At 71.0% G+C, this 105,099-nt stretch carries 72 protein-coding genes and 9 pseudogenes; 51 read left to right on the plus strand and 30 right to left on the minus strand.

Features of this window, described 5'->3' with window-relative positions:
• The 10 genes from ACWDEX_RS24810 to ACWDEX_RS24855 all read left to right on the plus strand — a co-directional run.
• On the plus strand, window positions 1–1,191 hold a 1,191-nt coding region (locus ACWDEX_RS24810; protein ID WP_450466123.1), incomplete at its 5' end, for an acyltransferase domain-containing protein.
• On the plus strand, window positions 1,188–7,271 hold the full coding sequence (locus ACWDEX_RS24815; RefSeq protein WP_450466124.1) for an amino acid adenylation domain-containing protein: 6,084 nt from the start codon (window positions 1,188–1,190) through the stop codon (window positions 7,269–7,271). The genes ACWDEX_RS24810 and ACWDEX_RS24815, both read left to right, overlap by 4 nt.
• Window positions 7,271–13,705 (plus strand): SDR family NAD(P)-dependent oxidoreductase, encoded by a 6,435-nt coding sequence (locus tag ACWDEX_RS24820; RefSeq protein ID WP_450466126.1) that lies wholly within the window; start codon window positions 7,271–7,273, stop codon window positions 13,703–13,705. Before ACWDEX_RS24815 ends, ACWDEX_RS24820 begins: the two co-directional genes overlap by 1 nt.
• Window positions 13,702–19,287, plus strand: coding sequence for an SDR family NAD(P)-dependent oxidoreductase (locus ACWDEX_RS24825; RefSeq protein ID WP_450466127.1), 5,586 nt, complete (start codon window positions 13,702–13,704; stop codon window positions 19,285–19,287). The genes ACWDEX_RS24820 and ACWDEX_RS24825 overlap by 4 nt, the downstream gene beginning before the upstream one ends.
• Window positions 19,284–22,529 carry a non-ribosomal peptide synthetase gene (locus ACWDEX_RS24830; RefSeq protein ID WP_450466129.1) on the plus strand — a complete coding sequence of 1,082 codons (3,246 nt, stop codon included), beginning with the start codon at window positions 19,284–19,286 and terminating at the stop codon, window positions 22,527–22,529. Before ACWDEX_RS24825 ends, ACWDEX_RS24830 begins: the two co-directional genes overlap by 4 nt.
• A gap of 71 nt (window positions 22,530–22,600) precedes the next feature.
• A complete protein-coding gene (locus tag ACWDEX_RS24835) occupies window positions 22,601–22,837 on the plus strand; it encodes an MbtH family protein (RefSeq protein ID WP_450466130.1) in 237 nt (78 codons plus the stop codon).
• On the plus strand, window positions 22,834–23,631 hold the full coding sequence (locus tag ACWDEX_RS24840; protein WP_450466132.1) for a thioesterase II family protein: 798 nt from the start codon (window positions 22,834–22,836) through the stop codon (window positions 23,629–23,631). Before ACWDEX_RS24835 ends, ACWDEX_RS24840 begins: the two co-directional genes overlap by 4 nt.
• Window positions 23,628–23,930: a hypothetical protein gene (locus ACWDEX_RS24845; protein ID WP_450466133.1), complete on the plus strand. Its 303-nt coding sequence runs from the start codon at window positions 23,628–23,630 to the stop codon at window positions 23,928–23,930. Before ACWDEX_RS24840 ends, ACWDEX_RS24845 begins: the two co-directional genes overlap by 4 nt.
• Window positions 23,927–27,376, plus strand: coding sequence for a non-ribosomal peptide synthetase (locus ACWDEX_RS24850; RefSeq protein WP_450466134.1), 3,450 nt, complete (start codon window positions 23,927–23,929; stop codon window positions 27,374–27,376). Before ACWDEX_RS24845 ends, ACWDEX_RS24850 begins: the two co-directional genes overlap by 4 nt.
• A 148-nt stretch (window positions 27,377–27,524) precedes the next feature.
• Window positions 27,525–28,184 (plus strand): ATP-dependent Clp protease proteolytic subunit, encoded by a 660-nt coding sequence (locus ACWDEX_RS24855; protein WP_450466135.1) that lies wholly within the window; start codon window positions 27,525–27,527, stop codon window positions 28,182–28,184.
• 362 nt (window positions 28,185–28,546) lie between these two features.
• Here ACWDEX_RS24855 and ACWDEX_RS24860 read toward each other — a convergent pair whose 3' ends face one another.
• Entirely contained in the window at window positions 28,547–28,705 is a 159-nt protein-coding gene (locus ACWDEX_RS24860; RefSeq protein ID WP_450466136.1) for a hypothetical protein, read from the minus strand.
• A gap of 194 nt (window positions 28,706–28,899) precedes the next feature.
• Here ACWDEX_RS24860 and ACWDEX_RS24865 point away from each other — a divergent pair.
• A pseudogene (locus ACWDEX_RS24865) lies at window positions 28,900–29,034 on the plus strand (XRE family transcriptional regulator); the annotation flags it as partial.
• Window positions 29,030–29,302, plus strand: a pseudogene (locus ACWDEX_RS24870) (DUF397 domain-containing protein); the annotation flags it as partial. The pseudogenes ACWDEX_RS24865 and ACWDEX_RS24870, both read left to right, overlap by 5 nt.
• Before the next feature lie 17 nt (window positions 29,303–29,319).
• On the opposite strand, the gene ACWDEX_RS24875 reads toward ACWDEX_RS24870, so the two are convergent.
• On the minus strand, window positions 29,320–30,828 hold the full coding sequence (locus tag ACWDEX_RS24875) for a DUF4246 domain-containing protein (protein WP_450466137.1): 1,509 nt from the start codon (window positions 30,826–30,828) through the stop codon (window positions 29,320–29,322).
• A gap of 151 nt (window positions 30,829–30,979) precedes the next feature.
• Between ACWDEX_RS24875 and ACWDEX_RS24880 the strand changes: the two are divergent.
• Window positions 30,980–31,405: pseudogene (locus ACWDEX_RS24880) on the plus strand (transposase); the annotation flags it as partial.
• A gap of 41 nt (window positions 31,406–31,446) precedes the next feature.
• Complete coding sequence (locus tag ACWDEX_RS24885; protein WP_450466138.1) at window positions 31,447–32,106, plus strand: SDR family NAD(P)-dependent oxidoreductase; 660 nt, start codon at window positions 31,447–31,449, stop codon at window positions 32,104–32,106.
• A 345-nt stretch (window positions 32,107–32,451) separates the two neighbouring features.
• Here ACWDEX_RS24885 and ACWDEX_RS24890 read toward each other — a convergent pair whose 3' ends face one another.
• From ACWDEX_RS24890 to ACWDEX_RS24910, 5 genes and pseudogenes are all read right to left on the minus strand, one after another.
• A complete protein-coding gene (locus ACWDEX_RS24890; protein WP_450466139.1) occupies window positions 32,452–33,501 on the minus strand; it encodes a methyltransferase in 1,050 nt (349 codons plus the stop codon).
• A 44-nt stretch (window positions 33,502–33,545) separates the two neighbouring features.
• Complete coding sequence (locus ACWDEX_RS24895) at window positions 33,546–33,845, minus strand: hypothetical protein (RefSeq protein WP_450466140.1); 300 nt, start codon at window positions 33,843–33,845, stop codon at window positions 33,546–33,548.
• Between the two features lie 293 nt (window positions 33,846–34,138).
• Window positions 34,139–34,660, minus strand: coding sequence for a hypothetical protein (locus ACWDEX_RS24900; protein WP_450466141.1), 522 nt, complete (start codon window positions 34,658–34,660; stop codon window positions 34,139–34,141).
• 4 nt (window positions 34,661–34,664) lie between these two features.
• On the minus strand, window positions 34,665–34,808 hold the full coding sequence (locus ACWDEX_RS24905; RefSeq protein ID WP_450466142.1) for a hypothetical protein: 144 nt from the start codon (window positions 34,806–34,808) through the stop codon (window positions 34,665–34,667).
• 118 nt (window positions 34,809–34,926) lie between these two features.
• Window positions 34,927–36,168: pseudogene (locus tag ACWDEX_RS24910) on the minus strand (sugar-binding protein); the annotation flags it as partial.
• A 584-nt stretch (window positions 36,169–36,752) separates the two neighbouring features.
• Here ACWDEX_RS24910 and cpt point away from each other — a divergent pair.
• The gene (gene cpt, locus ACWDEX_RS24915; RefSeq protein WP_450466214.1) at window positions 36,753–37,283 is read left to right on the plus strand and encodes a chloramphenicol phosphotransferase CPT; all 531 of its coding nucleotides are present in this window, start codon (window positions 36,753–36,755) and stop codon (window positions 37,281–37,283) included.
• 107 nt (window positions 37,284–37,390) lie between these two features.
• Here cpt and ACWDEX_RS24920 read toward each other — a convergent pair whose 3' ends face one another.
• Complete coding sequence (locus ACWDEX_RS24920) at window positions 37,391–37,891, minus strand: YdeI/OmpD-associated family protein (protein WP_450466143.1); 501 nt, start codon at window positions 37,889–37,891, stop codon at window positions 37,391–37,393.
• Between the two features lie 160 nt (window positions 37,892–38,051).
• Here ACWDEX_RS24920 and ACWDEX_RS24925 point away from each other — a divergent pair.
• Window positions 38,052–38,195, plus strand: a pseudogene (locus tag ACWDEX_RS24925) (maleylpyruvate isomerase N-terminal domain-containing protein); the annotation flags it as partial.
• A 204-nt stretch (window positions 38,196–38,399) separates the two neighbouring features.
• On the opposite strand, the pseudogene ACWDEX_RS24930 reads toward ACWDEX_RS24925, so the two are convergent.
• Together ACWDEX_RS24930 and ACWDEX_RS24935 are read right to left on the minus strand one after the other, a co-directional pair.
• Window positions 38,400–39,248, minus strand: a pseudogene (locus tag ACWDEX_RS24930) (DUF6397 family protein); the annotation flags it as partial.
• Window positions 39,249–39,399: 151 nt separating this feature from the next.
• Entirely contained in the window at window positions 39,400–39,813 is a 414-nt protein-coding gene (locus ACWDEX_RS24935; protein WP_450466145.1) for a roadblock/LC7 domain-containing protein, read from the minus strand.
• Window positions 39,814–39,907: 94 nt separating this feature from the next.
• Between ACWDEX_RS24935 and ACWDEX_RS24940 the strand changes: the two genes are divergently transcribed.
• Window positions 39,908–40,336: a PPOX class F420-dependent oxidoreductase gene (locus ACWDEX_RS24940; protein WP_450466146.1), complete on the plus strand. Its 429-nt coding sequence runs from the start codon at window positions 39,908–39,910 to the stop codon at window positions 40,334–40,336.
• Window positions 40,337–40,340: 4 nt separating this feature from the next.
• On the opposite strand, the gene ACWDEX_RS24945 is transcribed toward ACWDEX_RS24940, so the two are convergent.
• The 5 genes from ACWDEX_RS24945 to ACWDEX_RS24965 form a co-directional block, all read right to left on the minus strand.
• Entirely contained in the window at window positions 40,341–40,946 is a 606-nt protein-coding gene (locus ACWDEX_RS24945; RefSeq protein WP_450466147.1) for a GTP-binding protein, read from the minus strand.
• A gap of 194 nt (window positions 40,947–41,140) precedes the next feature.
• Window positions 41,141–41,551, minus strand: a complete 411-nt coding sequence (locus ACWDEX_RS24950) for a DUF742 domain-containing protein (RefSeq protein ID WP_450466148.1) — start codon at window positions 41,549–41,551, stop codon at window positions 41,141–41,143.
• A 19-nt stretch (window positions 41,552–41,570) separates the two neighbouring features.
• Complete coding sequence (locus ACWDEX_RS24955) at window positions 41,571–42,008, minus strand: roadblock/LC7 domain-containing protein (RefSeq protein ID WP_450466149.1); 438 nt, start codon at window positions 42,006–42,008, stop codon at window positions 41,571–41,573.
• Window positions 42,005–44,509 (minus strand): nitrate- and nitrite sensing domain-containing protein, encoded by a 2,505-nt coding sequence (locus ACWDEX_RS24960; RefSeq protein WP_450466150.1) that lies wholly within the window; start codon window positions 44,507–44,509, stop codon window positions 42,005–42,007. Before ACWDEX_RS24960 ends, ACWDEX_RS24955 begins: the two co-directional genes overlap by 4 nt.
• A gap of 46 nt (window positions 44,510–44,555) precedes the next feature.
• The gene (locus tag ACWDEX_RS24965; protein ID WP_450466152.1) at window positions 44,556–45,329 is read right to left on the minus strand and encodes an MHYT domain-containing protein; all 774 of its coding nucleotides are present in this window, start codon (window positions 45,327–45,329) and stop codon (window positions 44,556–44,558) included.
• A gap of 152 nt (window positions 45,330–45,481) precedes the next feature.
• Here ACWDEX_RS24965 and ACWDEX_RS24970 point away from each other — a divergent pair, with 152 nt between their 5' ends.
• Window positions 45,482–46,081 (plus strand): class I SAM-dependent methyltransferase, encoded by a 600-nt coding sequence (locus ACWDEX_RS24970; RefSeq protein ID WP_450466153.1) that lies wholly within the window; start codon window positions 45,482–45,484, stop codon window positions 46,079–46,081.
• Between the two features lie 3 nt (window positions 46,082–46,084).
• Here the strand turns inward: ACWDEX_RS24970 and ACWDEX_RS24975 are convergent, their stop codons facing one another.
• Complete coding sequence (locus ACWDEX_RS24975; RefSeq protein WP_450466154.1) at window positions 46,085–46,843, minus strand: alpha/beta fold hydrolase; 759 nt, start codon at window positions 46,841–46,843, stop codon at window positions 46,085–46,087.
• Window positions 46,844–46,961: 118 nt separating this feature from the next.
• Here ACWDEX_RS24975 and ACWDEX_RS24980 point away from each other — a divergent pair, with 118 nt between their 5' ends.
• On the plus strand, window positions 46,962–47,495 hold the full coding sequence (locus ACWDEX_RS24980) for a PadR family transcriptional regulator (RefSeq protein ID WP_450466156.1): 534 nt from the start codon (window positions 46,962–46,964) through the stop codon (window positions 47,493–47,495).
• Here ACWDEX_RS24980 and ACWDEX_RS24985 read toward each other — a convergent pair.
• Window positions 47,472–48,377, minus strand: coding sequence for an oxygenase MpaB family protein (locus tag ACWDEX_RS24985; protein WP_450466157.1), 906 nt, complete (start codon window positions 48,375–48,377; stop codon window positions 47,472–47,474). The two genes, ACWDEX_RS24980 and ACWDEX_RS24985, sit on opposite strands and share 24 nt — an antisense overlap.
• A 280-nt stretch (window positions 48,378–48,657) precedes the next feature.
• On the opposite strand from ACWDEX_RS24985, the gene ACWDEX_RS24990 reads away from it, so the two are divergent.
• Window positions 48,658–49,500, plus strand: coding sequence for a hypothetical protein (locus tag ACWDEX_RS24990; protein WP_450466159.1), 843 nt, complete (start codon window positions 48,658–48,660; stop codon window positions 49,498–49,500).
• A 318-nt stretch (window positions 49,501–49,818) separates the two neighbouring features.
• Here the strand turns inward: ACWDEX_RS24990 and ACWDEX_RS24995 are convergent, their stop codons facing one another.
• Window positions 49,819–50,001, minus strand: coding sequence for a hypothetical protein (locus ACWDEX_RS24995; RefSeq protein ID WP_388381048.1), 183 nt, complete (start codon window positions 49,999–50,001; stop codon window positions 49,819–49,821).
• Window positions 50,002–50,205: 204 nt separating this feature from the next.
• Window positions 50,206–51,372, minus strand: a complete 1,167-nt coding sequence (xylA, locus tag ACWDEX_RS25000) for a xylose isomerase (protein ID WP_450466160.1) — start codon at window positions 51,370–51,372, stop codon at window positions 50,206–50,208.
• A gap of 197 nt (window positions 51,373–51,569) precedes the next feature.
• On the opposite strand from xylA, the gene xylB reads away from it, so the two are divergent.
• From xylB to ACWDEX_RS25025, 5 genes and pseudogenes are all read left to right on the plus strand, one after another.
• The gene (xylB, locus tag ACWDEX_RS25005) at window positions 51,570–53,015 is read left to right on the plus strand and encodes a xylulokinase (RefSeq protein ID WP_450466162.1); all 1,446 of its coding nucleotides are present in this window, start codon (window positions 51,570–51,572) and stop codon (window positions 53,013–53,015) included.
• 17 nt (window positions 53,016–53,032) lie between these two features.
• Window positions 53,033–54,241 (plus strand): ROK family protein, encoded by a 1,209-nt coding sequence (locus ACWDEX_RS25010; RefSeq protein WP_450466163.1) that lies wholly within the window; start codon window positions 53,033–53,035, stop codon window positions 54,239–54,241.
• 219 nt (window positions 54,242–54,460) lie between these two features.
• Window positions 54,461–54,763 carry a hypothetical protein gene (locus ACWDEX_RS25015; protein WP_450466164.1) on the plus strand — a complete coding sequence of 101 codons (303 nt, stop codon included), beginning with the start codon at window positions 54,461–54,463 and terminating at the stop codon, window positions 54,761–54,763.
• Window positions 54,735–55,155 (plus strand): annotated as a pseudogene (locus ACWDEX_RS25020) (acetamidase/formamidase family protein); the annotation flags it as partial. The gene ACWDEX_RS25015 and the pseudogene ACWDEX_RS25020, both read left to right, overlap by 29 nt.
• A gap of 62 nt (window positions 55,156–55,217) precedes the next feature.
• Window positions 55,218–55,832, plus strand: coding sequence for an N-acetylmuramoyl-L-alanine amidase (locus ACWDEX_RS25025; RefSeq protein WP_450466215.1), 615 nt, complete (start codon window positions 55,218–55,220; stop codon window positions 55,830–55,832).
• 683 nt (window positions 55,833–56,515) lie between these two features.
• Here the strand turns inward: ACWDEX_RS25025 and ACWDEX_RS25030 are convergent.
• The gene (locus ACWDEX_RS25030) at window positions 56,516–57,079 is read right to left on the minus strand and encodes a hypothetical protein (protein WP_450466166.1); all 564 of its coding nucleotides are present in this window, start codon (window positions 57,077–57,079) and stop codon (window positions 56,516–56,518) included.
• An 849-nt stretch (window positions 57,080–57,928) separates the two neighbouring features.
• On the opposite strand from ACWDEX_RS25030, the pseudogene ACWDEX_RS25035 reads away from it, so the two are divergent.
• Both ACWDEX_RS25035 and ACWDEX_RS25040 read left to right on the plus strand, forming a co-directional pair.
• Window positions 57,929–58,237 (plus strand): annotated as a pseudogene (locus ACWDEX_RS25035) (LLM class F420-dependent oxidoreductase); the annotation flags it as partial.
• Between the two features lie 86 nt (window positions 58,238–58,323).
• Complete coding sequence (locus ACWDEX_RS25040; protein ID WP_450466168.1) at window positions 58,324–58,890, plus strand: cysteine hydrolase family protein; 567 nt, start codon at window positions 58,324–58,326, stop codon at window positions 58,888–58,890.
• A gap of 187 nt (window positions 58,891–59,077) precedes the next feature.
• Here ACWDEX_RS25040 and ACWDEX_RS25045 read toward each other — a convergent pair whose 3' ends face one another.
• From ACWDEX_RS25045 to ACWDEX_RS25070, 6 genes are all read right to left on the minus strand, one after another.
• Entirely contained in the window at window positions 59,078–59,971 is an 894-nt protein-coding gene (locus ACWDEX_RS25045) for a S41 family peptidase (protein WP_450466170.1), read from the minus strand.
• A gap of 174 nt (window positions 59,972–60,145) precedes the next feature.
• Window positions 60,146–61,201, minus strand: coding sequence for an ABC transporter substrate-binding protein (locus ACWDEX_RS25050; protein WP_450466171.1), 1,056 nt, complete (start codon window positions 61,199–61,201; stop codon window positions 60,146–60,148).
• A 193-nt stretch (window positions 61,202–61,394) separates the two neighbouring features.
• On the minus strand, window positions 61,395–62,282 hold the full coding sequence (locus ACWDEX_RS25055; RefSeq protein ID WP_450466172.1) for an ABC transporter ATP-binding protein: 888 nt from the start codon (window positions 62,280–62,282) through the stop codon (window positions 61,395–61,397).
• Window positions 62,279–63,433 carry a FecCD family ABC transporter permease gene (locus ACWDEX_RS25060; protein WP_450466174.1) on the minus strand — a complete coding sequence of 385 codons (1,155 nt, stop codon included), beginning with the start codon at window positions 63,431–63,433 and terminating at the stop codon, window positions 62,279–62,281. Before ACWDEX_RS25060 ends, ACWDEX_RS25055 begins: the two co-directional genes overlap by 4 nt.
• On the minus strand, window positions 63,430–64,431 hold the full coding sequence (locus ACWDEX_RS25065) for a FecCD family ABC transporter permease (RefSeq protein WP_450466175.1): 1,002 nt from the start codon (window positions 64,429–64,431) through the stop codon (window positions 63,430–63,432). Before ACWDEX_RS25065 ends, ACWDEX_RS25060 begins: the two co-directional genes overlap by 4 nt.
• Window positions 64,432–64,584: 153 nt before the next feature.
• Window positions 64,585–68,349 (minus strand): S8 family serine peptidase, encoded by a 3,765-nt coding sequence (locus tag ACWDEX_RS25070; RefSeq protein ID WP_450466177.1) that lies wholly within the window; start codon window positions 68,347–68,349, stop codon window positions 64,585–64,587.
• Window positions 68,350–68,673: 324 nt separating this feature from the next.
• Between ACWDEX_RS25070 and ACWDEX_RS25075 the strand changes: the two genes are divergently transcribed.
• Window positions 68,674–69,639 carry a helix-turn-helix domain-containing protein gene (locus tag ACWDEX_RS25075; RefSeq protein WP_450466179.1) on the plus strand — a complete coding sequence of 322 codons (966 nt, stop codon included), beginning with the start codon at window positions 68,674–68,676 and terminating at the stop codon, window positions 69,637–69,639.
• Window positions 69,640–69,764: 125 nt separating this feature from the next.
• Here ACWDEX_RS25075 and ACWDEX_RS25080 read toward each other — a convergent pair whose 3' ends face one another.
• Both ACWDEX_RS25080 and ACWDEX_RS25085 read right to left on the minus strand, forming a co-directional pair.
• Entirely contained in the window at window positions 69,765–70,460 is a 696-nt protein-coding gene (locus tag ACWDEX_RS25080; protein WP_450466180.1) for an alpha/beta hydrolase, read from the minus strand.
• A gap of 294 nt (window positions 70,461–70,754) precedes the next feature.
• Complete coding sequence (locus ACWDEX_RS25085; protein WP_450466181.1) at window positions 70,755–71,303, minus strand: TetR/AcrR family transcriptional regulator; 549 nt, start codon at window positions 71,301–71,303, stop codon at window positions 70,755–70,757.
• 174 nt (window positions 71,304–71,477) lie between these two features.
• Between ACWDEX_RS25085 and ACWDEX_RS25090 the strand changes: the two genes are divergently transcribed.
• The 22 genes from ACWDEX_RS25090 to ACWDEX_RS25195 all read left to right on the plus strand — a co-directional run bounded on the left by ACWDEX_RS25090 (window position 71,478) and on the right by ACWDEX_RS25195 (window position 101,868).
• On the plus strand, window positions 71,478–72,491 hold the full coding sequence (locus ACWDEX_RS25090; RefSeq protein ID WP_450466183.1) for a zinc-binding dehydrogenase: 1,014 nt from the start codon (window positions 71,478–71,480) through the stop codon (window positions 72,489–72,491).
• Window positions 72,492–73,820: 1,329 nt separating this feature from the next.
• On the plus strand, window positions 73,821–75,299 hold the full coding sequence (locus ACWDEX_RS25095; RefSeq protein ID WP_450466184.1) for a sugar transferase: 1,479 nt from the start codon (window positions 73,821–73,823) through the stop codon (window positions 75,297–75,299).
• A gap of 70 nt (window positions 75,300–75,369) precedes the next feature.
• Window positions 75,370–76,686, plus strand: coding sequence for a nucleotide sugar dehydrogenase (locus ACWDEX_RS25100; RefSeq protein ID WP_450466185.1), 1,317 nt, complete (start codon window positions 75,370–75,372; stop codon window positions 76,684–76,686).
• Entirely contained in the window at window positions 76,676–77,986 is a 1,311-nt protein-coding gene (locus ACWDEX_RS25105; RefSeq protein WP_450466186.1) for a glycosyltransferase family 4 protein, read from the plus strand. The genes ACWDEX_RS25100 and ACWDEX_RS25105 overlap by 11 nt, the downstream gene beginning before the upstream one ends.
• Complete coding sequence (locus tag ACWDEX_RS25110) at window positions 77,983–79,386, plus strand: Wzz/FepE/Etk N-terminal domain-containing protein (RefSeq protein ID WP_450466187.1); 1,404 nt, start codon at window positions 77,983–77,985, stop codon at window positions 79,384–79,386. The genes ACWDEX_RS25105 and ACWDEX_RS25110 overlap by 4 nt, the downstream gene beginning before the upstream one ends.
• Window positions 79,383–80,945: a Wzz/FepE/Etk N-terminal domain-containing protein gene (locus tag ACWDEX_RS25115; protein ID WP_450466189.1), complete on the plus strand. Its 1,563-nt coding sequence runs from the start codon at window positions 79,383–79,385 to the stop codon at window positions 80,943–80,945. The genes ACWDEX_RS25110 and ACWDEX_RS25115 overlap by 4 nt, the downstream gene beginning before the upstream one ends.
• Window positions 80,946–80,948: 3 nt before the next feature.
• A complete protein-coding gene (gene asnB, locus ACWDEX_RS25120; protein ID WP_450466190.1) occupies window positions 80,949–82,877 on the plus strand; it encodes an asparagine synthase (glutamine-hydrolyzing) in 1,929 nt (642 codons plus the stop codon).
• Window positions 82,878–82,902: 25 nt separating this feature from the next.
• Window positions 82,903–85,092, plus strand: a complete 2,190-nt coding sequence (locus ACWDEX_RS25125; protein WP_450466192.1) for a bi-domain-containing oxidoreductase — start codon at window positions 82,903–82,905, stop codon at window positions 85,090–85,092.
• Window positions 85,089–87,032, plus strand: coding sequence for an alginate lyase family protein (locus ACWDEX_RS25130; RefSeq protein ID WP_450466193.1), 1,944 nt, complete (start codon window positions 85,089–85,091; stop codon window positions 87,030–87,032). The genes ACWDEX_RS25125 and ACWDEX_RS25130 overlap by 4 nt, the downstream gene beginning before the upstream one ends.
• A gap of 208 nt (window positions 87,033–87,240) precedes the next feature.
• Window positions 87,241–88,773: a right-handed parallel beta-helix repeat-containing protein gene (locus ACWDEX_RS25135; RefSeq protein WP_450466195.1), complete on the plus strand. Its 1,533-nt coding sequence runs from the start codon at window positions 87,241–87,243 to the stop codon at window positions 88,771–88,773.
• A 1-nt stretch (window position 88,774) separates the two neighbouring features.
• A complete protein-coding gene (locus ACWDEX_RS25140) occupies window positions 88,775–90,007 on the plus strand; it encodes an O-antigen ligase domain-containing protein (protein ID WP_450466196.1) in 1,233 nt (410 codons plus the stop codon).
• A gap of 2 nt (window positions 90,008–90,009) precedes the next feature.
• Complete coding sequence (locus ACWDEX_RS25145; RefSeq protein ID WP_450466197.1) at window positions 90,010–91,251, plus strand: glycosyltransferase; 1,242 nt, start codon at window positions 90,010–90,012, stop codon at window positions 91,249–91,251.
• Window positions 91,248–92,483 carry a class I SAM-dependent methyltransferase gene (locus ACWDEX_RS25150; RefSeq protein ID WP_450466199.1) on the plus strand — a complete coding sequence of 412 codons (1,236 nt, stop codon included), beginning with the start codon at window positions 91,248–91,250 and terminating at the stop codon, window positions 92,481–92,483. The genes ACWDEX_RS25145 and ACWDEX_RS25150 overlap by 4 nt, the downstream gene beginning before the upstream one ends.
• Window positions 92,480–93,307 carry a glucose-1-phosphate cytidylyltransferase gene (locus ACWDEX_RS25155; protein WP_450466200.1) on the plus strand — a complete coding sequence of 276 codons (828 nt, stop codon included), beginning with the start codon at window positions 92,480–92,482 and terminating at the stop codon, window positions 93,305–93,307. The genes ACWDEX_RS25150 and ACWDEX_RS25155 overlap by 4 nt, the downstream gene beginning before the upstream one ends.
• Window positions 93,304–93,951 (plus strand): PIG-L deacetylase family protein, encoded by a 648-nt coding sequence (locus tag ACWDEX_RS25160; RefSeq protein WP_450466201.1) that lies wholly within the window; start codon window positions 93,304–93,306, stop codon window positions 93,949–93,951. Before ACWDEX_RS25155 ends, ACWDEX_RS25160 begins: the two co-directional genes overlap by 4 nt.
• A 3-nt stretch (window positions 93,952–93,954) precedes the next feature.
• Window positions 93,955–94,980, plus strand: a complete 1,026-nt coding sequence (locus tag ACWDEX_RS25165; protein WP_450466202.1) for an NAD-dependent epimerase/dehydratase family protein — start codon at window positions 93,955–93,957, stop codon at window positions 94,978–94,980.
• Window positions 94,977–96,251 (plus strand): DUF4910 domain-containing protein, encoded by a 1,275-nt coding sequence (locus ACWDEX_RS25170; RefSeq protein WP_450466203.1) that lies wholly within the window; start codon window positions 94,977–94,979, stop codon window positions 96,249–96,251. Before ACWDEX_RS25165 ends, ACWDEX_RS25170 begins: the two co-directional genes overlap by 4 nt.
• 5 nt (window positions 96,252–96,256) lie before the next feature.
• Window positions 96,257–97,549 (plus strand): hypothetical protein, encoded by a 1,293-nt coding sequence (locus ACWDEX_RS25175; RefSeq protein WP_450466205.1) that lies wholly within the window; start codon window positions 96,257–96,259, stop codon window positions 97,547–97,549.
• Between the two features lie 177 nt (window positions 97,550–97,726).
• Window positions 97,727–98,674 carry a glycosyltransferase family 2 protein gene (locus ACWDEX_RS25180; RefSeq protein ID WP_450466206.1) on the plus strand — a complete coding sequence of 316 codons (948 nt, stop codon included), beginning with the start codon at window positions 97,727–97,729 and terminating at the stop codon, window positions 98,672–98,674.
• Window positions 98,671–99,969 (plus strand): polysaccharide pyruvyl transferase family protein, encoded by a 1,299-nt coding sequence (locus tag ACWDEX_RS25185; protein ID WP_450466207.1) that lies wholly within the window; start codon window positions 98,671–98,673, stop codon window positions 99,967–99,969. The genes ACWDEX_RS25180 and ACWDEX_RS25185 overlap by 4 nt, the downstream gene beginning before the upstream one ends.
• Window positions 99,966–100,517, plus strand: coding sequence for a dTDP-4-dehydrorhamnose 3,5-epimerase (gene rfbC / locus ACWDEX_RS25190; protein ID WP_450466208.1), 552 nt, complete (start codon window positions 99,966–99,968; stop codon window positions 100,515–100,517). Before ACWDEX_RS25185 ends, rfbC begins: the two co-directional genes overlap by 4 nt.
• A 7-nt stretch (window positions 100,518–100,524) precedes the next feature.
• Window positions 100,525–101,868 (plus strand): glutamate-1-semialdehyde 2,1-aminomutase, encoded by a 1,344-nt coding sequence (locus ACWDEX_RS25195; RefSeq protein WP_450466210.1) that lies wholly within the window; start codon window positions 100,525–100,527, stop codon window positions 101,866–101,868.
• 7 nt (window positions 101,869–101,875) lie between these two features.
• Here the strand turns inward: ACWDEX_RS25195 and ACWDEX_RS25200 are convergent, their stop codons facing one another.
• The gene (locus ACWDEX_RS25200) at window positions 101,876–102,532 is read right to left on the minus strand and encodes a phosphatase PAP2 family protein (RefSeq protein ID WP_450466212.1); all 657 of its coding nucleotides are present in this window, start codon (window positions 102,530–102,532) and stop codon (window positions 101,876–101,878) included.
• Window positions 102,533–103,518: 986 nt separating this feature from the next.
• On the minus strand, window positions 103,519–104,382 hold the full coding sequence (locus ACWDEX_RS25205; RefSeq protein ID WP_450466213.1) for a phosphatidylinositol-specific phospholipase C/glycerophosphodiester phosphodiesterase family protein: 864 nt from the start codon (window positions 104,380–104,382) through the stop codon (window positions 103,519–103,521).
• Window positions 104,383–104,826: 444 nt separating this feature from the next.
• Here ACWDEX_RS25205 and ACWDEX_RS25210 point away from each other — a divergent pair.
• Window positions 104,827–105,099, plus strand: a pseudogene (locus ACWDEX_RS25210) (alpha/beta hydrolase); the annotation flags it as partial.

The following is a 105,099-nucleotide window of genomic DNA, read 5'->3' on the forward strand; positions in this document are numbered from 1 at the left end:
CTCGCCGGCGTCTTCACCCCCGAGGACGCCCTCACCCTCGTCGTCACCCGCGGCCGCCTCATCGAGGAACTCCCCGAAGGCGCCATGCTCGCGGTGCCGCTGGGTGAGGAGGAGGTGCTGCGGCGCGTCGGTGACCGGCTCGACCTGGCCGCGGTCAACGGGCCCGGGCAGTGCGTGGTCTCCGGTCCCGTCGCCGAGGTCGACCGGTTCGCCGACGCGCTCGCCACGGACGGGGTGGACACCGGGCGCCGGCTGCGGATCCGGGCGGCGGGGCACTCCCGGATGCTCGACCCGGTACTGGACCGGTTCGCTTCGGCGGTCCGCGGCATCCGGCTGAACGCCCCCTCGACGCCGTGCCTGTCCAACGTGACCGGCACCTGGGTCACGGAGGCGGAGGCCACCGACCCCGAGTACTGGGTGGCCCATCTGCGCCGTACCGTCCGCTTCGGGGACGGGCTGCGCGCCCTGCTGGACAAGGGCGGTGACCCGGTGCTGCTGGAGGTGGGCCCCGGCCGAGGGCTGAGCGCGCTGGTGTCGCTGCACGCCGACGCCGCGGGCGGATCGCCGTACACCCGGACGTCGCTGCGGCATCCGCAGGACGCGCGGGGCGATGTGGAGCACCTGCTGACGGCTCTCGCCGACCTGTGGTGCCGGGGGGTGGAGGTCGACTGGGAGGCGTTCGGCGCGCCGGAGCAGCGGCGGCGGGTGCCGTTGCCGACGTACCCGTTCGAGGGGCGCAGCTACCGGATCGGTGCGGCTTCTGCCCCGCGACCGGCCGCGCAGGAGGCCGCAGAGCCTACGCGCGCCCCGGACGTGCCGGCGCCTGCGCTGGAGGCGAACCTGTCCGAGGCGCTGCACCGGCGTCCGGAGCTGGCCACCCCGTACGCCGCTCCACGCGACGAACTGGAGGAGATGGTCACCGGCATCTGGCAGCGGCTGCTCGGCTACGACCGGGTCGGCGTGGACGACAACTTCTACAGCCTCGGCGGGCACTCGCTGGTGGCCACCCGGGTGGTGTCGGAGCTGCGGGGCGCCTTCGACGTGCAGCTGCCGCTGGAACGGATCCTTCAGGCGGTCACCCCGGGTGAGCAGGCGGGGGTCGTGCGCTCCCTGCTGCTGGAGAAGCTGGAGACGATGACGGAGGAGGAGGCCGCGGGCCTGCTCGACGAGGGGACGCGGGGGCAGCGATGAGCGAGCAGGCACGACTGAGTGCGGCCCGGCAGGAGCTGCTGCGCCGGTGGAAGCGCGGCACCGGCACCGGCACCGGCACCGATGAGCGCGCCGCTGAGCGGGGCGGGGCCGCGCGCGCCGGGGAGCCGGTTCCGCTGACGTTCCAGCAGCTTCGGCTGTGGTTCCTGGACCGGCTGGTGCCGGGCAGCCCGGCGTACAACATCCCGGTGGCGCTGCGGCTGTCGGGCCCGCTGGACGTGGACGTGCTGCGGTCGGCGCTGAGTCGGCTGGTAGAGCGGCACGAGGCGTTGCGGACATCGGTGACCGAGGTGGAGAGCGCCGAGCCGGTGCAGCGGACCGGGCCTGCGCGGCCGGTGGAGTTGCCGGTGGAGCCGGTGGCCGGTGAGGAGGAACTGCGTGCGCTGGTCGACGCGGAGGCGCGGGAGCCGTTCGACCTGTCCACGGGGCCGCTGTACCGCTTCCGGCTGCTGCGCCGGGATGCCCGCGATCATGTGCTGTTGCTGACCTGGAGTCATCTGGTCGCCGACGGCTGGTCCGCGGCGGTCTTCTCACGGGAGCTGAGCGCCGTGTACCGCGGGGCAGTGGGCGGCCGGACGGTGGAGTTGCCGCCGCTGCCGCTCGGTTACGCCGACTACGCGGTACGGCAGCGTGGGACGATGCGCGGGGAGCGCCTGGAGCGGCTGCTGGCCCACTGGAAGGGCGTACTGGCGGGCGCGCCGACGGTGCTGGACCTGCCGACGGACCGGCCGCGTCCGGCGATCCAGAGTTTCCGGGGCGACGCAGTCCACTTCGCGTTGTCGCCCGAGCTGACGGGACGCCTCAAGGAGCTCGCGGGGGCCACGGACACGACGCTGTTCATGGTGGTGCTGGCCGCTTTCAAGACGCTGCTGCACCGGTACGGGGCGGGCAGCGACCTGGTGGTCGGCACACCGGTCGCGAACCGGGGCAGCACCGACCTGGAGGGCGTCTTCGGCTTCTTCGCGAACACGCTGGCGGTGCGTACCGACCTGGCGGGCGACCCGACGTTCCGGGAACTGCTCTCCCGGGTGCGGTCGGTCACCCTGGACGCGTACGCCTCCCAGGATCTGCCGTTCGAGAAGCTGGTGGACGAGCTGGGCCTGGATCACCGTTCCACCAGCCACAACCCGGTGTTCCAGGTGATGTACGCGCACAACAACACCCCGGCACCGACGACGGATCTGGGTCCGGGGCTGACGGCGACCTCGCTGCACGGGAACACGGGAGCCGCCAAGTTCGACCTGTGGCTGTCCACGGCCGAGGTGGCGGACGGGATGCGGTGCGTGCTGGAGTACGCAACGGACCTGTTCGAGCGGGCCACCGCCGAGCGGGTGATCGGTCATCTGCGCACGCTGCTGGCGGGAGTCGCGAAGGCACCCGATGTGCCGCTGTCCCGCCTGCCGTTGCTGGACGCCGGGGAACGCGAGCGGCTGGTGCGCGGCTGGAACGCCACCGACACCGAGTACGACGGCACCCGGCTGCTGCACCGGCTGGTGGAGGAGCAGGCGGCGCGCACTCCGGACGCGGTGGCCGTCGTGCACGCCGGCCGGAGCCTGACCTACCGGGAGCTGGACCGCTGGGCCAACCGGATCGCGCACCGGCTCGCGCGGCACGGTGTGGGCCCCGAGACGGTCGTGGCCGTGGCGGCGGAGCGCTCCCTGGAGCTGGTCGCCGCGCTGCTCGGAGTGCTCAAGGCGGGCGGAGCGTATCTGCCGCTGGACCCGTCGTACCCGCCGGAGCGGCTCGCGCACATGCTGCGGGACTCGCGGGCCGGAGTGCTGCTCGTGCAGGACAGGGTGCGCGGTCTGCTGCCGCCCTTCGACGGCACGGTGCTCCCACTGGACCGCGCCGACGGGGAGCCGGAGCACGATCCGGCGGTGCCGGTGCGGCCGGACGGGGCGGCCTACGTCATCTACACCTCGGGGTCGACGGGCCTGCCCAAGGGTGTGGTGAACACGCACGGCGGCATCGTGAACCGGCTGCGCTGGATGCAGGACGCCTACGGCCTGACGGAGCGGGACCGGGTGCTGCAGAAGACCCCGTACAGCTTCGACGTGTCGGTGTGGGAGTTCTTCTGGCCGCTGGCCCAGGGGGCGCGGCTGGTCTCGGCGGAGCCGGACGGCCACCGCGACAGCCGGTATCTCGCCGAGACCGTGGCCGCCGAGGGCATCACGGTCGTGCACTTCGTGCCGTCGATGCTGCGGCTGTTCCTCGGCGAGCGGGACATGCCGCGACCGGCGGCGCTGCGCCTGGTGGTGTGCAGCGGTGAGGCGCTGCCGTACGAGTTGCAGGAGGAGTGCGCGGCGCGGCTGCCGGGGGTGCGGCTGGAGAACCTGTACGGGCCGACCGAGGCCGCCGTCGATGTCACCCGGTGGACGTGCCGCCCCGGCGATCCGCGGGAGCTGGTGCCGATCGGGACGCCGGTCGCCAACACCGGGATCCATCTGCTCGATCCGGCGCTGGAGCCGGTGCCGGTGGGAGTCCCCGGCGAGTTGTACATCGCGGGGGTGCAGTTGGCGCGCGGCTACCACGCCCGGCCGGGGATGACCGCCGACCGTTTCGTTCCTGACCCGTTCGCCACGGAGCCCGGAGGACGTCTGTACCGAACGGGCGATCTGGCTCGTCGGCTGCCGGACGGGTCGATCGAGTTCCTCGGGCGTGCCGACCACCAGATCAAGCTGCGCGGCCTGCGTATCGAGCCGGGTGAGATCGAGGAGGCGCTCCGCGGTCACGACAGCGTGCGTGACGCCGCCGTCGTCGCCCGCCGCCCGGCCCGCCAGCGCGCGGACCGATCCGGCGAGGGGTCGCAGGCGACCGTCGACGACAGGCAGTTGGTCGCCTATGTCGTCCTCGACCGGGAGCGCACCCGGCAGGGTGTCGACCGGAAGACAAACCTGCCTGATCGTCAAGTAGACGAGTGGGCCGGGGTGTTCGACACCGCCTACGCGCAGGGACCGGCGAAGTCCGCCGGGTCTGACGGTGGGCGTGAGGCCTCCTTCGACCTGGCGGGCTGGGACAGCAGTTACACCGGCGAGCCGCTTCCGGTGGAGGAGATGCGGGCCTGGGTGGACGGCACGGTGGACCGCATCCTCGCACTGCGGCCGCGGCGGGTCCTGGAACTGGGCTGCGGCACGGGCCTGTTGCTGTTCCGGTTGGCCTCGCACTGCGAGAGCTATGTCGGGGCCGATGTCTCACGCACCGGTCTCGACGGCATCCGGCGGGAGCTCGCGGCGGCCCCGCTGCCGCAGGTGTCGCTGGTGCAGGCGCCCGCCGACCGCCCGGACCTGGTCGGGCCCGGCACGGTCGACACCGTGGTGATCAACTCCGTGGCCCAGTACTTCCCGGACCCGGAGTACTTCTCCGCGGTGGTGCGGCAGGCCATCGCGTACACGGCACCCGGCGGCCGCGTCTTCCTCGGCGACCTGCGTGATCTGGGGCTGCTGGAAGCCTTCCACGCATCCGTGGAGACCGCGTCCGCCGACGCCGGCACACCGGTGGACACGGTACGGGCACTGGTGGCCCAGCGGGTGCGGGAGGAGCAGGAACTCTGCGTGGACCCGGCGTTCCTCACGGCGCTGCGCCGTGCGAACCCGCGGATCGGGCGAGTGGAGATCCAGTTGAAGGGCGGCGGGTACGACAACGAGCTGAGCCGCTTCCGCTACGACGCCGTCCTGCATCTGGACGTCTCCTTCGACGCATCCGGCGTCGAGTGGCAGGAGTGGGACCGGCTCCCGCAGGGACGCGGCACCGACGCCGTACGGGCGCTGCTGGCCGGGCGCGGCGAACGGGTGCCCAGGACGCTCGGGCTGCTCGGGGTGCCCAATCCGCGCACCGCCCCGCATGTCGCCACCGCCGATCTGCTGGCGGACTGCGCCGGGGAGCAGACCGTGGGCGAGGTGGCGGAGAGAATACCGTCGAGCACCGACCCGGACCCGGAGTCCTATCGCGCGCTCGCGGCCGAGCTGGGGCTGCGCGTGGAGATCCGCCGCTCGGCACGGCACGGCGCCGACCGGTGCGACCTCCTCTTCCAGCCGGCCGGCACGAGGGAACCCATCGGTTTCCCCGACGCCGAGGACTCCGACGCGGCCCGTGGAACGACGCCGCTCACCAACCGTCCCCTGGACCAGCGGCTGGCCCGGGAGCTGACCCCGGCATGGCGCGCGTGGCTGAAGGAACGGCTACCGGACTACATGGTGCCCGCGTTCTTCATGCCGCTGCCCGAGCTGCCGCTCACCCCGAGCGGGAAGTGCGACCGCTCGGCGCTGCCCGAGCCGCCGCCGGTGCCGCCCACCGCACAGGACGACGCCGCGCCCGGCACACCGCAGGAGGAGCTGCTGGCGAAGGTGTGGTGCGAGGTGCTGGGGCTGGACCGCGTCGGTGTCCACACCAACTACTTCGAACTGGGCGGGGACTCGATCCGGGGCGTCCGGGTCGTCTCCCGGGCCAACCAGGAAGGGCTCGCGCTGACCCTGCGCGACCTGTTCCAGTACCCGACGGTCACCGAACTCGCCGCCGTGGCCGCCCGGCAGAGCGGCACGGACGCCGAGCCCGACCACGCCCGGACCGGCTCGCCGCAGGACCGGACCCTGGCCGGGCTGAGCGCCGCCGACCTGCGGCGCCGCGCCGAGTTGCTGCGCGATCCGCGGTACGCGGACGCCTATCCGCTCTCTCCGTTCCAGGAGCACATGCTGGCCCGCTGGACGGCCGATCCGCGACCGGAGCAGTACCTGGTACAGCGGGTGGAGGTGATGCGCGGCCCCTTGGACACCACCGCGTTCGCCGCGGCATGGCGCCACTTGGCCGAGCGGTTCCCGATCCTGCGGACGTCGTTCGTCCACGACGGTTTCGACGAACCCCTCCAGGTGGTGCACCGGCAGGCGCCGCTGCCCGTACGGACCGAGGACTGGACCGGGCTGGCCCCGGCCGAGCGGGACGAGGCGCTGCGCGCCCATCTCGCCCGGGACAAGCGCGAGGGTCTGCCGCCGGGCGGCCCGCACGCGATGCGGCTGCTGACCGCACGGGTCGCCGACGACGCCCATGTCGTCGTGCTGTCCTTCAGCTATCTGCGGGTCGACGGATGGAGCCTGGCACTGTTCACCGAGGCACTGCTCGCGGACTACGCCGAGCGCACCGGTGCCGCGCCCGCCGCCGTCGACGAGGGCCCCGCCTACGGGAAGTTCATCGCCTGGGTCCGCGAGCACGGCACCCGAGCGGACGCGGAGGCCTACTGGCGCAACGCGTTGCGCGGGCTGCCCGCGGCGGACCTGTCGGCCACGGTGCCGGGCAACCGGCCCGGCACCGAGCGCGGGTTCGCCCGCCAGGACATACGACTGCCCGCGTCGGTCACCGACGCCCTGCTGGTCGCCGCCCGGGCGCTGCGCCGCACACCGAACCTGTTCTTCCAGGCGGCCTGGGCGGTGGTGCTCGGCGCGTACGCGCGGTGCGACGAGGCGGTGTTCGGGGTGTTCGTCAACGGGCGGCCCTCCGCCGTGCCCGGCATCGAGGCGATGCGCGGCCCGACGATGAACCTGCTGCCCCTGCGGGTGCGCGGGCTGTCCGGAGCCCCGGAGGGTCCCGGCACGCTGGCCGGTCTGGTGGAGGCGCTGTCCCGGCAGGCCCTGGAGCTGGACGACCACGCGCAGACGCCACCGCGGCTGGTGCAGCGGTGGGCCGGGCGCGCCGAGAACGAACCACTGTTCGACAGCTATGTGGTCTTCCAGAACCTGGGCGCGGAATCGTTCCTGTCGACGGACGCGGTCCCCGTGTTCTTCTCTCGGATGGGTCATCCGCTGCGGTTGGACGTCTTCCCCGGCCGCCGGACCGGGATCGCCGTCTCCTACCACCGTGAGCTGTTCCAGGACGCCGCCGTCGAACGGATCCTCACGGACCTCGCGACGGTGGTGTCCGCGGCGGCGGCGCGGCCCGACATCCCCTTGGACGAGCTGGCGCGGCTGGTGCACGAGGGCGGGTCCGGCCCGGCCGGGCGGCCGCGGCTCATCGTCGAAGGGGCGTTGAGCACCGAACAGATCGACGAGTCCCCCGTCCTCGGAGCCGACGAGTGATGCGACCAGACACCTCCCCCACGGCCCCCGACCCGGACGCGGCTCCCACGCCGCTCGCGCCGTCCGTGACCGAGGCACACGAGCGGATCCTGGCCGCGGTCGCGGACCGCGCGGGCAGCGCGCCGGAACGGCTGGACGCGCGGGCCCGGTTCAGCGAACTGGGTCTGGACTCGCTCGCCACCACCTCGCTGCTCCGCGAGATCGGCGCCGCGTTCGGGCGGGACCTGCCGCCCACCGCGGCCTGGGAGCACCCGACCGTCGAGGCCCTGGCCCGGTACGTGGCCGGCGCATCCGAGGCCGTGGGGCCCGTTGCGGACGGCTCCGGTACGCCGGTCGCGGAGCCCGTCGCGGTGGTCGGCATGGCCTGCCGGTTCCCGGGCGCCGCGGACCTGGACGCGTACTGGCGGCTGCTGCTGGACGGCGTGGACGCCGTCACCGAGGTGCCGCACGACCGCTGGGACGCCGCCGCCCTGTACCACCCGGACCCGGAGGAGCCGGGCCGGTCCTCGACCCGGTGGGGCGGTTTCCTGAGCGGAGTGGACCGGTTCGACCCGCAGTTCTTCGGGATCTCGCCGCGTGAGGCAGCGCTGATGGATCCGCAGCAGCGGATCATGCTGGAGCTGGCGTGGACGGCGCTGGAGGACGCGGGCACGGACCCGGCTACGCTGCGCGACAGCCGCACCGGCGTGTTCACGGCCGCCTTGTGGAACGACTACGCGCGCCTGACCGGCCGAAGCCCGCAGGCGATCGGCCGGCACACCGCGACCGGTGAGGACCTGAGCGTCATCGCCGCGCGCATCTCGTACACGCTGGGCCTGCGCGGTCCGAGCGTGGGCGTCACCACCGCGTGCTCGGGTGCGCTGACGGCGGTCCATCTGGCCTGCCAGAGCCTGCGGGACGGGGACAGCGAGACCGCGCTCGCCGGTGGCGTCAACCTGCTGCTGGCGCCGGAGAGCACGGTGGCGATGACGAAGTTCGGCGCGATGTCCCCGCGCGGCCGCTGCCGGGCGTTCGCCGCCGGCGCCGACGGCTATGTGCGGGCCGAGGGCGGCGGTCTGGTCGTCCTGAAACTCCTGTCGAAGGCCCGGGCGGACGGCGACCGGATCTACTGCGTGATCCGCGGCAGCGCCCTCAACAACGACGGGTACAGCAACGGCCTGACCGCGCCCAGCCCGCAGGCGCAGGAGGACATGCTGCGGCAGGCCTGCGCCCGGGCCGGGGTCGCACCCCGGGACGTGCGGTACGTCGAAGCGCATGGCACCGGCACCCCGCTGGGCGACCCGATCGAGGCGGGCGCCCTCGGACGGGTGCTGGGCGCCGGGCGCCCGGAGGACGCCCCGCTGCTCATCGGGTCGGTGAAGACCAACCTCGGCCATCTGGAGTCGGCCGCCGGCGTGGCGGGGCTGATCAAGACGGCGCTCGCCCTGCACCACCGGACGCTGCCGCCGAGCCTGCACTTCACCCAGCCGAGCCCGCACATCGACTTCGCCGGGCTGGGTCTTGAGGTGGTCACCCGGGCCCGCACCTGGCCGGAGCGGGAGAACGGCACGCCGGGCGTGGCGGGCGTCAGCTCCTTCGGTTTCGGCGGCACCAACTGCCATGTGGTGCTGGAGGCGGTGGCACCGCCTCCCCGGCTGCTGACGCTGTCGGCGCCCGACGCCGAGTCCCTGCGCACGCTCGCCACGGACCTGGCCGCCACCACGGCCCGGGCCGCCCCCGGCACCGCTACCGCGGAGCTGGTCGCGGCGGCGCACCGGCGGGTGACGCCGGGACCCGCCCGCGCCGCGGCCGTCGTACGTTCCGCCTCCGACCTCGTCACCGCCCTGGAGGAAGCGGCGGGCACCGGTGACTGTCCGCAGAAGCCCGCCCGTCTGGTGTTCGTCTTCTCCGGGCAGGGCTCGCAGTGGGCCGGCATGGGCCGGGACCTGCTGCGTGAGGAAGCCGTCTTCCGGGCCACGGTCGACGCCTGCGACCGGGTCTTCGCCGAACTGGCGGGCTGGTCCGTGCGGGAGACGCTGCTGGCGGGTGACGCCGAGCGGCTGGGGCGCACCGAGGTCCTTCAGCCGCTGGTGTTCACCGTGCAGGCCGGGCTGGTGGCGCTGTGGGAGTCCTGGGGCGTGCGCCCGGACGTCGTGCTCGGTCACAGCCTCGGCGAGGCCGCGGCCGCGTACGCGGCGGGCGCGCTCGGGCTTCGTGACGCGGCGCGGGTCGTGCACCACCGCAGCCGGCTGATGGCGCGTATCGACGGCACGGGCGCCGTGGCGGTGGTGGCGGTGGACGCCGACCGGGCCGCCGAGGTGGCGGCCCGGCACGGCGCCGGCCGCGTCGAGGTGGCCGGACGCAACAGCCCGTCGGCCACGGTGCTCGCCGGGGACCCGGACGCGGTCGAGGAGTGTCTGGCCGTCCTGCGTGACAAAGGGGTTGTGGGGCATCGGGTCGCCATGGGCGTGGCCTCGCACACCGCGCACTGCGATCCACTGCTGCCGGAACTCGGCGCGGAGCTGGCCGGAATTCGGCCGCTGCCGCCGCTGACCGCGCTGGTCTCGACGGTGACGGCCGCACCGGTCACCGGCGGCCCGGACGCCGACTACTGGCGGCGGAACCTGCGTGAGCCGGTCCGTTTCGCCGACGCTGTCGGGCGGGTGCTGGACGACGGGCCCGCCGTGTTCCTGGAGGTCGGCCCGCATCCGGTGCTCGGCCGGGCCATCGCCGAGACGACGGCCGCGCGCGGCCTGGACCCGGAGCGCGTACCGGTGTGCGCCTCGCTCCACCGCGAACAGGACGCCCGTACCTCGCTGCTCACCGCGGCGGCCCGGCTGCACCGCGCCGGGTTCGATGTCGCCGTCCCCACTCCGGGGCTGCCGGACCCCGCCGCGCGGACGCGGCAGCCGCGGCTGCTGACGCTGGCCGCGCACAGCCCGGAGGCGGCCCGCGCACAGGCCGGGGCGGTGGCCGACCTGCTGGCCGCCGCGCCGGAGGCTCCCCTGGACGCCGTGTGCGCCGCCACGGCCCGGCTCAGGAGCGGTGGGCGGCACCGCGTGGCCGCTGTGGCGCGCAGTCGTGAGGAGGCCGTCGCCCTGCTGCGCCGGGCCGCCGCGGATCTTCCGGATCCGTCGCTGCGGGTGGGCTCCGTGCCGCGCCGGCCGCGCAAGCCGGCGTTCGTCTTCTCCGGTCAGGGCACCGCGTGGGCGGGCATGGGGTGGGGCCTGGCGCGCCGCGAGCCGGTGTTCCGCGCGGCCCTTGAGCGGTACGACGAGATCGTCGGCGACCTGGCCGGCTGGTCGCTGCTCGACGAACTGCGGACGGACGAGGGCCGTTCCCGGCTGCGTTCCACCGAGGTCGTCCAGCCCGTCCTGTGCGCGGTGCAACTGGCGCTCGTGGAACTGTGGGACCACTGGGGGGTGCGGCCGGACGCGGTGGCGGGTCACAGTGTCGGGGAGATCGCCGCCGCCTGCGTGGCCGGTGCGCTGGCGCCCGAGGACGCGTTGCGCGTGGCGGTCGAGCGGGGCCGGGTGATGGAACAGGCGGCCGGGCAGGGCCGGATGCTCGCGCTAGCGCTACCGGAGGCGGACACGGTGGCCGTGCTGGACCGGGTGCTCGGGGCGTGGGCGGGCCGGGTGGGCGTCGCCGCCGTGAACGCCCCGTCGGCGTGCGTCGTCGCGGGCGATGCCGCCCTGCTCGACACACTGCTCGCCTCGCGGGCGCTCCAGGGGGTACGGGCGCGGTTCCTGGACGTCGACTACCCGTTCCACAGCCCGCTGATGGACCCCTTCGCCGCCGAACTCGCCGAGCGGCTGGCCGGGTTGCGCCCGGCCGACGGCCGACTGCCGTTCGTCTCCACGGTGACCGGGGACGAGGTGCGCAGCACGGACCTGGATGCCGCGCACTGGGGCCGGACCGTGCGCCACACGGTGCGGTTCCGGGACGCCGTGGACGCGCTCGCCGTGCTCAGCTGCGACGACTTCGTGGAGATCGGCCCGCATCCGGCGCTCGTCCCGGCGGTCGCGCAGTGCCTGGCGGACCGTCCCGACGAGCACCGCACCGTCGTACCGTCCCTGAGCCGGGGCGACGACACGCACACGCCGCTGGTGTCCCGCGGGGCCCTGTGGGCGGTGGGGTATCCGGCGCTGCGGGACGCGGCGCCGCTGCCCTCGACGCGGTCCGCGCGGTTGCCCGCCTACCCGTGGCAGCGGGAGCGGCACTGGATCGAGGAGGCACCGCCGACGACCGGCGTCCACGCGGACCCGGCGCTCTGGGACCGGCTGGGCGCACTCGCCGCCCGGCTCGATGCGCGGGCGGACCTCAGCGAGACCGAAAGGGCCGCGCTACCGCGGCTGCTGCGGCTGCTCGCCGAGGAGGACGCGGCGGTACGGCGGGCGGCGGACTGCCGTGGGGACGCGGCGGCGCGGCCGACGGTGGATGGCGGTGAGGAGGTGGCGGGCCCGGCGACCGGCGAGGGCGACCGGATCGCGCAGGCCCCCCGCCACACCGTGCGATGGGAGCCTCTCCCCGCCCTGTCCGCTCCCGCCGGGGATGACCTGACGGGTCATTGGCTGCTGGTCGGCGGAGGTGCGCTGACCGAGGCGCTGGCGGAGCGGCTGCGCCTCGGCGGCGGCACGGTGACGGCCCTTCCGGCGCGGGGCGAGGACCTCGGCACGGCCCTGACGGCGGCGCTCGACCGGATGGCGGGCCCGCTGCGCGGCGCCGTCCATCTGCACGCGGCGGAGACCGGGACCCGTCCCGGCGCGGACGCCATCGGTGAGGTCACCGCCTCGGCCCTGGCGCTGGTGCGGTGCCTGGCCTCCCGCTCCCCCGCGGACGTCGGCGGGCTGTGGTGCGTGACCCGGTCAGCCCGGCCGGACGCGGGACCCACCACGGCCGAGCCCGGCACCGGGAGCGTCGCCGCGGCCGGGGCCGCGCTGTGGGGTCTCGCGGCGACGGTGGCGCAGGAACACCCGGCGCTGTGGCGCGCGGTGGTGGACACCGACGGCGCGGAGCCCGGCCGGACGGCGGACCTGCTGGCGGCCGAACTGGCGCCCCGGCAGGCAGTGGCCGACCGCGAGGACCGGCTGGCGTTCCGCTCCGGTGCGCGGCTCGCGGCGCGGATCGCCCCGCTTCCGCCCGAGCCCGGCCCCACAGCGGCGCCGGTCCTGGACCCGGACGCGGCCTACCTGGTCACCGGCGGCACCGGAGGCATCGGCCGGCTGGTGGCCCGCCGACTGGTCGAGCACGGCGCCCGCAGGCTGTTCCTGGCCGCCCGCGGCGAACCGTCCGAGCAGACCCGGCGGATGCTGGACGAGCTGACGGCGGACGGTGCCCGGCTCACCGTCGTCCGCGCCGACGTTGCCCGGCGGGACGACGTGGAACGGCTGCTGCGGCTCATCGCGGACGAGGGCGCGCCGCTGCGCGGAATCGTCCATGCGGCCGGTGTCCTCGACGACGGCATCCTGCTCCAGCAGACTCCGCAGCGGCTGCGCCGGGTGCTGGCACCCAAGGCGGGCGGTGCTCTGCTCCTGGACGAGCTGAGCGACGGTATGCCGCTGGACTTCTTCGTACTGTTCTCCTCCTTCACGGCCGCGCTCGGCTCGGCCGGCCAGTCCGGGTACACCGCCGCCAACGCGGTGCTGGACCGGATCGCGCTGGGCCGCCGGGCGCGCGGTGTGCCGGCCGTCAGCATCGGCTGGGGGCCGTGGCGCGAGGTGGGCATGACGTCCGGGCAGGCCGCCGCCCGGCAGCGGTGGCCGGAGCGCGGCCTGACACCGCTGGACCCGCGGCTGTGCCTGCGGGCGTTCGACCGGGCCCTGACGGGCGCGGCCCCTCCGTACGAGCTGATCCTCGACGCCGACTGGGCCAGGTACGCGGCACGGCTGCCGGGCGGTACGGCCCCGGCCCACCTGCGAACGGTGCTGGGCGCGGCCGGCGTCGGCCCCGACCGGGCGGACGCGCCGGAGCCGCGGCTGGCGCGGCGGCTGGCCGACGCCCACCCCGACGACCGCCGGGCGCTGCTCGGCGACCATGTCGCCCACCGGGTGGCCGAGGCGCTGGGCATCGCCGATCCACGGCGGGTGGACCGGGAGGCCGGGCTGTTCGACCTCGGCCTGGACTCCATGTCCGCGGTGGGTCTCGCACAGCGGCTGGGCCGGGACCTCGACGCGTACGGGGAACTGCCCGCGACCACCGTGTTCGACCACCCGAGCGTCGCCGCGCTCACGGTGTACCTCGCCGGACTGCCGCCGACGGCCGGGGACGCCATGTCCGAAGCGAGCACTGCCGGACGAGCGGAACCAGGCGGTCAGGACGCCGAGTGGGGCGGTGTGGACGCGGATCTGGAGTCGCTGCTGGCGGAGATCGAGGGACTGTCCGAGGAGGAGGCGGCCCGCCGCCTGGCCGAACTGGCCGACGACGGCCCGTTCACGGGGAGGAAGGAACCATGAAGGACCTGTCGGAGCGTCTGGCCGGCCTGTCGCCGGAGAAACGCGCCCTGCTGGAACGAGTACGCGCCCGGTCCGGCGGCTCCCCGGACACCCGTGCGGAGGAGAAGGGGACCTCCGAGCCGATCGCCGTGGTCGGTCTGGGCTGCCGCTTCCCCGGCGGCGCCGACGGCCCGCGGGAGTACTGGCGGCTGCTGCGGGAGGGCGTCGACGCCACCGTTCCGGTGCCGCCGGACCGCTGGGACGCCGACCGTCTCCACAGCCCGGACCCGGAGCGCCCCGGACGCGTCTACGCACGGCGCGGCGGCTTCCTCACCGAGCGGGTCGACCGTTTCGACGCCGCGTTCTTCGGCATCTCCCCGCGCGAGGCGGAGAGCCTGGACCCGCAGCAGCGGCTGCTGCTCGAGGTGGCCTGGGAGGCGCTGGAACACGCGGGGCAGGCGCCGGGCGCGCTGTCCGGGTCGCGGACCGGAGTGTTCGTGGGCATCGGCATCGACGACTACAAGTCGCTGCAGACGGCCGACGAGGAGGCCATCGACGCCTACACCGGCACCGGCAACCTCTTCTGCGCGGCGGCGGGCCGCATATCGCACACCCTGGGGCTGACCGGCCCCAGTATGGCGGTGGACACCGGCTGCTCCTCCTCGCTGGTGGCCGTGCACCTCGCCGTGCGCAGCCTGCGTCTGGGCGAGAGCGACATGGCGCTGGCCGCCGGGGTGCACCTGATGCTGACGCCGGAGATCACACTGTTCCTGTCGCGGGCCCGCGCCCTGTCCGCCGAGGGGCGCTGCCGCACCTTCGACGCGGACGCGGACGGCTACGCCCGCGGCGAGGGCTGCGGTGTGGTGGTGCTCAAGCGGCTGTCGGACGCCGTGGCGGCGGGGGACGAGGTGCTGGCCGTCATCCGCGGTTCCGCGGTCAACCACGACGGCCCGAGCGCCGGTCTGACCGTGCCCAACGGCGCCTCCCAGCAGGCGTTGCTGCGCGCCGCGCTGGCCGACGCGGGCACCGCGCCCACCGAGGTGGGCTATCTGGAGGCGCACGGCACCGGTACGCCGCTCGGCGACCCCATCGAAGTACGGGCGTTCGGCGCGGTGCTGGCGGAGGACCGGCCGGCCGGGGCGCCGCTCGTGGCGGGGTCGGTGAAGACGAACATCGGGCACCTGGAGGCGGCGGCGGGCGTCGCCTCGCTGATCAAGGTGGTGCTGGCCCTGCGGCACGGCGAGATCCCCGCGCATCTGCACTTCGAGCGGCCCAGCCCGCACATCCCCTGGTCCGAACTGGCCGTGCGCGTGCCCGTGGAGCGCACGCCGTGGCCCGGGGGCGGGCCCGCCCGTGTGGCGGGCATCAGCTCCTTCGGTATCGGTGGCACCAACGCACATGTCGTGGTCGCCGAGGCACCGCCCGAGGCGCGGGTCACACGGCCCGGTACGACCGACAGCGACCGCCGGCCTCGCCTGCTGCCGCTGTCGGCGCGGGACCCCCGGGCGCTGCGCGCCCTCGCGGCCCGCTACGCCGATCGCCTGGCCGAGGGCGGCCTGTCGTGGCCCGACGTGGCGCACACCGCCGGACGCGGACGCGGCCACTTCGCCCATCGGCTCGCCGTGGTGGCGTCCGACGCGGCCGAGGCGGCGCGGCTGCTGTCCGCCTGGGGCGAGGAGCGGGAGGCGGACCGGGTCACCACCGGGCACACCACGCGAGGAGCCGGGCCCCGGGTGGCGTTCCTGTTCACCGGGCAGGGCTCGCAGTACGTGGGCATGGGAGGCGGCCTGTACCGGGACCAGCCGGTGTTCCGCGCGGCCGTGGACCGGTGCGCCGAGTGGCTCGGTGACGTGCTGGAACGCCCTTTGACGGAGGTCCTGTTCGGCACCGGGGGCGACGACGACGCGGCGGTGCTGGACGACACGGCGTACGCGCAGCCGGCGGTGTTCGCCGTGCAGTACGCCCTGCTGGAGCTCTGGCGTTCCTGGGGGGTGAGGCCCTCCGCGGTGCTCGGGCACAGCCTCGGAGAGTACGCGGCGGCCTGTGCCGCGGGCGTGCTGGAGCCGCGCACGGCCGCACGGCTGGTCGCCGAGCGCGGCCGGCTGATGTCGGCCCTGCCCGGGGACGGGGCCATGGCGGCGGTGTTCGCGGACGCCGACCGGGTGCACCGGGCGGTGGCCGAGCACACCGCGCACGGTCCGCTGTGCGTGGCCGCCTACAACGGGCCGCTCGAGACGGTGGTGTCGGGCGCGGCGGCGGCCGTGGACGCGCTGCTGGCGGAGCTGGCCGCCGCCGGTGTGCGGGCACGGCGGCTGGAGGTGTCGCATGCGTTCCACTCGCCGCTGATGGGCCCGGCGCTGGAGGCGTTCGCGCCACGGCTGTCCGAGGCCGCCCTGCGCCCGGCCCGACTGCCCTACTTCTCCCCCGTGACCGGGGAGCGGATGAACCCGGCCGCCCCGGCGGACCCACGGCACTGGCTGCGCAACCTGCGCGAGGCCGTCCGCTTCGACCAGGCGGTGCGTGCCCTGGCGCAGGACGGCTGCGACGTCTTCGTGGAGGTCGGCCCGCAGCCGGTGCTGACCGGGCTGGCCCGCCGCGGCGGGATCGCGGCAGGGAACGAGGACCGCTGGCTGGCGTCCATGGCCCGGTCGGCCCGGTCCGCCGACGAGACGGGTCGGCTGCTGGACGTGCTGGGGCGGCTGTACGTACAAGGTGCGGACGTGACCTGGGCGGCACTGGACGACCCGGCGGCCCGGAAGGTGGCGCTGCCGACCTATCCGTTCCAGCGGCGGCGGCACTGGCGGGACACCCGCGGCGGCACGCGCCCCGCTTCCCGACCGCCGGTGTCCGTGTCCGGCTCGCACCTCGGGGCGCGGCTGCGCTCACCGGCCGTGCGGGACACCGTCTTCCACCGCCGTTACGACGCGCACTCCCCCGAGCACCTGCCGGACCACCTGCTGTTCGGCACCGTCGTGGTGCCCGGCGCCTCCCACCTCGCGCTGCTGCTGGACGCGGCGCGGGCGGAGTACGGGGCGACCCCCTGCCAAGCCCACGAGGTGCTGTTCCCCCGGGCGCTGGCGCTGGCGGAGGGGCACACCCGTGAGGTGCAGATCGTGCTCCGGGCCCCTGGTGCGGACACGGCCGGCCGGTCCTTCGACGTGGTGTCGGCGCCCGCCGACGACGAGCGGCCCCAGTGGACCGGCCACGCCTCGGGCGTCCTGGAGGCCGGCGCCGGGCCGACGGAGTCCGCCACCGGCCGCGAGCCGCTCGCGACCGTACGGGACCGGTGTGCCCGGGAGACCTCGGGTGAGGAACTGCACGCCCGGATGGACCGGGCCGGTTACGGGCTCGGCCCGTCGTTCCGGTGGATCGGCCGTATCCACCACCGCCCGGGCGAGGCGTTGGCAGAGCTGTCCCGGCCTCAGGCTGCCGGTCCCGGTCACGTCCTGCATCCCGGTCTACTCGACTCCTGCTTCCAGGCCTCGATGGTGCTGCTGCCCGAGGACGCCCCCGGCGGCCGGAGCCTGCACGTCCCGGTGCGGGTGGACCGGTTGGTGTGCCACGGCACGCCGGACGAGAACGCCGTGCTGTGGCTGCACCTGCGCGAGCGGACGGCGCCGCAGGACCAGAGGGACGATCTGGTCGTCGATCTGAGTCTGGTCGACGACCGGGAGCAAGCGGTGCTCGACATGACGGGCGTGCGGCTGCGCCGCGTGGACCGTGACACGCTGACGGGTGCCGGTGGCGAGGCGGTGCTGCGCACCGTGCGCTGGGAGACGGCGCCCGCGCTGCCGCCGACCGTGGCCCCGGCGGGCCGGGCGGCCCGCTGGCTGGTCGTCTGCGAGGACGCCGAGGCGGGCGCCGGACTGGCCCGGGCACTGCGGGAGTCGGGCGGCGCCGAGTGCGTGGTGGCCGACGGGGTCGACCTGAGCCGGCCAGACGAGGTCGCCCACGCCGTAGCGCGGGCCGCGGACGGCCCGCTGGACGGTGTCGTCGGGCTGTGGAGCGGTGCCGCCGACGAGGTGCGGCCGGAGGTCGGGGCGCTGCATCTGGTGCAGGCCGTGGCCGGGGCCGAGGTCACACCGCGGCTGTGGCTGGTGACCCGCGGAGCCCAGTGCGCGACGCCCGGCGAGGGCGCCGTACCCGAACACGCCTCCGTGTGGGGGCTGGGCCGGGTCGCGGCCGCGGAACTGCCCGCATCAGCCTGCTCGTTGATCGACCTCGACCCCGCCGGAACCGCTCACGCCGACGAACTCACCCTATTGGCCGATGAGTTGATACGGGGTGATCGTACGCCTCGGGCTGTCGCGCACCGCGCGGGCGGCCGCCTGGTCCCGCGCGTCGCGGACCTGCCACCGTCCGGGTCGGGACGGCCGCGGCTGCGCGCGGACGCCCTGTATCTGGTCACCGGCGGCACCGGCGGCCTCGGGATGCGGGTGGCCCACCACCTCGCCGAGCGCGGGGCACGCCACCTGGCGCTGCTGGCACGCGGGCCGCTGCGCCCGGAGGCGGAGAGCGAGGTCGCGGCGCTGCGCGCGGCGGGTGTCACGGTCCGGCTGCCGCGCGCCGACGTGGGCGACCCCGAGGCGCTGCGCGCGGCGCTGGCCGCGCTGCGCGACGACGGGCCGCCGCTGCGGGGCGTGGTGCACGCGGCCGGTGTCCTCGACGACGGCATCCTGGTCCGGCAGGACGCCGACCGGCTGCGCGAGGTGGCGGCGCCCAAGACGGCCGCGGCTCGGCTGCTGCGCGTGGAGCTGGAGGGCACGGACCTCGACTTCCTGCTGCTGTTCTCCTCCGCGGCGGCCACCCACGGCACGCTCGGGCAGGGCGGATACGCCGCGGCCAACGCCGGGCTGGACGCGCTCGCGCACCGTTGGCGAAGCGAGGGCCTGCCGGTGACCTCGGTCGCCTGGGGAGCGTGGGCCAACACCGGTATGGCGGCCGGGCTGACGCCCGAGGACCTGGACCGGTTGCTGGGCCAGGGGATCGGCGCCCTCGCCCCGGAGGAGGCCGCGGAGCTGCTGGACCGGGTGCTGCGGGAGCCGGTACCGGCGCATGTGCTGGCGCTGCGGACGGCACCGGCCGCCCCGCCGGCCGCCGTGGACCACACGAGCCCGCATCCGCGGCCGGAGGGGATCGGCGAGTACGCGGCACCGGCCACCGGCGACGAGAAGGCGCTCGCCGAGCTGTGGGAAGAGGCCTTCCGTATCCGTCCTGTCGGCGTCGAGGACGACTTCTTCGCCCTGGGCGGCGACTCCATGCTGGCGCTCACCATCGTCACCCGCGCTCGCCGACGGGGGCTGACTCTCAAAGAGTCGGACTTCTTCCGCAGCCCCACCGTCCGAGGCCTGCTGCGCGCCGAGCGGGACACCGAGGCCGTCCGCGCCGAGGACGAAGCCGACGGCGCGGACGCGGCGACACCACGGCTGAGCGAGGAAAGCCGGGCCCTGCTGCACGGCCGGCTACGCGGCGGCCAGGCCCGGGATACCGCCCTCGCCGTCTCCCCCCTGCTCGCGGCGCGGCTGCGCGCGGCCGCCGACCGGCCACCTGAGCGATCCCGAACGTCCACGACTTCCGACGAGGCCAAAGAGGCACAGTCATGACACTCGAGTCCACGGAGGGCGTCTACCGCCTCTCCTTCATGCAGCAGGGCCTGCTGTACCACAGCCTGGTCGACCCGGAGGCGGCGTTCTACGTCGACCAGGTCGTGCACACCCTCGACGGGCCGTTCGACGAGGACCGTTTCGAGCAGGTGTGGCGGCGCGCGATGGAACGCCACGAGACGCTGCGCACCTCCTTCCACTGGGAGGGCATCGAGGAACTGGTGCAGGTGGTGCACAGCGGCGCCGACCTGTCCGTCGAGCGCCACGACTGGCGCGACCGGCCCGGCGGCCACGACCGTGCCCTGGAGGAGTTCCTGGCCGCCGACCGGCGCCGCGGTTTCGACCTGGAGCGGCCGCCGCTGTTCCGGCTCAGCCTCGTCCGGCACGCCGACGACCGCCACACCTTCGCGTTCCGCTACCACCACCTGCTGCTGGACGCCTGGTCCGCGCTGATGGTCCTCGACGAGGTGTTCACCGACTACGCCGACGCGGCGGCGACGCCCCGTCCGGCCGCGCCGCCGTACCGGACGTACGTGGCGTGGCTGCACCGGCAGGACCTCGGCCGGGCGGAGGAGTACTGGCGGAAGGCCCTGCGCGGCTTCGTCGAGCCGACCCCGCTGCCGGGAGCGGTGCACGCGCCCACGGACGGGCAGCGGCCCGCCGACGAGAACGGGGGCGGGGGCGGGGACACGCGGGAGAACCCGGAGGAGGTGCTGACGCTGTCCCGGGAGACCACCGAGGCGCTCACCTCGATGGCCCGCCGGCACCATCTCACCCTCAACTCGGTGCTCCAGACCGCCTGGGCGGTCCTGCTGGGACGGCACAGCGGCCGGGACGACGTCGTGTTCGGGACGACCGTGTCGAACCGGCCGCCGCAGCTGCCCGGCGTGGAGCACACCGCCGGCCTGTTCATCAACACGCTGCCGGTGCGGGTGCGCCTCGCGCCCGGGGAGTCGTTCGCCGCCGGCTGCGCCCGCCTCCAGCGGGAGGAGGGCGAGCGGCGGGTCCACGACCACAGCCCGCTGATGCATGTGCAGTCGTGGAGTGAACTCCCCTCCGGCACGCCCCTGTTCGACACGATCATGACGTATCTGAACGTGCCGGGCATCGAGACGCTGGGCGGCCGCGAGGGCGCGCTGCGGGTGCGGGGCGGCACCTACCGGTACCGCACGAACTACCCGCTGTCGGTGATGGTGCTGCCCGGCGCGGAACTGTCGGTCCGGCTGGGGTACGACCGCGATCGCTACGACGCCCCGGCGGTGCGCCGCCTGCTGGGCGGGCTGCGCACGGTACTTGAGGCGGTCGCCGCCGAGCCCGAGCGGGCGGTCCGTGACCTTCCGCTGCTCGACGCGGAGGAGGAACACCTGCTGGTACGGCGGTGGGGCCGCGCAGACGCGGATGGTCCGGCGGTCGGCGACGCAGCCGTACGGGCCCACGACATCCTCGCCGGGGCCGTACGGTCCCGCCCCGACGCCACGGCGCTGGTGCACGGCCCGGTGTCCCTCACCTACGGGGAGCTGTCGCGTCGGGCCGACCAACTGGCCTCCTACCTGCGAGGGCTCGGCGTGGGCCCTGACGTGCCGGTGGGCGTCTGCCTGGAGCGGGGTATCGACCTGCCGGTGGCGTTCCTCGCCGTGCTGCGGGCCGGTGGCGCCTATGTGCCGCTGGACCCGGCCTACCCACGGGAGCGGCTGGCGCACATGCTGCGCGACGCGGCCCCGCCCGTGGTGCTCAGCCACCGGGCACTGCGCGACCGGCTGCCGCGTGAGGGGCAGCGCACGGTGCTGCTGGACGCGCACGCGCGGACCATCGGGCGCGAGCCCACCGATCCAGTCGCGGACGGCGGCGTCCACCCGGACAACCTGGCCTACGTCATCTACACCTCCGGCTCCACCGGCGCACCGAAGGGCACCCTGCTCACGCACCGCGGTCTGGTTAACCTGATGGCCGCTCAGCGGGAGACGTTCGCGCTGACCGGCCACGACCGCGTGCTCCAGTGGGCCTCCACCAGCTTCGACGCCTCCGTGTTCGAGATGGTGATGGCGCTGTCCGCCGGGGCCGAACTCCACCTGGCGGGACGCGAGGAGGTGCTCCCCGGTCCGGGCCTGGTGCGGCTGCTCACGGACGCGGGGATCACGGCGCTGACCATCCCGCCGTCCGCGCTGGCCGCGCTGCCCGAGGCCGCGCCGCCCGGCCTGCGGCTGCTCGTGACGGCCGGGGAGGCGCTGCCCGGGGCCCTGGTCGATCGCTGGGCCGACGGCCGGCGGATGGTGAACGCCTACGGTCCCACCGAGACCACGGTCTGGGCGACCTGGCAGGAGGTGCGCGCCGGTGCCGGCGCCCCGCCGATCGGCGCCCCCGTGCCCGGCTTCCGCGCCTATGTGCTGGACGCGTCACTGCGTCCGGTCCCGGTCGGCGCGGTCGGGGAACTGCACCTGTCGGGCCTCGGTGTCGCCCGCGGCTACCTGGGGCTCGCGGCCCGCACCGCCGCGGCCTTCCTGCCCGACCCGTACGGGCCGCCCGGGGCTCGTATGTACCGCACCGGCGACCTGGTGCGGTGGCGTCAGGACGGGACGCTGGTCTTCACCGGGCGGGCCGACGACCAGGTGAAGCTGCGCGGTTTCCGTATCGAGCCCGGCGAGATCGAGGCGGCTCTGGCCGCTCACCCCGATGTCGCCGAGTGCGCGGTCGTGGTGCGGCAGGCGGCGGGCCCGGGGACGGACAGCGCCGACGCGCGGCTCCTGGCCTACGCGGTGCTGCGCCCGGACGCCGCCGAGCGGGGGCCCGCGGCGGGCGACGGGTTGCGCACGCACCTGGAGAAGCTGTTGCCGGAGCACATGGTGCCCTCGGTCGTCGTCGTCCTGGACCGGATGCCGCTGACCGGGAACGGCAAACTGGACCGGGCCGCGCTGCCCTCGCCCGAGCAGGCCGCCGGCGACGACGGCAAGGTCCGCCCGCGTACGGAGACCGAGGAGTTCGTCGCCGGGATCTGGTGCGAGGTGCTGGGCGTGACGGACCCGTCGGTGGTGGACGACTTCTTCGCCGCGGGCGGCAACTCGATCAAGGCGACGCAGTTGGGTTCGCGGATCAGCCGAGCTGCCCAGGTCGACGTCCCGCTGCGAGAGGTGCTCAGGGCCCGCACGATCGAGAAGTGCGCGCTGCTGGTCGAGGAGGCCCTGGCGCGGCAGTTGGAAGGCCTGTCCGAGGATGAGATACGCGCCCTGACCGAGGACCAGTGGTGACGGCCGCCACGGCGGACCGCCACCGTCCCGCACATCCGCACATCACATCCGCACAACGAGGAGGAAACGACGTGACCGCTGACGAGCAGCAGGACCCGTTCGACGAGTATGCCGTCGTACTCAACGACGAGGAGCAGTACTCGATCTGGCCGACCGCCCGCGAGCTGCCGGCGGGCTGGCGCGAAGCGGGTGAGCGCGGCTCGCGCCAGTACTGCCTGGACCGGATCGAGGAGCTGTGGACCGACATGCGCCCGCGCAGCCTGCGCGAGGCGATGGACGGCGCGAGGGCGGAGGAAGTGGGCGGATGAGGGGCACCGGGCGGCCGGATGCCGCTTTCCCGTTCCCGGACCGCGTGCTGCTGCGGGCGGCCACGGCCCGCCCCCGGCACCGGCTGGTCTGCCTCCACCACGCCGGTGGCGGTGCCTCCGCCTACGCGCCGTGGCTGTCGCGGCTGCCGCAGGACGTCGAGGTGTGCGCGGTGCGGCTGCCCGGCCGCGAGTCACGGATGGGGCAGGCGCCGCACCACTCCCCGGCGGCCGCCGTCGCCGAGGTCGTGGCAACGCTGGAGCCGCTGCTGGCGGACGGCCTGCCGTGGGCGCTGTACGGCCACAGCATGGGCGGCCTGCTCGCCTACGAGGTGTACACCGAGCTGACCGCGCGCGGGGTGGCGCAACCGCTGTACCTGGCGGTCGGCGCCACCGCGGCACCGCAGTGCCGGGCCGCGGTGGCGCCACGGCTGCCCGAGGGGTACACCCGGCAGGATCTGATCGACATCCTGCGCGGCTACGGCGGCACCCCGCAGGAGGTGTTCGACAACGACGAGTTGCTCGATGTGATCCTTCCGGTGCTGGCCGCCGACCTCACCCTGTTCGACAGCTACCGGCCCATCCTGCCGCCGGCGCCCGTGCGCTGCCCGCTGCTGGCGTTCGCCGGTTCCCGGGACGCCCTGGTCGAGCCCGCCCACGTCGCCGCGTGGAAGGAGTGCGCGGCCAGCAAGTTCGAGTACCGGTCGCTTGACGCCGGTCACTTCTTCGTGGGCTCGCACGCCGACGACGTACTGGCCCGGCTGGACGCCTGGTCGCGGGCAGAGGTGGCAGCATGACCGAAGGACAGCAGCCCCTGCCTGCGCTGACCAGCGCCGAAAGCGCGTTCGTCGACCGGTTCCTGGCCGTCGTGGACGCCCTCGGCCGGGTCAACCCGGCCCGCGCGCAGCACACCTACGCCGCGCTGCGGGCCGCGCAGAGCCTGGTCCGGGAAGCGGAGGCGCTGCGGGACGCGTTGGCCACGATGCACGAGCGGGGGGAGACCGAGGTGTTCAGCGCCACCTTGACCAAGGCGGTGCGCGAACTGGACGGCGTGCGGCGCACCGGGCGTCTGGTCCTGCCCGAGGAGGAACGTTGACCACCACCCCCTCACCGGCGCCCCGATCGCCGCTCACGCCGGGCCAGCGCGCGCTGCTGGCGCGCCGGCTGCGGGCGAACGCCGCCGCGTCCGGCGCCTCGCCACAGGAGGCTCCGCCACAGGAGATGTCGCCGCAGGAGACGCCGTGCTCCGCCGCCGGGCCGGTGCCCGCGTCGTCCGCGCAGCGGCGCCTGTACTTCCTGGACCGCTACCGGCCCGGCTCCCCCGCCTATCTGATCCCGGCCGTCCTCGAACTGCGCGGCCCGCTCGACCCGGCGGCCCTCGGCTGGGCGCTCAGCGAGCTGGTGCGCCGTCACGAGGCGCTGCGCACCACCTACGCGGAGCACGACGGGGAGCCCGTGCAGATCGTCGGCGAGGCGTTCCCGTTGGAGCCGGCGGTGGAGGACCTGAGCGGGCTCGCGCCGGGCGTCCGCGCGCGGCGGCTGCGGGACGCGGAGGCGGCCGAGACACAGGAGCCGATGGACCTGGCTCGCGGGCCGCTGGTCCGGGCCCGGCTGCTGCGACTGGGCCCGGACCTGCACCGGCTCGTCCTGACCCTGCATCACATAGTTGCCGACGGCTGGACGCTGAGCCTCCTGGTCCGCGAGTGCACCGCCCTGTACGAGGCCCGCCGCCACGCCCGCCCCACCGCGGCACCCGCTGCCCCGCCGATGCAGTACCGCGCGTACGCGCTGGACGAGCGGCGCCGGCTGGCCGGGGCCGAGGCGCGCGCGGAGCTGGAGTGGTGGACCGGCCGGCTGCGGGGCGTGCCGTCCCTGGACCTGCCCGCCGACCGGCCAAGGCCCGTCGTCCAGGGCTGGGCGGGCGCCCGGCACGCCGTGACGGTCCCCGAGGAGCTCACCGGGGAGCTGCGGGCCCTGGCGGCGCGAACGGGGACGACGCTGTTCATGGTGCTGCTGGCCGCCTACCAGGTGGTGCTGCACCGGTGGAGCGGGCAGAGCGACTTCGCCGTGGGCACGCCGGTGGCCTGCCGCACCTCGCCGAGCGTCGAGGGGCTGGCGGGCCTGGTCGCCAACACGCTGGTGCTGCGCACGGACCTGTCCGGGGACCCGGAGTTCACCACCCTGCTGGAGCGCACGGCGACCACGGCCCTGGACGCCTTCGAACGTCAGGGCACACCGTTCGAGCTGCTGGTGGACCGGCTGGAGCAGCGGCGCGACCCGAGCCGGCACCCGTTGTTCCAGTGTTCCTTCACCCTGCAGAACGTGCCGCCTTTCCAGCAACTGCGCATGGGCGAGGTCGACGTACGCGTCCTGGACATGACCGGCGACACCGCCAAGTTCGACCTCGGGTTGTCCCTGCTGGAGGCGGACGGGCGGCTGCGCGGCGAAGTGGAGTACAGCACCGACCTGTTCGACCCGGAGACGGTCCAACGGTTCACCGGCCACTATCTGACCGTGCTGCGCGGCATCGTGGCGGACCCGGCACGCCGCCTGACCGACCTGCCGCTGCTCACCCCGGCTGAACGCGCCCCCCTGCTGGAGGCGGCGCGGGGGCCCGCACCGCAGGTCTGCGGAACGGCGGGGGAACCGGTGCCGTCGCAGGTGCTGCGGCAGGCCCGCCAGGCCCCCGACGCCCCGGCCGTGTCCGACCCCGCACGCACCCTGACGTACGGCCAACTGGTCGGGTACGCCGGTGCGCTGGCCCGACGGCTGCGGGAACTGGGCGCGGGTCCTGAGCGGTTGGTGGGCGTCTGCCTGGAACGGTCCTGCGCACAGGTGGTCGCCGCCTTGGCGGTGACGCTGACGGGAGCGGCGTATGTGCCGCTGGACCCGCAGTACCCGACGGACCGGCTCACCGCGATCCGGCGGGACGCGGGGCTGCGGCTGCTGGTCACCGACCGCGACCTGCGCACACGCTTCCCGATGGGGCGCACCTCGGTGCTGTGTGTGGAGGACACCCTGGACTCCGCGCCGGAGCCGCCCACCGACGTCCTGCCCGCGCGCCTCGATCCGCACGGCCTGGCCTACGTGGTGCACACCTCGGGCTCCACCGGCCGCCCCAAGGGCGTGGCGGTCGAGCACCGGGCGCTGGCCAACCTGGTCGCCTGGCACCGGGACGCCTACGCGCTGGTCCCCGACGACCGCACCACCCTGGTCGCCAGCCCCGGCTTCGACGCGGCGGTCTGGGAGATGTGGCCTGCCCTGGCCTGCGGCGCGGCGCTGCACGTGCCGTCCGACGAGACGCGCGCCGACCCGGTCCGCCTGGCGCGCTTCCTGGCGGACCGTCGGGTGACGGTGTGCTTCCTGCCCACGCCACTGGCCGAGGCCGTCCTGTCCGAGCCCTTCCCGGCGCACGGCACACTACGGGCCCTGCTCACCGGCGGGGACGCGCTCACCGCCCGGCCCGCGCCCGACGCGCCCTACCGGCTGTACAACCACTACGGGCCGACGGAGAACACGGTGGTCGCCACGGCGGGTGCGGTGCCGTCCGGCGACCGGCCCGCCGAGCCGTCGTACGGCTCGCAGGGTGGCCCCGGGGACGGCCCGCCCGCGCGGCGGCCGGACATCGGCCGGCCCACCGCCGGTGTCCAGGCCCACGTCCTGGATCGCCGCCTGCGCCCGGTCCCCGTCGGCGTGGCCGGCGACCTGTACCTGGGTGGTGCACAGCTGGCCCGTGGTTACCTCGGCGACCCGCGCCGCACGGCGGAACGCTTCGTCCCCGACCCGTTCGCGGACCGCCCGGGGGCCCGGCTGTACGCCACCGGCGACCGGGTGCGCCGACGGCCGGACGGCACGCTGGAGTTCCTGGGCCGCTCGGACGACCAGGTGAAGATCCGCGGCTTCCGGATCGAGCTGGGCGAGGTGGAGGCCGCCCTGCGCGACCACCCCGCGGTCGTCGACGCGGCCGTCACCCGGCACGAGGCGGCGGACGGGCCGGCCCTGGTGGGCCATGTGGTGCCCGGCCCGGGCTCCGTCCTGTCGGCCGAGGAACTGCGCCGCCACCTGCGCAGCCTGCTCCCGTCGTACATGGTGCCCGCACACCTGGCCCTGCACGAGTCCCTGCCGCTGACCGCTCACGGCAAGGTCGACCGGAACGCGCTGACCGGTGCGCCGCTGCCCGCGCCGCGCCAGGAGGCGCCCGTCACACCGCCGCGCGGGCCGTCGGAGGAACGGGTGGCCGCCGTCTGGCAGGAGGTACTGGGCGTGCCGCGGGTCGGAGCGGACGACAACTTCTTCGACCTGGGCGGGCACTCGTTCCTGGCGCTGCGGGTGCAGAGCAGGCTCCAGGAGGCGCTCGGCCGGGACATCCCGGTCGTCGCGGTGTTCCAGTACCCCACCGTGGCCGCGTTCGCCGGCTATCTGGACGCGACCGACACGCCCGCCCCCCGAACGGAAGACCCGGACGGTGCCTGGGGAGAGCGCCGCCGGGCCGCCATCGGCCGCGCGGCAGGACGCCGTGCTCGGCGCCATCTCCCCAGGTGAGCACGTCAGTTGGAGTATGCGCCGACAGCGAACACAACTTGATCGTCGCCCGCGGGCCCATCGTGCTCGGATAGGGTCATGAAGCCGTTGTATGGCACGTACACATGAGGGGACCGCGTGCTGACGACGCGACAGGAGGAGAGGAAAAGTGATTACTGACCTCACGCAGGCCGCCGTGCTGAAGGTGCCGACGCCCGAGGCGCGTTACGTCGTTCCGCGCTTCGCCGAACGGACCGCACAGGGCGTCCGCGAGTACGACCCCTACGCGAAGCTCTTCGAGGAGCGCGTGATCTTCCTCGGAGCGCAGATCGACGACGTCTCGGCCAACGACATCATGGCGCAGCTGATCTGCCTGGAGTCGATGGATCCCGACCGGGACATCTCCATGTACATCAACTCGCCCGGCGGCTCGTTCACCGCGCTGACCGCGATCTACGACACGATGCAGTACGTCAAGCCGGACATCCAGACGGTCTGCATCGGCCAGGCGGCCTCCGCGGCGGCCGTGATCCTGGCCGCGGGCGCGCCCGGCAAGCGGATGGCGCTGCCGCACGCCCGGGTGCTGATCCACCAGCCCTACAGCGGGGCCACTCAGGGCCAGGTTTCCGACCTGGAGATCGCCGCCAACGAAATCATGCGCATGCGCGACCAGTTGGAGACCATGCTGGCCAAGCACTCCAGCCGCGATCTTGAGGCCATCAGCCGGGACATCGAGCGTGACAAGATCCTCACCGCGCAGGAGGCGCTCGAGTACGGCCTTGTCGACCAGGTCCTCAGCACGCGCGAAGCGTCCATGACCGCCCTCTGACACCGTCGGCACCCCGGCGGCTCTGACTTGCTCTCCCCTGAGGCGAGGAGTGATCCCGGTCTGCTCGCTCGGTGCTGTGCCGCTACGCGGCACAGGCATCGGGTGGGCTTCCGCGGTTTCCTGCTTCATCGGGCGTCGGCCGCACTCGCTCCCTGACGACGGCGCCGCCAGTTCACACCACACCGTCTTACCGCCGGGCCACTGATCCACCCCCCACCGCAGGGTCAGCGCCTCGAGCAGGACGAGACCACGCCCGGACTCGTCACCCTCGTCGACCGTCCGACACGGGACGGGCAGGGACCGCGGATCGGGGTCGGTGACCTCAAGACGCGTACGGTCGCGGGGGCAGGACACGCCGACAGTCAGCAGTTGCCCAGCGCGATGAGAGGCCGGGCCGGGCAGCGGGCGGCGAAGCTCGGCAGGTCGACGCCGAGGGACGGCAGCGTGATGCCGTGGGCGGCGAGAGCGGCCCGCAGATCCTCGGCGCAGTCCTGTACGTCGGAGCCGGAGTGGTCGTGCATCGGGTTCACACCTTCCAGTGCGTTCTGTGACCAACTGCTCACAGTTTGCTGTCGCGCCGCCTACCGTGACAGAGGTTCGGGCTCCCGGCCCTGAACTGTGCGTACGCCACGGGTGGTTGGCATCGCCAGGGGAATCGCCGGGCTCGGGCGGACACATCGGGGAATGGGTGGTCACGGCACCAGGATGGTGAACCATGGGGCAGCGCAAGGACATCGACGGCTCGGCAAGCGTCCCCACCTTCTACGGTAAGGAGTTGCGCTGGAAGCGGGAGGATGCCGGGCTGACGCTGCTGCAACTGGTCGAGGGCAGCTTCTACGGCCCGGAGCACCGCCGTCTGGTGCAAGAGCAGCTACAGCAACGGCACTGGCGGGGACTGCGTCGAGGTCGCCGAGGCGTTCCCCGGCGCAGCCCGCTGGCGCAAGAGCAGCTATAGCAACGGCGACGGTGGAAACTGTGTAGAGGTGGCGGACGGCCTCACGGGCATCGTCCCCGTCCGCGACTCCAAGCGCTCTCACGGCCCGTTCCTGACGGTTACAGCCCCGGCTTGGACGTCGTTCGTCACCGCCCTGAAGAACGACGCCACTCGCGAAATTTAGTAGCCGCTGACCGAGGCTCAGTGCTCGCAGAGGGAGAATTCTCTTTCGTAGAGCTGCTCGTTGTGTTCGTCGACGAAGAACTTGCGTTCCTGCATGAGTTGTTCGCGGTAGTTCTTGGCCTGTGCAAGCGTCATGGTCGAGGTGTCGGACCAGGGTTGCTGCGGTGGCACATCGGAGGTTGAGACGATCTTTTCCGACGGGTCGACCAGGAAGAAAGCGAGAATTTTGCGATCTCCCGGCCGGGTGGGGTCCGCGAGGCGGAATGAGCCGACGCGGTGTTGCAGGATGTTCGGGAACGCCAGGCAGCGGCCCGCCGGGGTCGATGTCGATCCCAGCATCTGGTTCAGTGCGCCTTCGTTCTCCAGGCCGTAGACCTCACGCACACCGTTGTCGTCGCTCTGTTCGTAGTCCGGGTCGTCGACTGCCGCCCGGAAGCTCAGCCGGCTTTCAGTGATGTTCTCGCTGTCCCAGTAGTAGATGCCGGTCGAGACGATCCGCTCGTTCATCATCCCCTCGACATGCCATGAACCGCCGGGGTACTCGGGCTTGTCCGGGGTGAGATGAATGGTGGCGAGCTTGACAATGACCTGGAGACGGCGGCCGCGCAGATCGACTCGGGCGGATTCATCGGGCAACTCGGGCGGGGTGAAGGCCGGGGCGTCCGGGATGACCGGGCGGCGGTTTTCCCACCATTCGTCGTAGGCCTCTTCCCATACACGGAGTGCTTCTTCGTGGGCCGCGTCATCACCGCAGGAGGATTTGTCCGGGTACTCCGGCTCCGAGTCGTACCACCCGAAGGGATCAGCCTCGATCCGCAGGGGCCGAGGATGGCGCAGATCGGTGAGCACGTTCTCCAGCAGCGGGCGCATACACGCGAACAAGTCCGGTAGGACGGCGGCCAATTCGCGGTGAGTCTCGGGGTGGACGTTGTTGACGTACGAACGGAAGGCGACATCGCCGTCCTCACTCACGTCGACGTCCGTGGGCAGCCACTGGAATTTCTCCGAGAACTCGTACTTCGAGTAGTGGTCCGTCGGGTTCTGCCAAGCACTCTCGGGCGCGCCGCTCGCCTCTCTCACCAGGCAGAACAGTGAGGGGTGAACCAGATCCAGTACCTGGCCGTCGGAACCGGGATGCCAGTCCCGTTCTTCTTCGGGGACCTCTTCCAGAACCCGAACCGCCTCGCGCAGCCGGGATCTGAGCTTGTCGTCGACCAGTGTGTCCGACTGCCACACCCCGTCGACGGCGGACACCTCGATGCCGGTTCGTTCGTTCCGCAGCGCGGCGTAATGCACGAGTTCGGCGAGCACGTAACGAACCTGCGCTTCGGTGAGGCCCTGGGTGACCGCTTCCTGCGTCCACCTGGCGACGATGTCGGGATCATTCATCTTGTCGAACCACCCCGGCTTCGCCCGAATATGGGCGCTGCACTCCATCATCTGAAGTTCCCGCAGTGTTCGGGGCGTCGCGAACGATATGGAACGGGAAGCTTGAAAGGGCAGCGGGAAAGCAGACAGGCCGGTCAACTCTTCTGGTCCTCCGAGTCGGTGTGCGATGGCTCGAAGGTTACTTCAGCGGTCTGACACTGCAGCCGTGGTTCGTGTCATCGCAGCTCAGCCCCTGCTCCGGTCACCGCCACGCAGGTGGCCGGAGCCGGGCCTCGGTGGGCTGTTGACCGTGGCGGGGATCGTTGAGCGGCTGGTGCCGGATGAGTTGTGGGAGCTGTTCCAGCGGGTAGTGCCGGAGGCCCCGACGCGGCCTCAGGGCGGTGGCCGGCGAAGACATGGTGACCGTGAAGTTCTGGCCGCGATCGTGTTCGTAGCCACATCAGGCTGCACGTGACAGCAGCTGCCCTCGGAGTCCTTCGGGCCGTCCGGGGCAACAGCCCACCGCAGGTTCACGGAGTGGACGAAGGCCCGGGTGTGGGCCAAGCTGCACCGCCTGGTCCTCGACGAACTGGGCTCGCGCAGCGACCTGCACTGGTCGAGGTGCACGATCGACTCGGTGAACATGCTGACGAATCCTGTGGATCGGGGTAAGTACGACTCGAAGATCCACCTGATTACCGAACGGACCGGCCTGCCCCTGTCCGTCGGGATCTCGGACCGGTTTGCTTGCGCTCATGAGCGATCAGACACCTTCTCGTGATGGCTCGACGCGAGGACAGGCTCAGGCAGTTGGTCGCCGAAATCGAGGCGGCAGGTGGACGAGCGGCCTACAGGGTGGGTGACGTCACCGACGCCAAGGATGTTGCGCGTGCCGTCGACACCACCTTGGAGTTGTTCGGAGGTCTCGACGGGGCGTTCAACAACGCCGGCTACGCGGGCTCTGCGTTCGGCAAGCTGCATGAGCTGGCCGAGGAGGACTTCGATCGCATCATGGACGTCAATGTCCGCGGCACGTGGAACTGCCTGCGCCGCCAGGTCCCGGTGATGCTCGAGGCCGGCCGTGGAGCGATCGTCAACACCGCAAGCTCCGCGGGCGTGATCGCCACGGGGGCTCCCACTCCCTATGTAGCAGCCAAGCACGCCGTCCTGGGCATGACCAAGTCGGCTGCGGCCGAATACGGGGAGTGTGGCATCCGGATCAACTCACTGGTAGTGGGCACCACTCGGACAGAAATGATCAACGGGGCGATCGAGTCGAATCCCTCGCTGGAAGAAGCGTTCGTCGCTCGTCAGATCCAAAAGCGGATGGCCGCCCCCGCGGAGGTCGCCCAGGCAGCACTGTGGCTGCTCAGCGACCGCTCCTCCTTCGCGACCGGAAGCCATGTGGCGGTGGACGGTGGCATCTTGGCGATCTGAGCCCTCCCCGGCCCGCCCAAGCTGCCCGACCCTGCGGACACGGGCGACCTTCCCTGCTCCGGCATCGGGGCCGACCCGCTGGAGCGCCGACCAGCGGACCATGGACCGACTAGGGCACCCGACAGTCGGCGGCTGCCGCCGCCTGGCGGCAGGGTGGTGTGGCCGGCCTGGAGGTCCTCGAGGAGACCTTCGACCCCGGCGGCCCGAAGCGATCACTCGGGCCCGCACCACGCCGCCCGCCGGCTTTGGAGGAGGAGCTGCCCGCACCGCTGGTCCGGCACAACCGCCGGTCCTTCAAGGACCGCGGTCTGCACATGCTCCCGGGGCGGGCTGGGTCGCTGTCCGTCAGATCGGGACGACGCGCGCTTCGATGACGCTGAAGAAGGAGTCCGGGAGCGGAGTGACGTCCGAGATGTGCAGTCCTGCGCGCTGGAGCAGGGACCGGTACTGGTCCAGCGTGCGTTCACGGCCGCCGAGGACAACCATCATGCCCAGGTCGCTCCACCAGGCCGGATGCGGTTCGCTCGAGTCCGGCAGGAGCATTTCGCAGATGAGCAGGCGGCCGTCCGCGGGGAGTGCCTCACGGCTCCGGGTCAAGATGGTGACGGCATCGTCGTCCTCCCAGTCGTGCAGGACGCTGCACATGAGGTGTGCGTCGGCCCCAGCAGGGATCGCCTGGAAGAAGTCGCCCGCTGCCACCTCGCAACGATCCCGGAGCGGGGCGATGTCCCCTGAGAGCTCGGCTCGCTCGACGACGCTGGGCCGGTCGAAGAGGATTCCACTGAGGTGCGGGTTGGCCGTCAGGATCGAGGCGAGCACGGCGCCCTTGCCGCCGCCGATGTCGAGGACGCAGTGGGTGCTCTTCCAGGCGGGGAACGCGGCGAGGACCGAGTAGAGGCGACTTGCCCGCTCCCGCATGCGTTCGTCGAACGCGGCGCCCATCTGCGCATTGTGATCTTTGTGGGCGAAGAAGCCGGCACCGAACTCGCTGTCGAAGGCGGGTCGGCCGGTGGCGATGGTATCGACCGCCCCGAGCCAGGCCCGGTACGACTCGACGTTGCTGAGAGTCGCCTGCATCGACACGGGCGAGTCACTCTGCAGAAGTTGACCCAGTCGGGTGAGGGAGAACCGACCCTCACCTTCGTCGGTGAAGAACCCACAGCTGGCGAGGGTTCGCAGGAGGCGTTCCAGGGCCCCGGGTGCCACGTCGAGCTCCTTGGCAAGGTGCGCGACGCTCCTTGCGGAGTCGGTGAATTCGTCCGCGATCGCGAGGTGCCCGGCGACGGACAACGCGTACGGCAGTATGGCGACGATGCTGTCGTCGGCCATGCGGAGGAAATCGCGGACCACCGGGTCGGTCGCGGTGGCGATGACGTTCTCTCTGTCGGTATTCACCTGGCTGGGCCTTCCATTCAGTACGTCGGTTCGGTGGCAAACGTTCAGGAGTTGGTGTCGCCCATGGCATCCACCAGGCGAAGGCGTTGCGGGGAATATTCGCGTACCAGACGGAAATCCAAACGAACTGCAGCCATGGCCGGTTCGCGCGGTTCCGGCTGCAACATCGGGGCAATGTGCGCGGCTCCGAACCTGCGCAGCTCGGCGATCAGCTCTTCGTCGCTCTCTGCGGGCCATGTGCGCTCTGCCGGAACACGGTATCGACCGCCACACCGTTCCAGCGGGTCCTCACGCGAAGAGGGAAATCCCGCCGTAATCCAGGAAGGAATTTCCCCTGACGTCATCGGAGGTGGCGCACCGACACTCACACAGCGACGAACCATGCCATTCCCCCCCCCCGCGAGAGTCGGAACGTGCGATGTTGTTGTTGTGAACCGGCCGAAATCATAAGTGAGTTGAGGGGTGAAGGCAATGAAAATCGGCGTCGTAGGCGAACGGCGTCTTCGAGAACGGCGTGGCGCCGGGGTCCTGGCACCTGACGATCGCGACGGGCTGGAGGCGGCTCAGGTCTGTCGGCGAACCACGGCGAAGGGGCCCGGCGTTGCCGAGCCCCTTGCCTGCCGTACCCGGATCCGGATCAGCCGTCCGAGACCGATCCATTCCCGCCGGGCTCCTTGGGAGCCCAGGTAGGCGCGCGGGTGGCTTCCTTCAAGCTGGTTTCGTTCATGCGGACTCGCCAGCCGTCGTCATCCTCTGGGCCGTCCACCCGCACGGTGATCTCCTTGACCTGGTGGGTGTCCTGGAAGTACAGCACTACCACCTGGCGTTCGGATGCCTCGTCGTAGAAGTTGGCCGCTACCTTGCCCTTGGCCCCTTTCTGGAAGCTCTTGATCCAGTTCGCGGCCGTCTTCCGGGTCTCGCTGTCGGTGCTGTCGCTGGTCGCCAGCTTCTCCAGGTCCCCGGCCTTGCCGTCGGCGATGCGCCACACGACCTCCTGGACCACCTGCAGGGAGCCGGTCGACGGATAGCCGAACACGTGCAGCGGTTCGTGGTTGGCGTAATCCGTTTCGTACTGGAAGTCGGGCGAGCCGAGCAGCGAGCACGCCGACAAGCCCAGTAGCAGGGCTGCCACGGATCCGCATACGACCTGGCGTCTCACGCTGTCACCTGTCCTTGACTCGGACGATCAGGATCTTCTCGATCGGATCCTTCTTCTTGTAGCGGGCGATCACGTCGCTGAGCGTGGTCAGCTCCTTGATCCCGTGCTGGACGAGGTGGAGTTCACCGCGCGAGTTGGCCCGTACCACTGCGGCGTGGTTGTAGACCTTCTCCTTCTTCCACTTGAAGAAGATGATGTCACCGACCTTGGCCGAGCTCGCCTTCGAGATGGTCTGCGAGTGGCGGTACTTGGTGACGTGGCCGCGGCGTGGTCACATCAGCGTTGATCCAGCCCGCCGGCTGGGTGCTCGCGCACGCCGAGTTGCCGCGCGTCTCGGTGGAGGAGGCCTTCTTCACCGTCATCGTCGGACGGTTGGCCCACCGGCTCGATGTGGAAGCGGCCCCGGAGGCCCACACCTCCCACGGGTACGCCTTGCAGTCGGTGTTGCCCGAATGGAAGTTGTACAAGGACAGCTTCGCGTTCAGAACCAGCGCGTCCTGGAACGGCGTGGTGTTCCACGAGACGAAGGTCTGCGCGGTGCGCGGGGTGCCGTCCGCGTTCTTGGTGCCCGGGTTGTCGAAGTCCAGCTCTGTGTCGGTCGACTGGTCGACCGACACCCCCTGCTGCACATAGGTCGCGAAGACGTTGGACAGCGCCGAGGTGGAGGGGTCGATGGTGACCGGGTACTGGGTGTCCGGGTCGGTGAGGAAATCGACGTCAGGGGTGATCACCAGATCGACGGACGAGCCCTTCTGCACCACCGTCAGGCCGACCCGGGCCTTGTGCGTGTGCTCACCCGACCGCTGGTCGACGAAGGCGTCCCACATCACAGGGGCCGGCATGACGGCCCGCTTCTTGTTCCTGCTGTCGGTGAACAGCACGCTGCCGTCGGCGAGTTGTCTCGCCTTCAGTCCGTTGGCCTTCAACGGCAGTGTGTAGCTGTAGTTGTCGACCTCGGGTCGCTGCTTGACCTCGACGAACTGCTCGAACCCGGAACGTGTCGCCTCGACCACCACGTCTGCGCCCGGCACCGCGTTCACGTACTCCGCACGGGTCCCGTCCAGTTTCGGCGCGGGCCTCCCACCCTTCCACTGCAGGGTGATCCGCTGATCACCCTCGCCCAGGGTCACCAGGTCCGTGGCCGCGGCCTGCTGCGCCGCCTTGAGCGATGCGGCCGGACGGCCGACGCCCCCTGAAAGCTTCAGACCGTGGGGATGCGCCTTGGCCTCGACGGAACCATCGGAACCGCGGGCGAGGTTCACATCAATGCCACGCCACGAGTCGGCGTCCTGGTCGTAGAACCGAACAGGGCCCGCCGAAACCTCAGTTGTCAGCGACCCGTCCTTGTTCACCCACGTCGTGGTCGCCTCCGTGCGTTCCGACAGCGCCTCCACCCGCTTGCCCGACAGGCGCGCGGCAGCACGCGCGGAGGCGAGGTCGGCCGCCTGGGTCACCGGCGCTTCGTTCTCACCAGCAGGATGGCCCGGCGCTTCAGCCGCGGCGCTCACGCCGTTGAGCAGAGCGGCGGACACCGCCAGGCTGAGAGTCCCCGCTACCCAGCGCAGAGTTCTTCCTGCGGGCCGCACCCGCCCGCGCCGCGGCACGGACAAAGGATCGGTCACGTTTTCCTCTCTGGTTGTTCACGTCAACACCAAGTGATGGCGAAGCCGTGAACATATCGAAGGAGGAAAGCCCGAGTTCGGGGCAAGCGTGAGAAGGCAGGCGCCGGTACCGAGGGCGAGCGGTGATCTACGTCACGTGACACGAGGGGTGGGGTGCTCCCGGACACAACTTGTCTCAGGTAAGCAACCAGATCTGTGCTGCAACCCTCTAACCAGCAATGTCACACGTCGGATGCGCGGTAGCCGTCAGGCTCCCGTGGTGACGAGGACGGACCGGACCGTGCAGTGGCGCGGCCTCCCGGAAACCATGGCCGCCGGGAGGCCGCAATGGCCTTCGCCATGGAGGAGGCGGCATTGCCACGGCGCGGTAGGTCGTCGGACCACCCCCACGCCGTGCGCGGCAAGACCCAGGACGCGTTCACGGAAATCCTTTTCGAGCGTTGCCCTGACGCCTCTACAGTGGCGCGGTGATGACTCAGGTGATCGTTGTCAACGGTGGTTCCAGCTCAGGGAAGTCCGGGATCGTTCGGTGCCTGCAGGCAGTCCTGCCGGATCCGTGGCTGGCCCTCGGGACAGACATGCTGGTGGAGGCGATGCCGGCGTCCATGCAGGCGTCGGATGGCGGGATCGAGTTCGCTCCGGACGGAGAGGTGGTCGTCGGTCCGGAGTTCCGAACGCTGGAAGCGGCATGGCTTGAGGGAGTCGCCGCGATGGCCCGGGCCGGCGCCCGGGTCATCGTCGATGAAGTCTTCCTCGGCGGAGCGTACTCACAGCAGCGATGGCAGAAAGCCCTGGATGAACTCCGGGTGCTGTGGGTCGGCGTCAGGTGTGACGCTGCGGTGGCCGCAGGCCGTGAGGCCGCACGAGGCGATCGGACCATCGGGATGGCTGCATCACAGGCGGAAGTGGTTCACCAGGGTGTGACCTACAACCTGGAGGTGGACACCACACATGCGGAGGCGATGGAGTGCGCACGGACCATCGCCGCTCATGTCAAGTGATCGATAGCCAGGCTGTCTGGCACTGCGACCACTGATCGCTTCAGACGGCGGGACTGGCCAGCGTGCTGCTCCATCGGAGCGGCCGCCTCGGGCTTGCGGCTACCGGCTCAATCCGGGCTGTCACCGCTCCCCAGCATGTCCAGGGCTTTGTCGAGCCGGACCTGCCTGGTCTCCGGAGTGAGCGCCTGAAGCAGCGGAAGGATCAGCAGGTAGCGTCCGGTCTTGTCGAGCGCCTCGAAGGCTTTCTTGGCCTCAGGGTTCGCATCGAGCACCGCCGCGAGGTCGGACGGTACCGTCGCCGTCTTCTGCGACTCGTAGGCCGCCGCCCAGCGCCCGTCCTCCTGCGCCCCGCGCACCTCGGCCAACCCGGGTTCACGCATCCGCCCTGCGGCCGTCAGCATCGCCACCTTGTCCACATTCACTTGCGACCACAGGCTCTTGGGTCGACGTGGCACGTACTTCTGGAGGTAGTGCTGCTCGTCGAACGACCGCCGTTGCCCGGAGATCCAGCCGTAGCACAGCCCGATGTCGACCAATTCGTCGTCGGTGACCGTCGGAATGCCGGACTTCTTCTTGGCTACTTTGATCCACACACCCTCGTGGCGCATGTAGTTCTCGGCCAGTCAGCTCTCAAACGCCGCAGTGTCCGCGAAAGCGATGATCTCCACCCCCGTGATCTCATCCATGCGGCACAGAGTATCGCCCGCATGGCCAGGGCCGGTTCCGGCAGACTGCCACCGGGGATCCGCCGCATCCTTGCCGCGGAGCAGGACAGCAGTGCCGGGCTGGACCGTCCGTGATCTCGTCGCACACCTCCTGGGTGACTTCTATGGGCGTCTTGCCCGTGACCGCGACGGTCACCAGGAAGGCCCCGTCTTCGCGCCGGGCGGGACGCTGGAGGCGTTCATCCATGGAGGCGTGCGAGATCCTCGCCGGTCTACTCGTCTCGGTCGTCCAGGAGGGACTGTTCCGCCGGCGCGAACACTCCCGCCGCACGGCCGGAATCCGACGAGCAACCGCCGTCTCGGGGACGGCCACGGATTCAGGGAAAGCGACGGTTTCACATGCGTTCGCGGGCTCACCCGTCGTCATGGTCCAACCGTCGGTCGCAGTATCAGGCTGTCTCTTCTCCGCGACAGATGGTGACGGCCGCGGAGCCGGCCGGTGTTGGCGGGCCTCGGTGAGTGCCTGCCTCAAGTCGGCCCGGAGCCAGCCGATCTCGTCGGGGTCGCGCGCCGTCATGATCCGCGCAGTGATCCAGCCAGTGGGCGAGTCGGATACCTCAGGCACGGACCGTGCGGGCCTCAGGCGACGCAACTGGGCCTGCTCGTACACATCCTGGACGATCTCCGCGACCTCCACCGGATCCAGGAGGGACGCCACTACGGCGGCCTTCGCCCAGGGGTCTTCCGTCTGACGCAACTGGAAGCCGAGGTGGCGCCCACGCCAGTTACGGGGCCGCAAGTCCAGGCCCTCATCGAGTTGGTCGCGCAGCCCCTGCGGCGTCCTGCCGGTGAGCAGCAGCGCGTTCTCCTCCCTGCTGACGAACTGCGTCAGTTCCTCGGCCAGATACAGCCAGACCACGGTCCGATAGCGGTTCAGATACCACTTCACCGGCACCACCAGGCCCAGGCGCGCGAACCGCGTGAACCTGCCGGGCGTCACCTGCATCAGGGCCGCTCCGTCTTTTGTGCTCACGGTCCTCACCCGCTCCCGCAGCGCTGCGGGGAAGCCTTCCTCACAGCGCACCCGGTCGATCTCCGCGCGAGTGACGCGACGCCCTCCCCCGCCCTCGTCGGGCACGGTCCGCACGTACCCGAGCCGTACCGCGAGATCGAACTCGCTCCGCTTGAGGACCAGTTCCCGTGCGGCTCGGCTCGACGTCACCAAGGGCCAGCGCCGTGCGGAACCGCTGGCGGTGTCAGTGGTTTGGGTGACGGTGGATGCAATCGTGGTTCCTGTCATGGCAGTTCTCCCCCGTGGAGTCCGTGACGAGCGCCGTGCGCACCCGCCGCTTCGGACAAAACCGTAGCGGGAGAACCGGATCACCGGGCGGGCCTGTGGACAACTCTGCCCGCTGCACGGTTTCCGCTGGTCAAGGGTGATGTTCGTGCAGTCAGAGGTCCTTGTTCGGTGCGTTCTCATGCTGCCGCGCGTCCACGGCGAGGTGCTCCCCGACCCTGTTCACGAGCAGTGTCATCTCGTAGGCGATCTGGCCGATGTCGGCCTCGGCCGCGCTGAGCACGCACAGGCAACTGCCCAGACCGGCCGCGGTGACGAACAGGATCGCGTCATCGAATTCGATCATGGTCTGGCGCACCTGACCGGCGCCGAAGTGGCGCCCCGATCCCTTGGCCAGGCTGTGCAGCCCGGACGAGACCGCCGCGAGATGCTCCGCGTCCTCACGCCGCAGCCCGGTGCTCGTGCCGGTCACCAGTCCGTCGTTGGACAGCACCAGTGCGTGCCGTATGTGTTCCACGCGCTCGGTCAGGTCGTCCAGAAGCCAACTGAGCCCCGCGTTCTGCGCCATGATCCGTTCTCCCCGTGATGTCGCTCCCCCTGGCTGGAGGTTCCGGTCAGCCAGCCTTCACCACGGCCGCCGTCCCGGCAAGCAAGATGGGGACATGACACACAAGATGACCGACGAGGAATGGCGAGCCTTCGTCTCGCACGGCACACGCACGGGGAAACTCTCCACGGTCCGCGCCGACGGCCGCCCACACGTGGCGCCGATCTGGTTCCTGCTGGACGGAGACTATGTGGTCTTCAACACCGGGAAGGAGACCGTGAAGGGTCGGAATCTGGCCAGGGACGCCCGGGTCGCCCTCTGCGTGGACGACGACCGTCCCCCGTACGGCTTTGTCGTGCTGGAGGGTCGGGCCGAACTGTCGGAGGACCTCGACGATGTGAGACGCTGGGCAACCCGGCTCGGCGCCCGGTACATGGGCGAGGAGCGGGCCGAGGAGTTCGGTGCCCGCAACGGCGTTCCGGGAGAACTCCTCGTCCGTGTACGGATCGAGAAGGTGCTGGCCTACTCCGCCGTCGCTGAGTAGCGCGTCAACCGACGGAATCCAGCAGCCGGGCGGTGTGCATCCGCCCGGCGTACTCGACGAGGCGGATCAGCACATCCTTCCCGGAGTCCCGGTCCCGGGCGTCGCACAACACCACGGGCGTACCCCGGTCGAGATCGAGGGCGCGCGACACGTCGTGGGCGCCGAAGGCGCGGGCTCCCGCGAAACGGTTGACGGCCACCACGAACGGGATGCGCCGGTGCTCGAAGTAGTCCACCGCGGGGAAGCAGCCCTCGAGCCGCCGGGTGTCCGCGAGGACGACGGCTCCCAGGGCACCCTGGGAGAGTTCGTCCCACAGGAACCAGAAGCGGTCTTGGCCCGGCGTGCCGAAGAGATAGAGCGACAGCCCGGACCGGATGGTGATGCGTCCGAAGTCCATGGCGACGGTCGTGGTGACCTTGTGGTCCACTCCACCGGTGTCGTCCACGGACTGACCGGCCTCGCTCAGCAGTTCCTCGGTGCGCAGTGGCCTGATGTCGCTGACAGCGCCGACGAGCGTGGTCTTGCCCACGCCGAATCCGCCGGCGACCAGTATCTTCAATGCCAGGTCGGCCATCTCGTCCTCGGGCTCGTCGGAGTGCTCGGAGACCATCGATCACTTCTCTCAAGAGTGCCGACCACAGTCGACGTCAGTACATCTGTACGGAATCAGCATCATGGCAACCACTCTGCAAGTTCGAGCGGTTGGGCCGCATAGTGACCGCTATGACCAACTCCTGGACATTCGGCGCCCGAATGGGGACACATCGCGCGCAGTCTGGGTCCATGGCGGTTCGGCTCCATCTCCTACAGCGCTCTCAGTCCCTCGATGACCTCACGCAGAATCCGTTCGTCGGGCAGTTGCGCCGGCGGGACAGGGCGGCTGACCGTCACGCAGCCCAGTTCCAGGAGATCCCCCAGGAGCACCCGGACGACACCCGCGGGCAGGTCGGCGCCCGCGGCGAGTTCGGCGACGGACTGTGTCTCGACGCGGCACAGATCGACGAGGGCACGGTGTTCCGGGCCCAGTGAGGCGTCGTCGACGCCGGCTGCGCCGCTGTCGAGCGAGACGAGGGCGATGAGGTCGAAGCGCACCCCGGTGAGGGCGGGGGTGGTGCGGCCACCGGTCACCGCGTAGGGGCGGACGAGCGGTCCCGCCTCGTGGTCGTACCACTGGCTGTCCGACTGACAGGCGGTGCCTGTCCTGTCCTCACTCACCCGCGACCACCTTCGCTGGTCATCCGGCGGCGAACGGACCCGCGTCCGCACGGGGTGGTGCGTAGAGGTGCTCACCGACACGTTTCACCAACCGCGCCATCTCGTACGCCACCAGGCCGATGTCGACCGTGACAGCCGTGAGGACGGCAAGACAGGAGCCGTGGCCGGCAGCCGCCACGAACAGGAAGCCGTCGTCCATCTCCACCATGGTCTGGCGCACCCCGCCGACGCCGAAGTGCCGGCCCGCGCCCTTGGCGAGGCTGTGGAAGCCGGAGGCGACAGCCGCGAGATGTTCCGCGTTTTCACGGCTGAGGTCCGTGGAGGCGCCGACCGCGAGCCCGTCGTTCGAGAGCACGACGGCGTGCCGCACGGCTGCCACACGCAACACCAGGTCGTCCAGCAACCAGTCGAGTTCACCCGGTTGCTCGTCGGCCCTTGTGCTCGGATTCTGGATCATGCGGAGTCTCCTTCGCTGCTGTCGCCGACAGGTTTGGCCGTACGACCGAGTGCGCGGCCATCGCCGCGTGCCCAGCCGTCGCGGTAGGCCGCCATGCGGTCCCGTACCAGTTCGGGGGTGCGCTCGTCGTCACGGGAGTTGTGAGCGCTTGTCCCGGGCTCTTGAGGTGCCTGTCCGCGCAGTTGAGGGGCGAGACTCGCCTGTCGTACGCGCCGTGGGAGGCCGTGGGAGCCCTCGGCGGCGTCCGACGGGCGATGCGGTCGCAGGGAGGTGACGCGGGGCGGCCGGCTCTCGGCCGGCGCTTCGGCTGCGCCCTGCGCGGAGACTGCCGGAGCGAGCCGTTCCGCGGCCTGGGCAGGCTCCTCGTGTGCCGTGGTGGCCGCCACGCGCGCGTACGCGCGCCCCTCCTGGGAATCGCTGTCGGCCGTACGAGGCGTACGCTCCGCCGCGCCACTGTGCAGCAGGTCGGTCGGCAGGAGGACGACGGCGGTCGTGCCGCCGTAGGGGGAGGCGCGCAGATGCACCTTGATGCCGTGCCTGGAGGCGAGCCTACTGACCACGAAGAGGCCGAGCCGGTCGCTGTCGAGCAGGTCGAGTGCCTCGTACTGCTCGATGCGCCGGTTGGCATCGGCGAGGGTGGCCTTACCCATGCCGAGTCCCCGGTCCTCGACCTCGATGGCGTAGCCGTTGCCGACGGGCTCGCCGGTGACGCGCACCCGCGTGTAGGGCGGCGAGAACTGGGCGGCGTTCTCGACGACCTCCGCCAGAAGGTGAGTGAGGTCGGCGACCGCGGCGCCGACCACCAGGGCTTCGGAGAGTTGTCGTACCTCCACGCGCTCGTAGTCCTCGACTTCGGACACGGCGGCACGCACGACGTTGGTCAGCGAGACGGGCATGCGCCAGGCGCGGCCGGGCGCGGATCCGGAGAGGATGATGAGGCTCTCGGCGTGGCGGCGCATGCGCGTGGTCAGGTGGTCGAGCCGGAAGAGGTCGCTCAGCTCGTTCGGGTCGTCGGAGCGGCGCTCCATGCTGTCGAGCAGGTTGAGCTGACGGTGCACCAGGACCTGGCTGCGCCGCGCGAGGTTGACGAAGACACCGGAGATGCCGCTGGCGAGTTCCGCGCGTTCCACGGCGGCGCGCAGGGCGGCGCGGTGCACGGTGCCGAGGGCCTCGGCGACCTGCCCGGTCTCGTCCTCCGCGGGCGGCCCGGGCGGTGCCTCGGCACGGATGTCGATCTCCTCCCCGGCGCGAAGTTTGCGCATGGCCTGCGGGAGTTTGTGACGGGCGATCTCCAGGGCGGTGTTGCGTAGGCTGACCAGTTCGACGACGAGTCCCCGTCCGATGCGTACGGAGATGACGAGTGACGCGGCGACCGCGATGAGGCCCAGAAGGACGGCGGCACCGGCGGGTGTCAGCAGACCGCGGGTGAACGGGTCGGCCCGCCGTGCGACGTCACGGCCGGCTGTCGCCTCGAGGTTCCGCATACCGTCCTGCACACGCGCGTGTGCAGGACTCCAGGCTGCTTCGGGGGCCGCGCCGATGGCCGGGGCACCGGGCCGACCGGCCAGTACCTTGTCCTCGACGGCGCCGACGAGAGCGTAGGCGTCGCCCTCCGCGAGCCGGCGCCAGGAGGCCTGTTCGGAACCGCGTAGATCCTCGACGGCGGACGCGGTCAGGGTGCGGCGCGTGTCGACAGCGCCGGTGAACAGCCTCAGACGCTTGCCGCTGAGGGAGCCCGCCAAGCGGGCGCTGGAGAAGACCGTGTCCTCCTGCGCGAGCGACTCCGCCGCGCGGGAGAACTCGAGCAGCACGCGTGTGTCGGAGCCGAGGTCGGCGTCCTGGATGCCGGTGAGCGCGCCACCTACCCCGAAGGCCGCGGTAATGGTCCTGGTGTACTGCCCGTACGTCTCGTCCCACCCGACCCGATGGGCGAGTACGTGCTCGCGCAGGGATCGCAGGCGCTCGGCTCCGGTGACGAAGGCCGCGAGGCGCCCGGCCACCCCGGCAGGCAGGCCGGCACCGTCCGCGACGGTGTTGTGGTCGCCGAGGCGCAGTTTGGCCACCGCCCTCTCGGTGCGTCCCGCAAGGACCTCGAGGTCGCCCTGCTGTTCGGCGGCGGGGTCGGTCGCGTAGCGCACGGCGGCCGCGCGCTCGGTCTGGAGCGCGGTCACGGCATCGGCGACCGGGGCACGGACGAGGGAGTCCACCCGTTGCAGCTGTCGCAGCCGGGCCACGTCCTGAGCGATGCTGACGGTCGCGTACGCCCACAGGGCGAGCAGGGAGACCACGGGCACCATCAGCAGACAGACGACCTTCGCCCGGACGGTGTCCGGGCGTATACGCCACCGTCCGGCACGCGGGGGTGTGCGGGATGTTTTCGCGCCGCGGCTCTCGCCGGGATCGTTGTGCTCGTCGACCGGCGGACCGGCGTGCGCACGACGGCCGCGCACCCGGGGCGATGACCCGGCGTCAGCCGCGGGCGTCCTACGGGGTGTACGCATGGCCTCCTCGTTCAGAGAGTGTCGGGGCGTGCGGAACGAGCCGGTGTCAGCGGGCGACGTTCTCGATCGGACGCTGGGCCGACGCGGACGCCTCGCGTTCGACGGCGGTGGGTGAAAGCGCGACGAACGCCGAGGTGAGGAAGAGATAGGACCCGAGGCCGACAGCGAGGGGGAAGATGAACTGCATCGCCGTGGCCCCGGGCAGAGCCGCGCCGGACGGCGCGAGGTGAACGCTCACCGCGAACATCCCGGTGTAGTGCATGCTGCTGACCGCCGCTCCCATCACGAGCGAGGCGAGGGTGACAGCGACGGGCGACCTGATGTTCAGGCCCGCCCACAGGGCCGTCGTCGCCGCGACCACGGCGATCAGGACGGAGAGCCCGACGAGCACCGGGTCGTAGTGCACCGCCCCGTGCAGCCGCAGTGCCGCCATGCCGATGTAGTGCATGCTGGCGACGCCGAGGCCGGTGGTGAGTCCGCCGAGGAACAGCGCCCGGGCGCGGCCTGGACCGTAGCCGACCGCGAAGACGCCGATGCCGACGACGAGCATGGCGACGAGCAGGCTGAGGACGGTCAGCGGCACGTCGTAGCGGATCTCGGTGCCGGTGACTCCGAAGCCGAGCATCGCCACGAAGTGCATGGTCCAGATGCCGGTGCCGATCGCCGACGCGGCGGTCAGGAGCCAGTTGCGGCGCGATCTGCCGGTGGCGCCGAGCGCGCGGACCGTGCAGCGCAGCCCGAGGGCGGCGCCTATGCACGCCATGACGTACGACAGCACGGGGGTCAGCCAGCCGAATGTGGCATGGTCCAGGTGTCCCATGGCCCGGGGACGCTAGTGCGAGTCGGGGCACGCAAAGGGGGCGCATTTCGAAAGCTGTTGAAATCTGACGCAGACGGGCCCTGGATCGATCGCGTCATGCTCGAAGATGCACACCGTCGCGTCACTCGTCCGGGTGAGAAATGATGCGGAACATGAGCGACGACCACAAACATGTCCAGGAGTTCTTCACCTCGCGCGCAGCCGAGTGGGACACACGGTTCCCCGACGACGGCCCGGCTTACGCCGCGGCGGTCGCCTCGCTCGGGCTGCGCGACGGCGCCCGCGTGCTCGACGCGGGATGCGGCACGGGTCGGGCCCTCACGCCGCTGCGTGCGGCCGTGGGGCCCTCGGGAGTGGTTCTGGGGGCCGACCTGACCCCCGCCATGCTGGAGGCCGCCGTACGGGCGGGAAGGGGCCGCGACGGCCGGTTGCTGCTCGCCGACGTGGCCGCGCTTCCCCTGCGCACCGCGTCCCTCGACGCGGCGTTCGGGGCGGGCCTGATCGCCCACCTCCCCCAGCCTGCCGAGAATCTGCGGGAGTTGGCGCGCGTGGTGCGGCCCGGCGGTCTGCTGGCGCTCTTCCACCCGATCGGCCGGGCCGCCCTCGCGGCACGTCAGGGACGCCAGATCACACCTGACGACCTGCGCGCCGAAACCAACCTCGGTCCTCTCCTGGGGAGTTCCGGGTGGCGCATGACGTCGTACGTCGACGAGGACGCCCGCTTCCTCGCCCTGGCCGTCCGCGAGGGCTGAGCCTCAGCCGCGCCCGACGATCTCGGCCACAAGGATGTCGGGATTGTCGAACATGATGTTGTGTCCCGCGCCTGGCACGGTCACCACGCGGACGCCTGCCGCCTCCAGACCCTGCCTGCCGTCGAGTGCACCGCTCAGTTCGCCCTGGAGGTAGACCCGCTCCACCGTCAGCGCCTCCAGCAGGCGGCGCATCGTGGGGTTCGTACCGCGCACCAGGCTCGTTGCCGTGCGGTGGAGGGCCAGAGGGTCGGCGAGGCGCATGGTGGCCGCCCAGGCGTGACCCACCTTCTCGAGTACGCGCGCGTGGCCACCGTGCTCGACGTACTCGTCCTCCGTGTACCGCGCGATACCGCTGCTGCCGGCGCCGACCGGCGGGTTCGGGTCGAGGTTGGCCTCCATGAGCACCAGCCGCGAGACGAGATCGGGCCGCCGGTCGGCGAGCACGATGGCGACGGAGCCGCCCATGCTGTGGGCGACGACTTCGGCACCGGTGACGGCAGCCTCGTCCAGTGCGGCGGCCAGCGCGTCGGCGTGGTCCTCCAGGGTGTAGCCGAAGTCGGCGGGGCGGTCGCTGATGCCGTGCCCGGGAAGATCGACGAAGAGGGTGCGTCGATGGGCGAGTTCGGGCCGCGCCGCGATGTGTGCGTGGTACACGGTCGAAGCCGCACCGAGCCCGTGCACGTAGACACGCGCGGGTTCCGCGCCTGCCGTCTCGGTCCAGCGGATCAGGCTTCCGCTGCCGTCGAACTCGGCCTGTCTCATGACCTCTCCTCCACGTTCCCGCCTTCGCGCTGCTCTCCACCGAGGGCACGTCGAAGCATACATCGAACCCGAGGTATTACGATCACGATGTACAGCGCGAGTGCGGCAGAATATGAGCATGCTGGAACTCGCCATCCTCGGTTTCCTGTACGACGCACCGCTGCATGGCTACGAGCTGCGTAAACGCATCACCGCCTTGACGGGGCACGTGCGACCCATCGCGGAGAGCACGCTGTACCCGGCGATCAAACGCCTGGAGAAGGCGGGGCTACTGGCACGGGCCACGCAGCCGGGCGCGGTGGCGGCCCCTCGCCATGTCCTCACCCTCACCGAGGAGGGCAGGCAGGAGCTGCGCCGCAGAGTCGCGGAACCGGCGCAGCGCGACATCACCGACGAGAACCGCTGGTTCACGGTGCTCGCCTTCCTCAGGCATCTGGAGGACCCGGCGGCGCAAGCCTCGGTCCTTCACCGACGGCTCGCCTTCCTCCAGGAACCCGCCAGCTTCTTCTACGAGGGCGACCGCCCGCTGCGCGCCGAAGAGCTGGACGACCCTTTCCGGCGCGGCATCCTCACGATCTCGCGGGCCACGAGCCGGGCGGAGTTGACCTGGCTGCGGTCGACGCTCGACTCACTCGACGGCAGCGGCCGGTGAGGTCCCCGCCCGGCGAACGGGGCAACCCTTGACGCCGGGGACCGGACGGGTACCCAGGCCGGCGATGCGATAGCCGTTCGGATAGCTCTTGATCTCCCAGTTCTGGCGTGCGAAGTGCGGGGCGCGGCGCGGGGGCATGAGGCGGACGAGACGACCACGGGCGCGGACCGCACGGCGCACCAACGCGCGCGTGGCGGAGCTCGGCTGCTCGTACCGGAAGGCCTTCAGCAACGGGGCGTCGAGCAGGGAACGCGTCGAGAGTCGCAGGAGGGGTGCGAGCGGGCGCGGATACCAGGAGGCCATCAGGTCCAGGGTCGCGTCGGACACGCGACGGGCTTCCGGGTCCCATGCGAAGTGGGTTTCCTCGTAGGCGTCGAGGTACGCCTCGAACTCCTCATACGTCCCGGGGATGTCCTTGATGCCCATGTGCCGCCCCAGGGTGCGGTAGTGCACGACGGAGGCGACGATCTCGTGCCGGGACAGCCTGCGCCATCCGTAGGCGTCGATCCACCGCCTGGGCACGACCACGAAGGTGCAGAGCACGTACCTCATGTCGTCGTTGCTGATGTCGTAGCTGCGGTGCATCTGATTGATGCGGCGGATCGCGGTGCGCCCCTCGTCGCTGTCGAAGCCGTGCTCGACGACCGTGTCGAGGAGCAGCGCGGTGTCGTCGTAGCGTTTCTGCGTACGGTCCGTGAGCTCCGCGGTCTCGGCGAGCAGCCGGCCGATGGCCGGGACCGCGTACGTGCGGTAGAGGGCCAGCTCAAGGGCACGGGTGTAGTCCCAGGGGAATTCGTAGGCGGTGCTGAGCCGGTAGATCTCAGCGGCGTCCCTCTCGGGGTCCATGCGCCGCATCTGCTCGAGTCGCTCGAAGCGCTTCACCGTACCCGTCCCCCTCCTACCACTGGACATGCAACTCTACGGCGAGGAAAGCAAAGCAGGGGCCGAGCGGGAGCACGACGAGTCGCCGCGTACGGTCACCCGCACGCCACTCGGCCTGGCCGCCGTCCGACGTCGCGTCACGCGCGGTCGTTCCGCCCCTGTCCGGCCGGACGTCCGCGAACGACCGAGTGTGTTCACCGCAGAGCAGGTGACACTCGTGACAACCAGCTCACAGGCGCATTAGGGTGCGCCGACAGGCGAACGCATGGGGGAGGGTGGCATGGTCGGGACGAGCGAAGGCGCCGTCACCGCCGAGGACGACGCGCTGTTTCTGCTGACGGCGGTTCTGCTGACGCCCGCGCAGTTTCCGAGCGTGCTGGGCGACGACTATCCGGAGGCCTGTGCGGCACTCGGTCTGCCACCCGTGGCCGACGGTTACGGCCTCGTGCTCGGGCAGGACGGCGCTGGTGCGCGCTGGACGGTGGTCACCGACGACGTCTCGCTGGTAGCCGTGGCCATCGCCTCCTGGGACTGCGGGATGGAGCACGAGCTGTCGCCCCACGAACGGACGATCGTCACCGCGCTGCCGGGGTGGCCACTGGCCGTGGCTGTCGCGGCGCCCGGCGTGCCCGCTCCGCACGATCCCGCGCCCGAAGTCACCGACCACGCACCGTTGGCCCCTCCCGACACCGACACCTGGGGTCCCGCGCAACGGCGCCTGGGAGCGGACGAGATCGCGCTCCAGTGGGCCCAGTGGCGTGAGCAGATCGACGACGCCGACTTCGCGCCCGCAGACAGCGGGGCGTCGGCCGGGAAGAGCGCGCAGACCCTGGAGGGCGAGGGCGTGAGCAACGTCCGGAGCACCGTGCACCGCGTCCTCACGGAGGCGCGGGCGTATATTGACACGCCCCCGCCGCCGGGCCGTGTCCGCTCCTCCTTCGCGCCCGGCGAGGCGCGTACCCTGCGCGCCGACGGGCCTGGCTGGTCCATGGTGGCCAGGACCGACGACATCGCGTTCGTCCTCCTCGACGAGAAACCCGGCGAGGTGCTGCCGGTGGGGCGGGGCGCGGAGTTGCCCGGACTCCTCGAGGCGCTCGCCAAGGTGGCGGTGCGCCCGGCGTGAAGCCGTGAGGGCGCTGCCCTGCGGTCGTCGACCGCGCTGGACAAGCTGAGCGACGGCCATCGCCGGCCGCGGGAACGCACCAGCCCAGGCCGTCGTCGCAGGCGGGACGGCAAGCTGTCGATCACCCTGCGCGGCGACCGGCCCGGATGCCTGCCAGCGATGGCCGCGGACTCGAATGCCGTACGCCTGCGCGAGCGGAGCAGGGCGAACAACCGGCCGCGGACCATGCCCTCAGCAGGCCCGCAGACGGCAATGCGATCGGCTCCCCACACAGACGGGGCCACGCCGGCGCGCAAGGGCCGCACCGGCCGGCCTTCCTCAGCGGCCGAGCTCCTTGCGCGCCACCCGGCGCAGCCTGCGCCGCTGCGACGGATCCAGGGTGAGGTACGCGGCCGTCGGGACTCCCAGCACGATCAGGAGAACGGCCCACCAGGGCAGCCAGATCCACAGGATGAGTCCGACCACCACTCCCCCGGTGGCGATCTTCGCGTTCTTCGACATGTGTCGCCTCCTTCGCGGCCACTGCCGCTCTCTGTGGTGAGAACGGGTGCGCGCCGCGCGCGGTTCCAGGCCGTGACCCTGATACGACCCTGATAGGCCCCTGAGACCGGGCCCTCACGCTGGTGCGGCTCACGATTCCCCCGGCATTCCGCGCAGAGGCCGACCCGCGCCGTGGCCGGCCCCTCGGCGAAGGTCCGTCGGCGATCAGCCGCGTGCGCCCAGCAGGTGGTCCATGGCCAGCTGGTCCAGGCGTTCGAAGGCCATTCCGCGTGTGGCGGCCGCCTCCACGTCGAACTCCTCGAAGGCGCTGCGGTCCGCGAGCAGGGCCTGAAGTCCGTCCGCGGCGGTCGGCTGTGCCAGCTGGTCCAGGCGGGAGGCGCGTAGGGCCTCCCGGACCTCCGGGTCCGCGCGGAAGGCGGCCGAACGCTCCTTCAGGATGAGGTAGTTACGCATGCAGCCCGCGGCCGATGCCCAGACGCCGTCGAGATCCTCGGTCCGCGGCGGCTTGAAGTCGAAGTGGCGCGGTCCGCTGTAGCCGGCGCCCTCCAGGAGGTCGACCAGCCAGAACGCGGCGCGCAGATCACCCGCCCCGAAGCGCAGGTCCTGGTCGTACTTGATGCCGGACTGGCCGTTGAGGTCGATGTGGAAGAGCTTGCCCGCCCATAGTGCCTGGGCGATGCTGTGCGGGAAGTTCAGCCCGGCCATCTGCTCGTGCCCCACCTCGGGGTTGACGCCGTACAGCTCCGGGCGCTCCAGCCGCTCGATGAAGGCCAGGGCATGGCCCACCGTGGGCAGCAGGATGTCACCACGCGGCTCGTTGGGCTTGGGCTCGATGGCGAAGCGCAGGTCGTAGCCCTGGGAGGTGACGTGCTCGCCGAGGAGGTCGAAGGCCTCCTTCATGCGGTCGAGAGCGACGCGCACGTCCTTGGCCGCACCGGACTCGGCGCCTTCCCGGCCGCCCCAAGCGACGTACGTCTTCGCACCCAGTTCCACCGCCAGGTCGATGTTCCGGATGGTCTTGCGCAGGGCGTAGCGACGCACGTCCCGGTCGTTGGCGGTGAAGGCGCCGTCCTTGAAGACGGGGTGCGTGAAGAGGTTGGTGGTGGCCATCGGCACGGTCATCCCAGCCGCTTCGAGGGCCTGCCGGAAGCGCTTGATGTGCGCCTCGCGCTCACTGTCCGAGGATCCGAAGGGGATCAGGTCGTCGTCGTGGAAGGTCACTCCGTGGGCCCCGAGTTCGGCAAGGCGCTGCACCGTCTCGACCGGGTCCAGGGCGCGCCGGGTGGCGTCGCCGAACGGGTCCCTCCCCTGCCAGCCGACAGTCCACAGGCCGAAGGTGAACCTGTCCTCGGGGGTTGGCTGATAGTTCATGCCGCGGCTCCTTGTTCGCTGAAGACCATTTCGTAAGCGCGCTTAACAAATTAGTATGCAGAGGCATCTCTGGGAAGAGTCGACGTGTCCCATTCGGAGACTTCGTACGGTGCCGATGAGTGCGCGCCGGGCCGCGGCGGCCCGGGACACACCCGCCAACAGGCCAGAATCGCGAGCCGCGGAAAAGGGAGAGCCCAATGTCAGCAGCCGGGGGTCCACTCGTCGTCGGGGTGGATTCATCCACCCAGTCCACCAAGGCCCTGGTCGTCGAAGCGTCGACCGGTGAGGTGGTGGCGAGCGGCCAGGCGCCGCACACCGTCTCCTCGGGCGCGGGCCGCGAGAGCGATCCGCGCCAGTGGTGGGACGCCCTGTGCGATGCCCTGAACCAGTGCGGCGAGGCGGCACACGAGGCCGCCGCGGTGTCGATCGGCGGCCAGCAGCACGGCCTGGTCACCCTGGACACGCAGGGCGACCCGGTGCGCCCCGCCCTGCTGTGGAACGACGTGCGGTCGGCACCGCAGGCCCGCCGCCTGGTGGACGAACTCGGCGGCCCCAAGGCCTGGGCGGAACGCACCGGAAGCGTGCCCGGCCCCTCCTTCACGGTGACGAAGTGGGCCTGGCTTGCCGAGAACGAGCCGGAAGCCGTCCGCGCGACCGCGGCCGTGCGGCTGCCCCACGACTATCTGACCGAGCGCCTGACGGGACAGGGCACGACCGACCGTGGCGACACCTCCGGCACCGGCTGGTGGGCGTCGGCGACGGAGTCGTACGACGAGGAGATCCTCGCGCGCGTGGGCCTCGACCCGGCCCTGCTGCCGCGTGTGGTGCGGCCCGGAGAAGTGGCCGGCACCGTGCGTGACACCCATGACCTCCCCTTCTCCAAGGGCACCCTGGTCGCGCCTGGCACCGGCGACAACGCGGCCGCCGCGCTGGGCCTCGGACTGAGGCCCAGCGCTCCGGTGCTGAGCCTTGGCACCTCCGGCACGGTGTACGCGGTCGCGAAGCGGCGCCCCACCGACCCGACCGGGACCGTGGCGGGCTTCGCGGACGCCCACGGCGACTGGCTGCCGCTGGCCTGCACCCTGAACTGCACGCTCGCCGTCGACCGGATCGCCGCCCTGCTGGGCCTCGACCGCGAGGCCGTCGAACCGGGCACCGGCGTGACGCTGCTCCCCTACCTCGACGGCGAGCGCACCCCCGCACTGCCGCACGCCTCGGGGCTGCTGCACGGCCTGCGGCACGACACGACGGCCGGACAGCTGCTGCAGTCGGCGTACGACGGGGCGGTGCACGCGCTGCTCGGCGCTCTCGATCTGGTGCTCGACGCGGACGCGGACCGTACGGCTCCGCTACTGCTCATCGGCGGCGGGGCACAGGGCAGGGCCTGGCAGGAGACAGTGCGACGGCTTTCGGGGCGTGCTGTCCAGGTGCCGGTGGCCAAGGAACTGGTCGCACTGGGGGCCGCCGCACAGGCCGCCGGACTGCTCACGGGCGAGGACCCGGCCGCCGTCGCCCGGCGCTGGGGCACTGCTCGCGGGCCGGTGCTGGAGGCCGTGGAGCGGGACGAGGCGACACTGGCGAGGATCACCGGGGTACTCTCCGACGCGGCGCCGCTGTTGGAGCGAGAGCCGGACCGGCGCTGACGAGATCCGGGGGAAGCATGACCACACCACTGCACGAGGTCCATCCGTCGAGCCCCGGCCGTCGGCTGCCCGACACCCAGCAGGGCATACGGCGCCGCAATCTGGCACGGGTCATGCACACCGTGAACGCCGAGGGGCCACTGTCGCGTGCCGCGGTCGCCTCGAGGGTCGGGCTGACCCGGGCGGCGATCTCCACGCTGGTGGATGAACTGATCCGTTCGGGCCTGCTCGAGGAGCTGGGGCCGGAGCGTCCCGGCCGGGTGGGGCGCCCGGGGTCCGCCCTGGCCGTCAGCGGACGTGGTCCGGCCGGGATCGGCGCGGAGATCGGCGTCGACCACCTCGCGGTGTGCGCGGTCGATCTGCGTGGCGCCGTACGGGCCCGGGCGGTGCGGCACGGCACGAACCGCGGCCGTCCGCCGCAGCCGGTGCTCGCCGAACTGACCGCCCTGGTAGAGCAGGTCATTACGGAGGCGGAACCGGAGGGGCTGTGGCCGGCGGGTCTCGCTGTCGCGGTGCCCGGTCTGGTCGCGCATGACACCCGCACCGTGGTCCGCGCGCCCAACCTCGGCTGGCACGACGTCGACCTCGGCGCACTCCTGCCTGCCGAGCTGCCGCTGACCGTGGACAACGAGGCGAACTTCGGCTCGCTCGCGGAACTCTGGCTGGGGGACGACACGCTGCTCGACTTCCTGCATGTCTCGGCGGAGATCGGCATCGGTGGCGCGGTCGTCGTGGACGGGCGGCTGCTGCGCGGGACGCGCGGATTCGCGGGCGAGCTGGGGCATGTGCCGGTGCGCCCGGAAGGACCCGAGTGCGCATGCGGCGGGCGCGGTTGTCTGGAGCAGTACGCCGGTGTGGAAGCGGTGCTGCGTGCGGCCGGGCTGCCTCCCGGAAATGACCGAGTCGAGCTGCTGGCCGAGCGCGCCGCACAGGGCGACAAGGAGGTACGCCGCGCCCTTCGCGGCGCCGGAGCCGCGCTCGGTATCGCATTGACCGGGGCGGTGAATCTGCTGGATCCGCAGGCGGTGGTACTCGGCGGCGCGTTGGCCGCTCTCGCTCCCTGGCTCCTGCCGTCACTGGAGCGGGAGTTGGCACAGAGGTCGGCCGGACGAGCCTGTGCGGTGAGCGTCTCGCGGCTGGGACCGGAGGGACCTCTGCTCGGCGCCGCGCACTCGGTGGTGCGGACGGTGCTCGACGATCCCGCGGCGGTGGCGAGGCGGCCGTAGCGGCTTGGGCTCCGTCCGCCTTCGCTCAATGACGCCTGTCCAGGGCTGCTTCCACTCGCCCGAGTGACGGAGTTGTCCACAGTCCCACCCTTGTCCGCCGAGGACGTCGCGCCCCTCCTGCCCAACCGCCCGGCGCCGTACCGTGATGCACACGTGGCGCAGCCGTCGGGCACGGCTGTGTGCGGTCGCATCGGGGGGAAGCATGGCGGGAGAGACTGCTTGGGGCTGCGGCGCGAGGCCATCGGTCTGCGCGAGGTCTTGTACCAGAGCATCACGGCAATGGCGTCGGCCGCAGCGGTCGCGGCGTCCATTCCCTCGGGCGCGGCGTTCGCGGGCGGCAGCATGCCGCTCTCGGTGCTCGTCGCCCTGGTGGCCTGTCTGTTCACCGCGTCCTGCGTGGCCGAACCGGCGCGGCGACCACCGGCCGCGGGCTCGGTGGCGACCTATGCGGCGCAGGGGCTGCATCCGGCCGTCGGCTTCCTCGTCGGCTGGCGTCGAGGGCGGGCTGATCAGTCTGGGTGACGGGCACGCCCGACAGGGTGAGGGCGAGACCTGCGGAGTCGCCGTCGAGTGCGCGATGAACACCGTGGTGATCGTCGAACTACTCAAGGGGATCGCCACACCCTGGCCGCGTGTCGAGTCCGACACGCACATCATCTCGACGGGCTCGGTGCGCCGTCTGGAGGACGCTTTCCGGGTATCACAGCGACCTGGTGCAGTGGCTGGTGCGCGATTACGGATTCAGCGAGCTGGACGCCTGTCAGTTCACCACCCAAGTGGTCGAGTCACCACCGGCCAACGTCTGCCACACCAACTACACCTGCGTGGCCGAGTTCCGCAAAGAGTGGCTGCCCGCACGCGAGACTCACCGGGGAATCCACTCCCAGCTGCGCACAACAGCGGTCGCGTTGAGGCGTTGCGTACACGACAGACAAGGCAGAGGACCCAGAACTTCTCCATGGAAGGCACTTTCTCCATGCAAAACCCCAATTCGCGGCGAGATAGACCGCTCGCGAGCAGGCGTGGGCTACTGAAGGGCGCGGCTTTCGCCGCGATTCCCTATGCGCTTCTCCCCTCGACACCGGCAAACGCCCGACCCCGGGTCGTCGACCATCGCTACGCGGACTGGATGGCAGCGGATCCGTCCAATTACACAGCCTCCGAGCGGCCCCTGACCTGTCCGATCGACTTCGTCGTCATCCACGTGACGCAGGCGTCGTACACGAGCACACTGGGCACCTTCGCGAACCCGAGCAAAAGGGTGTCCGCCCATTACGTCGTCAGGTCGGCGGACGGGCACATCTCACAGTGTGTCCGTGAGCGCGACATCGCCTGGCACGCGGGCAACTGGGACTACAACACGCGCAGCGTCGGTATCGAACACGAAGGGTGGGTGGACCGGCCCGGGTACTTCACGGACGCTCTTTACGCGAAGTCCGCCAAGCTCACGGCGGCGATCTGCACCAGGCACGGCATCCCCAAGGACCGGGCGCACATCATCGGACACTTCGAGGTCCCGGGGACCGACCACACCGATCCGGGGCCGAACTGGGACTGGAGGCGCTATCTGAGGCTCGTCAACGACGTCTGATCGGATGGCACCGACCAGCAGTGAGGGTGGTGCGCAGCCGACGGGCGGTGGTCGGGGAGACCCTCACCGGCCCTGTTTCGGGGAGGAGTGGTCCAGCCCGTCACCGGCGCCCCGCGAAGAGTGATGAGGTTCTTGACGGCATCGCTGTCCGGGAGGACTGATGGACCGATCAGGGAGTGGCTCTGGAGACGAGTGAATCCCACCGAATGGGTGAGAGAGCCGCACCGGGGCCTTCCGGGAATACCGCCGCGCGGCCCATACCCGGAGAGGGCGGGTGGGGCGACACGAGACACAGCGCCGGCAATCCGCAGCCGGGCCACCATGCCCCCGGTGACGCGCTGCTGAGCGAAGACATGCGCCAGGCCTCCCGAAACGCGCACAAGAGTTTCCGAACTGAGGTGTTGCCTGACCAAACGCCCCTCTGGCATCGACCGGGGCAACGAGAGGAGACGCGATCCCCTACTCGACGGCTTCGTCGGCGTCCTGCCTCTGACCAGCCGTTCCGAGGCTTCAGACCCAGAGAGCGCTTAGCTCAAGACGCCCCTCCGTATGCTCTCGACACGCGGGGGATTCAGTAAAGGTTTAGCGTGGGGTGCGGGGCATCGATCGGGGAGACAGACCGGAACCCCGGCCCGATTCCGGCGGGCCGGGGTTCTCGTTCTCTACCTCACAGGTGGGATCGGTCAGTCCCTGTCGAAGTCGCCGCCACCACCCTTGCCCTCGTGGTGACGCTTGATCACTCGGAAGCTGCCCACCACACCGTGCTTGACCTTCACACCACCCCGGACGTGGTGCGGACGCAGCCCGTCCGCCTGGCTCCAGGGGCCGACGACGGCGATGGGAGCACCGTTGTCGCAGGTGGCGCCGCTGAAGACCTCCACGGTCTTCTTGCTGTCGTTGATGACGTTGAAGCTCTTGGAGCCGAGGCCGCTGACCACGACGACGCAGCCGTCCGGGATGGCCGGAAACTCACGCTCGTTGACGCGGATCTTGCCGATGAAGTGGTGCCGCTTCTCGTGCTCCTGGCCCTCCTCCTCGTGCTCGCGGCCCTCATTGCCCTTGCCCTCGTAACCCTTTCCGGATTCGCCGCCACCCTGGAGGGCGGAGGCGGGGGCGGCGATGGCCTGCTGGGCGACCGGAGCCGCCTGAGCCGGCTCGGAGGCCGCGGAGGCGTAGGTGATGCCCGTGGCCGCCAGCGCCGCGGCAGCCGCGATTGCGGCAGTAACAGCGGTGGAACGCGTTGCCATGTCACTTCTCCTGTCTGAGAGACGTCGGCTGTAAGCCGATGCGAGATTGAACGTACAGATGATCTCAACACGTGTCATATCCGACATACCGAAAATATGAGGAACAATCCGATTGGCCTAACTTCGTGGTTGACGCCCTGTCACCCGGCCCGTGCGGACTAGCGCCCGAGTGCCACTGTCGGGATGCCGGAGTCCATGGCGTGGGAGGCCGCTCGGCGACGCCGGAAGCGCCGGGCACCCAGCCGCCGACGTGGCCCTTACCTCTTGCAGCCGGACGGTGGCAGGAGGCGCGCCACAAGGAGCCGGCCTCCCACAGACGGCGGAACGGCCCCGCCTCGGCCACTCCGACGCGACGGGCGAACGCTGCGCCTCTTTTACGTCTCGAATCCGTACGGGATATCAAGTGCTCACAAACGAAGCGAGGTTGGGCGCTGTCGGGGCGCTTGCGCTCCATCGCCGTCGTCATGCCCGCCGCCCATGGACTGCCGCCAACCGATCGAGCAGCACGAGCCGCCAGACGACAGGGCTTCATCCGCTCGGAAGCTGCGGACAATCAGAATTCAGAATCAGGACCGGCGAAGTAGCTTCGTCTTCAAAGGCGTTGGTGAACGCAGACCGATCGGGCGCGGTTCCCGCTACCGCGTCGCTCGGTGCGCAACTCATCGAGGAGCACAGTTCGGCGTGGAATACACCGTACCCAGCGCCTGTTGGGCTTTGCCGTGATCTATGCCAGTCATGCGACGCATAGGCAGGCGAGATACGGAGGGATCGGACCCGATGGGTGATGAAGCGCGCGCGGACCGCGGAGGTCCCGTGAAAGAGGCTGTCGGACGGTACGGCATCTGGAGCGTGCTGGACACGGATCCGGACAGCGCCCGGACCAAAGCCCGCAACAGTCTTGCCCTCTACCTGGGACTGCCCAACTACACGAAATCGCTTCGACAGTTCGGCTTCACTGACGACGACTTCATGGACGGTGGCAGCGACCGCCTGGTCGACGCGTTGTTCGCCTGGGGCGACGACGACCGGATCCGAGAACGGATAGAGGCCTTCCGTGCGGCTGGTGCGGACCACGTGGCCCTCCAGCTGGTCGACGACCAATCACGCGACTCCCTGCCACGCGCAGCTTGGCGGCGCCTGGCCGACCTGCTGCGCTGAGACCGGACCGCGAGAGGCAGGCCGCTGTCAGTGGCCCCGCCTAAGGTGGAGCCACACAGATTCCGCAGCGAGAAACAGGAGTTCCCATGACGACCCTGCCCGATCGGCCGAACACCGCGCTGCTCGTCATCGACGTCCAGAACGGGGTGGTGGCGGGCGCCCCCAACCGCGACGGCGTGATCGCGAACATCAACACCCTGATCGACAAGGCTCGTACGGAGGACGTGCCGGTGGTCTGGGTGCAGCATTCCGACGACGGGCTCAAGCAGGGCACCGAGGAGTGGCAGTACGTGCCGGAACTGGTGCGCCGCGACGCGGAACCCCTCGTCCACAAGCTCTACGGCGACTCGTTCGAGGACACGGAGTTGGAGGAGGTACTCGCCGAGCTTGGGGTCGGCAGCCTCGTCGTCACAGGCGCCCAGACCGACGCGTGCATCCGCTCGACCCTCCACGGCGCCTTGGTACGCGGGTACGACGTGACCCTGGTCGGCGACGCGCACACGACGGAGGACCGCACCGACTACGGCGCGCCGACCCCGCAGCAGGTGATCGCGCACACCAACCTCTACTGGAAGTGGCAGAGCGCACCCGGGCGCCGTGGGTCGACCGTCGACACGACTGAAGTGATCTTCACGGCGAATGATGCGGGCTGAGCAGAGCACCGGCCACTGAAGCAAAGGGGCCGGCGCACGCATCGACGTGCACCGGCCGGCGCCGCTCATGGATGACCTTGCCGAGGGACTCGAACAGCGCGCCAATGCCGGCTGACTCTCGGCCTACGGATCAGTGACCAACGGTCGTTGACGATCCGTGCGCTGTCTCGTCGCGTACGGCGTGCGCCTACGTGCCCAGACGTGTCCGTGCGGCCTTGAGTGCTGTGTCAAGTGCCTGGTCCGCCGGGACGGGTACGTCGGGGACCACTCCGACGCCTTCCCAGTTGGTGCCGGTGACGCTGTTGACCGTCCGCGCGGTCGGCACGGTCACGAGGATGTGTTCGGTGACCACATGGCGATCCGTCGGGTGCGCGCCGCCACGTGTCGTCTCGCCGACGAGGACAGCTCGGCCGTGCGCCTGAAGGGTGTACGCCACGTCCTCGCCCCCCGAGAACGTGATCGCACTGGTGAGCACATAGACGGGCCGGTCAGCGTAGCGCGGTGCGGGCAGATGCGCGATGGTCCAGAACTGCCGTGTGACGCCGGTGGTCCGCTCGTAGATGTCGTTGAGGTGCACCTGGTCGTCATGGAAGAAGTAGCTGCACCACATCGCGGCTCCTTCCGGTGCCCCACCGCGGCATTCTCGGAGGTCCAGGACGAGCGCGGAGCTGTGCGCGGCCAGTTGCATAGCCGCGCCGATAGCAGCGCCACCCTCGTCGGCGGAGGCTATGTGCCGGATGTCGATGAGCCCGATGTTCCCGTCCAGGTGCTCGACACGGCGAATACCCTGGTTCTCCGCTCTGAGCAGCGCGAGAAACGCGGCCCGCCCCTTGTCCTCGTCCTCCGGCTCCAGCGACTGCGGCCGCTCCGTCCAGAGCAGCCGCAGATGCTTGTCCGGGCACACCTGCTGAAGGTGGGTGGTCACCGTCTCACAGAGGGCCGGCCCGTCCAGGCCGTCGTACTCGCCTGCCGCGAGGCGGCGCCGTATCGCGGCGTCGATGTCCACGACCTTCTCAGGAAAGACATACCCTGCCCCGATCCGATCCAGAGCTCGCCCGACTACCTGTTCGTTTGTCAGCATGGCGGTCGATGCTAGTACCCCAACCGGCAACGTCTGCCCTGTCGCGACGCCCGTTCACGCAGCCGGTTGGCACTTGTGGGGGGACCGGGGCGCGCTGACGCGCCCCGGTCTGTCGACACCCGCTCGTGGCCGGGCCGGGAGGCACCCTCATCAGGCGTGCCTCCTCGCCGGGGCCTACTTGGTGAGGTGCTCTTCCAGGTCTGCGAGCACTTCCTCGGCGGCCGTCACGCCGAGGCCGAGGTACCAGGTCTCGTCCGGGACGTCGTAAGCGTGCCCCGCCTTGACGGCGCCGAGGTTCTTCCAGAGCGGGTTGTTCTGCGCCTTGGACTTGTCGGTGGCCTTCGGATCCCCGTAGACGCCGGTGAAAACGTAGTCGGCGTCCGCTTGGTCGATGTTCTCGGCGCTGACCTCGGCGGCAAGGTCGTCGACGTCCTGGTTCTTCGGCCGAGGGACACCGGCGTCCTTCAGGATCGTGCCGATGAACGAGGCGTTGGCGTACAGGCGGATGACGCCGTCGGGCAGGTAACGGACCATCGATACGGTCGGTTTGTCGGCGCCGAGCTTCTTACTGAGGTCCCTTGCCCTCTCCTCATAGGTCGCGAGCTTCTGCTTCGCCTGCTCCGTCTTGTCGAGAGCGGCGGCGTTGAGCAAGTAGTTCTCCTTCCAGGTGAAGCCGGGGCGGATGGAGAAGACGGTCGGCGCGATCTGTGACAGCTCGTCGTACTTGTCAGCGGCGCGGAGCTGGCTGCCGAGGATGAGGTCGGGCTTGAGCGCGGCGATCGCCTCCAGGTTGAGGTTGTTGATCGTGCCGACGTTCTTCGGGGTGCCCGCGTCCTTCTTCAGGTACGACGGAAGTTCGGGGGATCCCTCGGTGGGCGCGAGACCGACCGGCTTGATACCCAGGGACACGACGTTGTCGAGTTCACCGACATCGAGGACCACCACGCGCTTGGGCTGGGCCCTCAGTTCGGTCTTGCCCATGGCGTGGGTGACGGTGCGGGGCCACTCGCCCGGCGCCGCGTCGGTGCCCATCGCGGCAGTTTTCTTCGCCGCGTCCCCGAAGCCCTCCCCGCCCTGGGCGACGGACTTCTTGCCGCCCGCCCCGGCCTCGGCCGAGGGTTTGCCGCTCGTACCCTCGCCACCGGTGGAGGAGCCGCCGCAGGCCGTCAAGGCGAATGCGGCGGCGAGAGTGAGGGCTGCGGCGGCGGTGCCGCGGCGTCCGACAGACATGAGGGAGGACTCCCGTCGTGAGAGGACCAAGGAAACGCGGGCAACACCGAGGGCAGGAGCCCAGGAAACCCACGCAAGTTAGGTAAGGTTTACCTTATTAAAGCCACATGTCCCTGACGCATTCGGAGTGTGTGCTTCCGGTCACATGTCGCCGCAACAGCTCGTTCCTGTCGGGCAGTCGGCAGTCCCCGGGTCATCGGGCGGCCTCCCGCGCCGCCGGGGCGGTCACGTCCCCGCTCACCTCCTCACCCGCGCCCGTGCCGTCCGGCGAACGCAACGGGCCGGGTACCACCATGGGGCCGCCCGTGACCGGGTCCGGCACGACGACCGACGCGAGCCCGAACACCTCCTGCACCAGTTCGGCGGTGACGATGTCGCCGGGCGACCCCTGCGCGACAATCCTCCCCGCCCGCATGGCTATCAGATGGTCGGCGTAACGCGCCGCCTGGTTCAGGTCGTGCAGGACCGCGACCACCGTCCGGCCGCGTTCCCGGTTGAGTTGGCGTACCAGGTCCAGGACGTCCACCTGGTGGGCGATGTCCAGATACGTCGTCGGCTCGTCGAGCAGCAGCAGATCGGTGTCCTGGGCGAGCGCCATGGCGATCCACACCCGCTGGCGCTGCCCGCCCGACAGTTCGTCGACCGGGCGCTCGGCGAGATCGGCGGTCCCGGTGCGTTCCATCGCCTCCGAAACGGACGTCTCATCCGTCTCGGACCACTGCTGCCACCACTTCTGGTGCGGCTGGCGCCCGCGCGCGATCAGATCCCCGACCGTGATCCCCTCCGGCGGCACCGGGGTCTGCGGCAGCAGCCCGATCGTCTGGGCGATCCTTTTGGTGGACAGGCGGGCCAGTTCGGCCCCATCCAGCAGGACGGCCCCGCGCCGCGGCTTCAGCAATCGGCCCAGGGCGCGCAACAGGGTGGACTTGCCACAGGCGTTGGGGCCCACGATGACGGTGACCTTGCCGTCCGGGACGTCCAGGTCCAGCTCCTCGACGACCGTACGGTCCTCATAGGCGAGGGTGAGACCCCGTGCGGCGAGACGGGAAGGCCCCGGGGCGGTTGGATGGTTGCCGGTCACGCGGTTCCTCCGGAACGGCTGCTACGGGTACGGACGATCAGCCACATCAGGCAGGGGGCACCCACCAGGGCGGTGAACACGCCGACCGGAAGCTCCAGCGGCGAGAGGAGCCTGCGGGCCAGCAGATCCCCGACGACCACGATCAGCGCGCCCATCAGCGCGGAACACACCAGCGGAATGTGCGGGGCACGGGTGAGGCGGCGGGCGATCTGCGGGGCGAGCAGGGCCACGAAGTCGACAGGGCCCGCCGCCCCGGTCGCGACGGACGCCAGCACGACGCCGAGGACACTGAGCCCGACCCGGACCCGGCCGAGCCGGATACCGAGGGCGACGGCCGTGTCGTCGTCGAAGGCTGAGCCACGCTGCGCGCGGGCCGCCCACAGCAGGAACGGCACCAGCAGCACCAGGACCGTCGCAAGCGGTGCGGCCTGGTCGTAACCGCGGCCGTTGAGCGACCCGGTGAGCCAGGTCTTGGCCTGCTGGGCGACCAGATAGTCGCCCTTGGTCACCAGCAGTCGGGTCAGCGAACCGAGCGCCACCGAGATGCCGATGCCGATCAGGACGAAACGGGAGGCGGCCAACCCGCCCCGCCAGGCGAACAGATAGACGAGCAGCGCGGCGAGCAGACCACCGGCCACGGACACATAGGGCAGAACGGCGTACGAGGTGAGACCGAACGTCATCGCGGCGACCGTCGCCGCACCCGCGCCGTGCGTGACGCCGATGACGTCCGGACTGGCGAGCGGGTTGCGGGCCATGGTCTGGATCAGCGCGCCTGACAGGCCGAAGGCGATGCCCACCAGCAGCCCGGTCACCAGACGTGGCAGCCGCAGCGTGCCGACCACCAGTCGGTCGGGGCTGGGCAGTCCCAGGAGGACGCGAACCACCTCGCTCGGGGCGACGAATGACTCACCGACACACAGCGACGCCACCACGGCAACCGCGAGCAGCGCGGTGAGGACGGCCCCCACCACCAGGGACCTGCGGTGCACCAGGAAGCTGCCCTGCCCGGCCCGGAGCACGGCATGCCCGACGGGCCGGCCACGCGGACGCCCGCCTCCGGTGGCGCCGACGGCGTTGTGTCCACCCCACCCCGCGCGCCGTACCTGCTCCGGGCGCGTCGCGCGCACCTCCTGGCCGTTCCTCGTCATGCCGCCACCGCCTTCCGTCGGACCAGCACGACCAGAAACGGCACACCGGCCAGCGCGGTCATCACGGCCACGGGCACCTCCGCGGGCCGCACCACGACCCGTCCCAGAACGTCCGCCAGCAGCAGCATCACCGGCCCGAGCAGCGCGGCCACCGGCAACAGCCAGCGATGGCCCGGCCCGACGAGGGCACGGGCCATGTGCGGCACGGCGAGACCGATGAAGGCGATGGGGCCGGCCGCGGCGACGGCGGCGCCGGTCAGGACCGTCGCGCCCAGAGCGCCGGTCGCTCGCAGCAGCGCGACGTTGCGACCGAGGCCCCGGGCGATGTCGTCGCCGAGCGCGAGCGCGTCGAGGCCGCGCGCCATGGCCAGCACCAGCAGCAGGCCGGCGAGGAGGAACGGCCAGACCTGCCCGGCGATCGTGGCGTCCCGGCCGCTGATCGAACCGACGTCCCAGAACCGGAACTCGTCCAGGGCACGTGCGTTGGTGGTGAGAACGGCCGAGATCAGCGCGGCGAGAAACGCGTTCATCGCGGCACCCGCCAGCGCCAGCTTGACGGGCGAGGCCCCACCTCGTCCTCTGCTGGCGACGGCGTAGATCAGGACCGCCGCAACGCCCGCGCCCACGAACGCGTACCAGACGTACCCCCGCAGACTGTGCACCCCGAGAAAGGCGATGGCACAGACGACGCCCATCGACGCCCCCTGGCTGATACCCAGGATGCCGGGCTCCGCGATGGAGTTCCGGGTAATCCCCTGCAGAACCGTGCCGGCGACAGCGAGCGCGGCCCCGACCATCACCCCGATGACCGTCCGTGGCACTCGCAACGACCGTACGACCTGCGCGTCGGTGCTGGTCCCGCCGTGCAGCAGGGCATCCCAGACCACGGAGGGTGCGACCGCGCGACTGCCCACCGCGAGACTGAGCAGCACCGCCAGCAACAACAGGAGAAGGGTGGCGGTCAGCCACCCGAAGCGGCGCCTTGCGACTCCTGACATGAACCCTTCCCCGCATCACTTAGCTAAGGCTTGCCTAAGCGTACGCGGTGCCCCAAAGCCCTCCCCCACCCGCCCCGCGTTCCTGCCGCCGCGGGCACAGGCCGCCCCGGGAGCCGCGTCGGACGCGGCTCCCGGGGCGGCGGTGTGCCGGAGCTACTTCAGCCCGTAGGCCCGCAGGATGGTCTGCTCTACGGTGTCACCGGCGCGGTCGGCACCGTTCACCCTGAGCGAGACGTACGTGGCTTCGGTGGGAGGACGCAGTCGTACCTGGTACTTGCCGGCCGCGATCTGCTCCAACTGCACCTTCGTCCAGTGCGCTCCGTCGTCGTAGGAAACCGAAAGGTCGGCCGAGGCGACCGGGATGGTGACCCCGTCCTGTTGACGGACCGTGAGCTCGAGGACGTGCTGCTTCTTTTCGGCCCGGCCGTAGGTGTCGGTGTCCACCTGGTAGTCGAGCTGGAGCAGGGGCAGGGCCGCCGCGCGGTCACCGTTCACATGTGACGACGTGAACGTCCAGGCGGTGTGTGTCTGCGCCGAGTACGGCGTCGCCCCCGCGGCACGCTGGGCATCGTGGGTGAAACGGTACGTCGCCCGCTCCGGTCCGACCGTCAGCTTGCCCGCGAGGGCGCCGCCCTGGGCGAACAGTTCGCCGTTGCGGTACACCTTCGCCTGGGCGCCGCCGTAGGCGTCGGCGTACACGCCGGCGTGTCCGCTCCCGCCGTCGTTCCATCCGGCGATAGAGAGGTCGATGGTGTCGCCGGTGCGGGTGACGCCGGGGAAACCGGTGGTGATGCCGGGGCTGCCCGCTGGGATGCCGGGCCGCCAGACCGGGGTGTTCCACCGCTCGGTTATCCGCTGTCCAGGACGCAACGCGAGCGGCCGGCCGTACTGCTCGTGGGCCAAGTCCCACGTGGGGCCCGTCGGGTTGGGCTCGAAGACCGGAGTGGACCGCTCGAGGTACTGGAAGCCCGGTGCGGCCCGTACGTAGTCGATGCGGTGCACACCCGCGGGCCAGCCAAGGGTCACACCACTGAAGGCGGGCACATAGCCGACTCCGGTGATGAGGCCCATGCGCATGTCGCCGACAGTGTGGCCGGGGGCGAGCGCGTTGACCGTGGTGTCGATCGACGCCAGCTCCTGCTTCCGTACGGTGACGTCCAGGCCGTCCGGCATGCGCGTCAGCGGCTCCATGATGTCGTAGCCGTAGCTCGGGTATTCACGTCCCTCGAGCTTCATGGGCACGGTCCGTTGCGTCGCGGCGGCACGCAGCGCAGTGGCCTCCTCGTGCGGGAGCGCGAAGCTGGGGATCGGCAGGTCTTCGCCCACCGCGGGGCGGAAACCGCCGGAAAGGTCTCGCCACAGCACGGCGTAGCCCGCCCCGGCTTTGGCGACGGCGTTGATCTGGTCCTCGTAGGGAACCCCTGTCGTCGTGCGGATCAGCGCAACGGCACCGGCCAGGTTGTGCTCCGCCAGGGCCGTGGGATCGGCCGTCCCCACGTCGACGACGCGTGCCGTGCGCGTGCCGTCGAAGCGCGGAGAGGCGTGCGCCGCCGTCGGGGAGACCACCCGTGAGTCGATGACCGGTTGCGGGGACAGGGTGAGCGGCAGCCCTGCTGCCTGAGCGCGGATCAGCGGCTCGTAGGTGTACCAGCGCGCGTTGAGCTGGAGTCGGCCGGTCGCGGGGGGCGCGGCCTCGGCGAGCCACAGCCGTTCGTTGCCGCCGGCGAAGAAGTCCACTGCCCCGGGCGAGCCCTCCTGGTCGCCGACCTTGAAGAACCGCTGGTAGGAAACCATCAGCCAGGTGCGGTCCACGGGCTGCGGGGTGTGCAGCCGAACCTCCTTGGCGGCACGCGCGTCGAACCGCAGGTCGGTGTCGGCGGCGACCGCGACGTCGTGATCGGCCATCAGCACACTGTCGACAGGCTCCACCCCGGTCGGTGTGTCCCGCGTGCTGTAGACGGCGGCGAACGCGTCGTAGTGGCCGGGAGGAACCCGGAGCGTGTGGTCCCCCGAGGTCAGGATGTCGAGGTAGCCCTCACCGCTCTGGCCGTCGACCAGGATGACGAATCCATAGGACGGCGGTGCCCCGTCCCGTCCCTTGACGTGCAGGTTCAGGTCGTAGTGCGGGCTCTCCGCGTTGACACCCAGCGTGGTGCGGGTGGTGACGGTGCCGTCGGTCGCGGTCAGGTAGCCGGTGTGCAGGCCGTCGGAGAGTGCCTTGGGCTCGACGGTGACATCGACAGTGGCGCTGCCCTTGGCCGGGACGGTCACGGTGCTCGCACCGAGGTGGAACTCGGCCGGCGCGGTCAGAGCGAGAGTGACCGCGGTGTCGGTGTCGTTGGTGTAGGTGACCTGTTTGGTGACCGGGTCGCCGTCGTGGGGGTAGGCGAGTCTGCCGACATCGAGGTTGCCCGGCTCGGCGTAGACGCCCTGGTCGTGGGCGCGGGCGACGTCGATCCGCCCGGTCCCCACCTCGGTGGGCACCTGCTTCGGGTCCAGTTGCCTGGTGGTGCTGACGAGGGCCGCCTTGAGTTTCGCGGCCTTCCAGCCGGGATGCTGCTGGGCCAGGAGCGCGGCCGCTCCCGCGACATGGGGCGTGGCCATGGAAGTGCCGCTGAGCGTGGTGTACTTCGCGTCGACGATCGAGCCGAGTGCGGTGCCGTCGGCCCGGGCGGCGGTGATGTTCACTCCAGGGGCGGTCAGGTCCGGCTTCACCGCGAGGCTCTCCGGCAGCGGTCCACGGCTGGAGAAGTTCGCGAGCGCGTCCTGCTTGCTCGTCGCACCCACCGTGAGCGCGGCCGCCGCCGCACCGGGGGAACCGACGGTCTCCTCGGACGGGCCGGAGTTGCCCGCCGCGATGACGAACAGGGTGCCGGTGTCGGCGGTGAGCCGGTTGACGGCAAGGCTCAGCGGATCGGTGCCGTCGCTGGGGCCGCCACCGAGGCTCATGCTGACGACGGGGGCGTGCTGGGCGGCCCACTCCATGCCGGCGATGATCCAAGAGTCCTGGCCAGTACCGGAGTTGTCGAGGACCTTGCCAATCTCCAGGTTGGCGCCCGGTGCGACCCCCTTGTACTTGCCGCCGGAGGCTGCGCCCGTGCCGGCGATGGTGGAGGCGACGTGAGTGCCGTGGCCGTGCTTGTCCCGGGCGCCTTCGCCGGGGACGAACGAGACGACGTTGTCGAGCCGGCCGGCGAAGTCGGGGTGGTCGGCGTCGATGCCGGTGTCGAGGACGGCGACCTTGACGCCGGTGCCGTCGTGTCCGGCCCGCCATGCTTCGGGCGCGCCGATCAGCGGGACGGACTCGGCCAGGTCGGCCTTCACCTTGCCGTCCAACCACAGCCTGTCGATACCACCGTTCAGGGTGCGCGCGGTCGGTGTCGCCGGTTCGATCGACCTCCAGTACCTGCCGGGCTGCTTCTTGTCGGTAGCCAAGGCAACACCGTTGATGCTGCGCAGCTTGCGCTGGGACTTCGCTCCGGCGGGCGCCTTGTCGGCGTGCACGCTGCCCGTGCGGTAGGTCGCGATCACCGGGAGAGTCGCACTGTGGGCGTCGTCGTAGCCGTCGTCGATCAGTCTGGTGACGTTGAACAGTTCGCGGTCGAGCCTTCCGGCACCGATCAGCGGAAGGGCCTCGGCCGGCAAAACGTAGGTGTCCTTGCCCAGCCTGACGACGCTGAAGTCGTGGTCACCGGGCGCTGCGACCGCAGCCTGGTCTTTTCCGTCGGGACCGCGGGTGACGGTGACATGCTCGCCGGTGAGCAGAGTCACGTCGTGACGCTGGACAGCGGCCTTGTGCGTGGTGCCGCTGAGAGGAAGCGGTGCTCTAGGTGGCGGTGCTGCCTGGGCTGGGTTCCCGGCGAACGCGACGGTCACCAGCAGTGACACACCGATGGTGCGCCAGAGCCTGGTACGCATGAAAACGGCCTCCTGCGCTTGGTGTAAACGGGGGGCGATCGGCTGGTTGGGAATCCTGGGGGCTCGCTCCCGTCCCTGGCCACAGCGCGGCATGTCGCAACCACGACATGTCGCAACCACGACATGTCGCGGTTGCGTACGCACTACCCTGTCCGGCGGATGGGGGGGCGCCGCAGTGCACCGGAGACAGGTCGCACCGCGACGGACCATCCACCGGTCTTTGCAAGGCAATTGACACCTGGTCGGCCAGAACGCGCGGGCACACGGACGAATGCCCGCACGGAGGTGAGCCGCTGCAAGGTGGTTGGTGCGGAAAGGCGGACGATGCTGCGAGGTCTGGGGATCAGCGAGCAGGAAGAACTGGTCTACACCGTGCTGCTGGGCCAAGGTGACGTGTCGCCGGCTGAGATCACGGCAGCCACCGGCCTCGCACTGTCCGCCGTGACCCGCTCGCTCACCCGGTTACGCCGACTGCGGTTGGTGACCAGGCGTAGTGGCCGACCGGTCCGGTACGCCGCTCTGTCCCCCGAGGTCGGCCTCGGGGGACTGCTCGTGGAACGACAGGGGCTGCTCCAGGAGGCGCAGGAGCGAGTGATCGAGCTGCTCGCCGCCCACCGCAACGCCGGTGGCCCGCACCAGAGCGAGAACGTGGTCGAGGTCATCACCGCTACCGACGAGATCGCGCAATGTGTGGTCGCCATGGAGCGCAGCGCACGGGAAGGGGCTCAGATCTTCGTCCGGAGTCCCTACATCATCGACACCAACATGACGATGCCCGAGACTCCACAGAACGTGGTGAACCGATTCGTCTACGAGCGGGACCTTCTGGAGGACGAGCGTACCCGCGAGGAGATATCCGTCTTCTTGGCCGCGAACTACCAAATCCGGGTGACCGACTCCCTGCCCACCAAGCTCATCATCGTCGACCGCCGGGTGGCGCTGGTGCCGATGCTGCCGGACCAGGAGTCCGTCTCACCGGGATTCCTGCTCCTACGGGGCCGTGCGATCGTCACCGCGCTGGCCGAACTGTTCGACCATGTCTGGGCACGAGCGACACCACTGCGGCTCACGGCATCCGGGCTGGCGCAGGAGGACGTGCCGACGCTGGACGACACCGACATGAAGCTGATCACGCTGATGCTGTCCGGTCTGCCGGACAAAGCGGTCGCCTCGCAGCTCGGCACCAGCCTGCGGACCGTCCAGCGTCGGCTGCGCCAGCTGATGGAACTGACCGGCACCGCCAACAGGATGCAGCTCGGCTGGTACGCGGCACGCGCCGGCCTGGTCTGAGCCTGCTTGCTCAGGGCTTGCCGGGAACCAACCTGCCGATCCGGCCTTTGCGTTGTCCGTGGGGAGACAGACCCTCCTTGTCACAAAGCCGCACTGGAGTACCTGGCCCGTGTATCCGACGTGGGTCAAGTGGTAGTGGCGAGTTCGGCCAGGTGCCGGGCTGTGCCGGCAGGATCGATGATCTGATGGAGGTGTTCGCCGGGCAGTTGTGCCACCCGCCATCCGCGTTCGCGCGCCTCGGCGGCGAAGTCGTCGTACGGAGGGCCGAACAGCAAGTAGGAGCAGGGGTGGTCGTCCCAGCCGTCGGGAACCGGGATGTGCTGCTCGTAGTAGGACAGCGGCAGCGTGGGCTGCTCCTCGATGACCGTCCGCCGCATCCCCGGGTCGGAGAACATGGGTGCGATGTCTGTCTCCTCCCACCAATCGGTCCAGCGTGGCAGCCTGCCGTTCACAGCCATCGGGCGGAGGAACTCCAGCAACTCGGCGGTGGCGACAGGAGTCGGTCCGATTCGGGCCGGCAGCGCGGCATCGACGAAGATCGAGCCGGTCACCGGGTGGTCGAGGCCCGAACGAATCGACGGGAGAAACAAGCCCGCGTTGCTGTGCGCCACCAACGTGACGGGACTGTCGGCCGAGACCTGCCGCAGGTCGTCGCGAACAGCACCGACGACGCGGGGCCAGAAAGGCGGAGCGCCGGCGCCTACGTGCAGCAGGGACGGCACCCGTACCTGGTATCCCGCCGCCCTCAGGTGTTCGGCCACAGGGTGCCAGGTCGAGGGACCTACAGATGGGCTGTGTACGAGAACGAAGATCGGCTGCATGCGACGATCCTGTCGCCCATGCCATCGGATCCGCCACCGTCTTGGCCGACAGCAGAACGCTTCGCTTCGAAGTAGCTGACGTACTAACGACGACACGGCCGTCGACAAGCACCCGTCGATGGCGGTGACGAGGACGGTGGCTTCGCGGCGAACGGCGAGATGCGCAGCGCGCACGTCCGGGCCGGCCGTCCGCGCTCCTCTGGCGCCGCCGGATCGGGTGGGGTGGGTTCACTGTCGTCACTCGATCCAACGGGCTGCGGCTTCCTGAGGCCGAGGGCGTCCCCCGGGGCCGGTTCAGGGGCCGGCCGGGGGCCGCGGGAGCGCGCCGGTGAGAGCGAGGGTGACGAGTCGCGCGGCGAGGTCCTCGTCGAGCGGGGCGCCGCTGATGAGGGCGCGGGTGAACAGGGCGCCGCTGATGGCTTCGATGACGAGGCCGGGGTCCGTGTCCGGTGCGAGTTCGCCGCGCTCGACGCCCCGGCGGACCATGACGGCGCCGCGTTCGAGACGCTCGGTCCAGTAGGGGAGGCGTCGGTCCGGCAGGGTGTCGTCGCGTTCGGCGCTCAGCCGGAGCAGTGCCTCGCCCTGCGCCGTCGCGAGCAGCCGTGCCAGCGCGCCGAAGTAGGCGGCGAGGTCGTCGTGGACGTGTCCGGTGTCCGGCACGGGCATCGTCGCGTCGAGCTGTTCGGTCAGCGCTTCCAGGATCAGGTTCTCCCGGGTCCCCCATCGCCGGTAGACGGAGGTCTCGTGGACGCCGGCGGCGCGGGCGACGGCACCGATGGTGGTACCGGCGAGCCCGCGTTCTGTCAGGACGTCCACGGTGGCGGCAAGGACGGCGGAGCGCATGCGGGCCCCTCGGCGGCGCAAGGGCGGTGCATTCTGGTCGGAGGAAGCCATGACCCATCCTAACGCAAGGTCACTTGCTTTACCTGGAGAGCGGGCGTACGTTTCATTGCAAGGTGACTTGCGTTAAGGGGCCCGGCGCCCCGGGGTCGCCGCCGCGCCAAAGGAGGCCATGTCATGGAGCAGATGCTCGCCGCCCGGCTGCACATCCCCAGCCGCACTCTGCGGATCGAGGACGTGACGAAGCCCGCACCTGGTCCAGGCCAGGTCCTGGTGAAGGTGGAGGCCGCCGGCGTCTGCCTGTCGGACGTCCACCTGATCGACGGCACCCTCACGCCGCTGCTGCTGCGCGGCGACACGGTCACCCTGGGCCACGAGGTGTCCGGCACCATCGCGGAAACCGGGCCGGGTGTCACCCGTTGGACCCCGGGTCAGCGGGTCGTGCTGTACGCCGGTGAGGTCCGCGACGGCGTCACGTACACCCGTGGTGTGGACTATGACGGCGGCTGGGCCGAGTACGCGCTCTCCGCCGAGGACGCCCTCACGGAACTGCCCGCAGCCATCCCCTTCGACCAAGGCGCGATCATCCCGGACGCGGTCTCCACACCTTGGGGCGCGATCACCGTCACAGGTGCCGTGAAGCCCGCCGAGGCCGTCGGTGTCTGGGGCGTCGGCGGACTTGGCGTCCACGCCGTCCAGCTGCTGCGGGCCGTCGGCGCGTGCCCCGTCATCGCGGTCGACCCCAATCCCACCGCCCGCGAGCGCGCCCTCGCCCAGGGAGCGGACCTGGCGCTCGACCCCGCCGACCCGGCGCTGCGCGAGCGGATCGGCGAGGCGACCGGTGGGGCCGATCTCGCCGCTGCCTTCGACTTCGCCGGCGTGCCGGCCGTCCGTGAACAGGCGCTCTCGGTGCTCGCGCCCAAGGGTCGGCTGGTTCTCGTGGGCCTGACCGACAAGCCGCTGGCCGTCGCCGACGGCACCCGCTTCAGCTACCTCCAGCAGCAGATCCTCGGCCACTACGGCTCCGACATGCCGGTCGCGCTGCCGCAACTGCTGTCCCTGCTCCAGGGCGGCCGGCTGGACTTCTCCGGATCGATCAGCGGTGAACTCCCGCTGACGAAGGCCGCCGAGGCGGTGGAGCGACTGGAGAACAAGACCGGCGACCCGATCCGGTTGATCCTGCGCCCCTGACCTGGTGCCGCCGACGCGGGCCCGTGCCGTCCCACACCCCCGGCACGCGCCCGCACCCCGCGGCCCGGGACGATCCGGAAGAGACGCCCTGAGGGCTGTCCAGCGCTGAGGGATGCCGTCAGCGGTGGTCGCCCTACAGGGCGCACCGCCAGACCGACATCAGCCTGACCTGAGCCCACCAATGGTTCCGCCGTCACCCGCTGGGATTTTTCTGGGAAGTCCGGCTGCGTCAGCGGGCACGAGCCCGAAATACCCGAGAGAGCATTTACGCGGGTTCGATCCCTGAGACCACACAGCCCAGCAGGTCACGGGTCTCGCTAGTCTTTTCGTGTTCCGGGAAGTAGTGATCCCGCCTGTCCTCGCTGCCCGGGACTCGACGCCCCTGGGGAGATTCTGAGGAGTATCCGCGCTGCTGGGGAACACGAAGGGAGGATCGACAAAGGTAGTCCGCCCTTCCATCCTCCGGCGCTGAGCCGATACCGCCGGAACATCAACCCGGCCCTCGACGGCCTCAATCGCCCGACCGGAATCCGTGAAACTCCCCTTGCCCGAGCGGCCCTGCTCGACTGAATATCGAGGTGAGCGTCATTTCGCGTCACGAAACAACCCTTGACGCACATGGTGCGCATCCATCGAACCGCGGGTCAGCGACCGTTTTCGTCGGGCTCGAAGATCGCCATGCCGCCGAACACCGACATGATCAAGTCGTGCGCCACTTGTCCGGGGCGATCGCCCCGCCCGCCCCGAGCACCCACAGCGGCACGCCCTAGAGCATGAACAGCGGGGAGTTGTCGGCTCGCTGAAGCTCGCCGGTCACGACCGTGTGGAAGCCGCACCCGGGGGCCGGGCGAGCTGCTGGAGCGCGCGGTGGCGCCGAGGCACCCGTAGGCGGTCACCGGCTGGCGGATCCAGTCCCAAAGCTTGAGCACCAATTGCACACATCCCCTCTACATACCGGCCGTGATGCTCTAGATTGACCGTGCTTCAGCTCTTCGGACACGAGGCGACCAAAATGATCTATAGGTCCGGCACTACGGAAAGCCAGCAGTCGCGTCCCCGGCGCCAGACGTGGGGGTGATCAATTCTGGGAGCCCGGAAGAGGAACTTGGGTGCGGGGAGGACCTGAGGTTTCGACGGGTTGCACCTGGGGAGTCCGGCAGGAAATGCGGGTCCCTGCCGCCGGGGTGTGAGGCAACGCTGAAGTAGCCGGGATGTCATACGTGGGGGGCGGGGGCCTCCCGCGGGGAGGTGTGCCGGGAGGCGGGGGTCTCCCGGAGGGGGAACAGTGTTAGGCGAGCACGTCGAATCACTGGCGACCTGGGGGGTTCTGTGCGGCAGGGGGAATTAGTCAGCCCGTTTCCGTCGGCGCGCGGGCGTCTGGCGAACGGGGCATTCAGTCAGCCCGAGATCGAGTGGGAGCAGCGGTACCGCCGTACCGTGATCACCAGCGACAGCGTGGCCACCGCCTTCGTGGTGGGAGTGATCGGTAACTTCTTCGGGGCCCGGGACGCGGCCAACTGGCACGAGAAGTGGGGAATTCTCGCATTCGGCACCGAGCTGCTGGTGCTGGGAGCACTGGCGGTGAGCCGGTCGTGGGCTCCAGCCGTGCTCGGCCAGGGCGCCGAGGAATTCCGCCGACTCGGACGCTCACTGTTCATGGCGACCGTCGTACTGGCGCTCGGCGGGATCGCCCTCACTTCGCGCAACATCAAGCTCTGGATCTTCGTCGCAATCCCGGCGATCGCGCTCGTCACCATGACCGCGCGGTATCTGCTGCGCCTCTGGCTGCACAAGCAGCGGAAGGAAGGACGGTGCCTGCGACCAGTGCTCGCTGCCGGGAGCCTGGCCACCGTGCGGGACCTGATCACCCGAACCCGCAAGTTCCCGCACCTCGGCTGGCGGGTGGATGCGGTGTGCACGACGGACGGTCTCGGGCTCGACGGTGACCAACTGGACGGAGTGCCGGTCGTCGGCCGACTGGCGGACGTCGCCGACCACGTCCGCCGCGACGGCTACCGTGTCGTCGCGGTCACACCGGACCCGCACTGGTCGCCGGACCGGCTGCAGCGGCTGGCTTGGAACCTCGAAGGCAGCGATGCCGAGATGATCGTGGCCCCCGTGCTGATGGAGGTGGCCGGCCCGCGGCTGCACGTCGACGCGGTGCTCGGGATCCCGCTGCTGCGGGTCAGCATGCCGGCCTTCACCGGGGGCCGCCGGGCGGTCAAGGAGGTCGTCGATCGGCTGGGCGCGGTGATCCTGCTGATGCTGTTCGCGCCGCTGATGGTGCTCGTCGGGCTGCTCGTGCTGGTGGACAGCCGGGGTGGGGCGTTCTACCGCCAGCGAAGAGTCGGCAAGGACGGCCGCGAGTTCACCATTCTCAAGTTCCGCACCATGGTCGCCGGGGCTGACCGGGCACGCGCCGCGCTCGCCGACCGCAACGAGGGCGCCGGCCTGCTGTTCAAGCTCCGCCGGGATCCGCGAGTGACCCGGGTGGGAGCAGTGCTGCGCCGGTACTCGATCGACGAGCTCCCGCAGCTTTTCAACGTACTCACCGGATCGATGTCGCTCGTCGGTCCGCGGCCTCCGTTACCGGAGGAGTCCGCTGCGTACGGCCCGGACATCCGACGGCGGCTGCTGGTCAAGCCCGGGCTCACCGGCCTGTGGCAGATCAGCGGACGCAGCGACCTGCCGTGGGAGGAGGCGGTCCGGCTGGACCTGCGGTACGTGGAGGACTGGTCGCTCGCCCTGGACACAGTGATCTTGTGGAAGACGCTGCGTGCGGTGATCTACGGGCAGGGGGCCTACTGATGCGCGGGGGCCGTCGTGCCGGCGCGCGAACCGCAGGCCGCCAGGGCCTGCCTGGGGGGAGGGACGGGTCATGAGAGTCAGCGTTTTCGGGCTCGGCTACGTGGGCTGCGTGTCGGCCGCGTGCCTGGCCAGCATGGGTCACGAGGTCATCGGGGTGGACGTGAACCAGGTGAAGGTCGACCTGGTCAACGACGGCAAGGCCCCGGTGGTCGAGGAACGGATCGGCGAGCTCATCGCCGAGGTCGTGCGGACCGGAGCGTTACGCGCCACCGGCGACGTCCGCGAGGCGATCATGGGCAGCGAGGTGTCGCTGGTCTGCGTGGGCACGCCGTCGGAGCCCAACGGCAGTCTGTGCACCACGTACCTGGAGCGGGTCACCGAGCAGATCGGCGCCGTGCTGGCCGAGCGGGGTGGGCGGCAGACCGTCGTGTTCCGCAGCACCATGCTCCCTGGCACCTGCCTGAACCTGCTGGTCCCCATACTGGAGAAGTACGTCGGCGGCACGGCCGGGGTGGACTTCGGAGTCGCGGTCAACCCGGAGTTCCTGCGCGAGGGCACGAGCGTGCGGGACTTCTTCGACCCGCCCAAGACCGTCATCGGCGAACTCGACCCGGCAAGCGGCGACGCGGTGATGGCGCTGTACGACGGCTTGCCCGGCGAGGTGTTCCGGGTGCCGGTCGCGACGGCCGAGGCGATCAAGTACGCGGACAACGCGTTCCACGGCCTCAAGATCGGCTTCGCGAACGAACTGGGCGCGGTGTGCCAGGCGCTCGGGGTGGACTCGCACCAGGTGATGGATGTGTTCCTGGCCGACCGCAAGCTGAACATCAGCCCCGCCTACCTGCGGCCCGGCTTCTCCTTCGGTGGCTCCTGTCTGCCCAAGGACCTGCGCAGCCTGGTCCACGCGGCGCAGCGGGCCGATGTCTCGGTGCCCATCCTCTCCCACGTCCTGCCCTCCAACTCCGCACATCTGCAGCGCGCGGTGGAGCTGGTCGAACGCACCGGCAAGCGCCGGGTGGGCCTGTTCGGCCTGTCCTTCAAACCCGGTACCGACGACCTCCGCGAGAGCCCGCTCGTCGAGCTGGCGGAGAGGCTCTTCGGCAAGGGTTACGACCTGCGGATCCACGACCCCAACGTGAGCCTCTCCCGGCTGCTCGGCGCGAACCGCGAGTACATCGAGACCCGGCTGCCGCACCTCGCGCAACTGCTCGCGGAATCCGTCGACGAGGTGCTCGAGCACGCCGAGGTGTGCCTGGTCGGAACCAGGGATCCCGCCGTCCTGTCGGCGCTGCCGCATGGCGACGGCCCGGTGATTGTCGACCTCATCCACCTTCCCGACGCCGACGCGCGCCGGACCGAACCGGGGTACATGGGCCTTGCTTGGTGACACATCGTTTGGTGACACGTCGTTTGGTGACACGTCGTTTGGTGACACAGCCACCGGCGACCGGCCGGACCGGCGCGCGCTGATCCTGGTGGAGAACCTGTCGGTGCCGTTCGACCGGCGAGTGTGGCAGGAGTGCACGACGCTGCGCGACGCGGGCTGGAAGGTGCACGTCATCTGTCCCCGGGGGAGTAAGCGGGACACGGAGCCGGAGGCGGAGATCGACGGGGTGCGGATCCATCGTTACCCGTTGCGCGCGGCCACCGGAGGGCCGGCCGGCTACCTGCGGGAGTACGGATCGGCGTTGTGGCACACGACCCGGCTGGCCCGCAAGGTCGGCCCGGTCGACGTGGTCCACGCCTGCAACCCGCCCGACCTGCTGTTCCTGCCGGCACTGTGGCTGAAGCGGCGCGGCGCGCGGTTCGTCTTCGACCAACACGACCTGATACCCGAGCTGTACCTCTCCCGGTTCGGCCGCGGCAAGGATCTGCTCTACCGGGCCGTGTGCGCGCTGGAACGGCTGACCTACCGGGCCGCCGACGTCGTACTCGCCACGAACGAGAGCTACCGGGACGTCGCGATACGCCGTGGCGGTCAGCGGCCGGCGGATGTCTTCGTGGTGCGCAGCGCGCCGGAGACCGACCGGTTCCAACCGGCACCGCCCGAGCCGGAGCTGAAGCGCGGCAAACCTCATCTGCTGTGTTACCTCGGCGTCATGGGCCCTCAGGACGGCGTCGACTACGCCTTGCGGGCCCTTGCGAAGATGCGCGACGAGCTCGGGCGGACCGACTGGCACGCGGTGTTCGTCGGCTCCGGCGACGCCTTCGACGCGATGGTGGAGCTGTCCCGGCGGCTCGGGCTCTCGGAGCAGGTGCAGTTCACCGGGCGCATTCCGGACGCCGACCTGGTGCGCTACCTGTCCACCGCGGACGTGTGCCTCTCCCCCGACCCGCGCAATCCGCTCAACGACGTGTCGACCATGAACAAGGTCCTGGAGTACATGGCGATGGGCCGGCCGATCGTCTCGTTCGACCTCCGGGAGGCGCGGGTCTCCGCCGGTGACGCCGCCGTCTACGCGCCCGCCAACGACGAGGCCGAATTCGCCAAGCTCGTCGCGCTGCTGCTGGATGATCCGGAGAAGCGGGCCCAGATGGGCAAGATCGGCCAGGAGCGGATCAGCGGGCAGCTTTCCTGGCGGAACTCCCAGCGATCGCTGCTCGCCGCGTACGCCGCTGCCTGCCGTGACCACACTCCGGTGTCGGCGGACGCCCGGGTTCGGACAGGGAGAAGGCCGCGCCGTTGAGCGATGACACGATACGCCTGGTCACGATCGGGCGGATTCTCCGTCGGCGCTGGCGGCTTCTCGCCATCCTCACCGTGGTGGGCGCGCTCGTCGGCTACGGCACTTCGGCGCTGTTTTTTCCGCAGCGTTACACGGCGTCGGCATCGGTACTGCTGCCGGGGCAGTGGGGGGAACGCGAGCTGCTGACCCAGGTGGAGGTCGCGACCAGTTCGGCGGTAGTCGACCGCGCGGCTGCGACACTCCGCTGGAGCGGCGTCAGCGGCAGCAAGCTGCGGGATCGAGTGAGCGCCAAGGCTGCCGACGGGAACATCATCAAGATCTCGGGTACGGCCGACACTCCGGAGCGCGCGCAGCGGCTCGCCGACCAGATGGCCCAGCAGTTCGTCACGTTCGCCACGCAGATCGCGGGCGGCAGCACCGACCCAGGCGCGGCGGCGGGGCCCGGGGCACTGCGGCAGAAGGTGTCGCAGACCAACCGCCGCATCACCGACCTGGCCAACGCGGCCGATCCGGGCCGGACCGTGGAGAGCGTGCAGGCCCGCACCGAGCTCGAGAAGCTGCGCACCGCGCTGCAGGAGGCCATGAAGAAACTGGACGAGGCCGACCCGTCGACCAACAAGGCCGGCCTGGTCGTCATGGGGCCGGCAGCCCGGCCGACCGGCGAGGCACCGCCGACGAGGATGCAGCTCATCGTCGCCGGGGCGCTGCTGTTCTTCCTGCTCACGGTCATCGGCCATCTCACCGCCGCACGGGTGAATCGCCGACTGCGCACCGAACCGGAGATCGCCGCGGCGCTGGGCTCGGCGCTGCTGGGTACCGTCGACGTACCTCGTGAAAAACGGCCCGCGCACCGGCCGGAAGGCCGCGGCGCGCGGGGCCGGCTCCGACGGCTGCTGGGCGTCGACACCCGGTGGGACATGCCGACCCCGCAGGCGTCCGTCGACGAGGCCGGCAGGCGGATCCGCTACCGGCGGGTGTGCGCTCGCCTCCAGGAGCAGCTGCCGGCCCCCCGGCGGCTGCTGGTTGTCGTACCGGACGGCGACGAGATCGCCCGCCGGGCCGCCGGGCAGCTCGTCGCCGAGGCCAGGAGCGATCCTTCCCCGAGCTCTTCGAGCAGGGGATACCCCGTGCTGCGGGTGGTGGAGGTTTCGGTGTCCCGGCCGACCGTGCCGGACCGCGACACCGAATCCGGTGCCCTGGTCGTACTCAGCGCGGGCAGCTGGACCGCAGAGGAACTCGCCGGCATCGCCGAGGCGTGTGCAGAAGGCGGACATGAGGTCGTCGGCATCGTCGTCGCCGGCACGGTCCGGGTCCGTCCGACGCGGTCTGCCGACCATGCTCCGGACAACGCCACTCCGGCGGCCGCGGTTCGCGGCCACGCGACGGGAGGTTCCGCGTGACGACGAGCAACACCTCGGAGTCGTCGGCCGCCGCTCCGCTGCTGGACCTGCACGCGCTGGTGGTGGCGGTGCGCAGGCGCCGCCGCTTCTGGTGCTCCTTGGCGCTGCTGGGGCTACTGGTCGGTGCGGCGGTGGCGGTCCTGCTGCCGCCGCCCCCGACCGCGGTGACCAAGGTCCTGGTAGCGCATCAGGACGACCAGCCGAACGACACCGGAACGCTGATCCGCACCGACGTCGAGCTACTGGGGACCACGCGGATCGCCGACAAAGCCCTGCAGTCCCTGAAGTCCCCGGAAAAACCGGAGGACTTCATGCGGGACTACCGGGGTACCGGCTTGACCAACAACCTGCTGCAGATCACTGTGACAGGTGACAGCGACGCGGAAGCAGCGGCCCGGGCCAAGGCACTGGCCGATGCGTTCGTCGCGGACCATGTGAGGCGGATGCGGGAGGCCGCGAAGACCGAAGCCGACGCCCTGCTCGGCCAGCGTGACCGCATGCGGGAAGAACTCGCCCAGGTCAACAAGGCGATCGGGGGCCGATCGCCGGAGAGCGACCCGACAGCGTCGGCGAGCCTCGAGTCGCTCTTCGCCCGCCGGGCCGAACTCGACTCGCGGATCGCCGATTTCGACCAGCGCGCCACGGAGGCGCGCACCGGCTCGCCCAAGATCATCTCCGGCACACAGATCGTGGACGCCCCACGCGCGGTGCGGCACTCCCTGCCCAAGGCCGCTACCACCGACGCCGCGATCGGGCTCGTCCTCGGGCTCTTCCTCGGGCTCGCGCTGGCCGCGGTCGGCGCGGTGGTGGCGGACCGCCCCGTGCTGCGCCGGGAGATCGCGGCGAACCTGGGCGCCTCGGTGATCGCGGAGCTGCGCCGCGCGCCCCGCCGGTCGGCCCGGCCGTGGCAGCGCCGTCGGACCCGGGCGGCACACGAACGGCTCACCGCGACCCTGGCCCGCACCGTGCGCGGCTCCGCGGAACCGGTGTCGCTGCTGGAACTGGGCTGTGCGCGCAGCACAAGCGTGATCGCCCTGAACGTCGCCAGGGCGCTGGCGGCGGAGGGCCCCGTGGTCGTCATCGATGGTCTGCCCGGCGCGCAGCTCGCAGGCCGCCGCCCGAAGCCAGGAGACCCGACCGTGGTCAGCGGCGAGGGTGCCGCGGCCGTGTCGCCTCAGGAACGCCGACTCGGCGTCGGCTCCGTGGCGCCCGGCACGACGTGGACCGACCTCCAGTACCTCGGCACCCGGACCGTGCTCGTCGTGCGTGCCGGGCACGGCAGCGCCGCATGGCTGCACACCGTGGCACGGCAGCTCGCGGACCAGCGCATCCCGGTGATCGGTGTGGTGCTGGTCGACCCCGATCCGCGTGACCGGACCGACGGCACGCTGTGGGACGGGCTGCACACCGCGCTGCGCGGCCAGAGCGAGCGGCCGGCCCGGCAGAACGGTGGGGGTACCTCCCACGCCGTTCAGGCAGTGAGGGAGGGCCGGCGGCGGAAGGAGCAGCAACCGATGTGGGCCACACGGGGTCCGGACAACGACCAGGAGGCGCGGTAGGACATGTGTGGCATCGCAGGCACGTACCGATGGCCGGACGGGAAGGTCGTGACGGACCGGCTCACCGATACCCTCGCCCACCGCGGTCCGGACGGGGCAGGCCGGTACAGCCACCCCGTCGGTGACGGCGAAGTGCACCTCGGGCACCGCCGGCTGGCCATCATCGACCTGTCCGAAACCGGCGCCCAGCCTATGGTCTCGGGCGGCCTCGCCCTGACGTACAACGGCGAGCTGTACAACGCGCCCGAGCTGCGTGCCGAACTGGCAGCCGCCGGTGTGCGCTTCCGCGGTACCTCCGACACCGAGGTGGTGCTCGAGGCCTGGCGGCGCTGGGGCACGGACTGCCTGCCCCGGCTGCGTGGCATGTTCGCGTTCGGGATCTTCGACGAGCGAACCGGTGAGCTGGTGCTCGCCCGTGACCAGCTCGGCATCAAGCCGCTGTTCCTGCTCCGGCGCGGTGCCGGCCTGGTGTTCGCCTCCGAGCTCAAGGCTCTCGCCGCCGCCACCGGCGGGTCACTGGAGGTGGACCATGCGGCGCTGGTGGCCTCGCTGCTGTACTACTGGGTGCCGGACTCGCGGTGCGCGTTCCGCGAGGCGGAGAAGCTGCCGCCGGGGAGCTGGCTCCGGTTCCGGCCCGACGGACGGGTGGAGCGCGGCCGGTACTGGAACCTCCGGGACGTCGCCGCCGAGGGCCGGGAGCGGGCCCGCAGCGGCGAACTGCCGGATCTCGCCGCCATCGTCGAGGAGTCGACCCGGCGCCACCTGCTCTCCGACGTCCCCGTGGCGACCTTCCTCTCCGGCGGGCTGGACTCCAGCTATCTGACCGCGCTGGCGGCCCGCGACCGGCCCGGGATCTCCGCCTACACGATCGGGTTCCGGGCCGAGGACGCCAGGTTCGAGGCGATGCCGGACGACCTGCGCTACGCCCGGCAGGTGGCCGAGCGATTCGGCGTCGACCTGCACGAGATCGAGATCGCGCCGAACGTGCTCGACCTGCTGCCGCAGATGACGTACCACCTGGACGAGCCGATCGGCGACCCCGCCGCGATCAACACGTTCCTGATCTGCTCGGCCGCCCGGGAGGCCGGGGTCAAGGTGATGCTCTCGGGGATGGGTGCCGACGAGCTGTTCGCCGGTTACCGCAAGCACCTGGCCAACCTGATCGCGCTGCGCTACCAGCGCGTCCCGCGGCCTCTGCGGCGCGGCCTGTCCAGGGCCGTGGACCGGCTGCCGGTCGCAACGAGCCGCCGGGGGTACCGATCGGTGCGCTTCGCGAAGCGGTTCCTGTCCTTCGCCGATCTGCCGGAGGAGACCGCGTTCCGGCGCAGCTACACCATGTACGACCGGGACGAGCTGCTCGCCCTGGTCGAACCGGACCTGGCCCAGGCGGTCGAGGACGTGCTGACCGAGCACGCGGACGTCTACCAGGACAACGACCTCGACGACTTCGTCAACCGCATGTGCCTGGGCGACGCCCGGATGTTCCTGCCGGGCCTGAACCTCACGTACACGGACCGGTCGAGCATGGCCGCGTCGACCGAGGTGCGAGTGCCGTACGTGGACGTCGAGGTGGTCAAGGCGGCGTTCGCCGTGCCCGGGGATCGCAAGATCGTCGGACGGCAGGGCAAGGCCGTCCTCAAGGAGGCGGCCGGCTCGGTCCTGCCCCGAGAGATCGTGTACCGGCCCAAGGGCCTGTTCAGCGCCCCGCTGCGCGCCTGGATGAGCCGGGATCTGGCACCACTGGTGCGCGAGGTGGTGCACGACGGCGTACTCGTCCGTTCCGGGTTCCTGCGCCGCGACGCGCTGGCGCGGCTCGTCGCCGAAGACGCCGCCGGGCAGCGGGACTTCTCCAAGCATCTGTGGCATGTGCTGACCCTTGAGTACTGGTATCGCGGCGCGACCTCTGGCTCCGGCCAGAGCCGGACGGCTTGACGGCGTAGAAACAAGAGGAGCTCGGGTGAAACAGGTTGTGCAGAACTACAAGAGTGGCGAGCTGGCGCTGCTCGACGTGCCAGAGCCGGGGTGCAAGCCGGGCGGTGTGCTGGTCCGGAGCTCCTACTCGCTGATCTCCACCGGGACCGAGCTCATGAAGGTGTCCGAGGCCAGCATGTCGATGCTGGGCAAGGCCCGCTCCCGGCCGGACCAGGTGGCCAAGGTCATGCAGAGCGTCGCCACCAACGGGGTGCCCGCCACCTACCGCAAGGTGATGGGCAAGCTGGACTCCTACACGCCGCTGGGCTACTCGCTGTGCGGGGTGGTCGAGCAGGTCGGCGCCGGGATCGACGACGTGAAGGTCGGTGACCTCGTGGCCTGCGCAGGAAACGAGCACGCGTTGCATGCCGAGCTGAACTGGGTGCCGAAGAACCTTTACGCCCCGGTGCCGGACGGCTTAGCGCCGCGGCACGCGGCCTTCGGCACCGTGGGGTCGATCGCCTTGCAGGGCGTCCGCCAGGGCGAGTCACGGCTCGGCGAAGTGGCGCTGGTCATCGGCCTCGGGCTGATCGGGCAGTTGGTGGTGCAGCTCCTCGCCGCCTCGGGAGTCCGCGTCGTCGGGGTCGACCCCGACTCGGCGCGCTGCGAGCTGGCGGAGCGGCTGGGTGCCGCGGCCTGCGGCGATCCGGCCTCCGCGGCCGTGGAGACCGCCGTCGCCGAACTGACCGGCGGTCACGGCGTGGACCAGGTGTATCTGGCGGCCGGCGGCGGCAGCAACCAGCCCGTCGAGCTGGCCGCGCGGCTGTGCCGGGACCGCGGCCGGGTCGTCGACATCGGCAAGTGCCGCCTGGACCTGCCGTGGAACGCCTACTACGAGAAAGAGCTCGACGTCCGGTTCTCCCGCTCGTACGGACCCGGGCGCTACGACCCCGAGTACGAGCTCGAGGGGCGGGACTACCCGATCGGCTATGTGCGCTGGACCGAGCGCCGCAACCTGGCATGCTTCCTCGATCTCATCGCCCGCGGCCGCGTCGATGTGGAGCCTCTGGTCTCCCACATCGCCGACTTCGACGACGCCGTCGATGCGTACCAGCGCCTGAAGGACGGCGAGCTCAAGGCCGTGGCTGTGCTGTTCCGCTACCCCGAAAAGGCGGGGGAAACGAAGGCCCCGGCACTGGCCGTGCCCGCGGTGAAGCGACGCAGCGGCGGAGCGCCCACCCCGGGCCGGGCCGCCAAGACGCCGGTGCGCCTTGCGTTCGTCGGCGCGGGAAACTACGCGACGTCGATGCTGCTGCCGCACCTGGCCCAGCGCGACGGCGTCGAGTTGTCGACCGTCGTCACCACGACGGCGCTGTCCGCGGCCAACGCGCAGCGGAAGTTCGGCTTCGCCGAGGCGACCACCGACCTCGACGCCGTTCTCGGCGACAAGTCCATCGACGCCGTGTTCGTGGTCACCCGGCACAGCTCGCACGCCGAACTGACCCGACAGGCGCTGCTGGCCGGCAAGGCGGTGTTCGTGGAGAAGCCGTTGGCGCTCACCGAGGACGAGCTGGCAGACGTGCTCGCGGCGGTGGAGGAGTCCGGCAACGACCGGCTGCAGGTGGGCTTCAACCGCCGGTTCGCACCGTTGCTGCGGGAGGCCGGGGGGCGGTTCGGTGCCCGGACCGGTCCGGCGAGCCTCCGCTACCTGGTCAACGCGGGCCGGTTGCAGCACGGTAGCTGGTACCTCCAACAAGGCACCGAGGGCTCGCGGTTCGCCGGCGAGGGCGGGCACTTCATCGACACGGCGAGCTGGCTGCTCGAGGCCGACCCGGTCTCGGTGTATGCGGTCGCCACGGCCGGCAACGAGGACCTGCAGGTCGTGCTGCGCTACCCGGACGGGTCCACCGCCACCATCAGTTACGTCACCACCGGCGCGCCCGGCTTCCCCAAGGAGACGCTGGACCTTGTCGCGGACGGCAAAGTGCTGCGGTTCGACGACTTCGTCCGTGCCGCTGTTTACGATGGCCGCCGCAAGCGGTGGGTCAGTTCGCGGCTGCCCAAGGCCCGGGACAAGGGCCAGTCCGCCGAGCTGGCCGCGTTCGTCAAGGCCGTGCGGACCGGCGGGCCGATGCCGGTGTCGCTGGAGTCGCTGGTCGCCACCACGTCGGCCACCCTCGCCGTGCAGGCGGGCCTGGCCGGCGGCGCGCCGGTGGGGTTGGCGAGGGCACGATGACCACGAGCGCGGGCTGGTACCTGCGGCGGCTGTCCCGGATGGGACCGCGGGAGGTCGGCGGCCGGGTGGGCGACGCGGTGCGCAGGCGGCTGTGGCGGTCGGCGCGGCCGGACTGCCCGAACGTGACCGGCGCCCGGTTCACCGCGGTACTGCCCGCAGGGACGATCGCCGCGGTGCCACCGGACGCCGTGAAACGTCTCATCGCCGAGGCGGACCGGCTGATGGCCGGGCACGCCGAGTTTTTCGGGGTGGACCGCGACGACCTGGCCGACCCGGACTGGTCGTACGACCCGAAGACCGGGCGCCGGGCTCCGTGGGGCTACGCCTTCGACGTGCCGTACCGGAACGAGGACGCGGTCGGGGACATCAAGCAGATCTGGGAGCTGTCCCGGCATCAGTACCTCACCGTGCTCGCCGCCGCCTACGCGATCACCGGGAACGAGCGGTACGCCGAGCGAGTGGCCGAGCACCTGCGTTCGTGGTGGGCGGCCAACGCGCCGCTGCGCGGAGTGCACTGGACCAGCGGCATCGAGCTGGGGATCCGGCTGCTGTCCTGGGTGTGGATCCGCCGACTGCTCGACGACTGGCCGGGCGTGGCCGAGCTGTTCGAGGACAACCCGGTGGCGCTCCACCAGATCTGGCACCACCAACGCTGGCTGGCCGCCTTCCCCAGCCGGGGGTCTTCGGCGAACAACCACATCATCGCCGAGGCCGCCGGGCAGTTCGCCGCAGCCTGCGCGTTCGGGTGGTTCCCCTCCTCGGCGCGCCTGCGAGCCGACGCGCTGCGGTCGCTGGAGCGGCACCTGCGAAGCAATACCTTCGTCTCCGGCCTCAACCGCGAACTGGCCACCGAATATCACGGACTCGTGCTGGAACTCGGCCTGGCCGCGGTGGCGGAGGCGGATGCCGCCGGCGTGCCGGTCCCCGCGTCGATCCGGCTGGTGCTGCTACGGATGACCGACGCGCTCGCGGCCATCGTGGACAGCCGGTTGAGGCCGCCGCGCCAGGGGGACGCGGACGACGGGCACGGTCTGGTCGTGGACGGCGCGGGCACCGACCGCTGGGCCTCGCTGCTGGCTACCGGCGACGCCGTGTTCGGATCTCTCGCCTGGTGGCCGGAAGTGACCGGCACCGATGTGCGCACCCCGCTGCTGGCCGCGCTCATCCGTCCCGCCGCACCGGCCGTGACCCGCCCGACAAGCCGACCGGCCCACTTCGCCGACGCGGGGCTCACCATCCTGCGCGGTCCGGCGGGGATCTGGTGCCGCTGCGACGGTGGTCCGCATGGCTTCCTGTCCATCGCCGCGCATGCCCACGCGGACGCGCTGTCCGTGGAAGTCCGGCACGACGGGGTCGACGTGCTCGCCGACCCGGGGACGTTCTGCTACCACGGGCAACCCGAGTGGCGGCAGTACTTCCGGTCGACCCTCGGTCACAACACCCTGCAGCTGGACGGCGATGACCAGTCCGTTTCCGGCGGCCCGTTCCTCTGGACCCGGCATGCCAGGAGCCGCGTCCTGACCGCGGACATATCCGAGCAGGGTGTGTCCCGCTGGCGCGCCGAGCACGACGGTTACCGGCACTCCGTGCACCGCCGGCAGGTGGAACTGGCCGCCTCAAGCCAGGAGTTGCGGGTGGTCGACGAGGTGCGCGGACCGCGCCGGGCCGTACGCCTGGCGTTCCATCTCGGCCCGGCGATCGCCGCGGACCTGGTGGGGAACCGGGCTGTGCTCACCTGGACCCGGGACGGCGAGGAACGCTCCGCGGTACTCGACCTGCCCGGGCAGCTGTGCTGGCGGGCGCATCGTGGCGAGACCGACCCGCCGCTGGGCTGGTACTCCGTCGGCTTCGGGCGCAAGGAACCCACCACAACGCTGGTCGGCACCGGTTCGGCCGACGGCGCGGAGGGGTTCACCACCGTACTCAGGTTCCGCGGCTAGGGGGCTTCTGATGGATCTCCGTGGAGAAAGGAGCGGCGTCCGGCACGCTCCCCCACCGGCGTGCCGGCCGGAAGCCCGCATACCGGGCGTACTTGGGCTTCCGGCCGGTGCGGTGAGTGGGGGTACCCCTTGCTCGAAGAGCTTTGGGGAGCGCGCAGGGCGTCGCGACGCCGCGGAGATCCGTCAGAAGCCCGCCAGGGGAGGACGCGTGGGGATCAAGTGGCGGCACTGGGCGTGGCCGGCGGCACCGCTGGCGCTGGCCCTGCTGGCGACGACCGGCTGTGAGAGCGATTCGGGCGCCTCGGCGAAGCCGACCCCTGCGCCATCCAAGTCCGGGGCCCGATCCGTGGCCCGGGTGTGCGCCAAGCCCACGGCCGGGCCGGCCAAGGCCCCGGCGGGCGCGGTGACGATCGACCCCGACGTGGTCGGTGACCTGGCTGCGAAGACCAAGAGCAACCCCCCGAACACCACGTTCTGGCTTCGACCGGGCAAGCACAGGCTCGAGCCGGACCGCTACGCCCAGGTCGTCCCCAAGGAGGGGGACCGCTACCTCGGCGCGCCAGGCGCGGTGCTCGACGGCCGGAAGACCAACGCGTACGCGTTCAGCGGTACCGCCCGCAACGTGACCATCCGCCACCTGACCGTGCAGCGATTCGTCGCGCCGCACGACGAGGGCGTGGTCAACCACGACATGGCCGACGGCTGGGTGATCGAGGACGCGAAGATCCAGTACAACTCCGGCGCCGGGCTGATGGCCGGTGCCCACCAGAAGGTCCGCGCCAGCTGCCTGCGCAACAACGGGCAATACGGAATGAATGCGTACAAGACCGGCAACTCCATCAGCGGCCTGGTGGTCGAGGGCAACGAGATCGTGGGCAACAACACCGGCGACTGGGAGCGGCGGCAGCCGGGCTGCGGGTGCACCGGAGGCGTCAAGTTCTGGGCCGTCAACGGCGCCGACATACGCGGCAACTGGGTGCACGACAACCGTGGAACCGCGTTGTGGGCGGACACCAACAACAACGATTTCCGCATCGAGAACAACGTGCTCGAGGCCAACGACGGTGCCGCGCTGATCTACGAGATCAGCTACAACGCGGTCATCCGGAACAACACGATCCGGCGGAACAACTGGGTCGAGGGCCGCAGGTCCGCCGACCGCGGCGACAACTTCCCGTTCGCGACCATCTACCTGTCCGAGGCCGGCGGCGAACCACGGGTCCGAGCCCGCACGGACAAGATCGAGGTCTACCGGAACGTGCTGGAGAACAACTGGAACGGGATCACCCTGTGGGAGAACGCCGACCGGTTCTGCAACAGCCCGGCCAACACCTCGTCCGGTGACTGCACATTGCTGGTGAAGGACAAGGACCGCTGCGCGAAGCCGGCGATCGCCACCGCACCGCTCTACGCCGACTGCCGGTGGAAGACCCAGCGGGTGGACATCCACGGCAACCGCTTCGTGCTGGACACATCCGTCGTCGGGTGCACGGAGAAGTGCGACCGGATGGCGGTGCTGGCCAATTACGGCACCTATCCGGCCTGGTCGCCGTACCAGGGCGACCGGGTGGCTCAGGCGATCACCCACAAGCAGCACAACCGCTGGCACGACAACGTCTACCGCGGACCGTGGAAGTTCGTCGCCCACGACCCGAGCCGGGTGCTCGACTCCGGGCAGTGGCAGGGCATGTCGTACCGGCAAGACGCGGGTAGCACCTTCGACCCACGGGCCGGAGGTTGAGATGGGCGGGGAACACACACCGAAGACCGTCGGGATCGTCTGGGCGTTGCTGGGCCTGAACACGCTCGGCTCCACCGGGGCGAAGACCATCGTCCCGCTGCCCCGCTCCCTCATCCAGTTGGCCACCATGGGCGCGCTGGTCGCCGCGTTCACGCTGGCGCTCGCGCTCAATCTCCGGCTGCGCATCAGAGCCAGCGCCTTCGTGTTCCTGCTGACCCTGCTGCTGGTGCCGACCGTGATCTCCAGCATGCACCTGGAGGCCGGGTTCGGCGCGCTGTTCCGCTGCGCCCGGCTGGCTCTCTTCGTCGGCACGCTGTGGCTGCTCAGCCGCTGGTGGGACGGCAGCCTGACGTTCGTCCGGTACCACATCCGGATGTACTTCGCGGTGCTCGCGTTGGTGGCCGTCGGCCTGGTCATCTCGCCGGGCGCGGCCATGCCCGACCTCTACGGCGGGCGGCTGGTCGGCGCGTTGTGGCCGCTCACCCCGCCGCAGATCGGACAGTACGCCGCGGTGATCACCGGGCTCACCGTGCTGCTCGTACTGGGCCGTCAGGTCGACAGGGCCAGCGCGACGGTGATCACCGTGTCGTCACTCGTGCTGCTCGCGTTGACCCACACCCGGACGGCCACGGTCGGCCTGCTCATCGGGTTGGCGTTGGCGATCGGCTCACTCGTCCTGACCAGCGCCGCCGCCCGCCGATTCTTCGCCTGGGCGGTGCTTGCCACCACGGTGGCCGCGGTTGCGCTCGCCTCCGCGCTACGGGCGTGGTTCCTGCGCGGACAGAGCCAGGAGAACTTCTCCAGCCTCACCGGCCGGGCCAAGGTCTGGGACGCCCTGCTGGCAGCGCCCCGGACGACCGGGGAGAAGTTGTTCGGCGTGGGCCTGGGCGACAAGTCGTTCGGCGGGCTGCCGATCGACAACAGCTGGCTGGCCGTCTACAACGAGCAGGGTCTGGTCGGTGTCACCATCGTGGCCGCGATGATCATCGTGCTGGGCGGCGTCGCGCTGTTGCGGCCACCGTCGCTGCCGAGGGCCTGCGCGATCTTCCTGATCAGTTACGTCGGGATCTCGTCGTACACCGAGGCCGGGCTGGGCGACGCCTCGCCGTATCTGCTGCATCTGGCCCTGGCCGCCTCGCTGCTGGCGGCACCCGCGGCGGCCACTCCCCCGATGACGCCCGAACTCCCTCGACGACGTATCCCGCGCTGGGCCCGGGATCGGAAGGTGGCCTGAGCATGCACGTCCTCGTGGTGCACAACCGCTACTCCTCGGCGCAGCCGAGCGGGGAGAACAGAGTCGTCGACCAGGAGGTGGCGCTGTTGCGCGCGGCCGGCCACCGGGTCGAGGTGTTCGAGCGGCGCAGCGACGACATCGCCGCCCGGTCCCTGCTGGGCAAGGCCGCGGTACCGCTGCTGGTGCCGTGGAATCCGGCGGTCCGCGCGGAGCTCACCGCCCGGCTGCGCACCGAGCGGCCCGACGTGGTGCACGTCCACAACGTCTTCCCGCTCCTGTCGCCCGCGGTGCTGGCCGCCTGCGCCGACGCCGACGTGCCCGCCGTAGCCACGCTGCACAACTACACCCAGGTCTGTCCGCCCGGCACGCTGCAGCGGGACGGACGGCTGTGCACCGAGTGCGTCGGGTCGGCGGCGCCGTTGCCCGCCGTCCGGCACGGCTGCTACCGGAGCTCCCGGCTGGCGACGGTGCCGCTCGCGGTCAGCCTGTCGGTCAACCGGCGGCGGTGGTGGTCCGGCGTGGAGCGATTCTTCTGCATCTCCGCGGCGCAGCGCGACGTCCTGGTGCGGTCCGGCATGCCGTCCGAGCGGCTGGCGGTGAAGCACAACTTCGTACCCGACCCGGCTGCCCGCCGGGCGGGCGACGGCGAGCAGTTGCTCTTTCTCGGCCGGCTCGCGGAAGCCAAGGGCGTGCGGCTGCTCATGGCCGCGTGGGATGAGATCGCCGCGGACGGCGGTGTGGGCGTACCGCTCGTGCTCGCCGGCTCGGGGCCGCTGGAGCAGGAGGTGACCGCCTGGGCGGCGGGCCGGGACGACGTGCGGTACGTCGGCCTGCTCGACCCGGCTCGGTGCGAGCAGGCCATCGCGCGGTCGGTCGCCGTGGTGGCTCCCTCGATCTCCCCGGAGACGTTCGGCCTGGTGGTCGCGGAGGCGATGGCAGCGGGGGTTCCGGCCGTCGCCGCCGGTCACGGCGCCTTCGTCGAACTCGTCGAGGACGGGGTGGCCGGGCTGCTCCACGAGCCGGGCGATCGCGCCTCGCTCGTGGAGTGCATGCGCCGGATCACGGCCGCACCGGACCGCAACCGGGAGATGGGCCAGGCGGCCCGGCGCCGTTACGAACAGGACTTCAGCCCGGCCGTCGGGCTGGAGCGCCTGGTGGAGGAGTACCGCACCGCGATCGCGGGTCGGTCAGCACTGGCTCGCGGTGGGGACACCCGCGCGAGCAGGGATGGGGGCAGTAGATGACACGATGCCGACTCTGCGGCTCGGCGGCGCTGACAAGCGTCGTCGACCTGGGGGCGACCCCGCCGTGCGAGAGCTTTCTCGCCGCGGACCAACTGGACCAGCCGGAACCGGCGTACCCGCTGCACCTGCGGGTCTGCACCGACTGTTGGCTCGCGCAGATCCCTCCGCTGATCACACCGGAGGAGACGTTCACGCAGTACGCGTACTTCTCCTCCTACTCGACCTCCTGGGTGGAGCACGCGCGCACGTTCGTCGCCGACGCCGTACAGCGCCTCGCTCTCGGCCCCGACGCCTTCGTGGTCGAGGTCGCGAGCAACGACGGGTACCTGCTGAAGCACATGGTGGACCGCGGGATCCGCTGCCTCGGCATCGAGCCGTCGGTGAACGTCGGCGCCGCGGCGCGGGACGCGGGTGTGCCCACGCTCACGGAGTTCCTGGACCCGGCCACCGGCTCGGCCGTCCGCGCCGAGCACGGCCCGGCGGACCTGGTCGTGGCCAACAACGTGTACGCGCACATCCCCGACGTGGTCGGGTTCACCCGGGGCCTGCGCGCCCTGGTCGCCGACGACGGCTGGGTCTCCATCGAGGTGCAGCACCTGCTGACCCTGATCGAGAAGAACCAGTACGACACGATCTACCACGAGCACTTCCAGTACTACACGGTCGCGTCCGCGGCCCGGGCGCTGGCGAGCGGCGGACTCGCACTCGTGGACGTCGAGTTGCTGCCCACGCACGGCGGCTCCATCCGGCTGTGGGCCCGGCCGACCGAGGTGGCCGGCGAGCCGACCCGGAGTGTGGCGGAAGTGCTGGACCGGGAGAAGGCCGCCGGTCTGCAGGAGCTGTCCGGGTACACCGAGTTCTCCGCTCGGGTGGCCAAGGTGCGCCGAGATCTCCTGCGGTTCCTCATCGAGGCGGCCGAGCGGGGCGAGACGGTCGTCGGCTACGGCGCCCCGGGCAAGGGCAACACCCTGCTCAACCACTGCGGCATCCGGCCCGACCTGCTCCCGTACACCGTCGACCGCAACCCCTACAAGCACGGCAGGTTCACCCCGGGCACCCGCATCCCGATCCTGCCGCCCGAGCAGATAGCCGCCGACAGACCGGACTACGTCCTCGTCCTGCCGTGGAATCTGCGGGCCGAGCTGGTCGAGCAACTGTCCTTCGTGCACGCATGGGGCGGCCGGCTGGTCTTTCCCATCCCGGAACTGAGCATTGTCGAGGTCAAGCCATGAAGGTCGTACTGTTCTGCGGCGGCTATGGGCTGCGGATGCGCAACGGAGCCTCCGACGACATGCCCAAGCCGATGGCGATGGTCGGCCCGCGGCCGCTGATCTGGCACGTCATGCGCTACTACGCGTACTTCGGGCACACGGAGTTCATCCTGTGTCTCGGATACGGGTCTCACCACATCAAGAACTTCTTCCTCAACTACGAGGAGACGACGTCCAACGACTTCGTGCTGCGCAAGGGGCAGACCGAGCTGCTGTCCACCGACATCGCGGACTGGACGATCACGTTCGCGCAGACCGGCATCGAGTCACCGATCGGGGAGCGGCTGCGCCGGGTGCGGCACCACCTGGACGGCGACGAGATGTTCCTCGCCAACTACGCCGACGTGCTCACCGACGCCCCGCTGCCGGAGATGATCGACCGGTTCGCCCGGCGGGACGCCGGTGCCTCGATGATGGTGGTGCCGCCGCAGTCCTCTTTCCACTGTGTGGATCTGGGTGATGACGGCCTGGTAGGAGGCATCACCGCGGTGAGTGAACTGCCGCTGTGGGAGAACGGCGGCTACTTCGTGCTCCGCCAGGAGGTCTTCGACCACATCCCGGAGAACGGGGACCTGGTCGCCGACGGATGCGCCCAACTGGCCAAGCGTGGACGGCTGGTGGCGCACCAGCACCGCGGTTTCTGGAAGCCGACCGACACCGTGAAGGAGCGGGCCGCACTCGACGCCGCCTACGCCCGGGGCGACCGCCCGTGGGCTGTGTGGGAACGGGACGGCTTCGGGGCGAGCAGGACCGGCAGCAGGGACGGCGCCGGAGCGAGGGCGTGATCCGGCTCGGGGCCGGGCCCCTGGACCGGATCGTCGCGATGGGCGCGCACTGCGACGACATCGCCATCGGCGCCGGCGGCACACTGCTGACGATGTGCCTCGCGCGGCCGGGCGTCCGTGTCGACGCGCTGGTGCTCTCCGGCGGTGGCAGCGAACGGGAGCAGGAGGAGCAGGCCGCGCTCGCCGCCTTCTGCCCGGGCGCCGACCTGCGGCTGACCGTGCTCAAGCTGCCGGACGGCCGGGTGCCCGCGCACTGGGAGGAGGCCAAGGCCGCGGTCGAGGAGCTGCGCGAGCGGACCGAGCCGGACCTCGTGCTGGCCCCGCGTACCGATGACGCACACCAGGACCACCGCGGCCTGGCGAAGCTGGTCACCACCGCGTTCCGCGACCACCTCGTGCTCGGCTACGAGATCGTCAAGTGGGACGGCGATCTGGGCCGCCCGACGGCATACCAGCCGCTGTCACCGGAGATCGCCGAACGGAAGGTGCGGCTGCTGCAGGAGCACTACCCCTCGCAACAGCACCGGCCCTGGTACGACCGGGAAGCCTTCCTCGGGCTGGCCCGGATCCGCGGCATCGAAAGCCACGCGCGCTACGCCGAGGCGTTCGCCGTCACCAAACTCACTCTCGACCTGGGGGAATGAACCTTGCGCGTTCTGCTGACCGGACATCAGGGCTACCTGGGCACCGTGATGGCCCCGGTCCTCGCCGCCGCCGGGCACGACGTCGTCGGCCTCGACGCCGGCCTGTTCGCCGACTGCGTGCTGGGCCCGCTGCCCGCGGATCCGCAGGGGCATCGGGTGGACCTGCGCGACGTCACGGCCGAACACGTGGCCGGGGTGGACGCCGTGATCCACCTGGCCGCGCTGTCCAACGACCCGCTGGGAGCGCTGGCGCCGGACCTCACCTACGACATCAACCACCACGCGTCCGTACGGCTGGCCCGGCTGGCCCGCGACGCCGGAGTGCGGCGCTTCCTGTACGCGTCGACCTGCTCGGTCTACGGCGCCGCCGGCGGCAGCGGCCTGGTGAACGAGGACGCCCCGCTGCGCCCGGTGACGCCGTACGCGGAGTCCAAGGTGCGGGTGGAGGACGACCTGCACGGGCTGTCCGACGGCGACTTCAGCCCGGTGTTCATGCGCAACGCCACCGCCTTCGGCTACTCACCCCGGCTGCGCGCCGACATCGTGCTGAACAACCTGGTGGGCCACGCGCTCCTGTCCGGCGAAGTACTGGTGCTCTCCGACGGCACACCCTGGCGCCCGCTGGTGCACGCCGCCGACATCGCACGGGCCTTCGCTGCCGCGCTGATCGCACCGCGGGAAGCGGTGCACGACCGGGCGTTCAACATCGGCAGCGAGGTCAACAACGTCACGGTCGCCGAGATCGCCGAGCAGGTCGCCGCCGCGGTGTCCGGCTCCAAGGTGGTGATCACCGGGGAGACCGGTGCCGATCCGCGGTCGTACCGGGTGGACTTCTCCCGGTTCCGCGCCGCGGTGCCCGGCTTCGACTGCGAGTGGACCGTGAAGCAGGGCGCGCTCGAACTCGCCGACGCCTACCGGAAACACGGGCTGACCCGGGAGGACTTCGAGCGACGCTTCACCCGGCTGGCCGTGCTGCGCGCGGCGTCCGACGCCGGCGCCGTCGACGACACCCTGCGGTGGCGCCGATGACCACGGTCGGCGAGCAGATGCACGCGCTGGTGGAGCGGCTGTACCCGCTGTGCCGGAGCATCACCGGCGACGGTGTGCGCGCCACCCTGAAGATCGTCGACGAGTACGTTCCGTTGCAGGTGCACGAGGTGCCGACCGGCACGCAGGTGCTCGACTGGACGGTGCCGCAGGAGTGGAACATCCGGGACGCGTACATCGCCGACACCGCCGGCAACCGGGTCGTCGACTTCGCCGCGTCCAGCCTGCACGTGCTCGGCTACAGCGTGCCGGTGTCGGCGACCATGCCGCTGGCCGAGCTGCGTGGACACCTGCACACCCTGCCGGACCACCCGACCTGGGTGCCGTACCGCACCAGCTACTACAAGCCGGAATGGGGGTTCTGCCTGGCGCAGGAGACCCTGGACGCGCTGCCGGACGGCGAGTACGAGGTGCGCATCGACTCCACACTCACCCATGGCCACCTCACCTACGCCGAGCACGTGGTCCCCGGGCAGGTCCCCGACGAGGTGATCGTCTCCTGTCACGTCTGCCACCCGTCGCTGGCCAACGACAACCTGGCCGGCATCGCGGTGGCGACGTTCCTGGCCCGGGCGCTGGCTCAGGAGACGCCGTACTACACCTACCGGTTCATCTTCGCGCCCGGCACCATCGGGGCCATCACCTGGCTGGCCCGCAACGCTGAGCGGATCGAGCAGGTCAAGCACGGCCTCGTGCTGGCGTGCGCCGGCGATGCGGGCCGACTGACGTACAAGCAGAGCAGGCGCGGCGACGCGGAGATCGACCGGGTGCTGCGGCACGTGCTGACCGTTTCCGAACGCCCGCACCGGATAGCCGAGTTCGCCCCGTACGGCTACGACGAGCGGCAGTTCTGCTCGCCCGGGTTCGACCTCGGCGTGGGCTCGCTCAGCCGGACCCCGTACGCCGGCTACCCCGAATACCACACCTCGGCGGACGACTTGGACTTCGTCTCCCCGGAGGCCATGGCGGACACCCTCGCCGTCTGCCGCGAGGCGTTCGCCGTGCTGGACCGGAACCGGAGGTACGTCAACCTCAGCCCGTACGGCGAACCGCAGCTGGGTCGACGCGGGTTGTACGACTCGCTCGGCGGCCGCAGCGACGCGAAGCAGGCCCAGATGGCGATGCTCTGGGTGCTCAGCCTCTCCGACGGCGAGCACAGTCTGCTGGACATCGCCGGGCGGTCCGGGCTGCCGTTCGACACCGTCGCCGCCGCGGCCGGCGCCCTGGAGGGCGCCGGGCTGATCAAGGCGTGACGCCGATGGCCACCGAGCGGCAGACACCGGGGACGACGGGGGCCGGGGCCCGGCATGCCCGGCCGTCCGCCAGGCGGGCCCTGGCCGGCCGGCTGTCCTGGGGCCTGGTCGACCAGGCGGTGTGCAGCCTGAACAACTTCGCGGTGGGGGCTTATGTGGCCCGTTCGCTGGGGACGGTCGCGTTCGGCGTGTTCACCCTGGCCTGGGTGACCTACGGCGTGGTCCTCAACGTCTCCCGCGGACTGGCCACCGACCCGCTCGTAGTGCGCTTCAGCGGCGTGCCCACCGCGTCCTGGCGCGCGGCGGCGGCCCGCGCGACGGGTACGGCGCTCGGCGTCGGCGGTGCCCTCGGCGCGGCGTGCCTGGTGATCGGGCTGGGCCTCGGCGGCCGGGTGGGATCCGCGTTCGCCGCGCTCGGCGTGGTGCTGCCGGGGCTGCTGCTGCAGGACGCCTGGCGGTACTCCTTCTTCGCCGCCGGCGCCGGGCGGAAGGCGGTCGTCAATGACGTCCTGGCGAGCGTCACGATCGTCCCGCTCCTCGTGCTGGCGGCCCGTACGGGCAGCGTGGCCGCTTTCGTACTCGCCTGGGGCGGGGCCGCCGCAGTGGCCGCGGTGTACGGCTGTCTCCAGTCCCGCATCCGGCCCCGGCTGGCCGCGGCGCGCCGGTGGATGCGCGAGCAGCGCGACCTCGGCTACCGGTACCTGGTCGAGAACGTCAGCCTCAGCGGCTCGTCCCAGCTACGGGCGTACGGGATCGGCGCGATCGTCGGGGTCAGCGCGGTGGGTGTGATCCGGGGCGCCGAGCTCCTGATGGGCCCGTTCCTCGCTGTGCTGATGGGTCTCTCGCTGGTCACCGTCCCGGAGGCGGCACGGGTGCTGCGGCAGGCCCCGCACCGGCTGCGCACGTTCTGCCTCCTGCTGGGCTGCGGTCTCGCCGCCACCGCGCTGCTCTGGGGCGCGGCACTGCTGCTGGTGCCGGACTGGGCCGGTGAGCATCTGCTCGGCCAGGTCTGGCGCCCTGCCTCGGAGCTCATCTTGCCGGCCTCGCTCGGTGTCGCGGGCGCCGGCCTCGGCATCGGTGCGGCGGCCGGCTTGCGCGCGCTCGCCGCGGCCCGGCGCAGCCTGCGCTGCCAGCTCTTCGCCTCCGCCTGCTATCTCGGCGGCGGGCTCGGCGGGGCGGCCGTGGCCGGCACCGTCGGCGCCTCCTGGGGCGCCGCCACCGCGAACATCTGCGCCTCGGCCGTGTGGTGGCTGCAGTTGCGGTCCGCCCTGCGCGAGCGCCACCGAGGGGGTGCCTGATGGATCTCCGCGGGGAAGGAACAGCGTCCGGTGCGTGCTCTCGGCGTGCCGGCCGGAAGACCTCGTACTGGGCGTACTCGGGCTTTCGGCCGGTGCGGCGAGAGTGCGTGCCGGGCGCTGCGACGCCGCGGAGATCCATCCGGCACCCCTTGACACCATCCGCGAAGTGAGGAAGCCATGACCCCCCATCCCCGGCTGAGTATCGGCCTGCCCGTGTACAACGGCGAGGAGTACCTCGGCGAGGCACTCGACGCCCTGCTCGGCCAGACCTACGAGGATTTCGAGCTGGTCATATCCGACAACGCCTCGACCGACGGGACCCGCGACATCTGCCGCAAGTACGCCGAGCAGGATTCACGCATCCGGTACATACGGCTGACCCGGAACATCGGCGCCGCACCCAACCACAACTATGTGTTCACCGAGTGCCAAGGCGAACTGTTCAAGTGGGCCTCGCACGACGACCTTTACGCCCGGGACCTGCTGCGGCGCTGCGTCGAGGCGCTGGACGAGCGGCCGGACATCGTCCTCGCGCACAGCGGCCAAGCGGTCATCGACGGCGACGGCCAGGTGAAGGTCCCCTACGAGTACGGTCTCGCCACAGACTCACCGCACGCGCCGGAGCGCTTCCGCAGCATGCTGTTCGAGCCCGGCGGCGACGACTTCTACGGAGTGATGCGGGCCGACGTGCTGCGCCGGGTGAAGCCGCACGACAGCTACCACCACGCGGACCGCACGTTCGTCGCCGAGATCGGCCTGCACGGGCCCTTCCACCAAGTGCCGGAGCTTTTGTACTTCCGCCGTGACCACCCCACCCGCGCCGAGCGGGCGAACCCTTCCAAGCGCTCCCGGTGCGTCAACCTGGACCCGCGCCGGGCAGGGCTGCTGCACCCGACGCCGCGGCTGCTCGCCGAGTACGTCTGGGGCTTTGTTGCGGCGATCCGGCGGGCGCCGTTGTCCACGGCCGACCGGCGCGCCTGCTACCGCCACCTGGCCGCATGGATGGCCAGCCGGGCCCGGCCGGGCGCGGGCGAGCGGGTCGAGGACCGCGCCCCGGTCGACCCGGGCCGACTCACGGTCTCCGTCGACGCCCTCGTCGCCGGCCGTGAGGGGAGGCAGGCATGACGTCCGCGAACAGAACTCCGGTACGCGTCGGGGTGTTCGGCCTGCTCGGCGCCGGTAACTACGGCAACGACGGGTCGCTCGAGGCCATGCTCGGGTACCTGCGCGCTGAGCACCCCGAAGCCGTCGTGGACGCGTTGTGCGGCGGACCCGAGGTCGTCGCGACCCGGTACGGGATTCCCGCGACGCGGCTGAACTGGTACCGCGGGGAGTACCGGACCGCGTCGAGTGCGGGCGCGATCGCGGGGAAGTGCCTGGGCAAACTCGTCGACGTCGTCCGCACCGCCGCCTGGGTGCGTCGGCACGACGTGGTGATCGTGCCGGGCACGGGTGTCCTGGAGACCACGCTGCCGCTGCGGCCCTGGGGTTTCCCGTACTCGCTGTTCCTGCTCTGCGCGAGCGGCCGGCTGCTCCGCACCCGGGTCGCGCTGGTCAGCGTCGGCGCCTCCGAGGTCGGCCACCGGGCGACCCGAGCCCTGGTGCGCTGGTCGGCGCGGCTGGCCACGTACCGGTCGTTCCGGGGCGCCGTGTCCCGCGACGCGATCCGGGCGATGGGCGTGGACACCGCGAGCGACGAGGTCTATCCGGACCTCACGTTCGCCCTGCCGACGCCGTCGTCCCCCAAGCTCTCGGCTTCTCCCCCACCCTTCGGCCGGGAGAGGCCCCAAGAGCAGGGAGGTACCCCCATCGCGCCCTCGGGCTCGCCGGGCACGGTCTGTGTCGGTGTGATGGACTTCCACGGCGGCAACGACGACCGCGCCCGGGCCGAGGAAATCCACCGGCGCTACCTCGACGGGACGACCCGGTTCGTCCGCGCGCTGGTCGAGGACGGCAGGCCGGTCCGTCTGCTCACCGGGGACGAGCTCGACATGCCGGTGGCCGCCGCGATCATCGACGCGGTGGACTCACCGCTGGTCACCGCTGCCGAGGCGGCCTCGCTGGCCGACCTGATGAAGGAGATGGCGGCTGCCGACACCGTGGTGGCGACCCGATACCACAACCTGGTCTGCGCGCTGAAGGTCGGTACGCCGACGCTCGCACTCAGCTATTCGTCGAAGAGCGACGCGCTCATGGCTCAAATGGGCCTGGGCGTGTACTGCCACCCGGCCCGCGAGGTCGACGCCGACCGGCTGCTGGAGCAGTTCCGGACGCTGGAGCAGCGATCGGCCGAACTGCGGCAGACCCTCACCGAGCGGAACCTGGCCGCCACCCGGCAACTCGAGCACCAGTTCACCGCCTTGACCACGGCCCTGTTCCCGGCGACCGACCGCGCCCACGCCCTGCGGGAGGCTCCATGAAGGCGACCGAAGTCCCGACGATCGCCGGCGCATACCTGTTCGAGCCGACGCCGTATGCCGACGAGCGCGGCTTCTTCTGTCGCACCTTCGACGCCGACGTGGTCCGCTCGGTGGGCCTCGACCCGGCCGCCTTCGTCCAGGACAGCATGTCCCGTTCGGCCCGGGGCGTGCTGCGCGGCCTGCACCTGCGCTCCGGTGCAGGCGAGGCCAAGCTGGTGCGGTGCTCGTACGGGAGGGTCTTCGACGTCGTCGTGGACCTGCGGACGGACTCGCCGACGTACCGCAACCGGGCCTTCTTCGAGCTGTCCGGCGAGACGCAGACGACCCTGTACATCCCGGCAGGATGCGCGCACGGCTTCCAGGCGCTGACCGACACCGCCGACACCTCGTACCGGATCGACCGCCCGCACGATCCGGCCGAGGACGTGACGATCGCCTTCGACGACCCGGAGCTCGCCATTCCCTGGCCGCTGCCGGTCACATCGATGTCCCAGCGCGACCGGGAGGCGCCGAGCCTCGCCGAGGTCCTGAAGCAAAGAGAGAAGTGAGGTCGGCGTGGACACCGAACACACCGAGGAGACCGAGGAGTTCTCCCTGCCCCGGTCGCGGCTGGCGAACGAGCGGCTGCACGCCCTGATTCCCGGGGGCGCGCACACCTACGCCAAGGGTGACGACCAGTACCCTGACAACCTGGCCCCGGTCATCAGCCACGGCCGCGGTGCACACGTGTGGGACATCGACGACAATCGCTACATCGAGTACGGCTCCGGCCTGCGGTCGGTCAGCCTCGGCCACGCTCACCCACGCGTGATCGAGGCGGCGCGGCGGGAACTCGACCGCGGTAGCAACTTCGTCCGGCCGTCCGTCCTGGAGGTCGAGGCCGCGGAACGCTTCCTGGCCACTGTGCCGACCGCGGAGATGGTGAAGTTCGCGAAGAACGGTTCCGACGTCACCACCGCCGCGGTGCGCCTCGCCCGCGCCGTCACCGGGCGCCCGCGGGTGGCCATCTGCGGCGACCATCCGTTCTACTCCGTCGACGACTGGTTCATCGGCACCACGCCGATGTCCGCCGGTGTCCCGGCGGCGACCACCGAGCTCACCGTGGCGTTCCCGTACGGGGACCTGGCCGCCACGGAGGAACTGCTCAGCCGGTACCAGGACGAGGTCGCCTGCCTGATCCTCGAACCCGCCACCCACACCGAGCCTCCACCCGGGTACCTCGCCGGCCTGCGCGAGCTGGCCGACCGGCACGGCTGCGTACTGATCTTCGATGAGATGATCACTGGCCTCCGCTGGTCCGAGGCAGGCGCCCAGGGCCTGTACGGCGTCGTCCCCGACCTCTCCACCTTCGGCAAGGCGCTGGGCAACGGGTTCGCCGTCTCCGCGCTGGCCGGGCGCCGCGATCTGATGGAGCGGGGCGGGCTGCGTCACTCCGGCGACCGGGTGTTCCTGCTGTCCACCACGCATGGTGCGGAAACTCACTCGCTGGCCGCCGCGATGGCCGTGCTCACCACCTACGTCGAGGAGGGCGTCACCGCGCGGCTGCACGCCCTCGGCGAGCGGTTGGCCGCCGGTGTCCGCGACGCCGCGGCCAGCATGGGCGTCGGCGAGCACGTCGTCGTCCGGGGCCGGGCCAGCAACCTGGTCTTCGCCACTCTCGACGAGAACCGGCAGCCCTCGCAGGAGTACCGCACCCTGTTCCTGCGCCGGCTCCTCGCGGGCGGGGTGCTGGCCCCGTCGTTCGTGGTGAGCAGCGCGCTCGACGACGCCGACATCGACCGTACCGTCGACACAGTGGCCGAGGCATGCGCGGTGTACCGGAAGGCGCTGGACGCCGGTGACCCCACCCCCTGGCTGGCCGGGCGACCGGTGAAGCCCGTGTTCCGCCGTTTGGCGTGACGTGACATCAGCGGCGCTCCTGCCGGCCGGCGTCAGCCATCCAGTCGACCAGCCACGCGGTCGCCGGTGTCACCGCCAGCGCGGTGCACCAGCCGCCGAGGGCGTCGGTCGGGTAGTGCGCTCCCAGAGCGACCTGCGCCCAGCCCATGGCGGCGCCGGCAACCAGCGCCGAGGCGAGCACGAGCAACGTGCCGGCCGTCCTGCCGAGGCTGAGGCGGCCGACCACGACCAGCGCCACCATGAGGGCGAGCGCGGTGAGGAAGGCGGTGTGCCCGCTCGGGTAGGACAGGTGTGCGCCGTGGATGGTGCGTCCCGCCAGCGGCTTGATCAGACTCGTCGTCCCCACGGTCAGGCCCGCGCCGGCAACGATGAGCACCGCTGCGCGAGGTCGCCGAAGCAGCAGGCAACCCGTCACGACGGCCACGACCAGCATCGCCGCTCCGTCGGGCTCCCCCAGGAAGTCGGTGGCCTGAGCGACGTGCCGCCACGGTGGCCGCACTCCCTCCACCGCCGACTGGATCCGCGCGTCAACCCTGCCGGGCCCGCTGTGGCCGGCGTACAGGACCCCGAGTGTGACGACCATCAGCGTGGCGAGGGCCGCGATCAGCCCGAGCCACGCGCGCAGCGATGGGGGCAGCACCGCGGGCGTCGGTCGGCCGGTCACACGCCCCCCGCGCCCGGTCGTCCTGCGGTCGTTTGCCGTGGTCCCACCAACGAGCCCCCCGGTCGTGCGTGATGTGGCCCGCGCGGGAGCCATCAGTCTGTGCGGCCCCGAACTCCCCAGCCCGTCCTTCACCCTGGCCAAGGGCATCGGAATCAGTCTCTGCTTGCCACCCTAACCAAACAATGCGGTCGCGGAAAACCGCCGTCGGACAGTCGTCGTGCCCACCTAGGCCGTCCGGAGGCACCCGGATGGTGATCCGACGGATTACCGCGGACGATGATGCCGGAGCCTCCGGGCAGTGCTGGGTTTCCTGGGGCTGCGGGGGTCGGAAATCCGCGACGCACCGCGAGGGTACGTGCCGCAGGAATTCGGCAGAGGCTTTCTCGGAGGGCTCTCGCCCCGTTCAGTGCCTTGGTGACGGTAGAAGGAGGCAACCCCGTGAGTCCCAGCACACGGGCGGCTGCCTCCCGGCCCGCCGCGATCACATGTCCGGGCGGGGCGAAGTCGGGCTCGCCGAGGGTGAGGTCGACGATGCGGCGGCCCTGCGCGCGATACTCAGCCGCGCACCGTGCCATCTCCAGGATGGGCGATCCCACGGGTGCGACCAAGCGACCGGTCACCGCGCATCCCTTCCGAAGGAGAACGGCAGCTGTGTACGACCGGTGGTCACCTCGTGCCGCAGACGCAGTTGTCCCCGGGCACCGGGTATCGAAGAAGGCATGAAGACAGACTGATGTAATCGCGCAGAGCACTACAACCATTACATGGCAGGCTCGGGGGCATCGCACTCGTCCGGTACGAGCGATGACAGCTCGGCCATGAGTGCGGTGTTGCCGACCAGGACTTGCCCGTCTTCGTCGCGCAGGGCGATGGCCAGGCTGTCCGGCGGTGTCAGCGCTCCGGCTCCAGCCGTATCCAGCCGATTCGGCTGGATACGGAGGTGTCGGAGCGCCGCGGTGAGATGGCTCCCGACACGACGTGAGGGCTTACGCCTTGTCGTGGGCGTCGAGGAACGCTTCGAGGCCGGTCAGGTCGTCGGTGTTCAGGAAGTCAACACCGGCGGCGAGCAGTTCACCCCAGAGCGCGTCCCGGGCCGGGCCCGGCTGGTCCGGCGTGGCCCAGAAGCGAACCTGCTGTCCGCGCGCGTGGGCGGCGGAGACGATGCCGCGCAGCTTGTCCCGCTCGGCGGCGGGCATCGGGCCGTCGCCCTGCCAGGTGAAGTTCAGGGTCCAGTTGTCGCTGATCAGCGAAGTGAATGTGGCCGGGGTCGACGTGCCGAGGTCGGGCAGTCGCCCGTCGTAGAAGGCGTGACGAACCTGCTGGGCCTCCATCGGGCCGCGGGCGGCACGGTCGCCCGAGATGACGGCCGTCAGGGCGGCGGGGCGCACCTTGCCGTGCGCGTACGTGGTGAACAGGTGCCGATAGCGCTGGAGGTGGCGGTCGAGTTCGAGGTACGTCGACGAGCCCTCCGTCTTGATGTCGATGAGGAGCTGCAGGGGTTCGCGCCAGCCGCGGTAGACGGAGCCGTGGTTGGCCTTGATGCGCTGCGCCAGTGGTTCGAGGTAAAGCGATTCGAGGGTGCGGGAGGGGTCGAGGTCCACCGGATCGTGGGCGACGAGCAGCTGCCCGCCGACGAGGTAGATGTCGGCCTCGACGCTGCCGAAACGGTGGTCCAGCGCGTCGAAGAGGGGCCGGGTGTGCTCGTAGTCGTTGTGCGCGTGGGCATGGCGCAGCGGACGGGGGCCACGGCCGCGCTCGCTCGCCTGCGCGTACGCGGCAGGGGCGGCGACAGCGCCGACAAGGGCGGCGCCGAGGGCGGTGAGGGCTCTGCGGCGGGTGGTGTGGAGCATGCTCTGCCTCCCTGGAGTGCCATTTGTGACGCCAATGAGTATGCGGGCCTACGCGCTACAAAGGGGGTGCGTGGAATCGGAGTTGGCCGGATCGACTACGCCGGTTCACTTCTGCGGACGGCGTTGTCGACCAGTCAGTCGGTGAGTGGGTTTTATCAGCGCGCAGGAAACGTGACGGGTGAGCGACGGTTGAGGGGCCTTCCTCGGCGCGGGAGACGTCGCCCGTCTCCGCCAGATGGTCGTACGCCTCGGCCTGCAATGGCAGAGCTTCGTCGACCAGGCCGGCGGTTAGCGCGCGCTCAGCCAAGGACATCAGTCGGCACCCGCGTTCGACTACTGTTCGAATGGAGTGCAAGGGGCCTGGGCGGCCCGGCGGGTAACGGAACTCACCCGCACGGGCTCGCGTCCCGAGCGTCCCGCCCCGTACAGCCACACGCTGGGGGCATGCCGAAGCCTCCCCGGATCCGCGCCACGGCCCTGACCACCGCCACCCTTCTGCCCGCGCTCATCACCGGCTGCGCCCGTGACCCCGGTCTCACGCAAGGGGGTCCGCTGGGGCAGATGCTGGCCTGGAAGGACTGTCCGGTGCCACCCCAGTCGGAGGGCGGCGGCAGCGCCCCCGCACCGCTGCCGAACAACGGCCGGTGGCAGTGCGCGACCATGAAGGCACCCCTGAACTGGAACGCCCCTGAGAGCGGCACCATCGACATCGCTCTG

Source organism: Streptomyces sp. NPDC001020 (assembly GCF_053599115.1).

Bases quoted from the DNA above. Each gene is read 5' to 3' on its own strand.
- ACWDEX_RS24980 (WP_450466156.1), top strand. From the start codon at position 46,962: ATGCTGGAACTCGCCATCCTCGGTTTCCTGTACGACGCACCGCTGCAT.
- ACWDEX_RS25170 (WP_450466203.1), top strand. From the start codon at position 94,977: ATGACCACGGTCGGCGAGCAGATGCACGCGCTGGTGGAGCGGCTGTAC.
- ACWDEX_RS24820 (WP_450466126.1), top strand. From the start codon at position 7,271: ATGCGACCAGACACCTCCCCCACGGCCCCCGACCCGGACGCGGCTCCC.
- ACWDEX_RS25090 (WP_450466183.1), top strand. From the start codon at position 71,478: ATGGAGCAGATGCTCGCCGCCCGGCTGCACATCCCCAGCCGCACTCTG.
- ACWDEX_RS24960 (WP_450466150.1), bottom strand. From the start codon at position 44,509: ATGCGTACACCCCGTAGGACGCCCGCGGCTGACGCCGGGTCATCGCCC.
- ACWDEX_RS24975 (WP_450466154.1), bottom strand. From the start codon at position 46,843: ATGAGACAGGCCGAGTTCGACGGCAGCGGAAGCCTGATCCGCTGGACC.
- ACWDEX_RS25025 (WP_450466215.1), top strand. From the start codon at position 55,218: ATGCAAAACCCCAATTCGCGGCGAGATAGACCGCTCGCGAGCAGGCGT.
- ACWDEX_RS24935 (WP_450466145.1), bottom strand. From the start codon at position 39,813: ATGGCGCAGAACGCGGGGCTCAGTTGGCTTCTGGACGACCTGACCGAG.
- ACWDEX_RS25130 (WP_450466193.1), top strand. From the start codon at position 85,089: ATGACCACGAGCGCGGGCTGGTACCTGCGGCGGCTGTCCCGGATGGGA.
- ACWDEX_RS25065 (WP_450466175.1), bottom strand. From the start codon at position 64,431: ATGTCAGGAGTCGCAAGGCGCCGCTTCGGGTGGCTGACCGCCACCCTT.
- ACWDEX_RS24920 (WP_450466143.1), bottom strand. From the start codon at position 37,891: ATGCGCCACGAGGGTGTGTGGATCAAAGTAGCCAAGAAGAAGTCCGGC.
- ACWDEX_RS24995 (WP_388381048.1), bottom strand. From the start codon at position 50,001: ATGTCGAAGAACGCGAAGATCGCCACCGGGGGAGTGGTGGTCGGACTC.
- ACWDEX_RS25150 (WP_450466199.1), top strand. From the start codon at position 91,248: ATGACACGATGCCGACTCTGCGGCTCGGCGGCGCTGACAAGCGTCGTC.
- ACWDEX_RS25180 (WP_450466206.1), top strand. From the start codon at position 97,727: ATGACCCCCCATCCCCGGCTGAGTATCGGCCTGCCCGTGTACAACGGC.
- xylA (WP_450466160.1), bottom strand. From the start codon at position 51,372: ATGAACTATCAGCCAACCCCCGAGGACAGGTTCACCTTCGGCCTGTGG.
- ACWDEX_RS25100 (WP_450466185.1), top strand. From the start codon at position 75,370: ATGAGAGTCAGCGTTTTCGGGCTCGGCTACGTGGGCTGCGTGTCGGCC.
- ACWDEX_RS24955 (WP_450466149.1), bottom strand. From the start codon at position 42,008: ATGATCCAGAATCCGAGCACAAGGGCCGACGAGCAACCGGGTGAACTC.
- ACWDEX_RS25085 (WP_450466181.1), bottom strand. From the start codon at position 71,303: ATGCGCTCCGCCGTCCTTGCCGCCACCGTGGACGTCCTGACAGAACGC.
- ACWDEX_RS25075 (WP_450466179.1), top strand. From the start codon at position 68,674: ATGCTGCGAGGTCTGGGGATCAGCGAGCAGGAAGAACTGGTCTACACC.
- ACWDEX_RS24945 (WP_450466147.1), bottom strand. From the start codon at position 40,946: ATGGTCTCCGAGCACTCCGACGAGCCCGAGGACGAGATGGCCGACCTG.
- ACWDEX_RS24970 (WP_450466153.1), top strand. From the start codon at position 45,482: ATGAGCGACGACCACAAACATGTCCAGGAGTTCTTCACCTCGCGCGCA.
- ACWDEX_RS24965 (WP_450466152.1), bottom strand. From the start codon at position 45,329: ATGGGACACCTGGACCATGCCACATTCGGCTGGCTGACCCCCGTGCTG.
- ACWDEX_RS25205 (WP_450466213.1), bottom strand. From the start codon at position 104,382: ATGCTCCACACCACCCGCCGCAGAGCCCTCACCGCCCTCGGCGCCGCC.
- rfbC (WP_450466208.1), top strand. From the start codon at position 99,966: ATGAAGGCGACCGAAGTCCCGACGATCGCCGGCGCATACCTGTTCGAG.
- ACWDEX_RS24845 (WP_450466133.1), top strand. From the start codon at position 23,628: ATGACCGAAGGACAGCAGCCCCTGCCTGCGCTGACCAGCGCCGAAAGC.
- cpt (WP_450466214.1), top strand. From the start codon at position 36,753: ATGACTCAGGTGATCGTTGTCAACGGTGGTTCCAGCTCAGGGAAGTCC.
- ACWDEX_RS24825 (WP_450466127.1), top strand. From the start codon at position 13,702: ATGAAGGACCTGTCGGAGCGTCTGGCCGGCCTGTCGCCGGAGAAACGC.
- ACWDEX_RS24860 (WP_450466136.1), bottom strand. From the start codon at position 28,705: ATGCACGACCACTCCGGCTCCGACGTACAGGACTGCGCCGAGGATCTG.
- ACWDEX_RS24815 (WP_450466124.1), top strand. From the start codon at position 1,188: ATGAGCGAGCAGGCACGACTGAGTGCGGCCCGGCAGGAGCTGCTGCGC.
- ACWDEX_RS25070 (WP_450466177.1), bottom strand. From the start codon at position 68,349: ATGCGTACCAGGCTCTGGCGCACCATCGGTGTGTCACTGCTGGTGACC.
- ACWDEX_RS25185 (WP_450466207.1), top strand. From the start codon at position 98,671: ATGACGTCCGCGAACAGAACTCCGGTACGCGTCGGGGTGTTCGGCCTG.
- ACWDEX_RS25140 (WP_450466196.1), top strand. From the start codon at position 88,775: ATGGGCGGGGAACACACACCGAAGACCGTCGGGATCGTCTGGGCGTTG.
- ACWDEX_RS24940 (WP_450466146.1), top strand. From the start codon at position 39,908: ATGACACACAAGATGACCGACGAGGAATGGCGAGCCTTCGTCTCGCAC.
- ACWDEX_RS24830 (WP_450466129.1), top strand. From the start codon at position 19,284: ATGACACTCGAGTCCACGGAGGGCGTCTACCGCCTCTCCTTCATGCAG.
- ACWDEX_RS25145 (WP_450466197.1), top strand. From the start codon at position 90,010: ATGCACGTCCTCGTGGTGCACAACCGCTACTCCTCGGCGCAGCCGAGC.
- ACWDEX_RS25175 (WP_450466205.1), top strand. From the start codon at position 96,257: ATGGCCACCGAGCGGCAGACACCGGGGACGACGGGGGCCGGGGCCCGG.
- ACWDEX_RS25155 (WP_450466200.1), top strand. From the start codon at position 92,480: ATGAAGGTCGTACTGTTCTGCGGCGGCTATGGGCTGCGGATGCGCAAC.
- ACWDEX_RS25080 (WP_450466180.1), bottom strand. From the start codon at position 70,460: ATGCAGCCGATCTTCGTTCTCGTACACAGCCCATCTGTAGGTCCCTCG.
- ACWDEX_RS25050 (WP_450466171.1), bottom strand. From the start codon at position 61,201: ATGTCTGTCGGACGCCGCGGCACCGCCGCCGCAGCCCTCACTCTCGCC.
- ACWDEX_RS25010 (WP_450466163.1), top strand. From the start codon at position 53,033: ATGACCACACCACTGCACGAGGTCCATCCGTCGAGCCCCGGCCGTCGG.
- ACWDEX_RS24840 (WP_450466132.1), top strand. From the start codon at position 22,834: ATGAGGGGCACCGGGCGGCCGGATGCCGCTTTCCCGTTCCCGGACCGC.
- ACWDEX_RS25040 (WP_450466168.1), top strand. From the start codon at position 58,324: ATGACGACCCTGCCCGATCGGCCGAACACCGCGCTGCTCGTCATCGAC.
- asnB (WP_450466190.1), top strand. From the start codon at position 80,949: ATGTGTGGCATCGCAGGCACGTACCGATGGCCGGACGGGAAGGTCGTG.
- ACWDEX_RS25045 (WP_450466170.1), bottom strand. From the start codon at position 59,971: ATGCTGACAAACGAACAGGTAGTCGGGCGAGCTCTGGATCGGATCGGG.
- xylB (WP_450466162.1), top strand. From the start codon at position 51,570: ATGTCAGCAGCCGGGGGTCCACTCGTCGTCGGGGTGGATTCATCCACC.
- ACWDEX_RS25060 (WP_450466174.1), bottom strand. From the start codon at position 63,433: ATGACGAGGAACGGCCAGGAGGTGCGCGCGACGCGCCCGGAGCAGGTA.
- ACWDEX_RS24895 (WP_450466140.1), bottom strand. From the start codon at position 33,845: ATGACGTCAGGGGAAATTCCTTCCTGGATTACGGCGGGATTTCCCTCT.
- ACWDEX_RS25030 (WP_450466166.1), bottom strand. From the start codon at position 57,079: ATGGCAACGCGTTCCACCGCTGTTACTGCCGCAATCGCGGCTGCCGCG.
- ACWDEX_RS24990 (WP_450466159.1), top strand. From the start codon at position 48,658: ATGGTCGGGACGAGCGAAGGCGCCGTCACCGCCGAGGACGACGCGCTG.